The 97053-nt window shown below is 41.7% G+C and carries 84 protein-coding genes and 3 pseudogenes (1 of these 87 running past the window's edge); 45 read left to right on the top strand and 42 right to left on the bottom strand.

Annotated features, from left to right (window positions below; genetic code table 11):
- Positions 1 to 205: pseudogene (locus G608_RS20505) on the top strand (transposase domain-containing protein); the annotation flags it as partial.
- Between the two features lie 115 nt (positions 206 to 320).
- On the opposite strand, the gene feoB reads toward G608_RS20505, so the two are convergent.
- A complete protein-coding gene (gene feoB / locus G608_RS20500; protein WP_035795088.1) occupies positions 321 to 1913 on the bottom strand; it encodes a ferrous iron transporter B in 1593 nt (530 codons plus the stop codon).
- A 62-nt stretch (positions 1914 to 1975) separates the two neighbouring features.
- Positions 1976 to 2191 carry a FeoA family protein gene (locus tag G608_RS0108485; RefSeq protein WP_026495674.1) on the bottom strand — a complete coding sequence of 72 codons (216 nt, stop codon included), beginning with the start codon at positions 2189 to 2191 and terminating at the stop codon, positions 1976 to 1978.
- A 279-nt stretch (positions 2192 to 2470) separates the two neighbouring features.
- Here G608_RS0108485 and G608_RS0108480 point away from each other — a divergent pair, with 279 nt between their 5' ends.
- Entirely contained in the window at positions 2471 to 2848 is a 378-nt protein-coding gene (locus G608_RS0108480) for a metal-dependent transcriptional regulator (RefSeq protein ID WP_026495673.1), read from the top strand.
- A 77-nt stretch (positions 2849 to 2925) separates the two neighbouring features.
- Here the strand turns inward: G608_RS0108480 and G608_RS0108475 are convergent.
- Together G608_RS0108475 and G608_RS0108470 are read right to left on the bottom strand one after the other, a co-directional pair.
- A pseudogene (locus G608_RS0108475) lies at positions 2926 to 3252 on the bottom strand (L-lactate dehydrogenase); the annotation flags it as partial.
- Between the two features lie 41 nt (positions 3253 to 3293).
- Positions 3294 to 4031: an ATP-binding protein gene (locus tag G608_RS0108470; protein ID WP_026495671.1), complete on the bottom strand. Its 738-nt coding sequence runs from the start codon at positions 4029 to 4031 to the stop codon at positions 3294 to 3296.
- A 136-nt stretch (positions 4032 to 4167) separates the two neighbouring features.
- Between G608_RS0108470 and G608_RS0108465 the strand changes: the two genes are divergently transcribed.
- Entirely contained in the window at positions 4168 to 4827 is a 660-nt protein-coding gene (locus G608_RS0108465; protein ID WP_026495670.1) for a Crp/Fnr family transcriptional regulator, read from the top strand.
- 304 nt (positions 4828 to 5131) lie between these two features.
- Here G608_RS0108465 and G608_RS0108455 read toward each other — a convergent pair whose 3' ends face one another.
- The 4 genes from G608_RS0108455 to G608_RS0108440 form a co-directional block, all read right to left on the bottom strand.
- Entirely contained in the window at positions 5132 to 6895 is a 1764-nt protein-coding gene (locus G608_RS0108455; protein WP_026495669.1) for a BspA family leucine-rich repeat surface protein, read from the bottom strand.
- Between the two features lie 543 nt (positions 6896 to 7438).
- Positions 7439 to 7849, bottom strand: a complete 411-nt coding sequence (locus tag G608_RS0108450) for a hypothetical protein (protein ID WP_026495668.1) — start codon at positions 7847 to 7849, stop codon at positions 7439 to 7441.
- Between the two features lie 112 nt (positions 7850 to 7961).
- Positions 7962 to 9032 (bottom strand): acyltransferase family protein, encoded by a 1071-nt coding sequence (locus G608_RS0108445; protein WP_026495667.1) that lies wholly within the window; start codon positions 9030 to 9032, stop codon positions 7962 to 7964.
- A 15-nt stretch (positions 9033 to 9047) separates the two neighbouring features.
- On the bottom strand, positions 9048 to 10007 hold the full coding sequence (locus G608_RS0108440; RefSeq protein ID WP_026495666.1) for a CPBP family intramembrane glutamic endopeptidase: 960 nt from the start codon (positions 10005 to 10007) through the stop codon (positions 9048 to 9050).
- A gap of 201 nt (positions 10008 to 10208) precedes the next feature.
- Here G608_RS0108440 and G608_RS20495 point away from each other — a divergent pair, with 201 nt between their 5' ends.
- Entirely contained in the window at positions 10209 to 10895 is a 687-nt protein-coding gene (locus tag G608_RS20495; RefSeq protein WP_081677364.1) for a helix-turn-helix domain-containing protein, read from the top strand.
- Between the two features lie 61 nt (positions 10896 to 10956).
- A complete protein-coding gene (locus G608_RS0108430) occupies positions 10957 to 11397 on the top strand; it encodes an NUDIX domain-containing protein (RefSeq protein WP_051209037.1) in 441 nt (146 codons plus the stop codon).
- A 79-nt stretch (positions 11398 to 11476) separates the two neighbouring features.
- On the opposite strand, the gene G608_RS20490 is transcribed toward G608_RS0108430, so the two are convergent.
- The 10 genes and pseudogenes from G608_RS20490 to G608_RS0108380 form a co-directional block, all read right to left on the bottom strand.
- Positions 11477 to 11752 (bottom strand): hypothetical protein, encoded by a 276-nt coding sequence (locus G608_RS20490; protein ID WP_051209035.1) that lies wholly within the window; start codon positions 11750 to 11752, stop codon positions 11477 to 11479.
- On the bottom strand, positions 11737 to 13470 hold the full coding sequence (locus tag G608_RS0108420) for an ABC transporter ATP-binding protein (RefSeq protein ID WP_026495664.1): 1734 nt from the start codon (positions 13468 to 13470) through the stop codon (positions 11737 to 11739). The genes G608_RS20490 and G608_RS0108420 overlap by 16 nt, the downstream gene beginning before the upstream one ends.
- The gene (locus tag G608_RS0108415; RefSeq protein ID WP_026495663.1) at positions 13448 to 15247 is read right to left on the bottom strand and encodes an ABC transporter ATP-binding protein; all 1800 of its coding nucleotides are present in this window, start codon (positions 15245 to 15247) and stop codon (positions 13448 to 13450) included. Before G608_RS0108415 ends, G608_RS0108420 begins: the two co-directional genes overlap by 23 nt.
- Before the next feature lie 12 nt (positions 15248 to 15259).
- A complete protein-coding gene (locus tag G608_RS23575; protein WP_196810162.1) occupies positions 15260 to 15466 on the bottom strand; it encodes a hypothetical protein in 207 nt (68 codons plus the stop codon).
- Positions 15438 to 15554 (bottom strand): annotated as a pseudogene (locus G608_RS22850) (FeoB small GTPase domain-containing protein); the annotation flags it as partial. The pseudogene G608_RS22850 and the gene G608_RS23575, both read right to left, overlap by 29 nt.
- Positions 15551 to 15778, bottom strand: a complete 228-nt coding sequence (locus G608_RS0108405) for a FeoA family protein (protein WP_026495662.1) — start codon at positions 15776 to 15778, stop codon at positions 15551 to 15553. The pseudogene G608_RS22850 and the gene G608_RS0108405, both read right to left, overlap by 4 nt.
- Before the next feature lie 211 nt (positions 15779 to 15989).
- Positions 15990 to 17546, bottom strand: coding sequence for a hypothetical protein (locus G608_RS0108400; RefSeq protein WP_026495661.1), 1557 nt, complete (start codon positions 17544 to 17546; stop codon positions 15990 to 15992).
- A 461-nt stretch (positions 17547 to 18007) separates the two neighbouring features.
- Positions 18008 to 19285: an MFS transporter gene (locus G608_RS20485; RefSeq protein WP_035795043.1), complete on the bottom strand. Its 1278-nt coding sequence runs from the start codon at positions 19283 to 19285 to the stop codon at positions 18008 to 18010.
- Between the two features lie 59 nt (positions 19286 to 19344).
- On the bottom strand, positions 19345 to 19476 hold the full coding sequence (locus G608_RS24130; RefSeq protein WP_255345324.1) for a hypothetical protein: 132 nt from the start codon (positions 19474 to 19476) through the stop codon (positions 19345 to 19347).
- 255 nt (positions 19477 to 19731) lie between these two features.
- A complete protein-coding gene (locus tag G608_RS0108380) occupies positions 19732 to 20121 on the bottom strand; it encodes a C-GCAxxG-C-C family protein (RefSeq protein ID WP_026495659.1) in 390 nt (129 codons plus the stop codon).
- A gap of 118 nt (positions 20122 to 20239) precedes the next feature.
- On the opposite strand from G608_RS0108380, the gene G608_RS0108375 reads away from it, so the two are divergent.
- The 7 genes from G608_RS0108375 (at position 20240) to G608_RS0108345 (ending at position 26557) form a co-directional block, all read left to right on the top strand.
- Positions 20240 to 20584 carry a winged helix-turn-helix transcriptional regulator gene (locus G608_RS0108375; RefSeq protein ID WP_081677362.1) on the top strand — a complete coding sequence of 115 codons (345 nt, stop codon included), beginning with the start codon at positions 20240 to 20242 and terminating at the stop codon, positions 20582 to 20584.
- Between the two features lie 120 nt (positions 20585 to 20704).
- Positions 20705 to 21478, top strand: a complete 774-nt coding sequence (locus G608_RS0108370; protein ID WP_026495657.1) for a class I SAM-dependent methyltransferase — start codon at positions 20705 to 20707, stop codon at positions 21476 to 21478.
- A complete protein-coding gene (locus G608_RS0108365) occupies positions 21478 to 22413 on the top strand; it encodes an ABC transporter permease (RefSeq protein WP_026495656.1) in 936 nt (311 codons plus the stop codon). Before G608_RS0108370 ends, G608_RS0108365 begins: the two co-directional genes overlap by 1 nt.
- Positions 22413 to 23207 carry an ABC transporter permease gene (locus G608_RS0108360; protein WP_026495655.1) on the top strand — a complete coding sequence of 265 codons (795 nt, stop codon included), beginning with the start codon at positions 22413 to 22415 and terminating at the stop codon, positions 23205 to 23207. The genes G608_RS0108365 and G608_RS0108360 overlap by 1 nt, the downstream gene beginning before the upstream one ends.
- Positions 23208 to 23233: 26 nt before the next feature.
- The gene (locus G608_RS0108355; RefSeq protein ID WP_026495654.1) at positions 23234 to 24934 is read left to right on the top strand and encodes an ABC transporter substrate-binding protein; all 1701 of its coding nucleotides are present in this window, start codon (positions 23234 to 23236) and stop codon (positions 24932 to 24934) included.
- On the top strand, positions 24924 to 25808 hold the full coding sequence (locus tag G608_RS20480; protein ID WP_051209032.1) for an ABC transporter ATP-binding protein: 885 nt from the start codon (positions 24924 to 24926) through the stop codon (positions 25806 to 25808). Before G608_RS0108355 ends, G608_RS20480 begins: the two co-directional genes overlap by 11 nt.
- On the top strand, positions 25805 to 26557 hold the full coding sequence (locus tag G608_RS0108345; RefSeq protein ID WP_026495653.1) for an ABC transporter ATP-binding protein: 753 nt from the start codon (positions 25805 to 25807) through the stop codon (positions 26555 to 26557). The genes G608_RS20480 and G608_RS0108345 overlap by 4 nt, the downstream gene beginning before the upstream one ends.
- Here the strand turns inward: G608_RS0108345 and G608_RS0108340 are convergent, their stop codons facing one another.
- A complete protein-coding gene (locus tag G608_RS0108340; RefSeq protein WP_026495652.1) occupies positions 26558 to 28915 on the bottom strand; it encodes an EAL domain-containing protein in 2358 nt (785 codons plus the stop codon).
- A gap of 350 nt (positions 28916 to 29265) precedes the next feature.
- On the opposite strand from G608_RS0108340, the gene G608_RS0108335 reads away from it, so the two are divergent.
- Positions 29266 to 30351, top strand: a complete 1086-nt coding sequence (locus tag G608_RS0108335; RefSeq protein WP_026495651.1) for a hypothetical protein — start codon at positions 29266 to 29268, stop codon at positions 30349 to 30351.
- Positions 30352 to 30727: 376 nt separating this feature from the next.
- On the opposite strand, the gene G608_RS0108325 is transcribed toward G608_RS0108335, so the two are convergent.
- The 6 genes from G608_RS0108325 to G608_RS0108300 all read right to left on the bottom strand — a co-directional run bounded on the left by G608_RS0108325 (position 30728) and on the right by G608_RS0108300 (position 38416).
- Positions 30728 to 31597 (bottom strand): hypothetical protein, encoded by an 870-nt coding sequence (locus G608_RS0108325; RefSeq protein ID WP_026495650.1) that lies wholly within the window; start codon positions 31595 to 31597, stop codon positions 30728 to 30730.
- 107 nt (positions 31598 to 31704) lie between these two features.
- On the bottom strand, positions 31705 to 33606 hold the full coding sequence (locus tag G608_RS0108320; RefSeq protein ID WP_026495649.1) for a lysozyme inhibitor LprI family protein: 1902 nt from the start codon (positions 33604 to 33606) through the stop codon (positions 31705 to 31707).
- An 81-nt stretch (positions 33607 to 33687) separates the two neighbouring features.
- A complete protein-coding gene (locus G608_RS0108315) occupies positions 33688 to 34479 on the bottom strand; it encodes a class I SAM-dependent methyltransferase (RefSeq protein WP_026495648.1) in 792 nt (263 codons plus the stop codon).
- A gap of 315 nt (positions 34480 to 34794) precedes the next feature.
- Positions 34795 to 36222 (bottom strand): rhamnulokinase, encoded by a 1428-nt coding sequence (gene rhaB, locus G608_RS0108310; protein ID WP_026495647.1) that lies wholly within the window; start codon positions 36220 to 36222, stop codon positions 34795 to 34797.
- Positions 36223 to 36224: 2 nt separating this feature from the next.
- Positions 36225 to 37073, bottom strand: coding sequence for a rhamnulose-1-phosphate aldolase (gene rhaD / locus G608_RS0108305; protein ID WP_026495646.1), 849 nt, complete (start codon positions 37071 to 37073; stop codon positions 36225 to 36227).
- 92 nt (positions 37074 to 37165) lie between these two features.
- Positions 37166 to 38416 (bottom strand): L-rhamnose isomerase, encoded by a 1251-nt coding sequence (locus G608_RS0108300; RefSeq protein WP_026495645.1) that lies wholly within the window; start codon positions 38414 to 38416, stop codon positions 37166 to 37168.
- A 216-nt stretch (positions 38417 to 38632) separates the two neighbouring features.
- On the opposite strand from G608_RS0108300, the gene G608_RS0108295 reads away from it, so the two are divergent.
- The 5 genes from G608_RS0108295 (at position 38633) to G608_RS0108275 (ending at position 42918) form a co-directional block, all read left to right on the top strand.
- Entirely contained in the window at positions 38633 to 39634 is a 1002-nt protein-coding gene (locus G608_RS0108295) for an AraC family transcriptional regulator (RefSeq protein WP_026495644.1), read from the top strand.
- Positions 39635 to 39685: 51 nt separating this feature from the next.
- Positions 39686 to 40564 (top strand): helix-turn-helix transcriptional regulator, encoded by an 879-nt coding sequence (locus G608_RS0108290; protein WP_026495643.1) that lies wholly within the window; start codon positions 39686 to 39688, stop codon positions 40562 to 40564.
- 102 nt (positions 40565 to 40666) lie between these two features.
- Entirely contained in the window at positions 40667 to 41341 is a 675-nt protein-coding gene (locus G608_RS0108285; RefSeq protein WP_035795039.1) for an amino acid ABC transporter permease, read from the top strand.
- 12 nt (positions 41342 to 41353) lie between these two features.
- Entirely contained in the window at positions 41354 to 42094 is a 741-nt protein-coding gene (locus G608_RS0108280) for an amino acid ABC transporter ATP-binding protein (RefSeq protein WP_026495641.1), read from the top strand.
- Positions 42095 to 42126: 32 nt separating this feature from the next.
- Positions 42127 to 42918 carry a transporter substrate-binding domain-containing protein gene (locus tag G608_RS0108275; RefSeq protein WP_026495640.1) on the top strand — a complete coding sequence of 264 codons (792 nt, stop codon included), beginning with the start codon at positions 42127 to 42129 and terminating at the stop codon, positions 42916 to 42918.
- 150 nt (positions 42919 to 43068) lie between these two features.
- On the opposite strand, the gene G608_RS0108270 is transcribed toward G608_RS0108275, so the two are convergent.
- On the bottom strand, positions 43069 to 45531 hold the full coding sequence (locus G608_RS0108270) for a hypothetical protein (RefSeq protein WP_026495639.1): 2463 nt from the start codon (positions 45529 to 45531) through the stop codon (positions 43069 to 43071).
- Between the two features lie 193 nt (positions 45532 to 45724).
- On the opposite strand from G608_RS0108270, the gene G608_RS20475 reads away from it, so the two are divergent.
- Both G608_RS20475 and G608_RS0108260 read left to right on the top strand, forming a co-directional pair.
- Complete coding sequence (locus G608_RS20475) at positions 45725 to 47230, top strand: glycosyltransferase (RefSeq protein WP_051209030.1); 1506 nt, start codon at positions 45725 to 45727, stop codon at positions 47228 to 47230.
- A gap of 59 nt (positions 47231 to 47289) precedes the next feature.
- Positions 47290 to 48942: an alpha-glucosidase gene (locus tag G608_RS0108260; protein WP_026495638.1), complete on the top strand. Its 1653-nt coding sequence runs from the start codon at positions 47290 to 47292 to the stop codon at positions 48940 to 48942.
- Positions 48943 to 48997: 55 nt separating this feature from the next.
- Here G608_RS0108260 and G608_RS20470 read toward each other — a convergent pair whose 3' ends face one another.
- Positions 48998 to 49603 carry an ECF transporter S component gene (locus G608_RS20470; RefSeq protein ID WP_035795038.1) on the bottom strand — a complete coding sequence of 202 codons (606 nt, stop codon included), beginning with the start codon at positions 49601 to 49603 and terminating at the stop codon, positions 48998 to 49000.
- A 111-nt stretch (positions 49604 to 49714) separates the two neighbouring features.
- On the opposite strand from G608_RS20470, the gene pdxR reads away from it, so the two are divergent.
- Positions 49715 to 50800: a MocR-like pyridoxine biosynthesis transcription factor PdxR gene (gene pdxR, locus G608_RS0108250; protein WP_026495637.1), complete on the top strand. Its 1086-nt coding sequence runs from the start codon at positions 49715 to 49717 to the stop codon at positions 50798 to 50800.
- Here the strand turns inward: pdxR and G608_RS0108245 are convergent.
- Entirely contained in the window at positions 50797 to 52470 is a 1674-nt protein-coding gene (locus tag G608_RS0108245) for a M3 family oligoendopeptidase (RefSeq protein ID WP_026495636.1), read from the bottom strand. The genes pdxR and G608_RS0108245 overlap by 4 nt on opposite strands.
- 274 nt (positions 52471 to 52744) lie before the next feature.
- Here G608_RS0108245 and G608_RS0108240 point away from each other — a divergent pair, with 274 nt between their 5' ends.
- Together G608_RS0108240 and G608_RS0108235 are read left to right on the top strand one after the other, a co-directional pair.
- Complete coding sequence (locus G608_RS0108240; RefSeq protein ID WP_026495635.1) at positions 52745 to 54049, top strand: ABC transporter substrate-binding protein; 1305 nt, start codon at positions 52745 to 52747, stop codon at positions 54047 to 54049.
- A 15-nt stretch (positions 54050 to 54064) separates the two neighbouring features.
- On the top strand, positions 54065 to 55828 hold the full coding sequence (locus G608_RS0108235; RefSeq protein WP_026495634.1) for a methyl-accepting chemotaxis protein: 1764 nt from the start codon (positions 54065 to 54067) through the stop codon (positions 55826 to 55828).
- A gap of 151 nt (positions 55829 to 55979) precedes the next feature.
- Here the strand turns inward: G608_RS0108235 and G608_RS0108230 are convergent, their stop codons facing one another.
- The 4 genes from G608_RS0108230 to G608_RS24560 all read right to left on the bottom strand — a co-directional run bounded on the left by G608_RS0108230 (position 55980) and on the right by G608_RS24560 (position 58855).
- Entirely contained in the window at positions 55980 to 56846 is an 867-nt protein-coding gene (locus tag G608_RS0108230; protein WP_035795037.1) for a methylenetetrahydrofolate reductase, read from the bottom strand.
- 527 nt (positions 56847 to 57373) lie between these two features.
- Complete coding sequence (locus G608_RS0108220) at positions 57374 to 57736, bottom strand: response regulator (RefSeq protein WP_026495631.1); 363 nt, start codon at positions 57734 to 57736, stop codon at positions 57374 to 57376.
- Between the two features lie 288 nt (positions 57737 to 58024).
- A complete protein-coding gene (locus G608_RS0108215) occupies positions 58025 to 58378 on the bottom strand; it encodes a hydrogenase maturation nickel metallochaperone HypA/HybF (RefSeq protein WP_026495630.1) in 354 nt (117 codons plus the stop codon).
- 330 nt (positions 58379 to 58708) lie between these two features.
- Entirely contained in the window at positions 58709 to 58855 is a 147-nt protein-coding gene (locus tag G608_RS24560) for a hypothetical protein (RefSeq protein ID WP_196810160.1), read from the bottom strand.
- Between the two features lie 1341 nt (positions 58856 to 60196).
- Here G608_RS24560 and G608_RS0108210 point away from each other — a divergent pair.
- The 4 genes from G608_RS0108210 (at position 60197) to G608_RS0108200 (ending at position 63670) form a co-directional block, all read left to right on the top strand.
- Positions 60197 to 60982, top strand: coding sequence for a ParA family protein (locus G608_RS0108210; RefSeq protein ID WP_026495629.1), 786 nt, complete (start codon positions 60197 to 60199; stop codon positions 60980 to 60982).
- A complete protein-coding gene (locus G608_RS0108205) occupies positions 60982 to 61578 on the top strand; it encodes a hypothetical protein (protein ID WP_026495628.1) in 597 nt (198 codons plus the stop codon). Before G608_RS0108210 ends, G608_RS0108205 begins: the two co-directional genes overlap by 1 nt.
- A 156-nt stretch (positions 61579 to 61734) precedes the next feature.
- The gene (locus G608_RS24125; RefSeq protein WP_255345321.1) at positions 61735 to 61857 is read left to right on the top strand and encodes a hypothetical protein; all 123 of its coding nucleotides are present in this window, start codon (positions 61735 to 61737) and stop codon (positions 61855 to 61857) included.
- A 601-nt stretch (positions 61858 to 62458) separates the two neighbouring features.
- On the top strand, positions 62459 to 63670 hold the full coding sequence (locus tag G608_RS0108200; RefSeq protein WP_026495627.1) for a replication initiation protein: 1212 nt from the start codon (positions 62459 to 62461) through the stop codon (positions 63668 to 63670).
- Between the two features lie 4 nt (positions 63671 to 63674).
- Here G608_RS0108200 and G608_RS20465 read toward each other — a convergent pair whose 3' ends face one another.
- A complete protein-coding gene (locus tag G608_RS20465) occupies positions 63675 to 63920 on the bottom strand; it encodes a hypothetical protein (RefSeq protein WP_035795036.1) in 246 nt (81 codons plus the stop codon).
- A 229-nt stretch (positions 63921 to 64149) separates the two neighbouring features.
- On the opposite strand from G608_RS20465, the gene G608_RS20460 reads away from it, so the two are divergent.
- Positions 64150 to 64803, top strand: a complete 654-nt coding sequence (locus tag G608_RS20460; RefSeq protein ID WP_051209028.1) for a GDSL-type esterase/lipase family protein — start codon at positions 64150 to 64152, stop codon at positions 64801 to 64803.
- Positions 64804 to 65170: 367 nt separating this feature from the next.
- Positions 65171 to 65728 carry a GNAT family N-acetyltransferase gene (locus tag G608_RS0108185; RefSeq protein WP_026495626.1) on the top strand — a complete coding sequence of 186 codons (558 nt, stop codon included), beginning with the start codon at positions 65171 to 65173 and terminating at the stop codon, positions 65726 to 65728.
- Here G608_RS0108185 and G608_RS0108180 read toward each other — a convergent pair.
- Complete coding sequence (locus tag G608_RS0108180) at positions 65725 to 67095, bottom strand: MATE family efflux transporter (protein ID WP_026495625.1); 1371 nt, start codon at positions 67093 to 67095, stop codon at positions 65725 to 65727. The two genes, G608_RS0108185 and G608_RS0108180, sit on opposite strands and share 4 nt — an antisense overlap.
- Positions 67096 to 67214: 119 nt before the next feature.
- On the opposite strand from G608_RS0108180, the gene G608_RS0108175 reads away from it, so the two are divergent.
- The gene (locus G608_RS0108175) at positions 67215 to 68180 is read left to right on the top strand and encodes a tRNA-dihydrouridine synthase family protein (protein ID WP_026495624.1); all 966 of its coding nucleotides are present in this window, start codon (positions 67215 to 67217) and stop codon (positions 68178 to 68180) included.
- A gap of 92 nt (positions 68181 to 68272) precedes the next feature.
- Here the strand turns inward: G608_RS0108175 and G608_RS23205 are convergent, their stop codons facing one another.
- Positions 68273 to 68425, bottom strand: a complete 153-nt coding sequence (locus G608_RS23205; protein WP_155833246.1) for a hypothetical protein — start codon at positions 68423 to 68425, stop codon at positions 68273 to 68275.
- 172 nt (positions 68426 to 68597) lie between these two features.
- Between G608_RS23205 and G608_RS0108165 the strand changes: the two genes are divergently transcribed.
- The 5 genes from G608_RS0108165 (at position 68598) to G608_RS0108145 (ending at position 73215) form a co-directional block, all read left to right on the top strand.
- The gene (locus G608_RS0108165; protein WP_026495623.1) at positions 68598 to 68876 is read left to right on the top strand and encodes an HU family DNA-binding protein; all 279 of its coding nucleotides are present in this window, start codon (positions 68598 to 68600) and stop codon (positions 68874 to 68876) included.
- A gap of 150 nt (positions 68877 to 69026) precedes the next feature.
- Complete coding sequence (locus G608_RS0108160; RefSeq protein WP_026495622.1) at positions 69027 to 69527, top strand: hypothetical protein; 501 nt, start codon at positions 69027 to 69029, stop codon at positions 69525 to 69527.
- Positions 69528 to 69605: 78 nt separating this feature from the next.
- Positions 69606 to 71030, top strand: coding sequence for an MATE family efflux transporter (locus G608_RS0108155; RefSeq protein ID WP_035795034.1), 1425 nt, complete (start codon positions 69606 to 69608; stop codon positions 71028 to 71030).
- 162 nt (positions 71031 to 71192) lie between these two features.
- On the top strand, positions 71193 to 71849 hold the full coding sequence (locus tag G608_RS0108150) for a hypothetical protein (protein WP_026495620.1): 657 nt from the start codon (positions 71193 to 71195) through the stop codon (positions 71847 to 71849).
- A 301-nt stretch (positions 71850 to 72150) separates the two neighbouring features.
- The gene (locus G608_RS0108145; protein ID WP_026495619.1) at positions 72151 to 73215 is read left to right on the top strand and encodes an ATP-binding protein; all 1065 of its coding nucleotides are present in this window, start codon (positions 72151 to 72153) and stop codon (positions 73213 to 73215) included.
- A gap of 123 nt (positions 73216 to 73338) precedes the next feature.
- Here G608_RS0108145 and G608_RS0108140 read toward each other — a convergent pair whose 3' ends face one another.
- Both G608_RS0108140 and G608_RS0108135 read right to left on the bottom strand, forming a co-directional pair.
- A complete protein-coding gene (locus G608_RS0108140) occupies positions 73339 to 74037 on the bottom strand; it encodes a hypothetical protein (protein ID WP_026495618.1) in 699 nt (232 codons plus the stop codon).
- Between the two features lie 291 nt (positions 74038 to 74328).
- Positions 74329 to 76761 carry a GH36-type glycosyl hydrolase domain-containing protein gene (locus G608_RS0108135; protein ID WP_026495617.1) on the bottom strand — a complete coding sequence of 811 codons (2433 nt, stop codon included), beginning with the start codon at positions 76759 to 76761 and terminating at the stop codon, positions 74329 to 74331.
- 329 nt (positions 76762 to 77090) lie between these two features.
- Between G608_RS0108135 and G608_RS0108130 the strand changes: the two genes are divergently transcribed.
- The 5 genes from G608_RS0108130 to pap all read left to right on the top strand — a co-directional run bounded on the left by G608_RS0108130 (position 77091) and on the right by pap (position 83381).
- A complete protein-coding gene (locus G608_RS0108130; RefSeq protein ID WP_026523962.1) occupies positions 77091 to 78116 on the top strand; it encodes a LacI family DNA-binding transcriptional regulator in 1026 nt (341 codons plus the stop codon).
- 22 nt (positions 78117 to 78138) lie between these two features.
- Positions 78139 to 79044, top strand: a complete 906-nt coding sequence (locus tag G608_RS0108125; RefSeq protein ID WP_026495615.1) for an ABC transporter permease — start codon at positions 78139 to 78141, stop codon at positions 79042 to 79044.
- A gap of 25 nt (positions 79045 to 79069) precedes the next feature.
- Positions 79070 to 79993 carry a carbohydrate ABC transporter permease gene (locus G608_RS0108120; protein WP_026495614.1) on the top strand — a complete coding sequence of 308 codons (924 nt, stop codon included), beginning with the start codon at positions 79070 to 79072 and terminating at the stop codon, positions 79991 to 79993.
- A 68-nt stretch (positions 79994 to 80061) separates the two neighbouring features.
- A complete protein-coding gene (locus G608_RS0108115) occupies positions 80062 to 81675 on the top strand; it encodes an ABC transporter substrate-binding protein (protein WP_026495613.1) in 1614 nt (537 codons plus the stop codon).
- Positions 81676 to 81896: 221 nt separating this feature from the next.
- A complete protein-coding gene (gene pap / locus G608_RS0108110) occupies positions 81897 to 83381 on the top strand; it encodes a polyphosphate:AMP phosphotransferase (protein ID WP_026495612.1) in 1485 nt (494 codons plus the stop codon).
- 152 nt (positions 83382 to 83533) lie between these two features.
- On the opposite strand, the gene G608_RS0108105 is transcribed toward pap, so the two are convergent.
- From G608_RS0108105 to G608_RS0108090, 4 genes are read right to left on the bottom strand one after another with little or no spacing between them, the layout of a single operon-like run.
- Complete coding sequence (locus G608_RS0108105; protein WP_026495611.1) at positions 83534 to 85342, bottom strand: sugar ABC transporter substrate-binding protein; 1809 nt, start codon at positions 85340 to 85342, stop codon at positions 83534 to 83536.
- Between the two features lie 59 nt (positions 85343 to 85401).
- Complete coding sequence (locus tag G608_RS0108100; protein WP_026495610.1) at positions 85402 to 86325, bottom strand: carbohydrate ABC transporter permease; 924 nt, start codon at positions 86323 to 86325, stop codon at positions 85402 to 85404.
- 13 nt (positions 86326 to 86338) lie between these two features.
- The gene (locus G608_RS0108095; RefSeq protein ID WP_026495609.1) at positions 86339 to 87247 is read right to left on the bottom strand and encodes an ABC transporter permease subunit; all 909 of its coding nucleotides are present in this window, start codon (positions 87245 to 87247) and stop codon (positions 86339 to 86341) included.
- Between the two features lie 16 nt (positions 87248 to 87263).
- Complete coding sequence (locus G608_RS0108090) at positions 87264 to 88313, bottom strand: LacI family DNA-binding transcriptional regulator (RefSeq protein WP_026495608.1); 1050 nt, start codon at positions 88311 to 88313, stop codon at positions 87264 to 87266.
- Between the two features lie 258 nt (positions 88314 to 88571).
- Here G608_RS0108090 and G608_RS0108085 point away from each other — a divergent pair, with 258 nt between their 5' ends.
- From G608_RS0108085 to G608_RS22380, 3 genes are all read left to right on the top strand, one after another.
- Positions 88572 to 90572 (top strand): right-handed parallel beta-helix repeat-containing protein, encoded by a 2001-nt coding sequence (locus tag G608_RS0108085; RefSeq protein ID WP_026495607.1) that lies wholly within the window; start codon positions 88572 to 88574, stop codon positions 90570 to 90572.
- A gap of 143 nt (positions 90573 to 90715) precedes the next feature.
- Entirely contained in the window at positions 90716 to 93064 is a 2349-nt protein-coding gene (locus tag G608_RS20455; protein ID WP_051209024.1) for a DUF3160 domain-containing protein, read from the top strand.
- A 2-nt stretch (positions 93065 to 93066) separates the two neighbouring features.
- Positions 93067 to 94488, top strand: coding sequence for a CapA family protein (locus tag G608_RS22380; RefSeq protein WP_051209022.1), 1422 nt, complete (start codon positions 93067 to 93069; stop codon positions 94486 to 94488).
- A 155-nt stretch (positions 94489 to 94643) separates the two neighbouring features.
- Here G608_RS22380 and G608_RS0108070 read toward each other — a convergent pair whose 3' ends face one another.
- On the bottom strand, positions 94644 to 95510 hold the full coding sequence (locus G608_RS0108070) for an AraC family transcriptional regulator (protein ID WP_026495606.1): 867 nt from the start codon (positions 95508 to 95510) through the stop codon (positions 94644 to 94646).
- Between the two features lie 312 nt (positions 95511 to 95822).
- Between G608_RS0108070 and G608_RS0108065 the strand changes: the two genes are divergently transcribed.
- Together G608_RS0108065 and G608_RS0108060 are read left to right on the top strand one after the other, a co-directional pair.
- The gene (locus tag G608_RS0108065; protein WP_026495605.1) at positions 95823 to 96803 is read left to right on the top strand and encodes a glycoside hydrolase family 43 protein; all 981 of its coding nucleotides are present in this window, start codon (positions 95823 to 95825) and stop codon (positions 96801 to 96803) included.
- Positions 96804 to 96954: 151 nt separating this feature from the next.
- Positions 96955 to 97053: the 5' portion of a pyridoxamine 5'-phosphate oxidase family protein gene (locus G608_RS0108060; protein WP_026495604.1), read on the top strand. The gene runs 294 nt beyond the window's last position; the window shows 99 of its 393 coding nt (coding positions 1–99); its start codon is at positions 96955 to 96957; its stop codon lies off the right edge, out of view.

The following is a 97053-nucleotide window of genomic DNA, read 5'->3' as shown; positions in this document are numbered from 1 at the left end:
AGCCAGATCCGCTGCTATCATCAAGTCTCTTATTGATACAGCAGCTGCAAATAACCTTGATCCTGAACTCTACCTGACAGAACTTTTGGAGCATGCCCGAGACTTTGTTAATGAGCCTGCACGGGCAGCCGAGTATATGCCATGGACTGAAAAGATGCAGGAAAGGTGCATGAATAAGACTAGGAAGGAAGATCTCAATCAGTAGGATTCGTACCTAGAGTAGATCTGATTTCTAAAAATTTAAAAGGCCACCGGAAAGGTTTATTTTTTTAAGCCATTCTGGTGGTCTGGTTGGTTATGAACGGGTGAGTGAAAAGCGCTTACCCAACAACATTCTCTTTTGCGATGAAGCCTGTAATAGCTGCCGCTGCAAGCTGCCAGCTGACAACACCAACTACAGGTACGAGAAGGTATGCAAATGGTCCTGCAACTCCTGCAAGGATTGATGTGCTCTCCATTCCCTCTTCAACCGGCTGGAAGCTAAAGTTGAAGGTCTGCATGATCTGTACAACTGTGTTACATACAAGGATAACAGTTCCGGCCTTAACGATATAAGCCTTACCTCTTTCAAGCATTGACTTAAGAGCAAATGAAAGGCTGGGAACCTTGTACTCAGGAAGCTCAATGATGAAGAAACTCTTTCTATACTTCATACCAGTGATAGCCTTGATAAGAAGTGCTCCAAGGAGGATCAGAAGGATACCACCCATGTAGCAGATAAAGCTTACCCATCTTGACTCCGGGAAGAATGCTCCGGCGAAAAGAGCTATTACAGGAAGCTTGGCTCCGCATGGCATGAAGGTTGCAAGCATGGCTGTTGCACGTCTCTCCCTCTCATTCCTGATGGTTCTGCAGGCCATGATAGCCGGAATTCCGCAACCGGTACCAATAATCATAGGGATAACTGACTTACCTGAAAGACCAACCCTCTTAAAGATAGGGTCAAGAACAACTGTTGCTCTTGCCATATATCCGCAGTCCTCTAAAAGAGCGATGAGGAAGTACATAACCATAACCAGTGGAAGGAAACCAACAACGGCACCTACACCACCGATAATACCATCAACAAGCAGAGCATAAAGGAGTGGGTTGGCATCTGCCATAGCATCTCCAACCATTCCCTGGAAGGATTCAATCCAGCCTGCAAGGATATCTGCAAGCCATGTTCCAACTGTTGTCTGTGAAATATAGAATACCAGCCACATGATGGCCGCAAAGATCGCAATACCAAGAATAGGATGTGTAATCACGTTATCAATCGTATCGCCAAAGTTCTTGTCCTTGGTGAACACCTTACGGTTCTCTACTTCGCTTACGATCTTATTAACAAACTCGAATCGCTTTCTGTCAGCTGCCTCAACCTCAGCCTTGCTGGTAAGATCCACATTGCCCTGAACGTAAGGCTCTTTCTGTCCCTGGCCCTCAAGCTCTGCGGCTGCCTTAACAACTTCCTTAAGGCCTGTCTCAGAAGTAGCTACAGTCTTGATAACAGGACAACCAAGCTTCTCTGAAAGGAGCTTCTCATCAATAGAGTTGCCCTTCTTATCATTGGCATCATTCTTGTTAAGAGCAACAACTACAGGAACCCCAAGTTCAAGTAGCTGTGTTGTGAAAAAGAGACTCCTGCTAAGATTAGTTGCATCCACGATGTTGATGATAGCATCAGGATGCTCGTTCTTAACATATCCACTTGTGATGCTCTCCTCTGATGTGAATGGAGACATTGAATATGCTCCGGGAAGATCTACTGCGATCAGCTCCTTGTCGCCATCATAGTAGCTCTTTTTGATAACGCTCTCTTTCTTGTCAACTGTAACGCCGGCCCAGTTACCGATCTTTTCAGATCTACCGGTTAAGGCGTTGTACATGGTTGTTTTGCCGCTGTTGGGATTACCCGCCATAGCGATTCTCATTTTTTCATCCTCCTAAAAGTTGCAATATCATTCAAAACACGTTTTAAATGTGTCTTCGAATCTTACTGAATTCTGATAGCATCCGCTAACTCAGGGTCAATATTATATCTTGCATCCTTAATAGCGACTACCAAATTTCTCTTTTTGTCTACAACTGTGATCTTCTCTCCACTATAACAACCAAGTGAAAAGAGAAAGCTCTCCATCTCTTCATCGCCGCCAGTTGCGACATTTTCGATTGTATATTCTGTACCGAGTGCTGCTTCATTAAGTGACATAGACATTTTACTCTCCTATTTGCTTAAGTGTCGTTAGCAATGTATTACATCGATTAGCTTATGCTAACTTCATTCATAGGATATGCTTACCAATAATAATTGTCAATAAGAATTTTTCAAAAAACCCAGATTTTATCTGCTTTTGCGCAATTAAATTGGCAGTAATTTACGTGGCAAAAATGCCAACTCTTTAGCCGGCACTTTTATTTCCATTTGTTTTTCCTCAAGTGTTATAGTATTCTTAATTGTAAGAAAAAGCTTAAGAAAGGCGGCCAAATTATGGCACTTCAAGAATCTGGAGAGATGTATCTGGAGACAATTTATGTTCTTTCACAAAGCCACGCCAATGTCCGTGCTGTGGATATCGGCGAGGAGCTTGGTTATTCAAGGCCCTCTGTTAGCCGCGCCATGCATCTTCTAAAGGATGAGGGACTGGTCAAGACTGATGACTATGGTTTTGTTGTTTTGACAGAAGCAGGTAAGGTTCTGGCTAAGCGCATCTACGAGCGCCATACAGTACTGACTGAAGCACTTAAGTATATTGGAGTTGACGATAAGATCGCCTCCGAAGATGCTTGTCGTGTGGAGCACTACATCAGTGATGAGACCTTTGATGCAATCAAGGTTTTCATGGCTGGCAAGAAGAAAAAGAAATGAAATAAAGGCCGAAGCATATCAGTTACATGCTTCGGCCTCTTGTAATATTATAAGTTTTATCATGAATAACTTGCCACTTACAACACTTCCTCTATTACCTTTTTTAAGGTGTCAGCAGAAGCTCTTAAAGCCTCTGTTTCTGCATCATTAAGGCTGATCGGAACTGTACTCTCAACACCATCTTTACCAACGATTGCAGGCATGCTCAGGGCTACATCAGAAATACCATGGTTATCATGCTGCAAACTCGATACCGGAAGAATGGTCTTTTCATCACGAACAATCGCTTCGCAAATCCTGCGTACTGACATGGCAATGCCGTAATAGGTAGCTCCCTTTTTCTCGATTATCTCATAAGCACTGTTCTTAACGTTTTCAGCGATCTGTTTCATAGATTCCTCATAGATGTTTCCTCCTTTTCCATTACTTTATGCCAAAAGCTGATTTATTCTATAACTTCACCGTTTCTTGAGATTGTTACAACCTGCCATGGAAGGAACTTTCCGCTGTTCCGTATTGCATTTTCAGCAGCTCTCTGAAGACCTCCGCAACAGGGAACTTCCATCCTTACTATCGTAACACTTGCAATGTCGTTCTTGCTGATAATTTCTGTCAATTTCTCTGTGTAGTCTCCCTCATCAAGCTTGGGACAGCCTATCATTGTGATCTTGCCCTTCATGAAATCCTCATGCATGTTGGCATAAGCGTAAGCTGTGCAATCAGCCGCTATAAGAAGCTTTGCTCCGTTGTAAAAATCTCCTGTTGTTGGAAGAAGCTTTATCTGACATGGCCACTGCTCAAGTCTTGATGGATGTGATACAAATCTGTCTGCTAAAGTCGCATTACTATCTTCCTTTGAATCCTCTTTTTTCTCGAACTTCATAAATCTTGAGCCGGGGCATCCTCCGCTTTCATGGCCTTCATGATGTCCACCAGGGCAGGCCTTTAGCTCTTTTGCCTTATTAACAGCAGCTTCATCGTATTCAGGAGCTTCCCTCTCTTCAAATGTGATAGCACCAGTAGGGCATCCCGGGAGACAGTCACCAAAGCCATCACAGAAATTCTCTCTTACAAGCTTTGCCTTTCCATTCACCATTTCAATGGCACCTTCGTGGCAGGCAGTCGCACAAAGCCCGCATCCTATGCATTTATCCTCATCTATCTTTATAATCTTACGTACCATATTTTCCTGACCTCCTTGCTTTTATGATGTCAGTTTAATATGATTTACAATATAAGTATGTTGTTATAACCACATTTGTAAAATAATTAGAGTTTGCATTTCCGTGCCTGACTCTGAATTCTTTGGAGATATTTAAATGGATATTGACGTTCTGCAGAAAATTCCCCTTTTCAGAGGAATGACAGAAAATGAGATATCTGCTTTACTGAAGTCGCTTGATGCCAAAAAGCAGAATTATAAGAAGAATGATCTTATACTACACGCAGGTTCCAAGCCCGGAGTCATAGGGATCGTATTATCCGGTAGTGTCACAATCTTAAGTGATGATATATGGGGAAATAGAACTATCCTAAGCCATGTAGAAAAAGATGGGATTTTTGCTGAGGCCTACGCCCTTCTCGAAGATGTTCCCATGTTGGTTGATGTCATGGCCAACGAAGGCTGTTCTATACTTATGCTCAAAACAAAAGGAATCCTGAACTCAGTAGTGAGCCAGAATTCCTGGGATTACAAATTCCTGCGCAATCTTTTGTTAATATCTTCAAAGAAAAACCTAAATCTGTCTGGCCGGAGCTTCCACACTTCTCCTAAGACGATCCGTGAAAGAGTAATGTCATACCTGAATACACTTTCCCTACAGAATGATAGTAGTGAGTTCGACATTCCTTTTGACCGCCAGCAGCTCGCTGATTATCTAAACCTTGAAAGAAGTGCACTTTCCAAGGAACTTGGCAAAATGCAGAAGGAAGGAATAATTGAAACGAGGAAAAGTCATTTTAAGCTCCTTACGCCTTAGAATCCAGCATCGATGTAGCCTTTAAATATCTCCTTTATGCCGGTTTCTTTGCCATTGGGGACGGTTCTCTTTGGCACGCCTTTCTTGTGTGCTGCGTGCCAAGTAGAACCGTCCCCGATGGCACACTAAAGGAGTATATCATTAAAGGATTTGCAATAGCTGTACTTATGCTTATTGCTATACATGCTCATGATAAAAGTGTATCAAGGATGAACAGAAAGCATTTTGACACAATACTTGATTCGGAATGATATAGAGAGAGGGCTGTCGCTATTCTTAGTGCGACAGCCCCCCTTCATTCATGTTATTTAACCTTTACACTCTTTGTTTTACTCCACTTTGAGTAAACTTTTTCCGCTCCTGACTTCTTATAGGTGCGGATCCTGATGTAGTACTTTTTCTTGGATTTAAGCTTCTTGATCGTTTTGGATGTTGTCTTTGTCTTGCTTATCGTTACGGTCTTGACATCATTCTTGAAGTTCTTATCGGTGCTGTACTGCATTTCGTATCCTGCGATTCCCTTGGCAGCTTTCTTCCATGTAATTGTGAATGATTTCTTGCCTGCTTTTGGCTTGGCAATGGTTGTGTTCTTCTGCTTGGGATCTATCTGCTCAGTCTTTTGTTCTTCCTGTGATTTAGAATCATCTTCTTTTTCTTTGATAGTGAAATTTGTAGTAGCTATACCAGTGTAATTTCCGGATCCGGTAACTGTTACAGTTGCTGTTCCAGCATTAGTGTTATTTGCATAAGCTACAGTGTAGTCTGTACCAATTGTTAATGCTTTACCATCAAGAACAACAGCCACAGCTGGCTCTTTTACAGTACCATCATATGTATAAATAGATTCAGATAATGTCAGGGTTGCGCTAGTTATGGCCTTCTGCTTAATGGTGAAGGATTTGTTTATTGTTCCAACATAGGGACTTTTACCTTTTATAATCACTGCAGCAGTACCGGCATTTGTGTTGTTGGCGTATTCCAATGTGTAATGTGTGCCATCAGTCAATACTGTTCCGTTATAAGTAACCTTTACAGATGGCGTTATAGGTGATCCAGTGTAATCATATTCAGTTGTTGTAAGGGATGCCGTATTGTCAGACAGAATAATCGGTGTGCCATTTGTACATACAACATTTGGGAAGGTATATCCAAATGCCGCCCACTGTGAGATTGTACCTGGATAATGCACGGTTACGGATGTATTTAATTCACTAAATGCATCGGGGATTGTATCCCAATAGTACCAATAAGTATCAAATTTATGGAAGGATTCAGGAAGATAAATATGTCCATTTGAACTGATGTTAAACATTAAATCAGCATATTTAACATTTGTCATGTCGAAATTTGTGATATCGACAGAGTTTAGTTTTGGGCATTCATCAAACATTTGGCACATATTTTCTACTTTGGAAGTATTGAAATGGCTGACATTCACAGAAGTCAGTTCCCGGCATCCAAGAAATAGTGCATGAGCAGATTTTAAATTTGATGTATCAAAACTTGAAAGATTAATGTTTGCAAGATTTTCACACCATCCAAACATGGTATCCATATATTCTGTATTTGAAGTATTGAAGCCAGTCAAGTTGAGAGCTGTAAGTGCTTCGCATCCTAAAAACATGCATTCCATAGTATTAACATTAGAAGTATCAATTTTATTTCCCAAAGTTAGAGTTTGCAGTCCTTCGAAACTGGAAAATTGATGCGAAGAATCATTATTGAAATAGAATTTTGAAGCAGTAGTATAAATGCTAATCTTTTTAGAAGAACTGTCATAATATGCGGTTACGTCTGTTCCAACAGCGGCTGAGACTCCAGAAGTTGGCTGCGCTGCACCTGTTGAGAGAAACTCTATTTCCGTAATGGTAGTATCATCTACAATATCAGGATCAACATTAGGATCAACATTAGGGTCTACCAGACGTTTGATTGCAAAATTGAAATTGCTTCCGCTTAGCAACTCTCCAGACGTTTCTGCTTTTGCAGTTATGCCAAATGGCAAAGATATAAACAGAAATGTTACCATAGTCAGAAAAAACATTTTTGTTGCTTTTGTAAAACTCATAAGAATACCTCCATATGCTAAAATACTAAATCTAGTTTAAACCATATGAAGGTGTGGCGTTAAGATATGCAAGAATAAAATTTCTATAAAAAAGTTGTATCTGATCGGAATAGGAGACCATACCTTTTATGAACATATGGGACACCAAAAAACATCTTACTGGTTCAGAAAAAGGCTTTAGGGGATGATAAGATGGATGGAGTTTTAGAAAATGAAAGATTAATCCACCGCACGGCAACCAGACAACAACTCGCATGTATTGCGAAAATATTGACACAGATTCCGTTTCGCGGTTTTTGTGGACGGAGAAAAATCAAGTCTAGAACCGATAATTCGGTCGTTTCCAAAGTAGACTCTTGAAGAAGCTGACGGACTGTGGTGCGCGGCGTTTGTGAGTAAAATCTGAATAAAAATGGTCCACAACCCCCGTCCCTGTGCCATTGGGGACGGTTCTCTTTGGCACGTGCGCTACTCCTCACCTTCCCGCGTGCCATTGTGACCGTGCCAAGTAGAACCGTCCCCAATGGCACGTTGTTCTTCCTACTACGTATCACTCTTTTTCTCTTTTACTTCTAACCAGCCTTTGGCATGATATGCAGAAATAGTAGTTGTATATTCTCCGGTCTTGGGAACTGCTAATTCAAAATCTGCATTCTCACCCTTTGAGCAATTATCTGCCCGATAAATTGGTGCTTCATCTGCCATCACAATCATTACATCTGCAATTCCTTCATCGAGCTGCCAGGAAACATGCAATGTCTCTCCTTCGTTGAGCACCATAGTCTCCGAGTCATCTGTATTCATCAGGTTAAAGTTCAGATAGAATCTATATGGATTCTTCGAGTAAACTCTTTCCCCGTCAAACCTGCCCCGATCATGAATGAAATAACAATTTAAAATTATTATCATCAAGGCAATAGATATAGATGCTATTAAAATCTCTTTCTTTTTCATCGTCCCCCTATTTCTGCACAGTTCATCTTAGCAATTAATTCCCTTAAGATATTCCGCAAAGTAGAATTTCCCTTTCCGGACGCCGCTTTAATCTTTTCACACAATAATGATCTCATTTCTTTTTTATTCCAAGTACTGCCCATCTAAAGAAAGGTATCCTCGAAATCACCGCATAGAGGATAAAAGCAACGACAAATGCCGCCAGAAGACTTAATGCATAAACCAATACCGCCGGAAGGATATGTCTCGCCCCCACCTCTACAGCAATTATCGATATTCCAAGATAGTGAAAAATGTATAATCCCCAGCTGTGTCTGTTCATCCACGACGTGAATGCATCTGTAAAATCAAGATATCCGGCTCCCGCTGAAAGAAATGCAAGGGACGCGAAATATCCAAAGAACGTATATAAAGGATACCTGTTCACTGGTACATCCGCGTAGTTTTCTCCAAAATAGCGCACGGAAAATGCCAGGCCCAAAGCGAGCGCCACTATTATAAAAGGAAGGCACCACTTTTTTATAATTTCAATCACCTCATCATGAGAAAAAACGAAATATCCAAGTAAAAAGGCAATCCCATAATACCCGAATCTGTAAACACAAATGATAGGTGTGTTGAGAATCTGGGCTGCCCCAAATACCAAAACAGAGATAAGAATAATCCCTATGATGTTTGTTCCTGCTCCCAGTTTCCACAGCCTGTCTTTTTCAATTTTTCTTATAGGGATCAGTACAGCCGAAAATACCCAAAGCAGCTGTATGTACCACAGAACGCCTATACCGCTGGCTACCATAATTAGGAACGCTACAGGCGCAGGTACTGTTTTCATCATATTCATGGCATCACTTAATCTGGTATTGAAGTAGCCCTGAATAAACTGAAATACAAAAAGGCCTATAGTTGAAGGCACCAGCAGCTTGGTTGTCCTGCTTTTCAGAAATTCCTTGTCTGAGTGATTTACAAGATAATACCTTGAACTGATACCCGACACCATAAACAAAAGGAACATGAACCACGGATGAGTCAGATATTGAAAAACATCATAGTACTGCACTTCAAGTCCGGTAATATTCCCTACAACTCCGGGGATTCCTTCCGCATTAAACATATAGATAACATGATAAATAACTACAATTACCACCGTAATCCATCTTATGTTGTCAAGGTAATGCTTTCTCATAAAAACCCCCTCGGATCAGACTCCTGATACCTGATATACGATCATAGCCACAATGCCAATAAACGTGCTTAACATCATAGGCGCATTTAAAAAACTGTGAACTCTTACATCTGATTCTGCATCCTGGATATTCTTTCTGGCAAGTATATTTTTGAAACTCTCAAGATTTCCCTGGTTCCTGGCAATTGTCTTAAGAAGAAGCCATACCAGAAATACGCATACCACTGAAAGCGCTCCATAAACCATTATCATACTTAGCGCGCCGGACTGTCTTGCTGCTTCCTGCGCCTGTGCGTAATCTATATTCTGCTCCCGCATACTTAAGGTTGCTATTATCAAAACTACAATATTTATCATATTATAAACAAAATGCATTATTACAGAAGTCCATGTGCTGCCGCTTGCCTGATTAACAAGAGCAAAAATTACACCAAGCACAACTGCGTAGCAGAACTGATTCAGGTTAAGATGCAAAAGTCCAAACAACAGACTTGATATAAATACTGCTTTGATTACTGAGGAAATGCCCTTTATTCCATTGAACAAAAAGCCTCTGAAAGCTATTTCCTCACATATAGGTGCCAAAACTGAAACAACAATAAGTGTCATTGCAACGGATCCTTCAATCATTTCTCCTGAGCTTTGGACAACAATGTTTTTTACAAACAGCTGTGAAAGCGCATTTGCGAACGAGGCTATCGGTAAAGCAGCCAGTGTCAAAAGAATCGTCAAAAAAACAGTGGAAGTTTTTATCTTATGAAAACCAAGTTTCTCCGGGATATTCTCACCCTTTGATTTTAAATAAATAATCGTTGGCAACAATACCACTATCTCACATAATACAGATGCAATAATCGATGGCACATTTATTCCGAATCTGTGGAGTGCAAGAGCTACAGTACTGATTATGATATTTCCCAAAAGCATAATAATATATACGATGCCCATTGAATTTATTTCCCTCTGCTTTTCCATTTGAAATTCCTCCTTTTATATTCAAAAACCTGATATGCTTACTCTAACACCCTAAGAAAAACAGGCCTTTCCATGCACGGATATAGACCTGTTTTTCACTTCTTTTTCATACTCTACTTTCCGTAGGTAGTTATGGTATGCTTACTAGGTTAATATTTCTGTAAGAGATGCAATGACAAAGAACTTATGGAGGTAGAAACCATGAATCAATATGTTACAGGCGCAGTAATTAAGGAAATGCGCGAACAAAAGAAAATGACGCAGCTTCAGCTTGCTGAGCTTCTTGGCGTAACCGATAAAACAGTTTCGAAATGGGAAACGGGAAAAGGTTATCCCGACATAACCCTGCTTGAACCGATTGCGGATGCCTTCAGAATATCAGTGACAGAGCTGATTTCCGGCAACCAGATAAAAAACGAAAATGTATCCGCAAATATGATGCGTTCAAAATTCTATGTTTGTCCTGTTTGCGGAAATGCGATTCACAGCATGGGCGAGGCAGTCATACAGTGCCACGGCGTACAGCTCCTTCCTGCAGAAGCAGAGCAGACCGATGAAAACCACATGATTTTCATTGAGCGCATTGAAGATGAATATTATGTCAGAATCGACCATGAAATGACCAAGGATCACTACATATCCTTTATTGCAGCATCCTCTCCGGATCGAATTCAGATGGTTAAGCTGTATCCCGAAGGAAGCGCCGCGGCCAGATTCAAGATAAGCGGCGTTCGTAAAATCTTTTTCTATTGCAACAGGGATGGGCTTTTCTCAATTGATGTCGTTAAGGGAATTGATGATAAGGAAACCTCCTACGATGACACCAAGAAACGAATGGAGCTTGAAAAGACCGCTGATATGCTGTTTGGAAAAATTGGCGGGAAGTAATTATAATAAAATAGGTCTCTGCGTTTTAAAATAAACCCATAAGGTGGAGACAGGAGAAGGTATGGTATACAGAAAAAAGAATTTCATTTTAGGACAGCTGGAAAATATTGAATTTGTCGTGATTTTAACCAGATATCAGGATAAATGGGTGTTTTGCTGGCACAAAAAGAGAAAAAGCTATGAAAACCCGGGCGGTCATGTTGAGAAGGGAGAGACTGCGATGCAGGCTGCGAAGCGCGAGCTGTACGAAGAGACGGGGATTACTGACTGTGAAATTATTCCCCTTTGGGATTACGAGCAGCCCTGGGATGATGGAATACACAAGAATAATGGGCGGTTCTACCTTGCCATCGTAGGTTCTCTTGGAGAGCTGCCGGACAACGAGATGGAAAAGATTGAGTTGTTCGACAGTGTCCCTGAAAACTTTACCTACGACAGAGAAGATGCAATCATAGATCTGCAAATGGCATTAAATATACTTAATGCCTGGGAAAAGCACTGACATGATGATAGATAAGCAGCCCTAATGCGACGAATAAACATATTTCCCTAGAAAAATGTAGCGCACAATTCATTTAGAATCATGCGCTAACCCCGTCCTTTAGGACCATCTTAGCCTTTCTACACCACTTTATGTAAGCCTTATATATATCAATTCCGAAAGTAACAGTCAGATAGAAAAATATATGATCCTCTTCATCAAGGACTTTTTCAAGATTATCCTTATACACACTTAGAATCTCCAGATTTTCTCTGCATTGTTCCTCGAAAAGCCGGATGTTTTTCAAGGTGATTTTCCTATCAGTTACCCCACCAAAATACAGTTTAAGAAATTGGATCCTTATGCCAGCTTCCAATTTTCTGTCTGCATCTGAACTGCAAGCATATGGCTGTATATTCCGTCTGCTTCCCGGAGTTTTGCGGGAGCATCCGATTCAGCCACTTTTCCATTCCTGAGAACTACTATCTTGTCGGCTCCGTCTACGGTTCGCATGCGATGGGCGATGATAAGCACGGTCTTGTTTTTGATGAGATCGCTTATTGCTTCCTGGATCAGCGACTCGTTATCTACATCGAGAGAAGCTGTGGCTTCGTCCATCAGTATGATAGGCGCTTCCTTAAGGAAAGCTCTGGCGATTGAGATTCTCTGACGCTCTCCCCCTGAAAGCTCGGAACCGTTCTCACCAATAAGTGTGTTGTAGCCGTCAGGAAGCTTTTCAATGAATTCGTCGCAGTGGGCGAGTCTGGCTGCAGCCTTGACCTCCTCGTCCGTAGCTTCCTTTTTGCCGATTCGGATATTCTCAAGAACAGTATTATTGAAAAGCGTCACATCCTGGAAAACTATAGAATACATGGAAAGAAGCTTTTCAGGATCGATCTTTGAAATATCCATACCTCCAACTGTAATAAGTCCTTTTTCAATATCCCAGAATCTGGCAGCAAGTCTTGAAACCGTTGTTTTTCCGCCACCTGATGGACCGATAAGGGCTGTAACTTCGCCCTGCTTGGCCACAAAGCTCACATCCTTTAATACTGTTTCCCCATCCTCATATGAAAACCGCACATTTTTAAATTCGATGTCATAATTCTGATTTGTCAGAGTCTCGCTTCCTGTCTGCTCATAGTGGGATAAAATCTCATCCATTCGCTCGCACTGAGTGTCGGTTGCAATCAGAGCCGAGAAATTCATCAGAGATATTTGAAGCGGCTCATACATTCTTGAAACTACCAGAAGGTACATAAAGAAAGTAACGACATTTATCTCGTTTTTCATAAGAAGTGAGGAACCAACAATGGCCACCGTTCCTATTCCGAACTTCAGGATCATCTGGGCGCTGCTTACAAATGCTGCGTTTACGAACTCTGTAAAAATGGTGTGGTCCTCAACAGCCTTAATCTTCTTGTTAAGACCTTCCATATATGTATCCTGAGCGTTATAGGCCTTTAAATCCCTCACTGTTTCCAGTGCTTCCTGAATTCCGTCGAGGCAGGCAACCTTGTATTTACTTCCCTTTCGGTTCACTTTGTGCATTACATGTCTTGATGAAAAGACGATAATGAAGGCTATAGGAAGCACCCACACAGCAGCTATTGCCATTCTGGCATCGAAAAAGAAAAGGCTGATAACCACAATAGTTGTTGAGATAAAAGCACCAACCAGCTCCGGAAGCCAGTGCGATGATGCGGTTTCAAGCATGGCACAGTCCGCCATGATAGTGTTGGTAAGGTCAGCTAAGTCCTTTTTTCCGAAAAATGAAAGAGGGATTCTTCTAAGTTTTTCAGCTAAAGAACGCCTTCTCACGCCGCTTTCTACATAGGTTGAAAAGAAGGTGGCATTGTACTGTAAATACTCTGTATACGCGACAAGTAAAAGACAGATTACGGAGCCCAGTACGAATATTCTTATGTGATTTCCGGGAATCTCGCCGTTTAGTAGGTCTTCCGTCATCATGAAAAGAATACCAACAGGCATCATCTGTGCCAGATTCGCCAGGGTGCAGGCTCCAAAAGCCTTTACCATGTCCTTTGCTCCCTGCTCAGAGAGCGCGTATTTATGCTGTAACTTTTCTATCATTGTTCTGCTCCCTTCCCATTTTCCAATTAACTGACTTTTTGTACTCATTCCACATGTGGTCGTAAATGCCGCCCTTTGCAAGCAGTGCATCGTGTTTTCCGCTCTCAACGATTTTTCCGTCGGAAAGAACACAGATTTTATCGGCATCCACCACAGTTGACAGACGATGCGCGATCATAATGACTGTTTTATCCTTGGAAAGATTGGCGAAAGCCTTCTGGACCATGATCTCGTTGTCAGGATCTGCAAAGGCTGTGGCCTCGTCCAGAATCAGTATCGGTGCATTTTTCAGGAATGCTCTGGCAATAGAGATTCGCTGAGCTTCACCGCCTGAGACATAGGTTCCTTTGCTTCCTATCATGGTGTTAATTCCATCCGGAAGCTTTTCAATAATATCCCAGCACATGGCGTCTTTAAGGGCCTGTACCACTTCTGCTTCTGTGGCATCGGGCTTTCCCATCCTGACATTATCAAGGATGGACATCTTAAGGAGCTTACTGTCCTGAAAAACATAGGATACATTTTTCATCAGATCCGCTGAGGAAATATCCTTTACATCTACGCCGCCGATTTTGATACTGCCCTGCTTCACATCCCAGAATCTCGCGATGAGGGAAGCGAGGGTTGTTTTACCGCCGCCGGAAGGGCCAACAAATGCAACATGTTCACCGGGCTTGATATCAAGACTTATGCCGTCGATAGCGTTGGCCTTCTTTCCATCGTATGTAAATGTGATATTTTCAATCTTTATACTGCTGTCCTTTGGATTTTGAGGATTTGAAGCTTCCTTAAGAGGCTCCACATCAAGAAGCTCATACATTCTGTTTAGAGCGTCTTTTACTATCATCTGGCTCTCACCGGCATAGGCCACCTTCATAAGGGTAACCGAAAGAATCGGTGTGATGATGATGTAAAAGAAAATGTTGTACAGGAATGTATTTGAAACGCTGTTTCTTGCAAAGATAAAGCTGCAGGCTACAAGAGCTGCAAATACCGCATTCGCTGCAGTGGTAAAGCCTATCATGGGCATTCTCATGCCGATGGTGTAGGTGATTGTCCACTTTTCATATTTATCGATGGCGTCCTTGAATCTTTTGAAAGAAAAAACAGACTGACCGAAGGTCTTAACGACGGGAATTCCCCTGACATATTCAACCGCTTCTGCAGACATCTCATCAAGGGCATTTTGATACTCCTTCATGTCATTCTGCATCTTTTCCCCCATCATTCCGCCCATCATAAGAAATGCTAAAACCGCAGGCACAAGGCAGATAAGGCCGATCCTCCAGTCAAAAATAAGGAGCATAGCTATAAGCCCAACCGGTGTGGCGTAGCTGACTGCTTTGTCCGGAAGACTGTGGGCCAGGAACGTCTCTGTTGCTGCGCTGGACTCAGCCACGATTTTCCTGATTTTGCCGCTTCCTTCGGATTCAATGTAGCCCATGGGAAGCTTCATAACGTGCTCCATCATGGCTTTTCTCATATTCGTCTGAACTCTGAAGGCTGCTAAATGGGAGCACATCAGAGCTGAGATGTAGAGAAACATCGCAAGAAGGCTCATCCCCACGGCACTCCAGCCATAGCTGACTATGTGCGTTGCCTTTGAAAAATCCGGCCTGACCTCCACAACTTCCTTGATGATGCACCAGATATAATAAAACGGCACCAATGCAACCAAGGCGCTTATTGCGGCCAGAATCCATGAACTGATAGTAAAATACTTATGATTACCTGCGTAATCCAATAGCTGCGATATAACACTTTTATTTCTATTCATTTTTTCCCCTTCTTATTTCACGACTTCCCACATTTGCTGTTGATCCGGAATCAGATTGCATATTTCCTGGTAGCCTTTGATGCTTTCGTATTGCTCTTTAAGCCCCGAAACATCAAGCCTTGAATCTTTCCTGATAGCTTTTTCCAGGGTCTTGTAAAACTCATCGTAGGACTTCACATCTGTTGCTGAAAATGGTATTACCGGGCCAGTTGCCGACATGCTGTCGAAGGCCCGTAAGAGCATTAAACAGAGTTGACTTGCCAGAATTAGGTTGTCCGAGAATGGCTATAGTTGCAGCTGTGCTCATGCTGTCACCTCCTCAACCATGATTCCAGCACATTCTCTGCGATTCAGTGCGATCATGGTATCTCTTGAATAGACAAGCATGGGTCTATTACTATCATTTTTGATGACACTGACCTTGCATCCGGGTTTCAAACCTATCGATGTGATGCGGCTCATAAATCTTGTGTCGCCATTGATTGCTGTGATGACAGCATCGTTGTTTTCTCTTACTTCACTTAAACTCATAACTTTCTCCTCTCTCAAAGTTAGCGATTGCTAACAGCATGATAGCACATTTTTTACATATTAAATGATGTTTTGAGTTTAATGATAAAAATTCTCAACCATTTGCTCCTCCTGCATCTGCTCTGTCGTTTTAGGATTAATAAAAAATGAGGGGCGAGGTACAGAGTCGTTTATTTTGACTCCATATCCCGTCCCCCTGGGACAGTTCTGTTTAGTTCATAGCTTCGCCATTTACATAAAGTGTGTATCCATTTGTATTTACATTGGACATATCCCCATCAAAAGATGTGATATATGTATCGGCTGTAAGTGTCCATGTACTGCTTTTATCTATAGATACAGAGACGGTTCCCACTTCTGTAGAAACGCTTTCGCCCTTGGCATTTGTAATATTACCATCAATCGCACCGGTGAAATCTGAACCATCAGTAAGGTTTAAAGTAAGCTCAGAATCACTTCCTACGAGAATTGTTCCATCAAGTGTCTGATTGCTTGCATTTACTGTAGCAACGTTACTGTCTCCCTTCCATCCATCAGCACAAACTGAAAGAAGAACGTTCGCTGAATCCTCATTAACAATCTTTACATTATCGAGATTGATCACAGCCTGTGTGTTTGTCACATGAAAAACATGACCATTTTTGCTCGTCAGCGTTCCACCATTCATTGTAAATGTGGAAGTTCCACTGTCCGCATCTCCGGACATAGACTGATAGATCATGATAGTGTCATAAAAGGTGGCATTACCGTTGGTATCTGTATTGTTTGCCGTCATATCGCAGTCATTTAATGTAATGGAATTAATTCCTTCAATACATACACCTTCTGACAAATTTGAAATGAGTGTTGCGTTAGAAACTGTAATATCTGCGGTTGAATAAATCGCAGGTGATCCAAGTCCATTTGTTGTATAGCTGCCACCGTCGACTGTAACTGTACCGCCACCACGGTCAGTTCTTATGGCAGCTGAAGATCTTCCGCTAGTCTCAATGGTAAGATTTGATGCCTCTGTGATACCGCCACCTGTTGTCATGATTCCACCAGACCCATCGCCTGTGGTGGTAATAGTTGTATCAGAGATGATTACCTTTGTTCCATCACCATCTGCTCCGTTTTTTCCACCGTTACCACCATAGGAAAAAAACCCGTTTGCTCCGTCAGCATCGGAAGTAATCGTGCTATCAGTAATAGTAGTTGTAGAGCCATCTTTCACAAGGACTGCAGCATTAAGGCCATAAAAATTGCAGCTGTCTCCACCATCTGAGTCGCCTGTCTTTGTAACCGTAGCATTTGAGATAGATACCTCTTCTGAAGTGCTTATCATAAGTGCGCTCTCATCCGCAACACTGCTGTCATAGGTTTTTCCATCCTGCGAATCGGCAGCTACTATCTCATCAGCGGCTTTATACTCTATATCTGCGCTACTGCTTCCACCGCCAAATCCGCCTCCTTCAGGAGGATTTCCGGGTGCTTCACCGTCAGGCTTTTCACCAGGTGCTCCATTCGGGGCCTGTCCGTCAGGAGCTTCTCCATCAGGTTTTTCCGGAGGAGTCTCTCCTTCCGGCATTTCTCCTTCAGGTTTATCAGCAGATGCCTCTTCATTTGTCGCATCTGCAGAAACTGTGCTGTCCTCAGGCGCAGCCTCCTCAGTAATAATCGTAGATTCTCCGCTTACTGTTCCTGTATTTGTACCACATGCGGTAAAGGTTACACACATCACTGTGATTGCTGCTATTGATAATACTTTTCTAAGTTCATTTCTTTTCATTTTAAATCTCCTTGATATTTCCTTTGAAAATTGCATCTGCAATGCTTTGCTTTAGTGGAGATTATGGATGAGAAAACTAAAATGAACCTAAAACAGAATGAAGTTCACAAAATCTTCTTAATTTTCCTCTCGTTTCGCATATATATGATATTTGTCAACAATTGAGTACATTATTGACCCTATTCCAACTCCGATTGCTCCAATAAATATGGATACGTACACTATGAATGCATCATTAAGGACTCCAAAAAGCATCTCACCCAGTGCTACAGATATCATAGATAGCATGGGCAAGAAGCAGCTCAATCTGATCAATATCATCCGTGTGCCATCGGGGACGGTTCTCTTTGGCACGCCTTTCTTGTGTACTTCATGCCAAAGAGAACCGTCCCCTGTGGCATTCTGCGTGCCAAGTAGAACCGTCCCCAATGGCAGTCCCCAATGGCACGAATCGGTTCGGATTATTCAGTATATTTATATTTTTTCATAATCTGACCTGATGTTATGCAAAGGACAGTTCCGGACACTCCAAGTATGAACATCATTAGTGCTGCTCCTGAGCCCTTTCCGGTTCCAAAAAGGAGCGTCCAGAATGCATTATCACTTCTCAAAGTCATAAATGGTTCGCAGATTTTGTCTACAAAGAATCCTCCAAGGAATAGGCCGATCGGAATGGTGAAAAACTGCAGAGTATTTCTGCAAGCATACACTCTTCCCTGAAGCTCTATAGGAATAACATTCCTCATTATTACATTCTGGTTGGCAGCCATAAGCGGTACAAATACCCAGCCTAAGATCTGACCGATGCACCATAAAACAGGATTTCTTGAAAATGCCAGTACGAAGTTTTCTATCCCAAGTGAAAAAAGCATTGTAAGATAAATTACTCTTACTCTGTCTTTAGGTTTAGGCAAAATCATAGGAAGGAAGCTTCCTGCTACCATTGCCAGTCCTGAGCAGGCTGTTACTATTCCATACACATTGTTGCCTTTTTGAGGTATGACAAGCGCCGGAAGTACAGCATCAAAAGTTGAAGCTGTAAGATTAACACCTGACATAAACAGGATTATGGTAAGAATAAGTGGTGTTTCCTTCAGGAAACTAATCCCCTCTTTAGCCAGTTTGATCACATTATCGTTATTATCTGATCCCTCCTGAATCTCAGGAAGTTTTATGAAAAACAGCAATGCCACAAATGCTATGGCAAAAGTCAGAAGATCTACAGCTATCACCACATCCAGTCCTGCCAGTCCATAAAGTGCCGCAGCAATAAGCGGATTTCCAATTGATATAAGAGAACGCGACAACTGCTGAAAACCGCCGGTCTTCTGATACTGTTCCTTTGGAACGATAAGTGAATATGCCACTTCTGAAGCAGGCTGCTGAACAGTGTTCATAAGCCCCGAGAACGCATTGATGGCGTACAGATGCCAAATTGTAAGTGCATCGTTTTTGTATAAAACAAATACAACAACTGTCGTAAGCGCCGCCAAAAGATCGCAGATGAGCATGGTTTTCTTTTTATCGAATTTATCTGTTATTGCCCCGGCAAAAATGCTCATAATAACGTACGGTGCATAAGTGCAGATTGTAAGTGCTGCCGTGCTCAGCGCAGATCCGGTCTTTTCATATATCCAAAGTGTCAGCGCAAATTCTGTTATTGCGCTGCCAAGCTGGGACAAACTCTGCGTAATCCAAATTATGTATAAATCTCTTAATTCCTTTATTTTATTTTTCATTATTATTTACCCTCCATACAAATTTATTTATCTGCATGGAGCTAATACGCTGCAAATTATCATAGCTTTCCTCCTTCTGTGCCATTGGGGACGGTTCTTTGGCACACCTTTCTTGTATATGCTTCATGCCAAGTAGAACCGTCCCCGATGGCACGCAGTGCCTTATTTCCTTCATAAATGTCTGTCAGCATATTTTTCCCTCCCAACTTTATCCTAAGCATGTAACCTGTTTAAAAGAATTAATCAAAAACAGACTGCCAAAACAGATATGGCAGCCTGATTCAATCAAAATAATTATAGATAGTATAATGGTTCATCCCCAAATACCTTCTTCCGTCTATTACCCCCTATGTAATCTTAACAGACGAAACCAACAATCTATACTCAAAAATTGCGGTTTTTTATTGAAAACTCAGTATTTTGGCGGATTTCCTACAACTCTTTCCTTATAAACCCAGTACTTCTCCGTATATCAGGACTGCGTTTCTTACGCATTCCTCACAGGGACACAGCGGCTTGCCGTCGGTTACTGCCTTCAGTTCCTTGCATTTTATAGAGCCGCATCTTCTGCCAAACTCCTCCTGAATTTGCTTTGTTACGCCCAGAGTACCCTTTCCCTCTGTCTTTAAGCCTGCAATCATGCCTGCTCCGATAAGGGCGCCACAGGTTGCTTCAAGATTGCCCATTCCGGCACAAAATCCTGCAGAAAGCTGCTTTAAGTCCTCCTCGGAAAGCTTAGTCTGGTCAGCCAGCGCTGCCGTTACGGACTGGGCACAATTGTATCTGCCCGAATTCTTCATTTCTACTGCTTTTTCAGCTCTTTCACTTAATGTCATTTTTCTATTCCTTTCTGCTTTTAACACTTGATTTTGCATACTGATAATCATATTATAGGTGGTATACAAAATATATCAAGTATTCAGTTTATATGTATCAAGTAAGGAAAAACGTACCATGAGTAAAACAGTTAAAAAAGAGCCATTATGTGAAGATATTGCAGGAAAAGGCTGCGGCCTTAAGAAAGTCATAGATATAGTAGGCGGTAAATGGAAGATCATGATTCTGTGCGTCATAGACTATAAAGAAGTTGTCCGTTACGGAGAGCTTAACCGCGCAGTGAACGGTATCACTAACACTATGCTTGCCAACTCATTAAAAGAGCTTGAAGCAGACGGTTTGGTTGAAAGAAAACAGTATGATGAAATGCCTGTGAGGGTCGAATATAATCTCACAGATAAAGCAAAAAGCCTCATCCCCATTCTTTTAGATCTTAAGAAATGGGGCGAAGATAATCTATAAAACATAAATTTCTCAAATAATCTTTTAATATGTTTATTTCCGTTTGGTTTTATATCCCCCCCAGGGGCTTGTACAACCATTTTTCTTAATGTATTTTATAGAACGTTGGAAATGAGAAAAATGGAAAAGAAATTAACAAAAGACATACAGGATTACTGGGATAAACGCTCAGAAACCTATTCGGAATTAAACATAACAGAATTAAACGGTAGCAGAAAAAATCTTTGGCAAGCCGTTCTTACAGACCTGATTCAAGAAGCATTCCCTGACAAGAAAAACGACGACATAAGAATTCTGGACATAGGTACCGGTCCGGGCTTTTTTTCTATTTTACTGAAAAAGTGCGGCTACGACGTAACCGGCATTGATTCTTCAATAGAAATGCTTAACCATGCCAAATCCAATGCGGGAACCTATAAAGATGACATAGCATTCCTGCAGATGGATGCTGATGAGCTATCCTTTAAAGATGAAAGCTTCGATGTGGTAATAAACCGCAATGTCACCTGGAATCTGCAAAACCCGGAAGCCTGCTATGCAGAGTGGAAAAGAGTTTTAAAACCGGGCGGCAGGCTCTTTGTTTTTGATGCAAACTGGTACGCATATCTCTTTGATGATGAAAAGCTTCAGGAATATGAAGAGGACAGGGAAAACGTCAAAGAGGAAGGGCTGTTTGATTTTAATAATGTTGAAAACGCAGAAAAGATGGAGCAAATAGCCATGACGCTGCCTCTTTCCAAAGAAAACAGACCGGAATGGGATGAAAGCGCCCTTCTTAAATGCGGCTTTTCTGCAGTATCCACAGACACGGAAATCTGGCAAAATGTATGGGACCGTGAAGAGCAGATCAACTTTGGCTCCACTCCCATGTTTCTGATACAGGCGGTAAAGTGATGAAAAAAATTATGATCAGAAAAATCATAAGAATACTGATCCTGCTGGTGGGAATCACCTTTTTATCCTTTGCACTTTCATATCTGTCACCGGGAGATCCTGCACAAATTCAGCTTTCACAGAGTGGAATGAGAGTAAATGCCCAGACTCTTGCCAAAGTCAGAAAAGAGCTTGGTCTGGACAGACCGATGCTTGTGCAGTATTTGAGCTGGCTGAAGGGAATTCTTACAGGGAATATGGGAATTTCCTATAAAAGCAGAAAAAGTGTGGCGTTTCTTCTGACAAATGCCATTCCGAATACAATTTTGCTGACCTTTGTTTCACTTACTTTGATGGCTTTGATATCCACCCCGGTGGGAATAATCTGTGCCTGGAAAAAGGATGGAGCATTCGATCATGCAGTAAGAGTTATAACATACCTGTTTTCCTCGCTGCCGTCCTTCTTTCTTGCCCTTATCCTGTTATATTTTCTTGCACTAAAGCTCAAGTGGTTTGCGGTTCTTCCAAAAGGAATGTCCGGAATAGTCATGCCGGCACTTACTCTCTCACTTACGCTTGGTGCCTGGTATGTCAGACAGATTCGCTCCATGGTCCTCAAAGAATTACAGCAGGATTATGTAAAAGGGCTCATGGCAAAGGGATTTTCAGACAGCACCATATTGTTTCGACATGTGCTTAAAAACTGCCTTGCGCCGCTGATAACGCTTTTTTCCATGTCAGTTGGCTCGATGCTCGGCGGAACTGCCATCGTTGAGAGCATTTTTGTCTGGAACGGCGTTGGAAAGCTTGCAGTAGACTCCATATCCGCAAGGGATTATCCGGTCATCCAAGGCTATGTTGTGTGGATGGCGCTGATTTTCTTAGGACTTAATTTCCTTGCAGATATTATCTGTAACGTAATCGATCCAAGGATAAGAAGGGAGGCAAGGTCATAATGAAAAAAAGGATGATAATATCCTCTGCGTGGATTGCCTTCATTGCTGTAGCACTCCTTATCGGTCCGTTTTTTATAAAGCATGATCCCTACAAGACAAATATGCGCGAGGCCTTCCAAAAACCTTCGGCAGCTCATATTTGCGGCACCGACAACCTTGGGAGATGCATATTTTGCAGAATAATCGCAGGCGGCAGAACTTCTGTCTTTACTGCGCTGGCAGTTGTTTTAATATCAGCTGTTATTGGTATCTTCCTCGGTATTTTAGCAGGATATCTTGGCTGTATTGTTGATGAGATCATATCCGACATCATCACAATTTTTCAGGCTTTTCCGTCCTTCGTGCTTGCAATAGCCATTGCCGGAATTCTTGGCCAGGACATAAAGAACGCCATTATCGCTCTGTGCGCGGTGTACTGGATAACCTACGCCAAACTGGCAAGGAGCCTTGTACAGCAGATAAGAGCGGATAATTATGTAAAAGCAGCGTGGCTGTGCGGAGCAGACCACTTATCTATATTCAGAAAATATATACTTCCCGGAATATCGGGAACCATGATCATTACCCTGATGCTGGACATTGGAAGTGTAATACTCTCAATTGCAGGTCTGTCCTTTTTGGGACTTGGTGCGGTACGCCCCACTGCAGAATGGGGAACGGTAATGAGCGAAGCCAGGGATTATCTGCAAAAAGCACCCTGGATAATCGGCTTCAACGGTATCGCACTGTTTTTGGTTGTTATTGGATTTAACCTCTTTGGCGAAGCCATCGAGGAGAAAATAAATCACTTATAATTTTTATCTATTTTTCGGAGGTTATTATGAAAAAGAAAATTGTTAGCTTATTACTTGCTGCTTCTATGCTTTCCATGGCAGCTACAGGCTGCGGAAATAACGCAGGTAATGAGACAGAAACTGCAGCTGTGGAGACTTCAGAGGAAGCTCCTGCAGAGGACACAGCTGAAACAGAGGAAAATGTAGATGCAGCTGAAAGCACAGAGGCTGAAGAAGCTACTGAAGCTGATGAAACAGCTGATGCGGAAGAAAGTGCTGATGCAACAGGAGAAAAAGTTCTCCGCGCAGGCGCTACAAGCGGTTGGTTTGGTGCTGAGACACTTGATGTTGCAAACGGCTGGGATGGCTGGATCATGTCAATCTACGGAATCAGCGAGAATCTTCTCAGACTTAACGAAGAGTATGTTCCTCAGCCTTACATCGCTGAGAGCTATGAGCAGGTTGATGACACAACATGGAAGTTCGTCATTCGTGATGGCGTTACCTTCTCAAACGGCAACCCTGTAACCGCAGAGGCAGTAAAGGCTTGCTTCGAGCGCACATACGCAAACAACGAGCGTGCAGAGGGAACTCTTGGAATCGCTTCAATTGAGGCTGACGGCCAGGAGCTTACAATCGTAACAAAGGATCCCAATCCTACAATGCTCAATGACCTTTGCGATCCTCTTCTTGGAATCTATGATGCAAGCGCAGAGCCTGATGCTGAGCTTGGTGTAGCATGTACAGGTCCTTTCGTAGCTACATCCTTTACCTCCATGGATCACGTAGACATGGTAAAGAACGAGAACTACTGGGGTTCAGAGCCCAAGCTTGACAGAGTTGAGCTTAAGATCGTTGATGATATGAACACTCTTGCAATGGCTCTTCAGAATGGCGATATCGATATGATCGCCCGCATGGATGCTGCTGAGACAGAGATGTTCTCTGATGCTTCCGAATACACAATTGATGCTGCTACTTCTACAAGAAGCGCATTCCTTGTTTACAATCTTCAGCATGAAGGCATTAACGATCCTGCTGTAAGAGAAGCAATCGGCTGGTGCGTAGACCGTGAGAGCTTCGCTGATGTTGTTTACAACGGCTATTCAGAGGCTTCCTACGGTGTATATTCAACAGCTGTTCCTTTTGGCGGCACAGACGGACTTACACTTACAATCGATAAGTTTGATCCCGAAAAGGCTAAGGAAATCCTTGCTGATGCAGGTTACGAAGATACAAACGGTGACGGAACACTTGATAAGGACGGAAACGAACTTAGCTTCAAGCTTATGACCTACAGCTACAACAACGAGACTCTTCAGCTTGCTGATATGATGCAGGCAGAGCTTGCAAACGTTGGTATCGGCATCAACATCGAAACTATGGATGTTATGGTTGAGACTGAGCAGGACGGCGATTTCGATATCGTAATCGACTCCTATGCTATGGCACCTATCGGAACACCTCAGTACTTCACAAACCTTGTTTTTGTATCTGATGCTTCTGACAACTTCGGTAAGTATTCAAATGCCAAGGTTGATGAGATGGCAAAGAAAATGAGCACAACCTTTGATGTTAATGAGCAGTATGACCTTTCCCGCCAGATCTGCCAGGAGATCGTAAACGAGAGACCTTTTGATTTTATCGCAAGCACAAAGCTCATCTTCTGCTACAGAAACAATGTATCCGGAGTAACCGTTAACCCTTCTGAGTACTACATGATGACTTCTGATATCGATGTTAACTAAGAATATTCTTGATGTAAAAAAACTGAATGTAAAATACGGTGAAAGCTACGCCTGCAGGGACATCTCTTTTGAAGTCCCTGAGTGCGCTGCTGTTTGCCTGATCGGGGAAAGCGGTAGTGGTAAAACCACTACTCTTTCTGCTATTACGGGACTTTTATCTTCAAGTGCAGTCTGTCAGGGAGAACTGGTTTTTGACGGTCATGAGCTTGGCAGCATGCCCTTGAAGGATAAAAGAAAACTTCTGGGCAGTCAGATAGTAACCATTTTTCAGAACCCGGAAAGCTATTTAGACCCCATTTACAGGGTCGGAAGACAGATGGAGGACTATTTTATCCTCCAGAACAAAATCTCCCGTAAAGAGGCAAATACGCTGTCTAAAGAGCTACTTACAAGTCTCTCCTTTGACAACCCGGAGAAGGTCCTTAATTCCTATCCCATTGAGCTTTCAGGTGGAATGTGTCAGCGTGTGTCCATCGCCATGATTCTTGGCTGTGCAAAGGCAAAGTTGATTCTTGCGGACGAACCCACAAGCGCCCTTGATCAGATAATAAGGACGCAGACCGCCGATCTCATTAAAAAGGTTAAGGAAAAACTGAACGCTTCTCTTTTGCTTGTAACCCATGATATAAAGCTGGCAGAAGCCATGTCTGACTACATAGGCGTAATGTATAAAGGCAAACTGGTTGAATGGGGAACAGCGGTGGATATCCTGAAAAATCCCCGTCACCTCTATACCCAAAGCCTAATAGCAGCATCTCCAAGGCGCGACACAGACTATGCGGGCTACAAAATGTATCACGAAGAAAGCACTGAAGGCGCCCTTGCTGAACGATTAAGCATCACTGAAACTCACTGGATATTGGATGAAAAATGACAAAAATACTTGAGATAAAAAATCTGAATAAGACTTTTAAGAAGGCTTCCGAGTCCACAAAGGCAGTCTCTGACTTTTCATGTACGATGGATGAGGGCGAATGCATCGGAATTGTCGGCGAAAGCGGCAGCGGAAAAAGCACTGTTGCCGGAATTATTGCCGGTTTTGTAAAGGCTGACAGCGGGAGCATTTTTTATGACGGAAAAGAGCTTGTTTTCAAGGGAAAAGCTGCGCAGCTTCAGCGGAAATCCATGCAGATGATCTTCCAAAATCCCACTTCTGCGCTTAATCCTCACATGACGATATTTGAGAACCTGAAGGAAGCTGTCGTTTATTATGAAAAGGTCGATAAAAAGGCTTTTTATGATGAAGCAGCTGCAGAACTGCAGAAAATGGGGCTTTCTTCGGAATATCTTGATCGCTATCCAAAAGAACTCTCCGGCGGAGAATGCCAGAGAGCTACTATTGCAAGGTCACTTATCGGAAGACCGAGACTCCTTATCTGCGATGAAATCACCAGCGCGCTTGATGTCTGCGTTCAGGCAGAGATAATCAGATACCTGCTTGAACTGAAAAAAAGCGGTATCTCAATCCTTTTTATAACTCACGACATAACTCTGACAAGCCAGCTATGCGACCGCATCATTGTCATGAAGGAGGGAAAAATAGTTGAATCCGGCTTCACAAAGGAAATCCTGGAAAACCCGGTATCTGACTATACCCGTTTGCTTGTTAGTGCCGGTTATTGATCATTCAAGCAGATATTCGAAGGCTATTTCAGGCAGCGGCTTGTAGAAATAAAAGCCCTGAATATAGTCACAGCCTGCATCCAGCAGGAACTTCATCTGCTTATCGGTCTCAACACCCTCTGCTGTAACCTTGGCACCCATGGCATGGGCCAGGTTAATGGTGGAGATTATTATGGCTTCCGACTTCTTGTTTATACCGATTTTCCTGATAAAGCCGATGTCCAGCTTGATTATGTCAAAATCAAAGGTTTCCAGCATGGATAACGAGCTCATTCCGCTACCGTAATCATCAAGAAGGATCTTTATTCCCTGCTTTTTCATCTGACTAAGGTATTTTAGAGCTCTATCCTCAAGATCTGCGTAGGCAGACTCTGTCACTTCAAATCTTACAAGAGACGGATCTATTTTCTTTTCCTTGATCAAATCAAATATGCTCTCAATGAAGGATATATCGTAAAAATCCACTCTGGAGAGGTTTATGGCGCATGGCACGATCTTTTTGCCTTCTGCGGTGCGCTTCTTGATAAAATCGACGCCTCTTTGCAGCATGAATCTGTCGAGCTCTGCGGTTTTGCCCTCCGATTCTATGATAGGGATAAAATCTGCGGGAGAAACCATTCCAAGGTCCCTGTGCTGCCATCTGATCAGCATTTCTGCGCTGACGATCTCACCGGATTTGGCATTAACGATGGGCTGATAGTAGGCCTCGAATTCGTTGTCCATCAGCGCTCTATGGTAATCAGCCAAAAGGTAACGCTGTTTTACGTACTGCTCCTTAAGTGAGTCGTCATAATAGGCATATAAAAGCTTTCTGTTACTGCTGTATATGCTTCTCTCCGCTATCTTTGCCCCCGCAACCATCTGGGTAATATCAACCTTGGGATTCGTTATCGGATATATTCCGCAATGAATCTCGTAGTTATATTCTATGGTTTCTGTCTTGAAAACCTGACGGCACATGGCCTTTAGGTTTTTTTCGGTAATATTCTCATCTGCAGTAATAAGGACAAAATTGTCTCCCTCAAGTCTTCCCATGATGATGGGTCGCAGATATTTTCTGAGGGCATCCCTTGTCCTGAAAATTACGATGTCGCCCCTCTTATTTCCAAACAGCTCATTTACAGCCTTAAAGCCCTTAATATTGGCGTAAACCAGGGAATAATGCTCCCCTTCGGTAAGCTCTTTAAGGAAAAGCTTACTTCTGTCCATAAAGCCGGTTCTTGCGTATTCATCCGTCATCCAGTCGTGATCCAGAAGTGCCGTGATGTCAATGTACATGACCATGTACCAGTCAGGGTATCCCGGAACCTCGCGAACACGTATATTTTTGGCGCGCACTCCTGACGAAGTATCCACGTGGACCGTTCTGACATAATGATCTCTTTCCTTCATCTCTTTTTGGATGACAGGCAGTCTTATCTGGTCAAGAAAGGCCTCTCTCTCATCTTCGACCACTATCTCAGCGACTTTTTCACAGATTTCTTGATAATTAAGTCTGCTTCGCTCAAAAATACCGGCAACATTGTCCTTCAAAAAATATACTTCGCAGCGGCCATCATGCTTTTCCACACCAAAAATAATATCGTAGCCCTCTGAAATAATGGTTCTGATGACAGGCTGCTCAACATAGCTCATATACGGGATAACATCGCCCTGCTCAAGGGGACTTCTCTCTCCGTCCTCTATTACTTCTCCCTCGCCTCTGAATATGGTTTTGCCATTTTTTACCTTAAAATAGCTTCCATCGGATACAAAATAGAATCTGCAACCAAAGCTGTCAGGCAACACAATATCTTCCACAAGCTTAAGTCCGCCGATGGTTTTATCCAAAAGATATTCTCTATGGGGTATTATCTGGATATTCGTAAGATCAAGACCATCTGAAAATCTGATATAGTTGGGATTTTTGGCCTCCTTATCAAACTCAGGCATGTGATATACATAAAAAGCTGCGTTCATGGAACCGGCACCAAGACCAATGATTATACCCTTATAACCTGCAAGGGCTTCCTTGAAATGAAGCTGCTTCATAAAGGCCAGCTGCGTAGGAGCATGACCACCGGAAAGATATATAACATCCGACCAGGCAACAAGATCGGTCGCCGGATTTTTCCCGTCCAGCATTTTTACTTCCTTTACCGGAAGATTTTCTCTCTTGAATGTATCAAGAACCTGATGCAGCTGATCCTTGTTTTCACTGATTGCATCCGGATCACAGGGCACATAGAGGAGGTTTGCGGGCTTTTCCCACTCTCCCTTAAGGTCATCAAAAAAACCATAGTTTTCTACAGGAGAGCCTTTTCCATAAGCCTCCGATTCCCTGTACGGTATAAAACTGCTGGTTAGATAAAGAACCATAAGCACTCTCCTATGCTATCCGCGTTTGGTATTTGGATGTGATGAGCGGTGAATTCTGCAATTAGTTATAGTAAGCTGCAAATACTTCTGAAAATCACTATGTTTATATTTTACACGCTTAGTTTGGTAAATGGTTAAGGTTATAAATTTTTAATACTTAAGGTTTTGTGGCAATTAACCGATATATATTACAGCTATGGATAGCGCTTTAATGTGAAGGGACTACATTAAGGCGCGTTTTTTTGTCCCGGAAAGGAGGAAAATCGTGACTTAGTTTCTAGATAAAACCACTCGGTCCTTTGGGGAGTGGTGTGCACCGGATTGACTGATGGTGCGCAGAAAGGATTTATATGGATAATACGAACAACATTAGTGGCTATCGCAGTGTCTACATGGCTTTTGGCGTTTATAAGGTAGGTTCTGCGAACCAGCAGCAGACAAAATCAGCAGAAATCAGTGAAGCTCCGGCATTTCTTACGGCTTTAAATGTGGCTTCCGGAAAATCTGCAGGCGACGAATCACTTCCTGAAATAACAAATGCAAACATTACACCTCATGGCCTGGCAAAGCCGGATAACAGTGATGCGACGCTTTCCTACACAAGAATAATTACAGCAAAGGTGCCGGATAGTATCTCCTCTGCCCTCTCGAACTGGGACAAGGATTCCGGCAAGATTATCGAAGATGGCGATTCTGACTCTGAAAGCAAGGTAGCTGCTTCTTCAAGCTTGGACTCAGAAAGTAAGGCAGCTATTCCGGCCGGCTCTGAATTCGACATAAACGATGGCAGCCAGGAGCTTCAGATTACGATTAAAGTGACAAATGGAACGCGAATCTACACCGCATCCGGCGTGGATAAGGATGGAAATGCTTTCTCTAAGGAGATCGATCCTTATTCCGTAGATCCCACAGATACCGACTACGCAGGTTTCGCAACGCTCTGCGCCTATATCAGGGATACTGAAGGGCTTGCCGATAACGCAATGAAGGCTGTCAGAGACGCAGCTCCCGCGGACATTACAGAAAAAGGCAACTATCTGTATATGGTCGGATTCTCAGCAGAAGGAAACAGCAATCTGTCCGGCGCCAAGAAGCTCTTCGAGCAGCTGGAGAACTTCTTCGAAAGACTGATGGGAATTGGCAGCATGAGCTCCTCTTCAGAAACCTCCGATCAGAAAGCGGTTGCTGTAAGAAGCGATAGCTCAGAAAGCAGCGCCTCCTCAGGCGGCTCCTTCCACAGCAGAGTTCTCGAGGAGTTACATGAACTGATTGAGCAGATGCTGCAAAAGATGCTGAACGAAATCATGGGTATCGATGATGCTGATGAAAAGGCATCTATTGCCGCAGAATCAGAGATTGCTACCGATGAGACAGGCTCAGCTGATAGCAGCGAAATCGAAGAAAGCCTTGGAATTGAGAATGCTGTAGAACTGTAACGTTATGGAGCAGTCACGCCGATTTTCATCACAATAGCATAACCAGTTATTAAGTAGAGTGCATATATCGATTGATATATGCACTCTATTATCATAATCGTATTCTTTCATTCAAATATGACGTCAATTTACATTCAATATTATATAAAAAAGCTGCCTTAATCGGCAGCTGTAAAGTCGGGAGGATGCTGTCCGGTTCTACCGGACAGCAGTTATGAAAAAGTTTTCTAACATTTTCAACAAGAGTATCACCTCTTGATGTATTCATAATACCCTCCAAAACTTAACTAATCTTAAAAGCCATTTGAACAGTTTGTTAATAAAACTCTGCATTTGTTCACATTCTGTTTACATGATTCCTGTATATGGCTGTGTTTTATTTCACTTTTAACTTAAATGTGTATAAGGCGGTGTAGCCATTCTTATTTGCTGTCCAGAAGATGGTCTTTCCCGAAAGCTTAGGCATTTCACATGGATTGAGGCAGGCATCCCCGGCAAATCTGGTGATTTTCCTGGCGATTTTGCCGCTTTTATCAACTATTGTGTAAAAGACTCCCTGGTTTCTGCCTCCTGAGTATTTTTCAAAAAGTACTACAAAACGTCCCTTGTGGTCAGCTACGACCTGGGGATTTTTTACCTCAAATTTTCCATCGGTAAGCCACTTTATACCGTAGTCTGTGACTTTATCCGTACCCATAATACCCGATGTTCCCGCACGTTTACTGTTTATTGCGTAGGATGATTCGTTTCGCAAATCAGAAGTGGGATCAAAAATCTGAATAAAGAGGGACTCCCTTTGTTTTGCAGCCTTCTTATCAAGGGCTTTTGCAGAGGTTCCTACAAGGGCAACATGATTATTGTCAGCTACCGCAATTCCGCCCATATGAGCGAAATTGTTGTTGACTATATACATATCGTCAGCCTTGTTCTTTTTTAACCAGAAGTGGAAAAGATCATAATTCCTGACACTGGCCCTTTCTTTTCCTGTATACGATGCTCTGGCCTCATCTATGGGTTCGTATGCCGGATATTCGCCCCAGTAATTCATCTGATCCTCATGGCTTCGGTAATACGCTTCATACTCTTCTTCAGTCATCTTATCCTCTGTAGGAGTAATAAAAGACACAGAAAATGCACGCTGATAGGCATCTCCCTCGCTGGCAAAAATAAATCCATCCTGATAGGGAATCGCCCTCTGGGCAAAGGAATGCGAGTTGTAGTAGTCATCCATCTGCATAAGCTGCATGGGCAGATATCCCGACGGAAAGTGTCATCGCAAAAACAACAGCTGTTATTTTGCAAAAAGCTCTTAATACCGAACAAAACCTACTCTTCATAAATAAGTCCCCCTAATCACTGGGATACGGACACCTCATTCATGGAATCAAGAGATTGACCGTATGCCAGCTCTACATTTCCGGCAATATTGAACCGAAGCTGATAATAAGCATCAAAACTGCCATAAGGCAATTTAAAAGTAATGGTTGTATCAGTAAAATCTATGACATTCAGGTCTGAAAGCGTATCTCCTCTTGTCTCCCAGACTGTCCAGGTACTGCCTTCCACACCATAATCACATTCAGATGATCTCTCAACACCGATGCAGGCGCCGTTTTCAGGGTTTGTTATCCACTGGCCTTCGAACTTTTTAAATACTTCGTCAAGACTTACGTCTACATCTGCCAAATCCTCTGCAACGGACACAGGAATCTGGAATTCCTCGCCTCTTAAATCCGCAAGAATTTCAGCAAGCTGATAGGCTCTTTTTCTCGTATAGCGCTCTGCTGTGCCGTTTTCAAGCTGTGGCTGAAGTGAGCCACCCTCTGCTTCTTTTCCGGCAGCCTTGATGGCAGCTTCTTTTCTCTTGATCCAGGCTCTCTGCTCTGAAACCAGCCCATCCTTCTTTTCAGGATCTATTTCCGCGATAATTCTTTTCCAAAGAAGGTTCAGCTCGTCATCCCAGAAGTTGTACCACTCTCCTGTCTGGTAGTTCATATCCTGCTGACCCATCATTGCCCAGTCCATTGAAACGAACGCCTCATGCATTTTCTCTGCACCGGCCAGCTCATCCTGAATAGTTTCGTAGTCTGCAGGGTTGATAAAGCTAATGAAAACTTCATTGGAAGGGTCATATTCAGAAACGGGCTTATATTCAAGATATCCGCCGTTCATCATTCTGCCGGTAAGACCAACCTCCTTCAGATGTGCATCCTTTATACCTTCAAATTCATCCATGGACAGGAATTCAACATCCTCGAAGCTGTCCATAATGTCTTTGTACTCGCTGTCCGTATAAAGATTCGGGATCTTAATTTGTTCATAGGTATCCCTGTTAAAAACGTCATAAGTGTAGTAGAACTGCTTATAGTCATCGGAAATAGCCATTTTGTAAACACAGATAACGCCGCTTTTGCCATTAAAATCAATGTCGCCATGCTTATGACTGTATGCGAAGGATGTTAACTCAGATTCCTCTTCTTCATAGTATCCAAAGATGTATTTTCCTTCGCCATCAAGGTATGCGGCATCCCAGGCGTGATTAGAGGCACCATTACTGCCACCGCCGGATATATATCCGTATTTGTTGATCAGCGTATAGCTTCTGGACCAGCTGGGAAAAACATATACAACCTGAGGCTGATTATCAATGACCTTCACTATGAAGGTGAGCATACTCGCTTCTTCGACGTAGGGGCCAACGGAGCGTATTGCCAGCTCCAGCTCGCCGTCCATACCAAGGTCCAGAAAAGAATATTCAAAGGGTTCCACGTCACCCTTTTGGTAGTAATATTCTTCTGTGTCTATTATTTTTTGGAACGTATCCTGCAGCTCAGTCAGAGTGTAGGTTTTTTTCGTATCGATATGATTTATAAGCTCATCCTGATAAGAAAGATACTCCTCGAAAACAAAGAGATTCTTCTTGTAGTAGTCAAAACTCAGGGTACTTTTCCCCTGAAGAAGGTCTCCCAGAATATTGTTGTGCTCTTTAGCTTCATCACTTGTAGGAGTTGGATTATCCAGCCTTTCGTCTGTTTCTTCTAAAGACTCTTCCATGTCTGCGCTATCGCCGGTTTCAGAATCCGTTGCATTTGCATCTGCTTCGATGCCGTCTCCCTCAGCACTTTGACTTTCTGCTATTTTGCTAAATAAGGAGGACGAACCACCTTCATCAGCAGCATTTTTTCCTGAAGATCCGCAACCGGCAAGCGCTATAGCCATCCCCAGCGCCAATATCATCACTTTTCTTTTCTTCACTTTTTTCTACCTTTCCTGATTTGTATCATTACGATTTACGAAAACATTATACAACGGAGTTCCGGTAGATACGAGCGCGGTTCACTTCTTCCTGCAAATATAAAGAAGATGGTTTGTGTTGCCAAGGAGCTCTCTTTTTTCTGAAAAAGCAAGATACCACTTTGCAAGCTTCTCAAAATCTTCGTCTGTGACCGCAAATTTAGGATTTCTCTCTATAGGCTCGATAAGTCCGTCAACACCGGTTGTTGTGATCCACTCTACGCCCTTGTCTTTGAAAAGGGCCTCAAATTCAGTTATGTCATAGCCTGTGAAAAGCTGCTCCTTAAAGTGACGAATCTTATAATCGGCTGCGAAGTTCTCCTCCTCACCAAATCCCCAGTTTCCCTCAAAATAGTTAGAATACATGATGGCAAAAACAGAGATAAAGGCAAAAAACAGTATTCCGCCGGGTTTAGTCACTCGAATGGCTTCATCTATGGCCTTGTGAACCTCTTTTTCCTCATAGAGATGATACAGAGGACCAAAAACAAGGGTTGTATCGAAGCTGTTGTCTTCAAACCTGCTAAGATCTGTGCCATCGCCCTGATATGCGTGGAGCTTGTCTATTCCTTCACCGTTTTCCTTTAATTTCGCAAAGTTGCTGTCTGTAAGCTCTACTGCCGTAACATCATAGCCTTCCTTCGCAAGAGTCACCGAATATCTGCCTGTTCCTGCACCGATCTCTATTACTTTTGAAGCCTTATCCAGATAACGATGGATGTAATTCATGGTTGTGGCATATTCCAGTCGACCGTGAATAGACCGCTCCAATCTTATATCCTCATCATACTGGCTGTAAAAATCACTGATAATACCTACTCTGTCCTGTCCCATTGCTTTTTCCTCCTTGGTTTTTATAAAAATAGGATTTTTAGAAATCCTCGCGCGAGCGAATTTAGCGTATAAAAAAGCCTCATCAAACTCAGTTTGATGAGGCTTCGCTATCTCAATGATATGCAAGTCTTAATCATGCATCTGCACTTAACCCCATCAATATAACACTAATAAGCCCCTGAGGATCATCCACGGGCTTATTTGATGGTGTTGAATTGTTGACGAGGCAATTGTATATCATATTGTCACCGCTTTCTGAAAATTATTAGTTGCTAGTATAATTGTCGTTCAATTATATGTCAACTCTTTTTCCAGTTATTTGTATTCCGTCACGCCAAAAGACTTAAATACATTTTCTCTAAACTCCGACAAGTCCTTAAATACGCCGTCTGCGATCATCTGTGCACCGATATTGCCGATGGCTGTGGCCTCCGAAGGTCCTGCGTAGACGGTTTTGCCGGTTCTTGCTGCGGTTAACTTATTCAGGTACTCTGCGTTGGAGCCGCCACCTACGATATTTATCTTTTCGAAGTGTTTTCCGGTGATATCCTCTATTTCCTCCGCAGCCTGCATGTAGCACTCTGCAAGGGATCTATAGATAACACATGCTATCTCCCACGGAGTTTCGGGAATCTGCTGTCCGCTCTTTTCGCAGGCGCCCTTAACTGCTGCGATCATGGAGTCAGGAGCAAGGAAAACATCGGAATTTGCGTCAACAAGAGAATCTATTGTCTCCTTTTCCGCTCTGGCACAGAGATTACCGAAGGAGTAATCGTCATCTGCCTTCTTGCCGGGATAGTCATAGCCTGCCTCAAATTCCTTTTTAACGGACTGGATCATCCAAAGTCCCATGATATTCTTGAGGAATCTGTATCTGTAGTTGTAGCCGCCCTCGTTGGTGAAGTTGGCGCTTCTGGCCTTATCTGAGCAGTCAGCAGCCTCAAGCTCGCATCCAAAAAGTGACCATGTTCCGGATGAAATATAAAGGACATCATCGGATGTGTCCGGAACTGACATAACGGCAGAGCCTGTGTCGTGTGTTGCCGGAAGGATTACTTTACAGTTATATCCTACTTTTGCCTGTACTTCGGGAGTCAGATCGCCGACTTCTGTGCAGGGAAGGGAGAGCTTTCCAAAGAGCTTTGCGGGAAGCCCTAATTTTTCAATAAGCTCAAGATCCCACTCCTTTGTCACAGGGTTCACCAACTGACTTGTGGTAGCGTTGGTGTACTCCTGCTTTTTAACTCCTGTAAGAAGGAAATGCAGGTAATCGGGGACCATAAGGAATGTGTCCGCTTTTTCAAGCGTATCAGGCTCTCTGAGCCTTGCATCCATCAATTGGTATATTGTGTTGAAAATCGCCTTCTGTATGCCTGTACGGGCGTATAATGCGTTTTCAGGTATAATCCTGTAAACTTCAGTGTCCATGCCCTCTGTTCTGGCATCTCTGTAGGCATAGCTTTTTGCTGTTTTATTGCCGTCCTTATCAAGAAGAACGTAGTCCACGCCCCAGGTGTCAATGCCCATGGATACGGGGATTTTGCCAAGATCTGCGCATTTTTTCATGCCGGCAAGGATCTCTTCAAAGAGCCTGTCGGTATTCCAAACCTTGTGCCCATCCTCATCATCCATGCCGTTATAGAATCTGTGGATCTCTTCATACTGTATTTTGCCATTTTCAAAGCTTGCCAGTATATGGCGGCCGGAAGATGCGCCTATATCAACAGCCAGATAGTAATTCATTATTATTTTTCTCCTATTTTGTCGCTCTTTTTCTCATAAAGGCAATTTTCGTTAACCTTGATTCCGAAAGGTCCGTTCAATGCTCTGAACATGTCAGGCTCGATGGTCTGACGTTTTCTGTCAGTCATGGACATTACTTTTACAAGGACCTCTGCGGCCTTCTCAACTGTGTGCATGAGGCCGAAGGTGATGTCAAAGTCTGTTCCGCAGGCAAACATGCCGTGATGTGCCCAGATTGCTACGTCCTGTTTTTTCATGATTTCGGATGTGGCAACAGCGATTTCGCGGCCGCCGGGTACCATCCACGGTACTACGCCGATTCCATCGGGGAAGACAACGGGACACTCTGTAGCCATCTCCCAAATCTCTCTTGTGAAAACATCGCCATCAAGGGGAAGTACAAAGGTAAGGGCGATTGTGTTAGCGGGATGGCAGTGATATACCACTCTTATCTCGGGATTTCTCTTTTTGCAAACCTCAAGGTTCATAAGATGTGAAGGAAGCTCGGATGTGGGTCTTCCGCCGTTTACAAGGCCCCACTGAATCTGATAATTCTCGCCCTTATCATCAACCTTGATAATGCAGATGTTTGCTGCAGGATCGATCTCAACGTTTCTGAAATATTTGCCGGAGCCTGTTACCATGAAGTACTCGCCTGCAAGCGCAGGAACGGAGGTGCCGATTTCCTTCCACTCACCGTCCTCCTTAAGCTCCTCTTTTACGGAAGCAATTTCTTCGTCCTTTATTCTATAGCTCAAATTTCCGCCGTTTCTCTCATGCCAGCCCTGATAAAAGCCGTCTACACACATGCGGCAAAAGCCCTTTGCAAATTCTGAATCCAATACTCTCATTTTCTTAATCCTTTCCTAACTCAAATTCAAATGATTTAAGGCAAAGAGCTTGTTTAAAAGCCCTCTGCCATATTTTTTCATAATCCGTTTAATTACGCTCTCTTGCTGAGAACCTCGTCCTCGTACTTTTTGCATACGTCGAACCACTCATCCTCAGTGGGAACGCCCTGCTTCTCGCAGTAGTAATCCCATACATCACCAACAGGCATCATCTTGATGCGCTCCTGAAGGGACATGAGCTCTGTGAAGTTGCGGTCATTCTGAAGCTTGAAAAGCTTTTCATTGGGCTGAAGCTCAGCGTTCAGAAGTGCCTTTAAGAAGTTTCTCATACCGTTTGTCCATGCGGATACGCGGTTTATGCTGGCATCAAAGTAATCCATTCCGATGAAGAAGCGGTCGGGACCGTTTTTAACGATCTCCTGAGCGATCTCTTTTGCATCATCATTGTAAATAACAACGTGGTCTGAATCCCAGCGAACAGGTCTTGTAACGTGAAGTGCCATCTTGTCATTGAACAGAAGCATGGATGAAAGCTTGTCTGCAACGTTCTCTGTAGGATGGAAGTGTCCTGAATCAATGAGGCACATGATGTTGTTCTTAGCAGCATAGCTGAGGTAAAACTCCTGTGAACCTACTGTTACGGATTCAACACCGATTCCAAATACCTTGGACTCTACAGCTACGTAAACCTTGCTCTTGTCGTAGGGTGTTGCAAGAATCTGATCAAGGGAGTCCTTAAGTCTCTTTCTGGGCGAAATTCTGTCAGGAATAACATCCTTAAATCCATCGGGGATCCAGATATTCATCATGCAGGGAACGCCTGTCTCTGTAGCGAAATACTCTGAGATCTTAAGGCATGCGATACAGTGATCGATCCAGAATTTTCTGATGCTCTCATCCTCTGATGAAAGTGTCGCATCATCAGCCTTGGGATGTGAAAACATTGTGGGATTGAAATCCAGACCTATGCCATGCTTTTTAGCAAAATCAACCCATGCCTTGAAATGCTTAGGCTCCAATTTATCTCTGTCTACCCACTCATCACCCTCAAATACTGCGTAGCAAGCGTGAAGATTGAGCTTATGCTTGCCGGGAATCAGCTTGAACACCTCATCTATGTCCTGCATAAGCTGCTCAGGTGTAGTAGCCTTGTAAGGATAATTACCTGTTGTCTGAATTCCTCCGCTAAGAGGTCCCTTCTGATCAAAACCAACTACATCATCGCCCTGCCAGCAGTGCATGGAGAGACTGATCTTTGAGAGCTCATCAACTGCCTTATCTACATCTACGCCAAGCTTTGCATAGCGCTCTTTTGCTGCTTCATATCTTTCTTTTACTGTCATTTTGTAACCTTCCCTTCTCTTAAAATATCTATTTAGCTAAAACACCGGATCTATGCATCATTTGCCTGTGTCTTAAACTCATTTTCTCTGTTGATTCTAATAGTAAATGATTCGGTTTGGATTTTTAAGGTCGGAAAAAGAATAAAAATACGTCCTTTCTTGCAGTAGGTAAAAATCCATGCTATTTTTATGTAATAAAGCTGAAAGGAAGCCCGAATGAACAAGGATTTGCTAAGTAAACTCGGCACAATCACCGAGGAGGAACAGTCCATATTAAATGGTGAAAAGGTCATAAACCGCGCTCTGTATTACAGCGCCGAAGCGTCCAAAAATGCAGAAGAAATTGATTCCGCAAGAGTCCTTAAAAACGGACGTCTTATTGATATGCGCCCTCATGTTCGCTTCATTCACTTCCCCAAGCATACCCATAACTATGTAGAATTTATCTATATGTGCAGCGGTTCTACCAGGCACATAGTGGATGGTCAGGAAATAATCCTTAAGGAAGGCGACCTTCTTTTCCTTAATCAGCATGCTACTCAGGAGATTTTTCCTGCGGGTGAAAATGATATTGCCGTTAATTTCATGATCCTGCCTGAGTTTTTTGATGTGGTTCTTCCAATGATGGGGGCTAAGCCAAGCGCACTACGAGAATTCATCGTAAGCTGCCTGACAAGGAAGGATATGCAGAGCAATTTCCTGTATTTTAGCGTGTCAGACGTTGTTCCCGTGCAAAATCTCATGGAAAACCTCATCTGGAATATGCTTAATGCAGATAAAAACAGCCGTACAATAAATCAGGCCACAGTGGGACTTCTTTTCCTGAATCTGACAAATCACGCGGAGCTTATCCATGTGCCTTCAAACTCCTTTGAGCAGGAAATAACACTGAAGGTGCTTTCTTACATAGATGCATCCTACAAAACCGCCTCGTTGCAGGATTTTGCGGCATCTGAAGGCGATGATGTTTACACGGTAAGCCGTATCATCAAAAAAGAGACCGGGGAAACCTTCAAGACACTGCTTCAGCAAAAGCGTTTAGAGCGTGCCTGCAATCTGTTAACCCGCTCCGGTGCTCCGATCTCAGACATCGCAGTATCCGTGGGCTACGACAACACCAGCTTTTTCCATCGTCTTTTCCGAAGGGTTTACGGCTGCAGTCCCAGAGATTACAGATTAAAAAACTCAGCATTGGCCGGGCATATGCACGAGAATTAAGCCTCCGGCAGATACATTGTAAATCTTGCGGCTTTGTGCTACATTTTTTCTATGAAAAAAGATCTAAAAACCAAGTTCAGTACAAGACAATATATGCTTTCAAGGGATTTCGAGGTCTATTACTACAGTGATAGCGTCATTCCCGACGTGGAACATCATTCTCACGACTATTATGAGTTCTACTTTTTCCTTGAAGGCAATATAACCATGCATATAGGGGATGCGTCTTTTTCGCTGCGTCCGGGCACAATGGTAATTATCCCTCCTGGGATTCCCCATCACGCAACACTCCTTGACAGCAACCATCCCTACAGGCGCTTTGTGTTCTGGATCAGTGAGAGCTTCTTGAGTTCCCTTATCGGCATTTCCGAGGACTACAGATATCTCCCCGATCTGGCACTGAAGAACACCTTTTTAACCCACAAATTCACGGAAATTGAATTTAATACCCTTCAGGGCAAGCTCTTTTCACTGATTGATGAAATTCACTCGGAGAGATTTGCAAAAAGTGCAAAAATCCTCATAACCGTCAGCGATTTCATGATATCCATAAACAGAATGGTATATGAATCGCAAAATCCGGGGAACACCGAGGCGGAATCCGACTCTCTCTATCAGAGCATCATTCATTACATAGAGACTCATATCGATGAAAACCTGTCGCTGGATATAATCGCTGAAAAGCTTTACATAAGCAAATTCCACATCTCGCACGTTTTTACCGAGACTAACGGCCTGCCGCTCCATAAATACATAACCAAGAAGCGGCTTGAAATGTGCAAGGATGCTATTTTAAGTGGTCAGGATATTTCTTCAGTGGCTTCATCCTATGGTTTTTCGGATTATTCCACCTTCTACCGCGCTTTTGTGAAGGAATACGGAGTATCTCCAAAAAAATACAAGGATGAGATCATCAGAAAGGCGCATTAACACATGCCTTACAAAAAAGTATTGACTTACTTGCACTGTTTGGGATTAATATATTTTTTATGAAGTAATTGCGAAAAATTTTTTGCTGGAATTGGAAATATTATGTTTGATCAGAATACACTTACGCTGCTTATAGACTCTTTTCCCAAAATACTTGTATACGGACTAAAGGTCACCTTGCCGCTGGCAACCGCAGCATTCATTTTATCAACTATATTGTCAGTATTTGTCGCAATGGTTCAGTACGCAAATGTACCCATCCTGCGCCAGATCTGCAGATTTTACATTTGGATAATACGAGGAACGCCTCTTTTGGTTCAGCTAATGGTGGCTTTTTACGGACTTCCGCTCCTTGGAATACATTCAAATCCATTCATAATGGCTGTTATTGTATTCACCATAAATGAAGGTGCCTACAGTGCTGAGACCATGCGCGCCGCTATGGAAGCGGTTCCCGCAGGACAGCTTGAAGCGGGATACTGCGTAGGTATGAGCTACATGCAGATCATGTGGCATATCATCCTGCCACAGGCCTTCAGAACAGCTTTCCCTTCGCTGTTTAACGCACTTATCAGCATGGTTAAGGACACATCCCTGGCATCCAGTATCACAGTTGTAGAGATGTTCACCAGAACCAAACAGATCGCCGGACAGTCTTACAATTATCTGCCTCTTTATATCGAGGTGGCTATCGTCTATCTGATGTTTTGCACCGTCCTCACCTATCTGCAAAAACGAGGCGAGGTGCGACTTGGAAGCTACGGCGTAAGAAAATAATCGAGGAAAAATATGTCTTTACTTAAGGTTAACAATATACACAAAGCCTTCGGAACAAACGAAGTCCTGAAGGGCATAAATATTGATGTGGAAAAAGGAGACGTTGTGTCTGTCCTTGGGCCCTCCGGTTCCGGAAAGACTACTCTTCTTCGCTGTATCAACTTTTTGGAGAGCGCAGACGAGGGCGAGCTTATCTTTGATGGTAAAACCTATCCTTTTTCAAAAATAAGCCGTGCTGAAATTTCAGATGTACGCAAAAGAACCGGCTTTGTTTTCCAAAATTACAATCTCTTTGCCAATAAAACCGTTCTGCACAATGTCACATTGGGACTGACTTCAGCAAGACACATTCCCATGGCAGAGGCAGAGGCTAAAGCAAGAGATGTGCTGCAAAAGGTCGGTATGCTGGAGCAGATAAACATGTATCCAAGCCAGCTTTCAGGCGGACAGCAGCAAAGAGTAGCAATAGCAAGAGCTCTTGCCACAGATCCCGCAATATTATATTTTGATGAGCCCACCTCCGCCCTTGATCCCCAGCTTACCGCTGAGGTTCTAGAGGTTATGAAAAAGCTGGCAGATGATGGAATGACCATGATCGTAGTAACTCACGAGCTTGGTTTTGCCAGAGATGTTTCAACAAAAGTGGTTTTCATGGCTGATGGAGTAATCGTCGAAGAAGGAGATGCAAAGACCTTTTTCAATAATCCGACACAGCCCCGAACAAAGGAATTCCTTAGACTTACGAATTCCTAATAAAAATACTCTTTACAGAATGGAGGAATACTATGAAAAAATTACTGTCTCTACTTTTAACAGGCGTTCTTGTCGCAGGAACCATTGCAGGCTGCGGCTCAAAGAGCAACGATCACCTTGCAAGAATCAAGTCTGCAGGTAAAATAACAATCGCTACCGAAGGTGTATGGGCACCTTTCACCTATCATGATGAGAATACGGATGAGCTCGTGGGCTTTGACGTAGAAGTAGCTGCAGCGATCGCTGAGAAGCTCGGCGTTGAAGCAGAATTCAAGGAGGTCGCTTTTGATGGCGGCCTTACAGGCGTTTCTACAGGCACCTTTGATATGATGGCTAACGGTGTTGATGTCACCGACGATCGTAAAAACACCTATGATTTCACAGATCCCTACGCTTACGACCACGCTGTGGTTGTTACTCTTGCATCTAACGACAGCATCAGCTCTTTCGAGGATTTAAGCGGTCTTACAACTGCTAATTCCGCAGGTTCAACCTACGAGGCAATGGGCATTCAGTATGGCGCTACAGTTAAAAACGTTGACACCCTTGGCGAGACCATGACTCTTGTACAGAACGGCACTGTTGATGCTACTATCAACGCTAACACCTCTGCACAGGATTATTTCAACACAACAGGTACTACAGACCTTAAGGTAGCTGCTGTTGATCCCGAGGTTACAATGTACGCTGTTCCCCTCGCAAAGGGCTCAGACAACGATTCTCTCCGCGCTGCAATCAACGACGCAATCAAAGCTCTGAGAGAAGAAGGAAAGCTTTCCGAAATCTCAATCAAGTACTTTGGCGCAGACATTACAACTGAATAAAAGCAAAGAATACGCTCCGCGAGTAAACTCGCGGAGCGTTTTTTAGGCGCGCGTGCCACTGGGGACGGTTCTCTTTGGCACGGTAATCCGTGCCAAAAAGAACCGTCCCCAATGGCACGAAGAGAACCGTCCCCAATGGCACACAAATCCTTATGTTTCCTGTGAAGTTTGCTTTTTCAGTTGTTTTATTTTATCTACAATCGACGCATCTTTGTCGAAGAAATACACATATCCGTGAAGGGATGTCGCCTTTTGTTGCAGCGTCTTGGATTTGCTGAAAATTAGAATCGCAGACTGGCCTTTTCCGTTCTTGGCTTCCTGTATAAGGTTGGCAGCTGCGCTGTTTCCGTCAAAAGCAACAACCATAGAGGGGCGTCTTTCAAATATTTCATAGTTAAAGCTCTTATAGATTCCCATTCCTTCCGCTTCCGTGGAAACCCTTATGAAAACTCCGGATTCCTTGAGCCGTGCAGCCTCCTGTCTTGTGATAAGGGCAGGCACAACCGCATAGATTCTAAAGCCTTTTTTGTTGTGGTCCACAAGATATTTCTCATAGCCGGAGAGCTTATGACCTATTACAAAGCAAACCTCATCGGGATTAAGGTATTTCATCAGCATATCAAGCTGTTTTTCGCCCTCAGGAGTCACTCTGGTAGCTCTTTTTTCAGTGTTAAAGCTTCCACCAAGAAGGACCACGGGCACTCTGTCCCAGGTAATCTCCTGTATCTGACTCTTAAGCTCTGTGTTGGCATCAAGCCTTTTTACGCCGCCGGAGAGACCTTTTTCAATTTTCACCTCTCTCATCTTCTCAAGAAGCACTGTTTCCATATCCCGCTTGCCAATAAGATTGAGAAATGCCGCCTTTTTATCGGAGTATGCCTTCTGCCCCTCCTCAATAATCCTGGTTTCTGCCTCCTTCATCAGCTTTAAGTCATTTTCTGAAAGCTCAAGCATCTTTGCAAGAGAAAGCTGCTCATCTACTGAATCTGTTCCGTATAGCGCCGCCCCGTCGGTTCCCTGAACACAGCTTATTCCCTGTTTTAAATATGCTTTCAGAGGATGCTTATCAAGAGAATTTAGATTATTTAGGCGCACATTACTGGTTAGCTGGAATTCCAGCACAATATTGTTCTCTTTGAGCTCCTTAAGCACCTCGCGGCCCTTTTTAGACCTTGGACTATAGGTATATAAGCCATGTCCGAGGCGCATTTTGGGCATTTCCTGCCCGGGTAAAAGGCAGTCTCTCACACAGGCTATGCTATGGGAAATATTGTCCTTCAAACTATCATTTTCTCCTGCGTGAACCCTTATTACGAAGGTAGGATCCGCCGCAGCTATCTTCACAATTTCCTTGAAAACCGGCTTCAGAGTGATTATGTCATTTATCTCCTCACCTACAAAGTCGCAGCCTGCGACGTAGGGATCTCGGGCCGTAGCTCGTAAAACCTCAAGATTCTGCTCCAGATAATTGGCAGGTGTAACCGCATCCTTTACAATGGTAAGGGGAATCCTTCGCATGGCTGCAAGGAATCTTATCATAACACCTGTTTCTCCATAAATACTTGGCATTACTGCATGTACCTGCTTTAACATCTCAAGGGATTCGTATTTTTTTACAAGAGTTGTGTCGCTTATTTCGGCGTAGCAAACGCCCTGACGCTTATAATTTCTTGCTATCCACAACAGCTTATCCTGAAAAATGGTGTTGTTGCAGTAATCCGGATTTTCTCTGTCGCGGAGCATCTGCATAAGTGCTTTTTTCACATCCTCGTCGGGAATCAAATATGCGGTATTAAGGGGTATCTTTTCTTCGCTCTCCGTTCCCTTTGTGAAAACATATCTGTAGAGGTAAACCTTCTCAAGATTGGTGAAAACAGCCTGTCCGTCCTTTATGACCGCAAGGGAGCCTCTGATTTTAACAATATTCATTTCGGCGTTATCCAGATTATTCAGGATCAGATCCGCGAAATTTATAAAGGTATTGTCGTTTATTCTTCGATCTAAGTATTTGCCCTTAAGGTCTGATGAAACAAACTGTCTTGCAACCTTGGCCCTTTGCTTTTCAAGCTTCTCCCACTGACTTTCCGTGAGCTTAAGGTCCAGTTTTTTCACATAATACAGAGGATATCTTATCTGATGGTAGATTCCTAGAGCTATAAGAATATCTCCCGGAAGGTTTCCGTTCATGTGTGTATGCAAATCCGAGCGGAACTTATATTCCTTGCGGACTCTGGTCTTGAAAATGGTTTTCCCCAGTCCCAGCTGATAATCTTTTGTCTGGCTCATCAGGGTCTTGGCTATGGCAGGAATCGCCGCCTTCATGAAAACATTTCCGTCCTTGTCTATACTTGCTATCTCCACGTCCCCAAGGCGGAATATATAACTCTCGTTATTGTATGAATCCACATAACAGGGCACTTCTCCACGTATCTCGAGCATGCCTTCCTCATTTTCAGAAAGGGGAAGCTCGCATATTCTGGCAAGATTCCGTATGAGATTTCCGGTGTGGTGATTGGGCGTCGAGAGCACGTAGAATACCTTATCTAACTCCTTGTAAAGGCTGACTATGATATCCTTTTCAGCATCAAGAAAAAGGCAGGTAAAATATGTCATTTAAAGACCCTCCTTGAAATTAACGGCAGGTAAAGGGACAACGAATACACCCTTGTACATTATATTTTACCAAAACTATCACATATTTGAACTTAATTCTGATAATGATTTATAATAGCTATGGAAAATTGAACGCAATTTCCATTTTATGCGTCTATGCGGCGCAAATACTATGAGTTTGGGGAGATATATCATGGACATCTGTCTTTTAAACGATTCTTTTCCGCCGGTTATCGACGGCGTAGCTAACGTAGTAATGAACTACGGCAAGCTTCTCACAGAAAATCACGGAGCAAATGTAATAGTCGGAACTCCTAAATACCCGAATGCCAATTATGAAGGCTATCCCTACAAGGTAATTCCTTATAAAAGCCTCGATACCACTGATATTGTGGCAGGCTATAGGGCCGGTAATCCGCTGGCAATGCGTGAGATCAACCAGATGGCTGAGTTCGCACCTGACATAATTCACACACACTGCCCTGCTTCTTCCACCATAATGGCCAGAATTCTGCAAAATGAGACCGGAGCGCCTATTGTTTTTACCTACCACACCAAATTCGATGTGGATATTGCAAGGGCTGTAGGCGAAGGTTTTCTGAAAACAGAGACCATCAAGGCTATGGTAAGCAATATTTCGGCCTGTGACGAGGTTTGGGTCGTTTCTGAGGGTGCCGGTCAAAATCTTCGCTCTCTTGGCTATGAAGGGGATTACAGGGTCGTTTCAAACGGTGTGGATTTCCCTAAAGGCAGAGTTGATCAGGCTGCTGTTGATGAGATCAGCAAGACCTATGAACTTCCCGATGATGTTCCGGTTTATCTCTTTGTTGGAAGAATGATGAAATATAAGGGACTTCCCATAATTATCGATGCTCTTTCTGACCTCTCAGCAAAGGGTGTTGATTATCGTATGCTTTTTGTCGGCGGCGGCGCTGATGTGGAAGAAATGCAGCAAAAGGCCAGAATGCATGGCATTGCCCTTGATATTTACGATGGGGAAGGCAATCTGTCTCACGAAGACGGAGATACTGATAGCACCGGAAAAATCATCTTTACAGGCCCCGTTCACGACAGAGAAAAGCTGAGAGCATTCAATACAAGAGCCGATCTTTTCCTTTTCCCTTCCGTTTACGATACAAATGGCATCGTTGTCCGTGAGGCAGCTGCCTGCGGTCTTGCAAGCGTACTTATAAAGGACTCCTGCGCTGCCGAAGGTATAACTGACGGAAGAAACGGCTTCCTCATAGACGAAACCGCAAAATCAATGGCAGAACTGCTGACAAGAACAGCGAAGGATCTGCCCTATCTTCGCGATACAGGCGCCCACGCCATGGATGAAATCTATATTTCCTGGGATGACAGCGTAAAAGCTGCTTATGAGCGCTACGGCGAAATCCGTGAGCTTGTTGCAAACGGCACAATCGCGCGCCGTAAAAAGCACGGTTCCGACTACTTCCTTGAGTCTGCATCTATTATTGTAAACGGAACAGAGCATGTTTTTGATATGCCTAGAAACATCTACGGTGGCATGAAGGAGAACTTCGAAGAATTTAAGGATGAGCTTAAAGGAAATATTGAGGATTTCAGAGAAGATCTCAAGGATAACATGGATGGTCTGAGGGATGGCATAAAAGAAAACATTGAGGAAATGAAGGACAATATCGAGGATTTTTTCGCTAAAAAAGATAGCGAAGAATAATATTTACCCGCTTAGGCACATTTATTACCTTAGCAGGACTAAATTCGGAGGTAGCTTAAATGGGAGAAACTGAAGAATATAAAAAAGACTGGTATAAACGAATGAGCTTCTATCAGATCTGGGTTCGAAGCTTCGCTGATGGAAACGGCGATGGAATCGGCGATCTGTATGGAGTATATGATAAGCTTGAATACGTGAAATCGCTTGGAGTCGACGGAATCTGGTTTTCACCGATTTACCCGTCACCGAATGCCGACTACGGCTACGATATTTCCGATTACAAGGATATTCACCCGGATTTTGGTACCCTTGATCAGTTTAAAAAGGTGTTGGCAAAAGCTCACTCCCTTGGGCTAAAAATAATCATGGACCTGGTTGTTAACCACACCTCTGACGAGCACCCATGGTTTAAGGAGAGCAGAAAGGGCCGGAATAATCCTTACAGTGACTATTATATCTGGCGGGATGAGCCAAATAACTGGGACAGCCTTTTTGAGGGAAAAGCCTGGGAATATGATGAACAACGCGGTCAGTACTATCTTCATATTTTTGCGAAAAAGCAGCCTGACCTTAACATGGATAATCCTAAGGTTCGTGAAGAAGTAGAGTCCATCATGCGCTTCTGGCTGGACATGGGCGTTGATGGTTTCAGGGAAGATGTCATTAATTTTATCTCGAAAAAGGAAGGTCTTCCCAATGGTCTGCCCTTTATTCCTGCGGTTAACGGTATGCCCCACTACAAGGATGGCCCCCATATTCACGAGTATATGGCGCAATTCCGCAAGGTTTGCAACGAATACGACTGCTTCCAGATAGGTGAGGGTCCCATGACCACCGTAAATTCTGCCCTTAAATACCTTTCCGGCCCCACAAAATCGCTGGATATGATGATATCCTTCGACCATATGATGGCTGACTGTGTATATACCGAATACGTACACCGCCCTTTTTCTCTGGTAAAGCTAAAAAAGGCCTTCTCAAAATGGCAGTATGCCCTTGCAGGAAAAGCCTGGAACTCTCTTTATCTTGAAAATCACGACCATCCGCGTATCATCAGCAGATATGGAAGCGAGAAATACTGGAGAGAAAGCGGAACCATGCTGGCTGCCAGCTTTTTATTCCAGCGCGGAACGCCCTTCATCTATCAGGGCCAGGAAATCGGTATGACAAATATACGACTGAGATCTATCAATCAGTATGTAGACGTGTCCTCCAAGACTAATTATCATACCTATCACCTGAAGGAGAAAACTTCTAAACGCCTCCATCGCATTCACTTATCCAGCAGAGATTCCGCAAGAACGCCCATGCAGTGGAATGCCCACAAATATGCGGGCTTTTCGAAGGTAAGACCCTGGTTTTACGTAAATCCCAACTATAAGCTGGTTAATGTTGCCGCAGAAGAAAATGATAATCTGAGCATTTTGAATTTTTACAGGAAATGCCTGGACCTTAGGAAGCACTCAAAAGCACTGCTATATGGCCGCTATAAGGAGTACTACCCCAAGGATAAATTCATATATGTATATGAGCGTGCATATGAAAACATCCGATATTTAATTATATGCTCATTTACCAGATTGCCCTTAACCGTGCGGATTCCCACAGAATATGAAGGCAAAAAGGGTGAGCTTGTATTGTGTAATTATGCTGGCCATGTGGGCGAATTATACAGACCCTATGAGTGCAGGGTATATAGGTTTAAAATGTGAAAATGCCTTCGGGAGGTTCTCAAAAGATTATTTTATTAACGCTGTCTGTCCGCTTTCAACCTGCCTTTTTTACCTGTTTTGATGTTGCAACGGGAAATATGTCTGCCTTATGAAGAGCAGGACGAAGTGCGTTGTAAAGAACAACTGCTATTACAGAGTTAATTACCGCATTTATGATGGTTGCGTAGGTTGTAATGGCAACAAGTGCGCTGATTGCTGATGCGGCCTTCTCTGCATTTGGTGTAAGAAGTGTGTACCAAACATACTTAAGTGCAGGCTCAAATACGCAGTTGAAGCCAAGTCCGGCGATCGCAGCGATTATTGACCACTTAAATACATAGGATTTCTTTTTATCTTCAGAAATATGTGCAATCTTATGTGCTACAAGGCCTACTACAAGTCCGATAACCAGCTTGCAGATGAACGTTCTGGGCGCGGAGGCTGCAAAACCACCGAGTATATCAGCAACTGACAGTCCTACAGCCCCGGCAAGTCCGCCGTATAAGCCGCCCAGTAGTAATGCGCCGAGTACAACAAAAGCATTACCTACATGAACTTTTGTACCTGATGCGTTAATCGCAGGAAAAATAGCGTATCCCACGTAGCAAAGCGCTGCCATGAGTCCTGCATATGTGATTTTTATAACCTTTTCGTTCTTCATAATCTCCTCCTTAGAGTATTCTTCTCACTTGACTAATAAATTGAACCTAATATATCATCAAACTGGTAACATTAAAAATATCAGATTCAGAATATTTTATATAACCAGATTATGAAAAACGAAAAACGCTATCTAGCTATTTATGAACAGGTTAAAGATGATATCATTGAGGGACGCTTTGCAAATGGCTCAAAACTGCCTTCAAAGCGCGTAATGGCCGAAAATCATGGCGTAAGTGTTATAACCGTGGAACATGCTTATGAGCTGCTTACAGAAGAGGGCTACATTATTCCCAAAGAAAAAAGTGGCTATTTCGTCGCCTTCGACGACAAGGACATCTATACGGGCACAGTTTCGGGCTCAGCTAAAGTGCCGGGATCATACTTTATTCCGTCCATAGAGCATTCTGATAGCAATCCTCAAAGCTTTTCCTACTCTATCTATGCAAAGACTGTCCGCCACGTTTTGAGTGAATACGGCCCCTATATCATGGAAAAATCACCGAAATCCGGACTTTTACAGCTTCGTACCGCTATAGCCAGTTATCTCGAAAGAAGCCGACGCGTGTCTGTTTCACCGGATCAGATCATAATAGGCGCCGGTGCGGAATATCTCTACAGCCTTATTGTACAGACCTTTGGCAGAGACATAATATACGGCGTTGAAAGTCCTTCATATCAGAAAATCGCTAAGGTTTACACCGCAGGTGGCGCAAATATCAAAATGCTTAAGCTCGGATCTGACGGAATCGAAAGTGATGAATTATGGTCCGGCGACATGAAAATTCTCCATATTACGCCATATAGAAGCTTCCCCAGTGGTGTTACTGCTTCTGCATCCAAAAAGAGAGAATATCTCAAATGGAGTAAGAAAACAGGCGGGACCATTATCGAAGATGACTTTGAATCGGAATTTACCCCCAGCAGAAAGCCCGAGGAAACGATATTTTCACTGGACGAAGAAGGCCATGTGATCTATATAAATACTTTTACCAGAACCATCGGAAGCTATATCCGATGCGCCTATATGGTCCTTCCCCAAAAACTACTAAGTTTATTTGGGGAAAGGACAGGCTTCTACGAATGCCCTGTTCCGACGCTGGAACAGCTGGCAATCGCAACTCTTTTGGACAGTGGCAATTTTGAGCGCCATATTAACAAGGTCAGACGTCAAAACCGCAAAAAACGTGTTGATTAGTCAAGCTTTGACTCCATCATATCAGCAAGCTCAGCTATGGTGCCATCCTTGAAGGGGCTCTTTAAGCCTACAGTCTCAAGCTCTGACTCATAGAAATCGCTTACTGACAGCTTGCAAAGCTCAAGGTAATGATTCCAGGCATCCTTATAATCCTTATCCATCCATACCTTAAACTGCATTGCTACGACGCTTGCAAGTACATAATCGATGTAATAAAAAGGATTCCAGAAAATATGGCCCTGCTTCTGCCAGAAACCGCCTTCGTCGAAGAATTCATCACCGTCGAAATCAAGCCAGGGTCTATAGGTCTTCTCCAGTTCCTTCCACACAGCTTTTCTCTCAGCGGGAGTCATCTCCGGCTTTTCATAAACGATATGCTGGAACTCATCTACCATACATCCGTAAGGAATAAATGTTATTGAATCCTGAAGATGCATCTTGAGATAATCATCCGCTCTGTCTCCGAAGAACTTATCCATCCAACCATATGTAAAGTACTCCATTGACATTGAATGGATCTCTGCAGTTTCCATTGTAAGATCGTTATGCTCGATAATCTCATCATTTCTGGTCACATACCCCTGAAAAGCATGCCCGCATTCGTGAGTAATAACGTCTACATCACCGCTTGTACCATTGAAATTAGCGAAAATAATAGGTGCCTTATATTTAGGCAGATAGTTCATATAGCCGCCCTGCTTTTTTGTCTTTCTGCCAAGAACGTCAAAAAGCTCATTCTTAGTCATGAAATCAAAAAATTCTGCTGTTTCCGGTGAAAGCTCTTTATACATCTTAAGTCCGGCTTCCATGATCTCCTCGGGTGTTCCGGTTGGCTCAGGATTACCGTTTTTGAAAAATACGTCGTTATCGTAGTATTTAAGCTCATCTACGCCGATCTGGCTCTTTCTCTTTTCCTGAATCTTCTTTACAAGCGGTACGAAGGACTCCTTAACCTGCTTTCTGAAATTCTCAACCTCAGGTCTTCTGTAGGAGTTTCTGGTCATACGATTATATCCAAGCTCAATGAAATTGTCGTAACCAAGCTCCTTTGCCTGCTTTGTTCTGTTCTTAACGAGCTGATCATAAATATCGTCTATCTCGTCTGTTACTGATAAAAAGTACTCGCTTAAAGCCTTCCATGCGCGTTTTCTAGTGTCTCTGTCGCTGTTTGTAAGGAATTTGCGAAGCAGTGAGATATTATACTCTTCTCCGTCAAAAGGAATCTTAGCAGAAGCAATGATCTTGTCGTATCTGGAAATAAGGGCATTCTCCTCCTGCATCAAAGGAAGAATCTTCTCATCAATGGATTTCATTGATAATTCCATGTTTTTAAATGCTACCTTGCCAATCTTTGACTCAAGATATTCTCTGTAGGGTGATGCGTACAGCACCTTTTTATATTCGTTTACATACTGCGAAATTACAGGAGAAATCTCATCTATGTAGTCGTTTTCTTTTGCATAAAACTCTTCTGTAGTGTCAATATCATGTCTGAAAACACCGATGATAATATTTGTGTAAACGTCACCTGTAAATTCGTAATATTTTCTATGGAGCTCAAACTGCTCTTCTCCGCTTTTTGCATTTTTACTATCAGCGATAAGTTTATCGAAAAAACTTTTCACCTCTTCCATATCCACACGTTTGTATGGCATTTCTGATAACTTCATACTAAAAACCTCAACTTTCTAAATATATTTTTATATTGATTGTATGCAAAGCATGACTAATTATAGTATTTTAGCGGGTTTGAAGCAAGTGTTCATAAATTTTTGTAATGTCTTACATTGTTGTTGTGATGTATATACATCATTATATATGTATATCACAACATCATTATATGAACGCAATTGTATTTATTAATAATCTTTTTATTATTCGATTTTGTTGAACTATCTTATAATATTTATATATTTATCAATGATTTTTGTCGGAGGTTAGCAAATGAAAAAAAGGAAAATAATTGCACTAATCACCGCTACTATTTTATGTTTCACTATCATTGGCTGTGGTAAAAGCACTGAGAATGAAGTCGTTGAAGAAACAGACAATTCAGGAAAGGAAATAACTCTACTGAATATCAAGAGCGAGGTTTCATCACAGCTTGAAGAGCTTGCCGCTCAATATAAGGCAGAAACTGGTATTACCGTAAATATTATCAGCGTTAAATCCGGTGTAGACGCTCAGGCAACACTAAAGGGCTATTATCTGTCAGATCAAATGCCTGATATCATTGCCTGCGAAGCCTCAGGCTTTGAAAACTGGGACGGCCTTTTAGTGGATCTTAGTGACCAGAACTGGGTCAGCAGAACTGATGCAGCTTATTCTGACTCCACCTACGGAGTTATTGGCTTTCCCTACACCACTGAGGCCATAGGTCTTGCCTATAACGCTGACATACTAAATAAAGCCGGCATTGATCCCTCTACTATCACAGGGCCTGAAAGCATGAAAACGGCCTTTGAGACACTTGATGCTAAAAAAAGCGAGCTTGGGCTTACCGCAGTAATCGGTTATTGCGCAGAAGCTACCGAAGTTGGCTGGTCTGCAGGAAACCACATTTTCGGAGCATATATAGATTCAGGCCTTGGCAGAGCCGATACAACCTACATCGATCTTCTTAATAACGGAGGGCAGTTTGATGATGAACGTATCAGTGCCTACGCTGAAATGATCGCACTTTTCAATCAATATTCCGATCCTGAGGTTCTTACAGAATCTGCATATAATGATCAGGTTCTTGGATTTGCTTCAGGAAAATATGCCTTTGTAACTCAAGGCTCCTGGATTGGCGCAACAATGACCGGGGATGATTCAGATGCATACGCTGCAGCCGGTAATTTTGAAGTCGGAATGCTACCCTACGCATTTCAGGATGGAATGGACACCATTCTCACAAGTGCTCCGTCCTGGTGGGCAATTATAAAGGAAGGCGACGTCGACGCTTCAAAAGACTTCCTTCAGTGGTGCTCGGAAGATAGCGCACAGCAGATACTAGTTGAAAAAGCCGGTTTCGTCAGTCCCTTTAAGGATTGTAAATTTGTCGCTTCAGATCCCTTTGCTAAAGTTATTTCCAACTATATTTCGGCAGGAAAAACCTCAAACTGGCACTGGATGAATATGCCTGAAGGCCTCGGACAGAATGGATTTTCCTATGCATTTTTCAATTTTGCATCAGGATCCACAGATACAGCAGGATTTATACAGGAACTCAAGGATATAGCTACCGAATGGTATTCGAAATTATAAGAGGAGGTGAGGATTGTGGAAAAAAATACAAATGTAAAAGTAAGTAAATTCAATTCTATTTTATATCAGCTATCCGCACTAAATCTTCTGATGTTGGTGGCATTCATAACTGTAATAACAATTGTTATGACATCAATGAAAACCTCCACAAGCAGCAGTATATCTATGTTTGACTCAATGATGTCTCTTACGCAACATGAAGCACAACTTAAATCGGATGTCATGTCTTTGTATGACCAGGCTACCGGCTATGTATCTGCAGATGCTGTAGAAACCAAGGAAGCACTAAAGCCTCAGATAGACGCGGTAAAACAAGCCGTTACGAACGATATCCAAATATTAAATCAGGATTTTGCAAGCACCAAGAATCAGGATGCAATTGCTGAAATCGATGAGATTGTTGTTCAGTATTCAAGATTAACTGCTCTGATTGATAACGCCATAGAAAAATGTGATGCCGGAGATAAGGATTCTGCCTATAAAATACTATTCGATAAAGCAGAAATTCAGAAAATCGCTATATTCCACTCTACAAAGACTCTGGATCAGGCAATTGAGGATTCCGCCACAGCAACCAAGGTTACCATGAACCAGCTTTTACAGAGCGGCAATCTCATGGCTATGATAGGCATAATCGTCACATTGATCCTCATCGTTATCAACTTCTTTGTAAGCTATAAGAACATAGTAAGAAAGATTCGACACATAGCCGACGAAGTTAACGTAATGATTACCAACATAGAAGCTGGAAATGGCGATCTTACCGCAAGAATAAAGACGAAAACGAAATCGGAGTTACTATACATAACAACTGGTATCAATCATTTTATAGAAACTCTCCAGGGTATTATGCGAGATGTAAAAGAGGGTTCAGCTGTTCTTACAACATCCTCGGAAGAAGTTGCATCACAGCTTCGCGCTGCAGATGATAACGTAACAAACTCCTCTGCAGCTCTTGAGGAGCTTTCCGCTAACATGGAAACATTGTCAGATACCGTAAAATCAATAAATGGCAAGGTTGATTCCGTAAAGAATGCAGCACAGGCTATAACTGATGAAGCTTCAGAAGGTACAGAAACAGCTATAACCATAAAACAGGAAGCAAATGAATTAAAACAGCGTGTAACAAACAAAAAGAACAACGCTGGCGAGCAGATGTCCCAGCTTTCAAATACGCTCACAAAATCTGTTAAGGATTCCGAAAAGGTAAGTCAGATCAATGAGCTTACCAAGGTAATTCTCGACATTGCGTCACAGACCAATCTTCTGGCTCTTAACGCTTCTATTGAGGCCGCAAGAGCAGGAGAAGCAGGAAAAGGATTTGCTGTCGTTGCAACTGAAATCAGCTCTCTCGCCGATAATAGCCGTCAAACAGCAGCAAATATTCAAGATATCAGTAATGAAGTTACAGAAGCCGTTAATGAACTCGCCAGAAACGCACAGGAGGCCCTGGATTACATCAATGGAACAGTTCTTGATGATTACGATGAATTCGTTAACACAGGCGAAAAATACGAGCATACGGCGGATATTATGGATGATATGCTAACATCCTTCTCTTCCAAGGCTGATCATCTTAACGAAATCATGACAGAAATGGTTGAATCTATAGAAGCAATTACCAATTCCATTGAAGAAAGCTCGAAAGCCATATCCTTGTCTGCAGAAAGCTCTAATGAGATTGTTGGCGGAATTAAAAAGATATCACTTGCTATCAATAAGAACACCGAGGTAACTGAGCAGCTGAATGATACAACTGAAAAATTTGCACTTTTATGATCATGATTTAATTCGTTTTAACAAAATATTGATTTAATAATTAATAAATGCCATTCCCAATTGTTTTGTTTGGGAATGGCATCTGTTTTTTATAACTGATTTTGTCTATGTATTTATGCTGTCTAAAACAACTTTCAACGATCTGCTTATTTTACCTTAAAGCTGCAAACATCTCCTCTGCAAGCTCCGGCTTATTCATTATATAAAGATGTATGCCATCTACACCTCTCTCCTTAAGCTCCATTGCCTGCTTAATAGCGTAATCCACGCCATATTTTCTCATCTGCGCAGGATCATCACCGTACTTAGAAATAATTGAGGACAATTCTTCCGGTACCGTCGTTCCGGATAGTGTAACTGTGGTACCAAGCTGTTTTGCACTTGTAATTGGCATTATTCCGGCCGATATAGGCACTTTTACACCAAGGTCATGTAATTTATCCACTAAACGCAAAAAGTAGCTATTATCGAAGAATAATTGCGAAATCAGTAACTGACATCCACAATCTACCTTTATCTTGGTATTCATTACATCTATTTCATCTGTTGCTGACTCAGGATGTCTATGGGGATAACATGCTCCAACCATAGTAAAATCCATGCCTGCAGATCTAATATACTGCGCCATATCACTTGCATGAAGAAAATCTCTGCTGTTAAATTCTTCATCCGTCATATTTTTAGGCCTGTCTCCTCTAAGTACAAGCACATTATCTATGCCGATTTCTTTGAATTTGGCCAATCCTTCGTCCAGTTTTTCCTTTGTGAAACCAACACTGGTTATATGCGAAACAACTTCTAATTTCGCCGAATTTTTAGCATAATTAGCTATTTCTACTGCCTTACCTGCGTTTGATCCGCCGGCTCCGTATGTAATACTAATAAAATCAGGACCAATTTCACTGATTTTATCGAGTTTACTCTGTATGCCCAGAAATTCTTCCTCTTTTTTAGGCGGAAAAATCTCGCATGACAACACTGTTTTTCCGGCCTCAAACTTATCTAGTATACTGCCCATCTCTTTCCTCCTCGTTTTTCTTAAAGGATATTCTATCACAGTTTTTCAAAAATGCACTATTTGTGCCAATTTCGGTCCTTAATCCTTCTCTTAATTTTTGAATGGGCATGCGGTACATTCAGAATTTTATATTTAACTACGTGAAAACTGCCAGGGGGCAGCCTGGCAGTCTTCTCTATGGTTATCAAGCTTGCGATCCATCCTTTGATCACTGCAACGGCCCTTAAAAAAGGGCAAAAAAATCCTGTTTCCATGTTGTTTCCCATCCATGGAAACAGGAGCTTTCCGTTGCTAATTATTATATCGGAGTATCCGGCAAAAATATTAGTGCAAATTCCTTGAACATATTTAATATATGCAAAAAAGCGCTTTATTAAGCCCTTTCGGCTGACCAAATTTTTTTACAAGATATTGCACTCCTGTCAATTAAGCTATGGTTTATTTTGTGTTTATTAAATATTTATAACAAGACAAAAAGCCTAGAATCATAATGATCCCAGGCTCTAAACATTCAATTAGCTATGTACTTAGCCTATAGCTTTTTTAACAGCTTCAAGTACACGATCTGCCTGGAAAGGCTTAACAATAAAGTCCTTAGCACCGGCCTGAATTGATTCAATAACCATTGCCTGCTGACCCATTGCAGAACACATAATGCAGCAAGCGTTGGGATCAGCTGCCTTAATTCCTTTAAGAGCACCGATTCCATCAAGCTCCGGCATGGTAATATCAAGAGTTACAAGATCAGGCTTAAGCTCATTATACTTGTCGATTGCTATCTTGCCATTCTCAGCCTCTCCAGCAATCTCGTATCCGCCCTTAGTCAAAATGTCTTTCAGCATCATGCGCATAAAAGCGGCATCATCTGTAATAAGTATTCTCTTAGCCATTATGAACCTCCATATTTTCTATTCCGGATAAGATTTATATGATTTCCGTCTCCGGTAATTCTCTTAAATTCATTTTCTATTTTAACATACAATTTGGAAAATAGAACGCCCTATCGTCGTTCAAACAATTAAAAAATGATAAAATTTCGTTGTATTTAATAAATATTTCTAAACTTAGCTATCATTACATCTATATATAATGACATCACGACATCAGAATAAATATATATCTTGTTTATTATACATCATAATATACATCTATAATCTCATCACTTCAACATATTTATTCTATTTATCATCTTCTACTACTATCTCTTTTATTATTATACCTTTTCCCTGGATCAGTTTACCTTTTCTTTCTCCACATTTGGGACATTTATATCTGTTTTCCTTATCCGGAGAATATTCTTCTCCGCATCCTTCACATAAGATTTTTACTTCTACTTCATTTGTAATAAGCTCTGTATGCTCCAAAAAGGTACCTTTTTTGGCCTCATCATAGTACTTATGTAAATAAAACGGCACCACGCCGCTCATTTGTCCAACATCAACTATTATCTTCTTTATTTCTAATAAATTCTCTTTTTCTTTCACTTCCTGAACTGAATTAATTATATCCAATATATAACTTAGTTCATGCATATTCTTCACCGCCTAATTCAATATTTGCATAAAAAATTCCAATGACTTATTAAGTCAATGGAATTAATATCTTATTCATGTATGATTATATCTTATTACTAGTTCCCATAAAGGCTCTAATTTACTTGCTTTATATAATATCAGTTGTAATTATTACTTATTGACTGACTTGGTTAGTAATATTTAATTTATTATATATTATGATTTTATATCTTTTATATTTATTTTATATTTGCCGTTAATCTAAATATATCTAATGTTATTATATTTGAATATTTTTAATTGTTTACAATTACGAAAATATTGTACTGTATTTTATTGCCTTAATTCTTACAAAATTCCACGATTTTTTCTTGAATAAATCTCTGGATTTCTCTTGTATTTTTTACTTCCTGATCCAGCTTTCATTATCATCTCAAAAATCAGGCCAAATCCTTGGAAAATTTTCAGGATTTTTTCTTGGATTTTTGCCTGCATTTACAACGATTACTAATTGAATTAGAACTGATAAATTAATACATTTATATTATATCATCAAGCTGTCTAATTAGCAATATATTTATAGATATTGCTATATAAATATTTTTATATTTTGATCATCTTTTACTAATATATATTTACATTTTGATTATTTCACATTGAATTATATAAATATATTGATATTAAATTCTATTTATATATTAGTATTTTGATATAATATTATATTTTTATTTTTATATTCTGACATCTATATTCTATTATCATTTTTCATCATGTACAATTAATATTGTTATATATTTATATAATGTTATATTGTTATATCTATATATTTATACATTGATATATTTGATAATTATATATTATCATCATGTACTAACGATATAATTGTATTTTGATACATTTATATCATGTGTAAATACATCGTTATATTTTTATATCATATCATCATAAATTCATTACATCACGATGTCATTGTATCGTGATGCACAATTATTTTTATCCATTTTGTTCTCTTACTCTTATAAGTTAATATATCATGTCATCATAATACATTGATGTATATAGTGAAAAGCATCTGGAAAGAAATAAACAGGTTTCATTTCTGGTATTGTCCAGCTGATTTTAGTTAATTTCTTATTATGAATCATAATGTACAATATATACTTGTTATTTTCATTTTAATCATTTTTTATAGTTTATTTAGCATATATAATGATGTCTATACATCGCAATTATTCAAATGTTTTCGGGTTTATAGAACATCAATACATCATGATATATATCGCTATATACTGAGTTCACTTCTATAATAGCAATAAGCAGAACACATAATGATGTATTTATATCTTTGGATAGTGATGTGCTTTCTGCTTTTTATTTATTACATCATGATGCAATGATGAATATGTATCATACATCATTACATCATGATGCAATGTATCATTTCATCATTATTTATATATATCTTTATATCGTTATTCATTTATTTATTGATACTTTGGTATAATGTATCATTTTATATCTATATATTTATATACAAATACTATATTATACTGATGTGCTTATTTATGTATATCAGTATATCTTTTTATATTTATATTATTATCTATATATATCAATATATTTTATTATCATATTATAATATTACATTTATGCATTGTAATACTTATATCGTTATATTTAATTACATTTTTATCATTATATAAATAGATATATATACTTATATATAATGAAACTTTTCTACAATGTTTTGTTGATATCATGATATAAATATCTTTACACAACGTATCATCAATGTTAATATTGAACAGGACAATAACTTGTTTTATGGGAGGAAGTATGAAAATAATTGCATTTTGCAACCAAAAGGGTGGTGTTGCAAAAACAACATCTACATATGCGTTGTCTGCCGGGTTGGCAAAAAGAGGCTATAAAGTCCTTATGATTGACTCAGATCCTCAGGAAAACCTCAGTCAGGCAGCCGGAATTGATCTTTATAATATTCCTGCAGCAACGCTTTCAGACGTCTTTAAGACAGAAAAAGGCGAAGCAGGAGCGGATATCAATGAAACTCTTATACCGGTAAATGACAATATCGACCTTATTATAGGTGGTATTGAATTTACATCAGCGGATCTTGACTATTCTGGTGTTACATCAAGAGAATTTATGCTAAAAAGGGCCTTAAATAAGCTTAACAAGACTTATGACTTCTGTATTATAGATTGCAGCCCTACATTAGCGTTAATCACGCAAAATGTCCTTGCTATTACAGATAAAATAGTAGTTCCTATGACTCCTGAAGCATTTGCTACAAACGGTGCAAATATGCTTTTCTCATGGATTTCTGTAATGTCTGAGAGATTAAACAATCCAGAGCTTGATGTAGCCGGAATTCTTGTAACTAATACAAGAAATACAAATAACGCAAATATTTGGCTTGAAGGAATAGAAATGCTTGCCAAAGAGTACGAAATTAAGGTTTATGAGACGAAAATTCATCAAAATGTTGCTGTAGAAGAGTCACAGACACTTAACCAGTCATTGTTTGATTACGCACCAACAGCTCGTGCAACAAAGGATTATGATGAATTCGTAGAAGAATTTCTGAAAGGAGAAGCATAATGAAAAAGAATCTTCAGAATGCAATGGCAAGAAATTTTCAGAATATGGTAGGTGCTACACCGTCGACTGATGAAGTCAATGAAGTAAAGCCAGAAGTTGAAAAAGCTCCTTCAAAACCAGTAAATAAGCCTATTGTAGTGAATACACCTGTTATTGAAACACCCGTTGAAACAGCTCCTGTAGAACCTCAGCCTCAGGTAGTTGAACAACCCGTTCCGGTACAGGTTGTACAGCAACCCGTGCAAGTCCAGTCAGCGCCTCAGGTTGAACCGATTGTAGAACCTCAGGAACAAATAATTAACACTCCTGTTAATATTATTGAAGAACCTGTAGTAATTGCTGAAGAACCAGTTCAAGAACAGCCTGCTCCCGTAAAACATACAAATAAAAAAGCAATTCCGCTTATGCCAGATGAAAAGAGTAGCGGGGTACTTCATATAAGGCTTGGTGAGCTTCGTTCTTATGTAGATTTTATGACACAGTCAGGTAAAATATCTTATCAACAGTATATCAGTAATCTTATTGAACAGGATTATGAGAAAAATAAAGAATTATACCTTAAATATAAGTCCTTTATGGATCAATTAAATTTCTAACAGACATTGTTGTTTAAACAATATTAATTAATTAACAACAAATATTAATTATTATTAGAGGACCTGGAAATGCAGTAAATATGCGGTTTCCAGGTCTTTTTAATGTAGTAAAAGTGGACAAGTTCTCTAGAAAAAGGGGATAATTTTAATAATATTATGGACAAAGATGTTAGAAAAATGGTTCCTAAAATGCATGTAAATTGTTCAAAAATGGCTTTAGAGAGTAGAAAAAGGGGAATTTTAATGATCATAGTTAGTAGTTTTTGGGAATCTAAGTAAGTAATCTGGTATTAAATGGTAGAAAAAAGGTATATATATTTGAAAAAAGGTCAAATCCAAAAAGCCGCATAAATACTGAGTTTTTGCCATATTTCATGATTTATCAGGTAGAAAAAGGGAGCGTATTTTTTATTTTAGTAGTTTTTGGGAACATAAAATAACCATTAAGATCATCTCTAGCCGGAATTATAGTAAATAACGCATTTCTTCATTGACTCGAAAATGATTAATATAGTCAAAGATAGTAGTAAATGGGTACAGTATTGCCGTTACTTAGTAGAAAAAAGGTATATTTTAGAAATACTTAGTAGTAATTAGGGAGATTTTTATGCTTCTTAGTAGTTTTCGGGGACTTGAATAGTACAATACCAAGTCGGTCAATTTCGTACTTGACTTAATTAGTCAACATAAAATTACGTAATATCAATAATATAACATACAATATCACAATACTTATTAGTTATAAGGTACATATTATAAAAAATTAGGTATAATTTGTTTAAAACGAGGTATTTTTGTTTACATTGATCCAAAATAGACTTATAATAAGTTAGTACTAATTAGGTATGAATAATTGTTTTTTAGGGAGAAGGAGATAGTTTTGGGGCGTAAATCTAAGCAGCAGATTGAAGAAGAAACAACTGCTATTCAAAGTTTTTTATCCACACAGCATTATAGAAAAGCAAATACACTAATCAATTCCAAGGGTAGATCGACTCTTCTTGTTCAGAAGCTTTTTGCGGTGAGTATTGCAAAAGCAGAACATAATCCTGATGATAATACGCTGGAAGCGAATATTTACGGTACAGATCTTAAGAAAATATTCGGCGTTAAGGGCGGTTCTTTCTATGAACATATAAAATCCGCTATAGAACCGGCAAAGAATAAGCCTTCTATACTGGATTGGAGAATCATTTATTCAAATGATGAGACGCAGGAGATCGAAGCGATTAACGTAATCACAGATGCATCGTTCAAAAATGGTGTTCTAAATGTAAGATATAACAATAAAATTACCCCTTATCTTACCAATCTTCAGAGTAATTACACAGTTTTAAGCCTTGCCGAGGCGGTTCAGCTTAACAGTGTCTACTCCTTTAGATTATATGAGATTCTTAAGGCTGAAATGGACAGACAGAGAGCAATTACCAAGAGGCCGGGACCCTATTATGTGCAATATCACCTTACTGATCTGAAATTGAGGCTTGGAATTATAGATTCCCAGGCGGATCCGGAGATTATAAGTGCGCTTAAAAAGGGAAATCCTGATTATGATAAGATCGAGAAGCAGGCTGATAAGCTTGACGGTGCCGGTAAGCTTAAAACCTTCGGAAATTTCAAGAAATTTGCTTTGGATAAAGCACAAAAAGAGCTGAATGAAACCACAAGTATCTGGTTTGATTATGAACCTGTTAAGGCAGGAAGAGGTGGAAAAGTAGTTAACATTAGGTTTATTATAGATGTTAATCCTAAAGTTAAGAAATGCGATATACCTGAAGAAAAGGCAAATAAAACAACTGTTATTGATTCGATGGAAGTAATCGATCAGATTCAGGATATCATTGATCAGAAGATTAAGTTTTCAGAAATAAGAGCCATAGCTGAGGCTGCAGATTATAATATCGATAAGGTAAGAGCAGCCTATGAATTATCTAAAAAGAACAAAAATATCGACAATTTTGTCGGCTGGATGATTTCTGCAATAAAAAACGACTATAAAGCAGCCGGTTCCGGCAATAGCTCTATAGTCGGTAAGTACGTACAAGGCTCCTTCAATTATGATGAATGGGAGCAAGACTTACTTGATAATTGATAGATCAACCTGCAACTAAATGGCATTCTTCGTAGCGATGAATAAGAGCAGAGATCTTCTTAGAATCTCCAATAAGAGATACATTAAGCGGTTTCAGTAGATTGAGTGAGAGAAGTCCAATGATAGACTTTCCATCGATGTAGCTGTGACCGCTTCTTACGTCTACCTGACAGTTTGATGATGTGTTCATCTGGATAAAATTGCGGATCTGATCTGCATCCTCGAGACTTACTGTAATATCTTTTGTCATAGTTCTATTGCGCTTTGAGCATCCCCCTTGTAAAAATTTTTTTCTTAAAAAAGAAAAATTCGTAGTCAACGATAGCACAATTGAATTGATAAATCAATAAATCTACAAATAATTTCGTAAAAAACACTGAAAACCATTAAAAAATTATTAAAACACTGATTATTTGTAGCTTTTATGATATATTGTTTTTGTGGAATAGGACAAACACTGAGAGAAAGAGGTGAGCAGAATGAAGAAAGTACTGTTTTATGGCGATTCTAACACCTATGGATTTGATCCTCGCGGAATGATGGGTGGACGCCTGCCGGAAAATGAAAGATGGACAGATATCCTTTCAAAGAAGATGTATGGTGAATGGAGAGTCTATGCTGATGGTATGAATGGTAGAGTAGTTCCCGATAATCCGTATTCGCTTCTTTCGCTGGATAAATCAGTATTAGAATACAGCCCGTTGGATTTATTTGCTGTTATGCTTGGTACCAATGATCTCCTCAATATGTCTGAGCCGGATGCCGATGTTGTAGCTGCAAAAATCAGAGATTTTATCGAGAGACAGCTTAACAGAACGGAATTTGTCGATAATAAGACAGGATTTCTTCTTATAGCGCCGCCGGCAATTCTTCCTCATATGGAGGAAAACCTGGAAGAGGCAGAAGCTCAGCGCAAACGCCTGAGCACAGAGCTTGATATTATTGCTCAGGAATTTGGAATATTTTTTGCAGATGCCAGCGAATGGGATTTGGATCTGGCATTTGATGGAGTACATCTTTCAGCTGAGGGACATGCACAGTTTGCAGAGCACATGGCAGATATCCTGACAGGTATCGATCTTTCTGCGGAGAGAGTAGAAGCAGACGATTACGTATTTGCAAGCCTCGCATAATATAAATAAAATCCGGAGTTTTTGCCGGAGATATAATTTAGCGAACCTGATTTTTTAGGGGTTGTCGCTTTAGATGATACAATCATCTGGGCGACGCCCCTTTTTCTATGCTATAATATAAAAGTGTTGATAAAAGCCTAAAACAAGCCATTTTGACTAATGTAGTCAGTGATAATTAGTAGAAAAAGGGTAAGAAATGCCGGTTTTTTTGAGGTAGTTTTTGGGGATGTTTTGTAAGCCCTAATTTAGCGCGGCTTTATCAATACAATTAAGTCCTACATGAATGAAAAAGACTATTTCGGGTAGTAAATGGGGATATATACGATAGCTATTAGGACTATTTTAGTAGTTTTGGGGGACGTTTTAAATGCAAATCGAAGAAGGAAAAATAACTACAAAAAATGGGAATGAATATGTTTTAAGATCGCCGGAAAAGGATGATGCGGAAGCAGTTCTTGCTTTTAGAAGAGATGTTGCAGGGGAATCCGCGTATCTTACAAGATATCCTTATGAAATCGAAAATTCTCCGGAAAAAGAGGGAGAAATCATAGGAAATTACCTGCGGGCAGAGCATCTGATTATGATAGGAATATTTGATGGAAACAGAGTAATTGGAGTAACTTCAGTGAGTCCTGTGGGATTAAATTTCAAAACCAGGCACAGAGCTTCCGCGGAGATTGTGGTTCGTAAGGAATTCTGGAATCTTGGACTTGGCACTCATTTACTGGAGAAAGCCATAAAATACGCCGGAGAGCTTGGATATGAGAGGCTGGAGCTAAGCGTTTTTGCTGATAATGCCAGAGCACTTCGCTTATATAAAAATAAAGGATTTGTCGATTGCGGACAAATCCCTCAGGCCTTTAAAACTATGGATGGAAATTATCATGATGAAATTCTGATGACCAAAAACTTGTGGAGATTTTAGCTTGCATTTTGCGGTTTTGCACGATTGCTAAATCTTCTTTGAATATCTTTAATAACATAGATATAACATACGCAGGTGAATATTGCTGCAGCCATCCAGGCAACTGGATCACAGGCAACGGCAAGAGGATAACTCTTGATATTCATAGCTATGATTGCAGATATCATCCGGGCAAATAATTCTATTACTCCGCCCATCATAGGAAGGAAGCCATAGCCACATCCCTGCATTGCATTTCTGAATATAAATATAAAGCTGAGCGGAACATAGAAAACTGATGATATTTGTATATATGGTCTCGCCCAGGGCAAAAGTTCAGCCACGGATGTATTTCCTGAAAAGAACAGTCCCAGTGCTGTAGGCAGCAATAAATTGGCTGCAACTGCAGCTATAAGAGCGTAAACGGTGTTGGCTATCATAGATGAGCGAACGCCCTTTTTTATTCTGGCATAGTCACAATTACCATAGTTTTGTCCGGCAAAAGTTGACATTGCGGCACCCATGGCGGGCATTTCCTGTGTAAGAAGACCGCTGAGCTTGGATGCGGCTGTAAATGAAGCTACGGCTGTTGATCCAAAGAGATTAATGGCAGACTGCATTATCATGGTTCCTGCAGCAGTTATCGCAAACTGAAGAGCCATTGGAAGACCTACGCGAAGCTGATGTCTTGTATCATGAGATACAAGATGCCAGTCGTTTTTGTCAGGTGCCAGAGAGGGAATGTGCTTATATATGTAATAGATACACATTACAGCGGAAATTCCCTGAGAAATATTGGTGGCAAGCGCAGCGCCTACGACACCCATCTTAAACACAACTATAAGAAGAAGGTCCAGCACTATGTTCAGGCATGCGGAAAAAATCAGGAAATACAGCGGTGTTTTGCTGTTTCCCACTGCACGCATATAGGCAGAAAAAAGGTTGTAGAATACACTGGCAACTATACCATAACATATGGTTGTTATATAAGCTGAAGCATCTGCAAAAATATCTTCAGGGGTATTCATTAAGCGAAGTAGCGGATTAATTGCAATAACACTTAATAATGTAGTAACCACTATCACTATTGCTGAAAGTATGATACCATTAGCAACGCTGTGTTTTACACGTTTGGCATCTCCGGCTCCGTAACTCTGGGATGTAAGTACAGTAAAACCGGTTGTCAGACCCTGAGCAAAGCCCAAAACCAGAAACATTATCGTTCCGGTGGAACCGACGGCAGCCAGAGCATTAGCGCCAACAAAGCGGCCTACTATGATGGTATCAACCATATTGTAGAACTGCTGGAAAATATTACCCAGAAAGATAGGCATCATAAATTTAAGTATAATAGGGAGCGGACGTCCCTTAGTCATATCGAGTTCCATAAATCCTCCGTGATTTGTATCGTTGAATGCCTATTATAATGAATTGTGTACTACATGCAAGGGGTTAAGTTTCGAAATAATAATTTTTTAATAATTTGGATTTTTGAAAGGGAAAATAAATGAGAATTTCTTATGCACCCATGGAGGGCATTACCATATATTGCTATAGAAATGCGCACAGCAAATTGTTTCCGGAGGGAATAGACAGGTATTACACTCCTTTTTTATCTGTATATAAGCAGCATGCCATAAAAAAGCGTGATATGAGGGAAATTGCCCCTGAAAATAATCAGGGAATGGAAGGGCGCCTGATTCCTCAGATCATGACAAATAAAGCAGACGAGATTATATGGGCGCTGTCCGAGATGCATCAAAGAGGGTTTGAAGAGATAAATTTGAACATGGGGTGCCCGGTTGGAACGGTGGTCAGTAAGCACAAGGGCTCCGGAATGTTAGAGGATCCGGCATATCTTGATGAGCTTTTTGCTGAAGTATTTGAGAGCGAGGAGATAAAACATACCGCTTTATCAATAAAAACCAGAATCGGATTAAAGGCCCCGAAGGAATATCTCGAGCTTTTACCTGTTTTTAATAAGTATCCGTTTTGTAACGTGATTGTCCATCCAAGAGTCAGAACTCAAATGTATCAGGGAGAGCCTGATATGGAGATTTTCCGATGGGCGTATGAAAACAGCAAAAATCCCATTAGCTATAACGGCAATATCTTTTCAAAAGATGATTATGACAGGATTGTGTCGGAATTTTCTAATCTGAAGGAAGTGATGATAGGAAGAGGACTTGTAGCAAATCCCGGACTTGCAAGAGAGATAGCTACAGGGAAAAGTATGAGTGGTGACGAGCTCAAAGGCTTCATAGAAGCATTGGAAACTGAGTATAAGATTGAGATACCTGCAGATGAGTCTATAATGCACAAAATGAAGGAGATTTGGTTCTATGTAGGGGGAAACTTCAAAACAACAGATGGAAGCGAAATAGGGCCATATATTCACAAAATAAGGGTATCCAAAAATCCCGCGGATTATCGCAATGCTGTGAGAAATCTATATAGAAGTTGCGGAATGTAAAAAAGTATATCAACACAACATGGCATCATGATGTATTGATGTACTTATATCAATTCGGCTAAATGACCATAAAACCAGTAACGGCAAGCTGTTTAATCCTCCGGATGGTCTTTCATCATCATTTCATGTACTGCTTTTGCGATTATTTCATCAGGAGCAGCACGTAGCTTTTTTTCTTTTGTGGCTTCCTCCGGATGCGCGGGAATGTCAGGAAGTGGTTTTCTGCGTTTGTTTTCAGTAGCCATTTTTAGTCCCCCATAAGTGTTTTCTACTACAATAATAGCAGAATTAAAGCAGAAATTACAAAATAATTATAAAAAAGTAGCAGAATTCCGATAAAAACGTTGCGCATAATAATTCATAGTGGTAGAATTGCCTTAGTTTCATAATAAACCTAGAAAAAAGGGGGAATAAAAAATGAATAAAACAGAACTCGTTGAAGCTATTGCTAAGGAAACAGGTCTTTCCAAGAAGGATTCTGAGAAGGCTGTAAAGGCTTTCGTAGATGTTGTTTCTAAGACACTTAAGAAGAAGGACAAGGTTCAGCTTGTTGGCTTTGGTACATTCGAGACCACAAAGAGAGCAGCTAGAACTGGTAAGAACCCTCAGACTGGTGCTACCATCAAGATTCCTGCTTCTATCGCTCCGAAGTTCAAGGCTGGTAAGGCTCTGAAGGATCTTGTAAACAAGAAATAATTAAGATCATGAACTTAACGCCCCGGAGTACTTTGGTATTCCGGGGTTTTTCAATGCCCTGAAATGGTTTTATTATGAGTTTAATGAAGATGAGGCGTGACATTTGGCAGGTTTTTCACGCAGATTTAAGAGGTATAGAGGAGAAAAATTATGAAAGTCGTAAAAGCATTCGTGGCTACGCTGGCAGTAGTGTTAGCTATAGGTGGAATATATCTTTACAGAGCGGATATCGCGAGAAAGGCATCTGAACTGATAAGCGGTGAAGAAAGCATTGAGGCAGAAGAAGCTGAAAAGGCCAATCCTTTGGCAGAGCTTGGAAACGATATTAAGAAAAAGGCTGTAAAAGAGATAACCGAGGCTGTAGTTGAACAGGCAATAAAGCAGTATGGCGGTGATTCAGCTGAGGATGTTCAGAAAATTATGGATAATGTTTCTGAAGAGGATAAGGACAAGGTAACAGAGATACTTATCGATAACATGTCACTTGATGCAATAAGTGATGTTCAGTCCTATGTAGACGATAAGAATGTTGAGGGACTTATGGAATATGCTCAGGATAAGCTTACAGCAGAGGATTATTCAGAGCTTACGGGCATTTTTGAGAAATATTCCGATGAAGCGTTAAAGGAGCTTCAGGGAGAAGGAAACTAATAAATCCGGATTAGCTGCGAGCAAAATGAATCGCTTTTTTCCGGACTATGCAATATATAGAAAAGATTTGGAGGAATAATGCTTACAGCAGAAGAATCATTAAAGGTAAAGCTCTCACTTAAAGAGTGTGTGATTGGCGAACCGTCATTTTATCGTAAGGTTGCCATGGTTGTAGTTCCGATGATCATCCAGAATACACTCTCTAACGTGGTAGGACTTCTTGATAATATTATGGTCGGACAGGTTGGAACGCTGGCAATGTCATCGGTAGCCATCGTAAATCAGCTGATGTTCGTTCAGATGTTATGCATCTGGGGTGCGCTTGCAGGGGCAGGCATTTATGGTACGCAGTTCTTTGGACGTCGCGATTATGAGGGCGTTCGCTATACCATGCGCTTTAAGACAATAATAGCGCTTGTTATTACTGCTGTTGCGCTGGTTGTTTTCATAACCGCAGGAGAGCCGCTAATTAAGCTGTATATAGCTGCGGATACGACTCCTGAAGATGCCATACAGACCCTTAATCTTGCAAAAAATTATCTTCATATAATGTTAATCGGGCTTTTGCCCTTTGGAATTACTCAGGTTTATTCCGGAACGCTAAGGGAATCCGGCAGAACGACACTTCCGATGATCGCAAGTATGACTGCGATGGCGGTTAATTTTGTGTTTAACCTGCTTCTTATCTTCGGATATCTCGGTTTTCCCAAGCTGGGAGTGGCAGGTGCGGCGATAGCAACTGTTATTTCAAGATTTGTGGAGATGGGAATAGTTACGATTGTATCCCACAGAAAAAAGGATGATTATGCTTTCCTGGAGGGATTGTACAGACATTTTGTAATCCCTATGGACCTTATCTGGCCAATAGTGACAAAATCCCTGCCGCTGCTTGCAAACGAGTTTTTGTGGAGTCTTGGACAGGCAGTGCTTATGCAGTGCTATTCAATACGAGGAATAGAGGTAATTGCTGCATTAAACATTGCAAATACAATAGCGCAGATTTTTAACGAGGTTTTCCTTTCACTTGGAAACTCAACGTCCATCGTTGTTGGCCAGGAGCTTGGAGCAGAGCATTTTGTAAATGCCAGAAGAGATGCCTGGAGAATGGCAACATTAAGCGTTCTCAGCTGCTTTGTAATGGGGGCACTTTTATTCCTCGTATCGCCTATTGTTCCCAGGTTCTATAACACTGAGCCTGCCATTAAGGAGCTGGCAACACAGTTTATTCGCGTAGTTGCAGTAGTAATGCCGCTTAACGCTTTCGCAAACGTGGCGTATTTTACACTTAGATCCGGCGGAAAGACACTGGTAACCTTCCTGTTCGACAGCTGTTACGTATGGACTGTTTCCGTAGTAGTTGCAAGAATACTTGCATACCACACAAAAATGCCGGTAGTTGAAGTATATTTCACGGTTTGCGCATTGGAAGTTATCAAGAGTGCAATAGGATTTGTTCTTGTTAAAAAAGGAATTTGGGTTCGAAATATCGTCAAAAAAGTATAAACAAAAAGGTGATAATAACGACTGTGATTTTATAAAATTGAAAAAACAGCCCTGAGATAATAAAGATTTAATAAAAGCATACCGCACAAATTTCTACAATGTGTGGTATGCTTTTTCTGTACCCTTTAAGCAGATTATCTGATGTTTATAGAGGTGAAAAATATGGATTCAGAAAAGCCGGCATGGATCCTCAAAGAGAAGATTTTTTCTGAGGATCACATGTTTACACGTCTTATGGGAAATGCTATTGAAGAGAACCTCACAGAGACCTATGAGGCACTCTATTATGCCAGGGACAGGCATGCAGGACAGTCCCGTAAAACGAGTCCTTTTACCCAGGAACACATCCCATATATCACGCATCCTCTTATGATGGCGTGTCATGCCCATGCTATGGGTATCAAAAATGATCATGTTCTGGCTACGGTTCTTTTACACGATGTATGCGAGGATTGTGGTGTAAAACCTGAAAATCTGCCCTTTTCCGAGCCTGTAAGGCACTCTGTGGCACTTCTTACCAAACCCGAGAATTACAGCGGCACCGATGCCGAGAAAAAGCGTTATTACGTCGGAATTTCTTCTGATAGTACTGCGTCCATAGTTAAAGCTCTCGACAGATGTAATAACGTGAGTCTGATGTCACTGGCGTTTTCAAGAGAAAAGATAATTTCCTATGTGGAGGAGACAGAAGAGTACGTTTATCCTCTTCTTGAGCACATTAAATACGGCGATAAGATCTACAATGATGCGGTATTCCTCATAAAATATCAGCTAAAGAGCACCATGGAGACAATAAAGGCCTTTATTATAAAAGGATAACACATGTTATAATTTGCGCTTCAAGATTCCCCTAAAGAAGACTATGGAAGTGATCAAAGCCTTCTTCAGGGGATTTTTATGTATTATTATAGTGTTTTATATTGCGGTTCTGAAATTATATAGCTTTATATAGAAAAATGTTTTTATTCAAAATTATATTAAAATATATAGTAATGTTGCAATTATATAAATTCATATAGTATTATATAGATACAACAAGAAAATTATGGCAGGAGCAATGAAATAGAATTTTCAATAGATGCAAAAAGACTGAGGAAAGAGCAGTTAGTCAGGAGGCACCATGAGTACGAAAAATCCATATACAATAAGCTTTGGGAAGATTCCATCAAAATATCTCAGCAGAAACTATGTCATAGACAGTATTGCTGAAGCTTTTGAAAGGGATGTGCCTGATGAGCAGGCTTTTAAGCTGACCGGGATAAGAGGGACCGGGAAAACAGTCACGCTTACTGCCATAGAGCAGCATTTTAGGGATGATGAGGATTGGATAGTAATAGGAATACGCTCTGATTCTGATATCATAAGTGAGCTCGTAGCTCATTTATACAGTTCTGTTCCGATGGTTTCGGCTTTTGTAGATGCGAATCTCAATTTGTCCGCCTTTGGGATTGGCCTTAATATAACCAGTAAAAGTCCTGTTGCCAGCATCGATTATGCGCTGAAGGTGATCTTGTCTGAACTGAAAAAATCCGGAAAACACCTGCTGGTTACTATTGATGAAGCTAGAAAAACAAAGGGCATTGTTGATTTTATCCAGGAATTTCAGATACTTATAAGGGAAGAACTACCTATTTTTGTTATAGTCGCAGGATTATATGAAGATATAGAGAGTCTGGAAAATGCTGAGGGGCTTACATTTTTCCTTCGTGCAACTAAATATGAGATGTCACCCTTAAATATCACTTATATTCGGGATGATTACAAAGATACGCTTGGTATTGACTTTGAAGAGGCTGAAAAAATGGCCTTTATCACTAAGGGATACGCGTATGCATACCAGACCCTTGGGAAATATATGTGGGATTCCAAAGAGAAGTACCTTACAAAGGAAGTGCTCCGAAAATTTGATGAAGTTCTATCAGAGAAGGTATATAAGAAAATCTGGAGTGAGCTGGCGCCAAAAGATAAGTGGTTTCTGCAATTTATCGTAAAAAAAGAGACCATGGAAGTGGGTGAGTTACTTGAGCTGACAAAGACAACCCATAGTACCTGGTCTGTTCCGCGTAGCCGCTTATCTGAAAAAGGCATTATTGATGCTTCAAACAGAGGAACCGTTTCAATTCTTCTTCCAAGATTTAAAGAATTTATTGAGGGTCTGGGTCCGTTGCCGGAACTTATGGTCTAGCTTCCCTTAAAAAGGTTAAGAAGCCACTTAAACACACAAATACCTTCCAGAAATGAAAAAATAAGCTCCCGCGGATAAAAAATCTGCGGGAGCTTGTGCTTTATATATGCATATAAGGGGCAATCAATTATTTGGTTTGCGATTTGCCCAACCAAAGCCGCATTTATAGCCTTCCTTGTCCCTAATATAGAAATGAATGTAATCGACCTTAGAAAGGTTTATTTTCCCATTCTTTTTGTAGTACATGGGCTTTTTTACACTGGGTTTTGTCTGAAAGGTGGGATTTTGATACATCTTGTATCCTTTTTTGAGACTGACCGTAAGAACTTTTTTTCCGGATACCTTTGAAACGCCGTCGGCAAACATGCCATAATGACGAACATCGGGTTCATTGAAAGTCTTCTGGATACTCTTAGATCCCAGTTTTAATGTTTTAAACGGATTTTTATAAGGTGTAACCTTTATTTTTGCTTTACTGGTATAATCCTTACCCTTGTATTTGTAGGTGGCAATAAGGGTAATCTTTCCGGGTTTTATGTAGGTAAAGTCTACACTCTGAGTATTATTGCCATTTGATACTATTTCAGCAGTACATATGCTTTCGTCGGAACTTGAGATGGTAAAGTCAGTAACCCCATCAAGATTCATTACTGCAAAACAGGTATTACATGTTCCCGGATAGGCCAGGGATTTGTCAAAATCAGATATACCTATTTTTACGGTTTGAAGATCGTAATTTGCAGCAGTGGCCGTTTTGTTTCCGATGACCATGATCATAGCTGCAAGCATGGTCATCGCAAGAATTTTAATTGTTTTTTTCATTTCACCCTCCTATAGAACTCTTTTCAACAAAAAAATACTAACAAAAATAATTATAGCGTTTAAAATCCTTTTTTAAAGTACATTTTGAGGAGGAGAGCTATGGAAATTCCTCTTTTAAGAAAAAGTAATACAGGTTAAAACAGATAAATATTTATAATAAGAATCCCCGCTGGCATGGGCTTGCCTGCGGGGATTGCTTAATAGAAGGAATTGAAAAAGAAAGTATTTAGCAATTATATTTCACAACCGATCGTAAAATCGGGTGGAAACCAAAGGTTTTGTGGCTAATTCTTAGCCCATGATTGCTTCAACGGTGTACTCTTTTACGGAAGGATCGTAAGGAATTACTGTTCCGTTTATTTCGTTGCCGTTGACAATCAGCTTCTGGATGCCCTTCTGAGCGCCATTTGTCTTAACGCTGATATTGTAAGTAGCACCTCTGTATTTTCTTACGAGTTCGAAATCGCCGAACTCGGCAGGTACACAAGGATCAACTGATAATCCCTTGTGTGTAGGATAAATTCCCAGGATATACTGAGAAATATTAACAAATGTCCAGGCAGCTGTACCTGTAAGCCAGCTGTTCTTGCCCTGTCCGAAGAATTTAGCGTCTCTTCCGGCTACCATCTGTGAGTAAACATAAGGCTCTGTGCAGTGAATATCACTGATCTCCTCAACGTAAGCAGGGCAGGTCTTCTTATAGATCTCGAAAGCTCTGTCGCCGTGTCCAAGTACTGTCTCAGCAATTGAAACCCAAGGATTGTTATGGCAGAAGATGCCTGCATTCTCCTTGTATCCCGGAGGATAGGAGCTTACTTCACCGAGCTCAAGGTGATACTCTGTATATGCCGGCTGAAGGATCATTACACCGTATTTGGTATCAAGACGCTCTTTTACGCTCTTAAGAGCCTTCTCTGCGAGACCTTCCTTAACACCGATACCTGCAAGAACGCAGAAGCCCTGAGGCTCAATGTAGATCTGACCTTCCTTGCACTCATGTGAACCAACTTTATTAGAATGTGCATCATATGCACGAACGAACCATTCGCCGTCCCAACCTGCTGTGCAAACAGCGTCATACATCTTCTTAACCTCGGCGCGGGCACGCTCTGCTTCGGCAGAATCACCCTTAAGCTCGCAGAGCTGAGCGTATTCTTCACCATATTTTACAAACATACCAGCGATGAATACTGATTCAGCAACGGGACCCTCGCTGGGACCAAAAGTCTGGAAGGATTCACCGGGATGAGCTGAGAAGCAGTTAAGGTTCAGGCAGTCATTCCAGTCTGCACGACCGATAAGAGGCAGATCATGAGGTCCCTTGTGGTTTACGATGTAGTCAAAACTTCTCTTTAAGTGGTTCATAAGAGGAGTAGCAACGCTCATATCGTTATCAAAAGGAACAGTTTCATCAAGGATTGTCATATCGCCTGTTTCTCTGATATATGCGCTGGTACCTGCGATCAGCCACAGCGGATCATCATTGAATCCTGAACCGATGTCGGAGTTACCCTTCTTGGTAAGGGGCTGATACTGGTGGTATGCGCTACCATCCTGGAACTGAGTAGAAGCAATATCAATGATACGCTCTCTTGCTCTGTCCGGAATGAGATGTACGAAACCAAGCAAATCCTGGCAGGAATCTCTAAAGCCCATTCCACGGCCGATTCCTGACTCATAATAAGAAGCAGAACGTGACATGTTGAAGGTAACCATGCACTGATACTGATTCCAGATATTTACCATGCGATCAACCTTCTCATTGGAAGACTTGACATGATATATAGAAAGAAGGTTATCCCAATAAGCAGAAAGCTCAGCAAAAGCCTTGTCTACATCAGCATCTGACTGATATCTTGCAAGCATCTCGTTTGCAGGCTTCTTGTTGATGATGCCGTGGGACTCCCACTTCTGATCCTCAGGATTCTCTACATATCCAAGGATAAAGTTGAAGGTCTTTGTCTCGCCGGGAGTGAGCGTAATATCAATCTGATGAGCTGCGATGGGAGACCATCCGCTTGCTACAGAATTGGTAAGCTTTCCTGCGAAAACAGCGTCCGGATGATCCGGTCCGTTGTATGCACCAAGGAATGCGTCACGGCTTGTATCGACAGCATCTACCTTAGTATTAACAGAATATATAGCGTAGTGATTACGTCTCTCGCGATACTCTGTCTTATGGAAAATAGTAGAATCAACAATCTCAACTTCACCGGTACTTAAGTTACGCTGGAAGTTCTTCATGTCGTCATCTGCGTTCCAGAGACACCATTCAACGTAAGAAAACAGCTGTAATTTTTTCTCAGAAGAGCTGTTGTTAGTGAGTTCTACGTGTGAAATCTCGCATGTATCGCTCATAGGAACGAATGAAAGAACAGAAGCCTTAACATCGTTCTTAACGGATGTGAATTTACTATATCCTATACCGTGACGGCACTCATAGGAATCAAGCTCAGTCTTTACAGGCTGCCAGCCGGGATTCCAAACGGTCTCACCATCCTTAATATAGAAATATTTACCATTATTGTCATAAGGTACATTGTTGTAGCGGTATCTTGTAAGTCTTAAGAGCTTAGCGTCCTTATAAAAGGAATATCCGCCACAGGTGTTAGAAACAAGCGAAAAGAAATCCTTGTTGCCAAGGTAATTGATCCAGGGCAAAGGAGTCTTGGGCGTTGTTATAACATACTCGCGATTTTTATCATCGAAAAAACCGTACTGCATTCTGCGTTCCTCCCAATATTAGCGTGATAATCTTAAACGATTAAGTCATTAGATAAAACTGATTATAAGGGGTAACCTCGCTTTTTTCAAGAAAAATATTATTCACGCTATCACTGAGTTTTAAGGAAACGTTTTCGTAAAACCTCAGTAAAATTAACGTTTTTAAGTAGATTTATGAAAATTACTAAAATTTTCGTGGTAAAAATTGTAAAAATAATACAAAAAATGACAAAATGCACAACAATTTTAAAAAATGTACTTGATTTGGTGAAAAATGTGATATATATTTAAGCCACGAAAACGATTTAGTAGTTTCGATGGGAGCATTTATGGCACGTAGAATTTCACTTAAAGACATTGCAACAGCTTGTAATGTGTCGGTGGCTACGGTTTCCAAGGCCCTCAATGATCAGGATGATATTGGTGAGAAGACCAAAAAACACATCCGCGAAACTGCTGCAGAGATGGGATATTTTCCGAATTTCGCAGCGAAAGCTCTTAAGACAAACAGAACCTACAATATAGGAGTACTGTTCGTCGATGAAGCGCAAAGCGGACTTACACACGATTACTTTTCGAGCGTATTGGACAGTTTTAAGAGAACTGTTGAGGCTGGTGGATACGATGTGACGTTTATAAGTGGTGGCGTGATGGCCAACCGAAATATGTCATATTTAGAGCATGCTCGATATAGGAATTTCGATGGTGTGATGATAGCCTGCGTAGATTTCATGGATCCGCAGGTAGGGGAACTTGCCAGAAGCGCAATTCCGCTGGTGACGATCGATTACGTGTTCAATGATCGTTCGGCTATCATTTCTGATAATGTACAGGGAATAAGTGATCTGCTTACATACGTATATAAGCAGGGTCACAGAAAAATAGCATATATTCACGGAGCTGATTCGTCAGTAACCCAGGCCAGATTGAAGAGCTTTTACAAGACGGCTATGGAGCTGGGGCTTGAGATTCCCGAGGAATATATACTGGAAGCCGATTATCGAGACACAGTTGGCGCATTTAACGCAACAAACAAATTATTGGAGCTTAAAGATAGGCCCACATGTATCTTATATCCTGATGATTTTGCCGCATTTGGTGGAGTTAATGCTATAAGAGGCAAAGGCCTCCGAGTTCCGGATGACATTTCGATTGCCGGATACGACGGAATTGAGATTGCTATGAGATACAGTCCGCAGCTGACTACCATAGTCCAGGACACAGAGAGTCTTGGAAGAAAAGCTGCAGAGAAATTGATCGATTCTATTGAAAATCCGATGACAACCTTCAGTGAACAGGTTGTTGTGAGCGGTAAGCTTAATGAAGGTGAATCAGTAGGAGAGATCAGAGAGTAACCATAAAGGTGGGAGGTTAGATATGAAAGGTTTTTGGGAAAACACATGGAAACACAGAGCACATGTCGTTATGGCATTGCCGGTATTCCTGATTTTGTTCTTTATTATGTATGTGCCTATGGCAGGTCTTGTCATGGCGTTTAAGAATTTCAATTACGCAGACGGAATTTGGAAGAGTCCCTGGAATGGTTTGGAGAACTTCAAATTCCTGATAGCGTCTAAGGCAACATTCATTTCCATAACAAGAAATACAATTCTGTATTACCTGTTGTTTACAGTTATAGGAACACTTCTTAACGTAACACTTGCTATCATGATTGACAGACTTGTGTTCAAGAAGATGGCTAAGACAATGCAGACACTGATGATCATTCCTGTTTTCATTTCATATGCAGCAGTTCAGTTCATCGTATATGCATTCATCAGTTCAGACACAGGTATCATTAACCACATGTTCGGTACTTCAACAAGATTTTACTCAAGCGCAGGACTCTGGCCCTGGATACTTCTTGTAGTAAAAATCTGGAAGGATACAGGTTACGGTTCAGTTCTTTATATGTCAGTTCTTGCAGGAATTGATTCAGAGCTCTATGAAGCTGCTGATATCGACGGTGCAAACGGATGGCAGAAGATATGGCACATCACCATTCCTTCACTTATACCTATGATCACAGTAATGCTTCTTCTTTCAGTAGGAACAGTAATGCACTCTGACACAGGTCTTTTCTATCAGGTAACACGTAACAGCGGAACGCTTTACAGCACAACGCAGGTTATTGACTCATATGTACTTAATGCTATTTTCAAGAATTCAAACTTTGGATTCGTTGCAGCTACATCTTTCTTCCAGTCAATTGTTGGACTTTTACTTATGCTTGTAGCTAACTTTTCCGTTCGTAAGATCGCACCGGAAAATGCATTGTTCTGATTAGAGATTTGGGAGGAAAAAAGAAATGGCAAAAAATAATAAGGACTTAGAGCCTTCTAAAAAAGAAAAAGTAACAGTTGCGCAGATTATATTGGCAATAATACTTCTTGCTTACACAGTGTTTGCATTTTTACCTGTAGAGCTTACATTTGTGGCAGCGTTCACAGATGAAAAGAGTATCACACAGAACGGTTTCAGATTCTGGCCTCTTCAGTGGTCTCTGGCAGGTATGGGAACAGTTCTTCGTTATGGTCAGCAGCTTGCAAGATCATACGGCGTAACAATTCTCGTAACAGTAGTAGGTACATTCCTCGGACTTTTATTCATGAGTATGTTCGCATATTCAATCAGCCGTAAGGAATTCAGACTTGCGAAGTTTTTATCGGTATTCCTGCTTATCCCCATGCTTTTCAATGGTGGTACGCTTTCAGGATACATCATTTTTACAAGTTACTATCATCTTAAGGATAGCCTCTGGCTTCTTATCCTGCCTCTGTGCGTATCCACAATGAACGTAATCATTTTAAGAACTTACATTGTAAACAGCATTCCCGGAGAGCTTATGGAAGCAGCCAAGATCGACGGAGCGGGTGAGTACAGAACCTTCTTCCAGATCACACTTCCACTTCTTAAGCCTTCACTTGCAGCCGTTGGTTTCATGATGGCTACAGCATACTGGAATGACTGGCAGAACGCTCTGCTTTACATCGACTCTGATGTTAAGAAGCCTTTGCAGCTACTTCTTATCAACATTCAGAAGAGTATTGAGTTCCTTCTTAATAACTCTAACGTTCCTGCATCCGCAAGGGCAGCTATGGGAGGAACAATACCGCAGTACTCAGCAACAATGGCAACAGTTCTCGTAGTTATTGGACCTATCATGGTAGTATATCCGTTCTTCCAGAAATACTTCATCAAGGGTCTTACCGTTGGTTCAGTTAAAGGTTGATATTCTAGCCCGCTACATAGTGTTTCGGGATGAATATAAATAATTTTAGCCTAAAAGGGGGGCAAAAAATGAAGAAAAAAGTTATTTCTACACTCATGGCAACAGCTATGGTAACATCATTACTTGCAGGATGTTCTTCATCTTCAAGTACACCTGATGCAGGTACAACAGAAGCTCCTGAAGCAGAGTCAACAGAAACTGCTACAGAAGAGACAGCAGAAACTGCTACAGAAGAGACAACAGAAGCTGCTGAGGACACAGCTGAGGCTGAGACTCCTGTAGAGGAGAAGGCTGCTGATGGCGCAACAACAATTAACGTTTACAGATGTACATTCAACCTTGCAAATCCTGATTCAGAGCAGGTTCAGAAGGTTGAGGATGCTATCAACGCATACATCGCAGGCAAGATTCCGGTACAGATCAAACTTACAGACGTAGGTTCTGGTGAGTACACAGACAAGGCGAACCTTGCACTTGCTAACAACGAGATCAACCTTCTTTGGACAGCTTCATGGGAAGGCACAATCGGAACAAACGATCTTGTTCCTGCAAACGCTGTATATGATCTTTCAGACATCCTTCCCGGAACAGACCTTTACAATTCAATGGATGAAGGTCAGTGGGAAGCAGCTAAGTATGATGGAAAAATGTATTTCGTACCTGTATACAAGGATAACGTAGAAGGTTACGACTTCATGTTCCGTCAGGATCTTATCGATCAGCACAACTGGGATATCAGTTCTGTAAAAGAGCTTAAGGACCTCGAGCCCATGCTCGCAGATGCTAAGGCTGATGGCCTCAAGTATCCTTTCCTTACTCAGAAGACAGCAATGTTCTACAGATGGTACATTGATAAGTTTGATTTCTTCACAGCTGATTCTGCTACAAACTTCGTTGCTGTAGACAGAGCTTCTGATGAAGTTGTAGACACAATTCTTACTCCTGAGTATAAAGAGTTCTGCACACTTATGGGTGAGTGGGCTGATAAGGGCTACATCTCAGAAGATGACTACACAAAGGTTACAACAGATACAACAACTCAGACACAGGATTGGGCTGTTTCATGGTGGACAGATATCCCGGTTAACGACGAAGCAGATGCTCGTTATGGCCAGGATGTAACAATGCAGCCTGCTACAAACAGATGGGCACATTCAACATCAGCTCTTGGTTCATGCTACTGCGTAACAGCTAATTCAACACCTGAGCAGGCTAAGGCTTGTGTAGACTTCCTTGGTCTCCTTTACACAGATTCAACACTTGCTGATATGTACACATTTGGTATCGAGGGTGAGGACTTCACATACGATGCTAACCACCAGGTTACACAGACATCTGAGAAGTACAACCACTCAATGTGGGAGTCTGCTAGTGCTACAATCGTAACACCTCTTGACAACGAGCCTGCAAACAAGGCTGAGCTTTACAAGGACTTCAACGGTGGTGCTAACACATCTAGCGCAGCTGGATTCCGTTTCGACAAGACTCCTGTAGAGAGCCAGTATGCAGCATGTGCTAACGTATCCGGTGAGTACGGATTCAATCTTGAGAACGGTGGCGTTCCTGCATCTGATGTAGAATCTACAATCGAAGCTTATCAGGCAGCTCTTGACGAAGCAGGTTACCAGGACGTTCTTGCTGAGTTCCAGAAGCAGTATGACGAGTGGAAGGCTTCCAAGTAATTTGGAAATTTTCTCTAATAACTAAAACAACCGGGAAAGGCTTCGGCGAAATTATTCGCCGAAGCTTTTTCCTTTTTATGGTTAATTTGGGCTTGATCCTTCGTGAAGCTGTTTCAGCTTAGTGTCTTGCTTTATATATTTTTTCTAAAAATATAATTTTCGCATAATACCTATCACGAGTGAATTTAAGTAAGATTATATTAGTGAAAGGAGCCGATACTATGCTTAAAGATTTCGTTAAATCAGATATACCTGAGGAAGAGGAACTTACGGCCAAACTTAAGGAGGAAAGAGCCAGATTATCAGCCTTTCAGATGAAGATTAAGGAGGCGGGACTTCCTGTAATGGTGCTGTTTGAGGGATGGAATGCAGCGGGAAAAGGCGCTATTATCGGAAAAGTAATAAGGAACATTGATCCGAGATTTTTCCGTGTGGCCACCATGGACAGAGAGCCTAGCGAGGATGAAAAGCGCTATCCTTTTCTTTATCGTTTTATAAAGGAGATTCCGGAAGCAGGAAAATTCAGGTTTTTTGACACCTGCTGGATGGAAGAAGTGGTTGATGGCGTGTTGGAAGGCAAATTGACCGAGGAAGTCTATCAGAAGAGAGTACATTCCATTAACGTAATCGAGAGGCAGCTTTGCGATAACGGATATCTGGTGGTTAAACTGTTTTTTCATATATCTAAAAAGGAACAGAAAAAGCGTCACGATGCATTAAGAGAAAGCAAGAATACCAGCTGGCGTGTCCAGGAAGACGACCTTCTTCAGAATAAACAATATGACAAGTGCATAGATGTTTTCGACAGATATCTGGTTGATACGAACCAGTCCAGGGCACCCTGGTATATCATTGATGCTACAGAGAAAAAATGGGCTGAGCTGCAGGTTTTACAGTTCCTTAATCAGGGAATAGATACGGCTCTTAAGAATCATGCCATGAGTGTACCGATTCTTCAGAATACTTTCCCGATGCACAAACTTCCGAAGCTTGCTGATATCTCCCTTACGGACAAGGTTATGTCGGAAGAGGAGTATGATATTGAGCTGAAGGCTCTTCAAAAGGAGCTCAGGGAATTAAATAACAAGGTTTATCGAAAGAAAATCCCTGTAATTATAGCCTATGAGGGATGGGATGCCGCAGGAAAAGGCGGTAACATCAAGAGGATTACGGCAGCCCTTGATCCGAGAGATTATGTGGTTGAGCCAATAGCCAGCCCCGAGCCCCATGAAAAGGCAAGGCATTATCTGTGGCGCTTCTGGACAAGGCTTCCAAAGACCGGTCATATAACAATATTTGATCGCACCTGGTACGGAAGAGTTATGGTTGAGAGATTAGAGGGATTTTGCTCTGAAAACGACTGGCAAAGAGCTTATAATGAGATCAACGAGTTTGAGAAGGAGCTTAGTGAATGGGGTGCTGTAATCATCAAATTCTGGGTACAGATCGATAACGGAACCCAGCTTGAGCGCTTTACAGACAGGCAGAATACACCTGAAAAGCAGTGGAAGATTACAGATGAAGACTGGAGAAATCGTGAAAAATGGGATCTTTATGAGACAGCCATAGATGAGATGATTGCTAAGACCAGCACGGAATTTGCGCCATGGCACATTCTGGAGTCGGTAGACAAGAAGTATGCAAGGATAAAAGCCTTAAAAATCGTCATTGAAGAGCTTAAGAAGGCCCTTGGAGAGAAAAAGTAGGGTATTTGTCCGAAAATATTAAAGGCGCTAAAATCGCGCAAATAGGAGATTTTTACTATAGGAAAATCCGGAGACAGATTTGATTCTGCTCCGGATTTTCATTATTTACGCCTTGCGGCGATTATTTAGCTTTTTCTAAGAATCAGTTCAGATTACTGAGCTGCCTTTCTAGCCTCGATCATAGGCTGATACTTATCTGTATCAAATGCTGTAAGATCTGCCCATCCAAGACCTTCGAGCTGTGTTACCATCTCATCCCACTGAGCATCAAAGTCAGCGTCATCAGCTGCGAATACCATTCTCCAGGAAGAATCCTTGATGAGGTCGCCGCACTGCTTACGGATAAGGCTGATATCTGTTGTATCGATTGCAAGTGCCTTGTTAATGCTGGGAACAACTGTCATCATACCGTTCTTGTTGAGGTATTCAACATCATCAGCTGCACCAAACTTCTCAGACCACTCTTTGGTTGTCTTAGTCTGGTTCATCTCGATTGTTGTTGACCACATATCAGAAGCATAAGGTTCGCCTGTATCAGGGTTAACATCACAAGAAGCTACAATCCACTGGTTGATCTGGTTGTTACCATCGTTCCAGTTGCCGCCGCCGAGTTCATCGGGAACGATAACTTCTGCTGAGAATCTGTTAAGACCATCCTCTGTAAGAGTGTACTTGCCATCTTCGACTGTGTATATAAGACCTTCTGTACCGGCGTGCTGGATCTGAACACCCTCGGGTGAAGCATACCAGTCAAGGAACTCCATAAGTCTTGCAAAGTTCTCATCGCTAACCTGAGAACCAACTGCGAGAACACGACCATCGCCGTAGTAAGTATCAGATGCCTGATAAAGGTTTGTATCAGCAACAGGGATTTCTACGTAGTTTGTGCCTTCCTCACCTCTTGCAGGGCTGTTCCAGAAACCATACTGCCAGCTATACCAGTAGAGGTAAATTCTCTTATCCTGCATCTTGGAAACGATTGCGTTCCAGTCCTGAGTAGCAGAATCGGGATCTACAAGACCCATCTGATTTGCCTGATAGAGGAACTTAAGCATCTTGTAGTAAGCGCCGTCCTTCTCTGTAAGAGGAACGATGGAGTTGTCTGTTCCGATAAGTACGGAACCGTTAACTTCCTGGCCATACCACTTTGTAAGCTGAGCTACGTTCTCCATATACTGGCTATCCCAGTCTTTCCAAAGGCTGATAGCGTAAGCAGGATCGCCGTTGTCGTTTGTAGGATGAGCATCCTGGATTGACTTTAAGCAAGCAAGAAGATCATCGAGGTTCTTAAGGTCGGGAGCACCAGCTTCGTTGTACATATCCCATCCCATACGAGGATAAGAGTATACATGAAGCTGCTTGTACTCTGTAGGACCATTGTTGTTCATTTCAAGCGGAATAGCATAGATCTTAGATCCGTCACCCATCATGGAGTTGAATTCTTTGATCTGCTTTTCATATTTCATGAGGTTAGGATACTGTGAGATAACATCTGTGAGGTCATGGATAAGTCCTGACTCTACACATTCCTGCATATCTGCATTGTCGAGGATGATGAGATCTCCAAGTGCGCCTGCTGCGCAGCGTGTCTGGTAAAGAGCAGCGCCATCACCTGCAACCTGAGGTGCGATGATGTTGAGTTCCATGTTGAACTTGTCCTTAACGATTTTGCCGTACCATCCGGGCTGAACACCCTGGAAGTTAGCAGCTACATTGTAGAAATCAACGGTGTAGGTCTCGTCATGACTTGCTGCGGGAGCCTCTCCAGCCTCTGCTGTGTCAGTAGCTTCTGTTGCGTCAGATGATGTTTCTGCTGCAGGTGCCTCTGTTGAAGCTGCCTCAGTAGATCCGCCGTCAGTGGTTGCAGGAGCTGAATCGCCTGTACTGCCGCCACAACCGGCAAGCATGCTCACTGTCATCAGTGTAGTGAGTGCCAATGATGTAACTTTTTTCAGTTTCATTTTCATTCCTCCTTTTTTGATTTGAAGTTCTATATTCACCCCTTAAGGGATGGATTCCGTTAACCTTTAACCGCACCAATCATAATGCCCTTTACGAAGTATTTCTGGAAGATCGGGTAAACGAGCATAATCGGCAGAACGACAATAACCGTTATGGTCATTCGTACACTGGTGGTAGTCTGTGTTGTAGCTGCTGCAGCTGCAAGGGACGCCGTACTTGATGTGCTCTGCGCCAGAGATGCCAGCGAGCTCGCCTGGTTCAGATACTGATAAAGCACGAACTGAAGAGGATAGAGCTTGGTGTCTGTCATAAGGAGTAGTGTATCCTGGAATGCATTCCACTGGCTGACTGCAGAGAAAATAGCTACTGTAGCCATGATGGGCTTGATTACAGGGATAATTACGCGGAAGAATACAGTAAGTACACCTGCGCCGTCCATCTCAGCTGCTTCCTGGAGCTCCTTCGGAACGGATTCTACGAAGGTTTTGGTAAGTATCAGGTTAAAGGGTGATACAATCGCAGGAAGTATATATCCCCAGAAGTTATTTGTGAGGTGCATGGTCTTCATAACCAGGTACCAGGGGATGATTCCGGCGTTGAAATACATTGTTGCAACAACCAGCCTGTACCAGAACTTACGAGCCCACATTTTTTCCTGTGTAAACATGAAGCCCAGGAAAGCGGATGCGAAAACCGTAAGGGCAGTTCCAAGAACAGTTCTCATAAGAGAGATCTTGAATGCCTGAGGAAGGCCTTCAATCCTGAATGCAGAGATGTAATTGTGAAAATGTATATTCTGCGGAAGGAAGAGGATATCACCTCTGGCACTTATGTCATTAGCACTGATTGTATTGATCATTATGTAGTAGAACGGGTACAGGCAGAGAAAAGCAGCTATTGTATAGATGATATAGCACACAATCTCTACGGCTCTGTCACCGGCACTTACATGCATTTTGTGTTTTGTTTTTACCTGACTCATAGCTCTCCTCCAATTACAAAATACTTTCGCCGCGAATTACCTTGGACGCTTTGTTAACGATGAACAGAAGCACAAGGCTTACCAGACTCTTAAGCATACTGATTGCAACTGAAACTGAGTAACCACCGCTACCCATAGCCATGTTGTAAACATACAGGTCAAGAACCTGGATATAATCTTTGTTAAATGCGTTCTGGAATACGTAGTACTGCTCCATACCATTATTAAGGAAGTTCGCTACGTTAAGTACCAGAAGTACAAAGTAGGTAGGAAGAAGGCTTGGAATTGTGATGTGCCAGATGATCTGCATTCTGGTTGCACCATCAACTCTTGCAGCCTGGATCATTTCGTCATCGATACTGGAAATAGCAGCGATATACATGATAGCTGCCCATCCCAGGTTCTTCCATGTAAGCCATAACCACTGTGTAAACCAAACATGGGTTGAAGCCTGCAGGAAAAGAATAGGTGTATCGATTAATCCAATCTTCATAAGCAGGGAATTAAGCATTCCGGTGCTGTTAAAGAGTGAAAATGCGATTGAATAAACCATAACCCAGCTCACGAAGTTCGGAAGGGTTGTAACTGTCTGAACAAATTTACGGAACTTAACTCCGTGAATCTCATTAAGAAATACTGCGAATAACATAGGAAGCCAGCTGGTTCCGAGAGTAAGACCACTCATTGCAAAGGTATTTTTAAGAACCTGAATGAGCTGCTTGATTTTAACATCACTGCTTACCAGGGAAGCGAACCATTTTCCGCCGACAAAAGCGCAATCGGCAAGGTCCTTCGGTGGCTTATAATCATAGAATGCATACATCCATCCATAAAGAGGGTAGTAACAGAAGAGAAGTACCAGCACTATGAATGGAACTACCAGAAGAAAAAGTTTGAATGAATACAACTTCTTTTTAGACAAGGGACACCTCCAAATTTCATCGTTTAGATACAGATTTTCTGAAAACCATTGAACAGGGAACGCTTATAACCTGAGGTTCTTCAGGCATGTTCTCACTTGGATCGTCCTGTTCAAGCATATCAATAAGAAGATCAGCGGATATTCGCCCTATTTCTGTAAGTGGCAAAGCGGTTGTAGTGAGGGGCGGATAGAAATATTCCGAGATGCTCTCATTGTCAAAACCTGCAACTGCGATATCTTCACCAATCTTAAGCCCGCATTCCATCAGATAATCGTAGATGCCGCCTGACATCTTATCTGAAATTCCGAAAAATGCGGTAACGCCCTGAGGTAAAAGGGCTTTTGCACCTTCATAACCGGATTCACGACTCCAGTCTCCGTAGTAAACAAGGTTCGGATCAAACAAAAGGCCATTTTCAAACAGTGCTCTCTGGTATCCCAGAAGTCGCTGGCCTGTGTGGATGTTCTCCGAGCGACCGCCCACAAAACCGATCCGCTTGTGACCGTTCTTGATAAGGTAGGTAACTACGTCGCATGCGCTCTTCTCATCCTCAATCACAACAGATGGTATTGATGGAGAATTAGAAAATGCGTAGCACATTACTGCCGGCATAACGAAATCATCGCTGAAGCAATTGATGATTCTGGTGTGTCCTGCGAGATAGATAACGCCATCGACACGGGCCGATAAAACATCCTGAAGAACCGGATCCAAAACTGAGTGATAGGCTTTATCCTGGTTGTACCAGGTGTCCGACCATCTGTCATAGAGACGAAGGTTATGTACAAAAACATGGTAGTCACGCTTTTCACATTGTGCCATTATACTTTCGATTATGGCGGGACATGTAAATTGTGCTATGTCTTCTGCAACAATTGATATTACTTTTGTGCGTTTTGCACGAAGACCCTGGGCCATGTAGTTTGGTTTATAACCGGTTTCCTTGATAACCGTGAGAATTCGATTTTTGGTTTCTTCGCTTGTTTTCGCCTTTCCGTTTATTACATTTGACACTGTAGTCGCTGAAACATTGCATATTTCTGCGATTTCTTTAAGGGTAACCATTTTAGCTCCTAATTTTGGACTATACGTCAAACTTGCCAATGCACTAAGTAAATCGATTAACTATATGATCAATTTTATAGCCGGCAGGTTTACGTGTCAACAACAATTATTGACAATTTGTATAAAAAAATATTCAAATATCTAATTTTATTGTGCAAATGGCATTGACAAGCGGGTTTGGCAATCGTAACATGAAATAGATTTAGTAAAACGATTTACGGCTAACAGTGTTTACATTAAAGAAAGCGAGGTGTTTTCATGATTTATTACGTTGATGTCAATGTCTTCCGTGATGGAGACGGAAGCGAGGCCAGGCCCTTCAGATATATAAATGATGCTGCTCAGGTAGCGGTAGCCGGGGATGAGATAATCGTTAAACCCGGCATTTACAGGGAGAGAGTTGTTCCCAAGAACGCAGGAACAGCGGATAAGCGCATTGTTTACCGCTCGGAAGAGCCTCTTGGAGCAGTAATTACAGGTGCTGAGCTTGTAACAGGCTGGACCAAGGTTAAGGGAAATGTGTGGAAAATAACCGTTAAGAACAGTATGTTTGGTGATTATAACCCATACACCACAAGAGTTTACGGTGACTGGTACTTCTCACCCGATATCAGACATGCAGGAGCGGTATTTTTAAATGATCATATGATGTATGAGACCACATCTCTTGCTGAATGTCAGAAGGGAAAGGCTGATCCGCTGGCCTGGAACAAGGACGATGCAATGTACCTGTGGTATACGGAGCAGGATGGAGAAACAACTGTTATTTATGGAAACTTTCAGAAGCTCGATCCCAATAAGGAAAAGGTTGAGATCACAGTAAGAAGAAACTGCTTTATGCCTGACGAAAATTACAGGGATTATATAACCGTTAGTGGTTTTAATATCAACAAGGCAGCTACAACATGGGCTCCGCCTGCAGCTTATCAGGATGGTATGGTAGGACCTCACTGGAGTAAGGGCTGGATCATCGAGGACTGCGAGATATGGGGTAGTAAATGCTGTGGTATTTCTCTTGGAAAATACCTTGATCCCGAAAATGATATGTATTTCACGGTTAAAAAGGTAAAGAGCCCTACTCAGATGGAAAGAGATGCGGTTTGCCGCGGTCAGTACCACGGATGGCTTAAGGAGAGAGTCGGACATCACCTTATCCGCCGCTGTCATGTTCATCATTGTGAGCAGACCGGTATCGTAGGAAGAATGGGCGGCGTTTTCTCTACAATTGAGGATTGCGAGATCCATGATATATGTACATCCCAGCAGCTTGGCGGCGCTGAGACGGCAGGAATCAAGCTTCATGCAGCAATTGATGTAACAATCAGAAGAAATCATATTCATCACTGCATCATGGGCGTATGGCTTGACTGGCAGGCACAGGGTGCGAGAGTGAGCCAGAACTTCATGCACGATAATACAAGACCGGAAGGCGTAGAGCAGGCAAGAGGCGCTATGTTCAATACGGACGTATTTATAGAAGTAGGCCATGGCCCCACACTTATTGACAATAATATCCTGCTTTCACCTGTAGCTATTACAATCCCCAGCGAGGGCATCGCTGTTATTCATAACCTGATCCTTGGAGGCTTCAGCCTTATCAATTCAGGTGTAGACAGCATTGTAAACGGTCAGAGAGAGCCAAGATACACACCTTACCACATCCGTCACCGCACAGAGGTTGCAGGCTTCATGACAATACTTCACGGCGATGACAGGATTTATAACAACATTTTCCTGCAGCAGTACAAGATCAATGATAAAAAGAAGACCGCTGCAGATGCCGATTACATGGTTGTAGGAACTGCACCTTTCGATATTTTCCCCACCTACGAGGAATGGAGTGCTCAGTTCGAATCCGATAAGGATCCTGATATGGGAGCTCTTGCGACTGCACACTTTGGACATCTCCCTGTATGGGTAGACGGAAATGCTTACTTTGGCGGTGCTACAGTATGCAAGCATGAAAAGGAAAAGCTCGTAGACAAAAAATCCAAAGTTTCCGTGAAGGTTAAGGAAAAGGATGGAAGCTGGTATATTCAGAGCGATCTCTTTGGTAAGCTTGGAGATTTCACAGACGGTATCATCTCAACAGATACGCTGGGAGTAGCATTTGAGCCTGAGCAACGCTTTGAAAACACAGACGGAACGCCCATTACCTTTGATAAGGATTATTTTGGAGGACACAGAGAAGTGGCTCCGATTCCCGGACCCTTCGCTGAGTTTACCGGAAAAGAGATGCTTGTCTGGAAAATGGCATAAACTCTGTGTAAATGAAGTAGCGTAATAAAAAATACAAAATAACAATAAAAGGAAGCTTCGAAAAAATGCGAAGTTTCCTTTTTTATTGTATAATGTTTATCGGGCAAATTTCTTTTTTCTGATAAAAGAGAGGGGGACTTAAGATGAAACGAAAGGTATTGTCGTTGATTCTCGTCATATCTATGACCATATCAGGTTGCGCATCTGGCGCTAATGACAACGATTCCGGCTCTTCAGGCAATCTTATCAAAAAAGCGACTGAAAAAGTCAATGAGGCAAATTCCGCGGAGGAATCAGCTTCCGGTGAAACAACTCCGGAAACAACTGATGAAATATCGGAGAATGATGCGGGAGATACCGATACGGCGCAGGTTGACCAGAATAGCTCTACAGATACATCAGGTGATACCGGCAGCGATTTTAAGGTATCTAGCATCTCCTTACTTGGAGACAGCGAGGAGAAATATTATGATGAAACCATAGTTCCTTCTGTGCCGGATTATAAGGTTGCAGAGGATTTCTCCAATGTGGAATATGCAGATAAATTCTCATATTTCTTTGATCCTGCTGAGGATACGAGCTATAACCATGTAAACGAGCTGCGGGAAGCGCTTATAAAGAATTCCTTTGCAGTAAGACGGGATGTTGGAGACGAGTTCTTCGATATTTATGAATCTAATCGTTATATGATGTTCCCGAATTTTATTACGGTTGATTCACTGATGCATACCTATCATCTGTATTTTGCTCATCTAATGAAAACTACGGAGAAATCCTATCTGTCCGAGAGACTTGAGATTCTCACAACTACAATGCTTGATCTGACATCGGCGCAGTATGAAGAACTCAAGGGTACCGACTTTGAACAATCGGCATTCAATAACCTGGTTTTCTTCAATGTAGGCGCAAAGCTTCTTGAACTGCCGGGGGCAGACAAGGTAAGTGATTCTACAGTAATCAGTACATCAGATGATGAATATCAGAAGATTATGGCGGCGAAATCAGCCAATCTTTGTAGTATTACCGGGGTTATGGAGGATTATACCCAGTATAAACCGAGGGGTTATTACGAGGGTGATAAGACCCTTGAGAAGTACTTCAGATGCATGATGTGGTATGGCCGCATTCCATTTATTCTTACCAGTGAGGAGGCTGTTGGAAGTGCGCTTCTTATGACAAATGCCATAGAGCAGGACCTTTCAGACTGGGAGAGTATTTATGCTATAACCAGTTTCTTTGCCGGAGCCTCCGATGATGTGGGATACACGGAATTTGAGACACTGGTGACAGATAGTTATGGAAAAATCCCTGAAATCTCAGAAATAACCTCAAACAGTGATGCTTTTAGTAAGCTGGTAGAGGCTGTTAAAAAAGTTGAACCGCCAAAGATCAACTCAATACCGGTTGGCGAAGATGAAGAGAATGTTATAGCGTCCTTCAGATTCATGGGACAGAGATTTACCATCGATGCAGCGATTATGCAGCAGCTGGTTTACAGGGCTGTTGAAGAGGATTCCAATGGCAACAAGCGTATGCTTCCCGACACTCTGGATGTGGCAGCAACCCTTGGCTCAAAGGAGGCTTATTCCATACTTGAGGAGCAGGGCGATACAGATTACAAGAATTATACTGAGAACATGACAGTTCTTAACGGATATTTTAATAATTCCGATACATCCCTTTGGAATGCGAGTTTGTACTCCGGATGGCTCAATACATTACGGCCGTTATTCAAAGAAAAGGGCAAGGGCTATCCCTCATACATGCAAAGTGAGGAATGGCAGAAAAAGGATCTGGAAACCTTCGCTGGTTCCTTTGCAGAGCTTAAGCACGACACGATTCTCTATGCTAAACAGATTATGGCAGAGATGGGCGGCGGTGATGATGAGGAAATCATAGACGACAGAGGCTATGTGGATCCTGAGCCCGAGATATACAGCAGATTTGCTTTTCTTTCACAAAAGACCAAGGAAGGCCTTGATGATCTTGGAATGATCAGTGAAAGCGACAAGGGTGAACTTGATAAGCTCACAGAGATTTCCATGAATCTTCTTAAAATGTCTGAAAAGGAGCTCCAAAACGAGACACTTACAGATGAAGAGTATGAGCTCATCAGATGCTACGGCGGAGATATCGAGCATTTCTGGTACGAGGCAAATAAAGATGACGTTGAGGATCTTTGCTATGCTTACCAGGCACCCTGTCCTGTTATTGCAGATATAGCAACCGATCCAAACGGCAGTGTGCTTGAGGTTGGAAGCGGACAGGTAGATCTTATTTATGTTGTTTTCCCTATTGATGGCAAGCTTCATGTGGGAAGAGGAAGTGTGTATAGCTTCTATCAGTTCGCTACAGATATGGGTAACCGAATGACTGATTCTGAGTGGAGAGATATCCTCAGAGGCGGACATTATGATGATGACTGGAACTGGATTCCGGATGATAATATACCGGATCAGCCCGCATGGACTCAGAGCTATCGAATCGACTGATTATGAAAAAAGGACCCGGAATAATTAAAAAATCAGTATGGCTGCTGCTTTTATTAGCGGCAGCCATTTGCTGCATATACGCCTCTAAAAAGCCCTATTTCAGGGTGAAGTGGCAGGATAAGTCCTTTACGTCAAAACAGGGCTTATTTCTCGACCTTACGGCTAAAAAAGTCACATTAAAAGCTGCTGATGGCAGCACATTGTGGCAAAGTGAGAAAAAGCTCCGTGTTCAGGACGCATTTATTGAGGATGTTGACACCGACGGCGACGAAGAGCTGGTTTTGCTTCTCTGGAAAAGAGGAAAGTACGGTAAACACAGACCATTCTGGGTAAAAGGTGACGAAATATGGCTGTCACAGCATATTTTCATCTATGACATTACGAAGGATGGCCTAAAGCAGAAATGGTTTGCATCGGACATAGGTCGCATAGTCACACGAATGAAGGTTGTTAATGAGGATAATGCGTTTTTCCTTCTTGAGGATGAAAACGGTGAAAATACCCTGTGGCGATGGAGCTCCTTTGGGTTAAAGAGTTTTGAAAATGGGGTTAAATTCGTAGCTTTTGGGGATAATTTAATTCACAAGGATGTCTACGAATATGCTTACCAGAGACAAAAAGGCAACTTTGATTTCCTTTACGAGCCCTTTATAGACGAGATTCAAGGTGCTGACATTGCTGCGATTCAGGCGGAGACTGTCCTTGTAGACAAAGATAATGCCGTCAGCGGCTATCCTGCCTTCGGATCACCCATAGCGGTTGGCGAAGCCATTAAAAATGCAGGCTTTGACGTAGCAGCCTGCGCCAATAACCACTGTTTGGACAAAGGAATGTATGGGATAGACGTAACCACGGATTTTTATAAGGAAAACGACATAACCTGTGTGGGAATCCAGGGAACAAGCGAAACGGAATACAAGCCTTACGAGATCATCAGTAAAAATGGCATAAAATTCGCACTTTTTGCCTACACCTACGGAACAAACGGAAATGAAGCGCCATCAAAATATCCGGCGGCTGTACATTACCTCCCAAAAACTACCGAAGAAGAGGACCGGTTTGTTGAGGAGATAAGAAAAGCCCGGGAAGATACGGATTTTACCATAGTATTCGTGCATTTTGGCGAGGAATACAATACAGAGGTCACAGATGAGCAAAAGCGTGTGACAGAGCTTTTGGCGAAGGCAGGAGTAGATGTGGTAATCGGAACCCATCCCCACGTAGTTCAGGAAATGCAGATGATGGAGAGGCCGGACGGCGGGGAGATGCTTGTCTATTATTCGCTGGGTAATTTCAGATCAGCCAAAATGAAGGATCGAAATGCGGATATCGGCGGAGAGGCGGTCTTTACTGTGTGGCATACATTTGACGGAGTAGGCCTTAAAGACTATGAAATGAAGGAGATAAACACATTTTATAAATAAATGATGGCATAACATCATGACATCAAAACATCAAGACAGCAAAAAGCCCGGAAGAAGCAGTGCTCCTTTCCGGGCCATTTTTATACCTTATGGGCTGTTTTTTGAAACTGTACATAAACGCATTCAATTAGGCTATTTGCGCATCTTTCAGCAAATTACCTTGAAGTCCAGTACATATTTCTGAATTCAGTAGGTGTGCAGTTTTTAATGATCTTAAACATTCTGATAAAGGAGGACAGAGACGGGAAGCCGCAGTTAAGAGCTACGTCTGTAATGGAGTTCCTCGGATCTATCAGGTATGTTTCCGCCTTTGCAATACGCTTCTGATTAACATATTTGTAGAAGGATACGTTGGTAAACTGCTTAAACCTTCTGGAGAAATAGAACTTGCTGAAGCCGCTTTTTCCTGCAATCTCATCAAGGCTAAGATCCTCTGAGCAGTGCTCCTGAATATAGTCGCAGATTTCTATAAATCTCTCAAAATACTCGTCTCTGCGCACATGCTCAACAGGGTCATCTTCAACGCTTCTCTTTACGAAATTCTTGCCAATGCAGGAGAGGAATTCAAGAAGCTTGCAATATATGTCAACCTCGGAAAAAGAGGCATTTTCCTTGTAAATCTCGGTGATTTCCAGCAAAAGGGAACGCACTTTATTATAAATCTGAGGATAATCTTCAGGGGTAACCACTATATAAGGGGACATGATGCTGATAAGCGTTTCAACCTCATGCATAAATCTAAGCTCAGTGGTATCCGGCTGGAAAATAATACGCTGTCCCTCCTCAGGCGCTTTAATAGAGTGAATACAGCCGGGGCAGATTATGATGATATCGCCTTCACGCAGGCTCACATTTTCTCCTGCACAGTTTAAGTCATAGCAGCTGCGGATGGGCATAATAATCTCGATTGCAGCGTGCCAGTGCGGGGGATAATCCTCATATTCATCATTATCGTAGAGCTTAAGTGATGTGCTCTGCTTATAATTTACGGTTTCTACAAGTCCATTTAATGTTTCAATCATAACTACTACCTCTGGTGCGCCTGTTTATCTATGTATGGCGCTATACCTGTCAAAACTTCCTGCAGACTCCCCCTCTAAAAGCGCAAGAATTATTAATTGATATGTACTATTTTATTACAAAAAGATGCCCAATTAACAATGAAAAATTGCTGTTTAATGATTAATAATTGCTATTTATAGCGCCTTTTTCAATATTTTGCCCAAAAATCCGAGCAATAATTCGTAGCTAATTAACAAGCATTGAAAAGATTAAGATTTTAAGCTGTGTTATTTTTGTATTACCAAAGAATTGATTCATTTAAGGAGACAAATATGAGCAAAGAAAGAGAGCCCTTAGTTACACATATTTTCACTGCTGACCCTTCAGCTCATTATTTTAATGGCAAAATTTATGTGTATCCTTCACATGACATTCCGCACAACGGCGAGGATAACGATAACGGCGATGAATATCAGATGGAGGATTACCACATTCTGTCCATGGATGAGATCGGTGGAGAGGTTACAGATCACGGCGTAGCCCTCAGCATGCACGATGTACCCTGGGTCAGAGACCAGATGTGGGCTCCTGATGCAGTATGCAAGGATGGAAAATACTATCTGTTTTTCCCTGCAAGAGACAAGGAAGGCAACTTCAGACTGGGCGTTGCTGTAAGCGACAAGCCGGAAGGGCCCTTCACACCTGAGGAGAACTGCATTGAGGGAAGCTTCAGTATAGATCCCTGCTCATTTATGGATGATGATGGCAAGGTTTATGTATACTTTGGCGGACTTTGGGGCGGACAGCTTGAGAAGTACAGAACAGGTAAGTTCGATCCTGAGGGAACAGAGCCTGAGAAAAACGAGCCTGCAGTTTGTCCTAAATGCGCACTTATGAGCGATGATCTTAAGGCATTTGCTGAGAAGCCGGTAGATATTCAGATTCTTGACGAGGACGGCAATCCGCTCCTTGCAGGAGATGAGGACCGCAGATATTTCGAAGGCCCCTGGATGCACAAATATAACGGCAAGTACTATTTTTCATATTCCACAGGAACAACCCATTATATCTGCTATGCAGTTGGTGATAAGCCCTATGGTCCTTTTACCTACAAGGGACGTATCATGGAGCCCGTTATCGGCTGGACAACTCACCACTCAGTGGTAGAGGTTGAGGGAAAATGGTACCTGTTCTACCATGACTGTGAGCTTTCAGGCGGTATCAACCACAGAAGATGTGTAAAATACACTGAGCTTCACTACAATGAGGATGGCACAATTCAGACAATCCATCCCTATGACCACAAAAATTGAAGTACTGAGGGGGGAGATAGTTACTTTAACGAGTGGTCATAGTGCACTTATTTAGGCAAAACCTATAAGATACTTCCTTGTTAATAACCTCTTCGAAGCGTATAATTACGTTATGCACAATTTAATTCAAGCATAAGAGGAGGTATCAGGGATGCAGGAAGTATATGAATTCTTAAAAAAGTGCGGAACTTACTATTTGGCAACGGTTGATGGGGACCAGCCCAGGGTTCGTCCTTTCGGAACCGTTGAC

This window comes from Butyrivibrio sp. WCD3002 (assembly GCF_000424265.1).
GTDB lineage: Bacteria > Bacillota > Clostridia > Lachnospirales > Lachnospiraceae > Butyrivibrio.
Note: the sequence above shows the minus strand (reverse complement) of the source record. Positions and strands in the feature narration are given on the sequence as shown.

Coding starts and splice junctions, on each gene's coding strand:
- feoB (WP_035795088.1), bottom strand. CDS start 1,913: ATGAGAATCGCTATGGCGGGTAATCCCAACAGCGGCAAAACAACCATG.
- G608_RS0108485 (WP_026495674.1), bottom strand. CDS start 2,191: ATGTCACTTAATGAAGCAGCACTCGGTACAGAATATACAATCGAAAAT.
- G608_RS0108480 (WP_026495673.1), top strand. CDS start 2,471: ATGGCACTTCAAGAATCTGGAGAGATGTATCTGGAGACAATTTATGTT.
- G608_RS0108470 (WP_026495671.1), bottom strand. CDS start 4,031: ATGGTACGTAAGATTATAAAGATAGATGAGGATAAATGCATAGGATGC.
- G608_RS0108465 (WP_026495670.1), top strand. CDS start 4,168: ATGGATATTGACGTTCTGCAGAAAATTCCCCTTTTCAGAGGAATGACA.
- G608_RS0108455 (WP_026495669.1), bottom strand. CDS start 6,895: ATGAGTTTTACAAAAGCAACAAAAATGTTTTTTCTGACTATGGTAACA.
- G608_RS0108450 (WP_026495668.1), bottom strand. CDS start 7,849: ATGAAAAAGAAAGAGATTTTAATAGCATCTATATCTATTGCCTTGATG.
- G608_RS0108445 (WP_026495667.1), bottom strand. CDS start 9,032: ATGAGAAAGCATTACCTTGACAACATAAGATGGATTACGGTGGTAATT.
- G608_RS0108440 (WP_026495666.1), bottom strand. CDS start 10,007: ATGGAAAAGCAGAGGGAAATAAATTCAATGGGCATCGTATATATTATT.
- G608_RS20495 (WP_081677364.1), top strand. CDS start 10,209: ATGAATCAATATGTTACAGGCGCAGTAATTAAGGAAATGCGCGAACAA.
- G608_RS0108430 (WP_051209037.1), top strand. CDS start 10,957: ATGGTATACAGAAAAAAGAATTTCATTTTAGGACAGCTGGAAAATATT.
- G608_RS0108420 (WP_026495664.1), bottom strand. CDS start 13,470: ATGATAGAAAAGTTACAGCATAAATACGCGCTCTCTGAGCAGGGAGCA.
- G608_RS0108415 (WP_026495663.1), bottom strand. CDS start 15,247: ATGAATAGAAATAAAAGTGTTATATCGCAGCTATTGGATTACGCAGGT.
- G608_RS23575 (WP_196810162.1), bottom strand. CDS start 15,466: ATGTCGGCAACTGGCCCGGTAATACCATTTTCAGCAACAGATGTGAAG.
- G608_RS0108405 (WP_026495662.1), bottom strand. CDS start 15,778: ATGAGTTTAAGTGAAGTAAGAGAAAACAACGATGCTGTCATCACAGCA.
- G608_RS0108400 (WP_026495661.1), bottom strand. CDS start 17,546: ATGAAAAGAAATGAACTTAGAAAAGTATTATCAATAGCAGCAATCACA.
- G608_RS20485 (WP_035795043.1), bottom strand. CDS start 19,285: ATGAAAAATAAAATAAAGGAATTAAGAGATTTATACATAATTTGGATT.
- G608_RS24130 (WP_255345324.1), bottom strand. CDS start 19,476: ATGCTGACAGACATTTATGAAGGAAATAAGGCACTGCGTGCCATCGGG.
- G608_RS0108380 (WP_026495659.1), bottom strand. CDS start 20,121: ATGACATTAAGTGAAAGAGCTGAAAAAGCAGTAGAAATGAAGAATTCG.
- G608_RS0108375 (WP_081677362.1), top strand. CDS start 20,240: ATGAGTAAAACAGTTAAAAAAGAGCCATTATGTGAAGATATTGCAGGA.
- G608_RS0108370 (WP_026495657.1), top strand. CDS start 20,705: ATGGAAAAGAAATTAACAAAAGACATACAGGATTACTGGGATAAACGC.
- G608_RS0108365 (WP_026495656.1), top strand. CDS start 21,478: ATGAAAAAAATTATGATCAGAAAAATCATAAGAATACTGATCCTGCTG.
- G608_RS0108360 (WP_026495655.1), top strand. CDS start 22,413: ATGAAAAAAAGGATGATAATATCCTCTGCGTGGATTGCCTTCATTGCT.
- G608_RS0108355 (WP_026495654.1), top strand. CDS start 23,234: ATGAAAAAGAAAATTGTTAGCTTATTACTTGCTGCTTCTATGCTTTCC.
- G608_RS20480 (WP_051209032.1), top strand. CDS start 24,924: ATGTTAACTAAGAATATTCTTGATGTAAAAAAACTGAATGTAAAATAC.
- G608_RS0108345 (WP_026495653.1), top strand. CDS start 25,805: ATGACAAAAATACTTGAGATAAAAAATCTGAATAAGACTTTTAAGAAG.
- G608_RS0108340 (WP_026495652.1), bottom strand. CDS start 28,915: ATGGTTCTTTATCTAACCAGCAGTTTTATACCGTACAGGGAATCGGAG.
- G608_RS0108335 (WP_026495651.1), top strand. CDS start 29,266: ATGGATAATACGAACAACATTAGTGGCTATCGCAGTGTCTACATGGCT.
- G608_RS0108325 (WP_026495650.1), bottom strand. CDS start 31,597: ATGCAGCTTATGCAGATGGATGACTACTACAACTCGCATTCCTTTGCC.
- G608_RS0108315 (WP_026495648.1), bottom strand. CDS start 34,479: ATGGGACAGGACAGAGTAGGTATTATCAGTGATTTTTACAGCCAGTAT.
- rhaB (WP_026495647.1), bottom strand. CDS start 36,222: ATGAATTACTATCTGGCTGTTGATATAGGCGCATCTTCCGGCCGCCAT.
- rhaD (WP_026495646.1), bottom strand. CDS start 37,073: ATGAGAGTATTGGATTCAGAATTTGCAAAGGGCTTTTGCCGCATGTGT.
- G608_RS0108300 (WP_026495645.1), bottom strand. CDS start 38,416: ATGACAGTAAAAGAAAGATATGAAGCAGCAAAAGAGCGCTATGCAAAG.
- G608_RS0108295 (WP_026495644.1), top strand. CDS start 38,633: ATGAACAAGGATTTGCTAAGTAAACTCGGCACAATCACCGAGGAGGAA.
- G608_RS0108290 (WP_026495643.1), top strand. CDS start 39,686: ATGAAAAAAGATCTAAAAACCAAGTTCAGTACAAGACAATATATGCTT.
- G608_RS0108285 (WP_035795039.1), top strand. CDS start 40,667: ATGTTTGATCAGAATACACTTACGCTGCTTATAGACTCTTTTCCCAAA.
- G608_RS0108280 (WP_026495641.1), top strand. CDS start 41,354: ATGTCTTTACTTAAGGTTAACAATATACACAAAGCCTTCGGAACAAAC.
- G608_RS0108275 (WP_026495640.1), top strand. CDS start 42,127: ATGAAAAAATTACTGTCTCTACTTTTAACAGGCGTTCTTGTCGCAGGA.
- G608_RS0108270 (WP_026495639.1), bottom strand. CDS start 45,531: ATGACATATTTTACCTGCCTTTTTCTTGATGCTGAAAAGGATATCATA.
- G608_RS20475 (WP_051209030.1), top strand. CDS start 45,725: ATGGACATCTGTCTTTTAAACGATTCTTTTCCGCCGGTTATCGACGGC.
- G608_RS0108260 (WP_026495638.1), top strand. CDS start 47,290: ATGGGAGAAACTGAAGAATATAAAAAAGACTGGTATAAACGAATGAGC.
- G608_RS20470 (WP_035795038.1), bottom strand. CDS start 49,603: ATGAAGAACGAAAAGGTTATAAAAATCACATATGCAGGACTCATGGCA.
- pdxR (WP_026495637.1), top strand. CDS start 49,715: ATGAAAAACGAAAAACGCTATCTAGCTATTTATGAACAGGTTAAAGAT.
- G608_RS0108245 (WP_026495636.1), bottom strand. CDS start 52,470: ATGAAGTTATCAGAAATGCCATACAAACGTGTGGATATGGAAGAGGTG.
- G608_RS0108240 (WP_026495635.1), top strand. CDS start 52,745: ATGAAAAAAAGGAAAATAATTGCACTAATCACCGCTACTATTTTATGT.
- G608_RS0108230 (WP_035795037.1), bottom strand. CDS start 56,846: ATGGGCAGTATACTAGATAAGTTTGAGGCCGGAAAAACAGTGTTGTCA.
- G608_RS0108220 (WP_026495631.1), bottom strand. CDS start 57,736: ATGGCTAAGAGAATACTTATTACAGATGATGCCGCTTTTATGCGCATG.
- G608_RS0108215 (WP_026495630.1), bottom strand. CDS start 58,378: ATGCATGAACTAAGTTATATATTGGATATAATTAATTCAGTTCAGGAA.
- G608_RS24560 (WP_196810160.1), bottom strand. CDS start 58,855: ATGCAGGCAAAAATCCAAGAAAAAATCCTGAAAATTTTCCAAGGATTT.
- G608_RS0108210 (WP_026495629.1), top strand. CDS start 60,197: ATGAAAATAATTGCATTTTGCAACCAAAAGGGTGGTGTTGCAAAAACA.
- G608_RS0108205 (WP_026495628.1), top strand. CDS start 60,982: ATGAAAAAGAATCTTCAGAATGCAATGGCAAGAAATTTTCAGAATATG.
- G608_RS24125 (WP_255345321.1), top strand. CDS start 61,735: ATGGACAAAGATGTTAGAAAAATGGTTCCTAAAATGCATGTAAATTGT.
- G608_RS20465 (WP_035795036.1), bottom strand. CDS start 63,920: ATGACAAAAGATATTACAGTAAGTCTCGAGGATGCAGATCAGATCCGC.
- G608_RS20460 (WP_051209028.1), top strand. CDS start 64,150: ATGAAGAAAGTACTGTTTTATGGCGATTCTAACACCTATGGATTTGAT.
- G608_RS0108185 (WP_026495626.1), top strand. CDS start 65,171: ATGCAAATCGAAGAAGGAAAAATAACTACAAAAAATGGGAATGAATAT.
- G608_RS0108180 (WP_026495625.1), bottom strand. CDS start 67,095: ATGGAACTCGATATGACTAAGGGACGTCCGCTCCCTATTATACTTAAA.
- G608_RS0108175 (WP_026495624.1), top strand. CDS start 67,215: ATGAGAATTTCTTATGCACCCATGGAGGGCATTACCATATATTGCTAT.
- G608_RS23205 (WP_155833246.1), bottom strand. CDS start 68,425: ATGGCTACTGAAAACAAACGCAGAAAACCACTTCCTGACATTCCCGCG.
- G608_RS0108165 (WP_026495623.1), top strand. CDS start 68,598: ATGAATAAAACAGAACTCGTTGAAGCTATTGCTAAGGAAACAGGTCTT.
- G608_RS0108160 (WP_026495622.1), top strand. CDS start 69,027: ATGAAAGTCGTAAAAGCATTCGTGGCTACGCTGGCAGTAGTGTTAGCT.
- G608_RS0108155 (WP_035795034.1), top strand. CDS start 69,606: ATGCTTACAGCAGAAGAATCATTAAAGGTAAAGCTCTCACTTAAAGAG.
- G608_RS0108150 (WP_026495620.1), top strand. CDS start 71,193: ATGGATTCAGAAAAGCCGGCATGGATCCTCAAAGAGAAGATTTTTTCT.
- G608_RS0108145 (WP_026495619.1), top strand. CDS start 72,151: ATGAGTACGAAAAATCCATATACAATAAGCTTTGGGAAGATTCCATCA.
- G608_RS0108140 (WP_026495618.1), bottom strand. CDS start 74,037: ATGAAAAAAACAATTAAAATTCTTGCGATGACCATGCTTGCAGCTATG.
- G608_RS0108135 (WP_026495617.1), bottom strand. CDS start 76,761: ATGCAGTACGGTTTTTTCGATGATAAAAATCGCGAGTATGTTATAACA.
- G608_RS0108130 (WP_026523962.1), top strand. CDS start 77,091: ATGGCACGTAGAATTTCACTTAAAGACATTGCAACAGCTTGTAATGTG.
- G608_RS0108125 (WP_026495615.1), top strand. CDS start 78,139: ATGAAAGGTTTTTGGGAAAACACATGGAAACACAGAGCACATGTCGTT.
- G608_RS0108120 (WP_026495614.1), top strand. CDS start 79,070: ATGGCAAAAAATAATAAGGACTTAGAGCCTTCTAAAAAAGAAAAAGTA.
- G608_RS0108115 (WP_026495613.1), top strand. CDS start 80,062: ATGAAGAAAAAAGTTATTTCTACACTCATGGCAACAGCTATGGTAACA.
- pap (WP_026495612.1), top strand. CDS start 81,897: ATGCTTAAAGATTTCGTTAAATCAGATATACCTGAGGAAGAGGAACTT.
- G608_RS0108105 (WP_026495611.1), bottom strand. CDS start 85,342: ATGAAACTGAAAAAAGTTACATCATTGGCACTCACTACACTGATGACA.
- G608_RS0108100 (WP_026495610.1), bottom strand. CDS start 86,325: ATGAGTCAGGTAAAAACAAAACACAAAATGCATGTAAGTGCCGGTGAC.
- G608_RS0108090 (WP_026495608.1), bottom strand. CDS start 88,313: ATGGTTACCCTTAAAGAAATCGCAGAAATATGCAATGTTTCAGCGACT.
- G608_RS0108085 (WP_026495607.1), top strand. CDS start 88,572: ATGATTTATTACGTTGATGTCAATGTCTTCCGTGATGGAGACGGAAGC.
- G608_RS20455 (WP_051209024.1), top strand. CDS start 90,716: ATGAAACGAAAGGTATTGTCGTTGATTCTCGTCATATCTATGACCATA.
- G608_RS22380 (WP_051209022.1), top strand. CDS start 93,067: ATGAAAAAAGGACCCGGAATAATTAAAAAATCAGTATGGCTGCTGCTT.
- G608_RS0108070 (WP_026495606.1), bottom strand. CDS start 95,510: ATGATTGAAACATTAAATGGACTTGTAGAAACCGTAAATTATAAGCAG.
- G608_RS0108065 (WP_026495605.1), top strand. CDS start 95,823: ATGAGCAAAGAAAGAGAGCCCTTAGTTACACATATTTTCACTGCTGAC.